This window comes from Histidinibacterium lentulum (assembly GCF_003789055.1).
Taxonomy (GTDB): domain Bacteria; phylum Pseudomonadota; class Alphaproteobacteria; order Rhodobacterales; family Rhodobacteraceae; genus Oceanicola; species Oceanicola lentulus.
Window position 1 is genome coordinate 1 of record NZ_ML119090.1, and the last position, 113,759, is coordinate 113,759.

Below are 113,759 nucleotides of genomic sequence, written 5' to 3' on the forward strand. Positions count from 1 at the left end.
TGGGAACCCGCCCGAATGCTCCCCCTCTCCCTCTCCTACGACCACAGAGCCATCAACGGAGCCCTCGCCGCAAACCTCGCAACACACATCAAATCCCTCATCGAAAACCCAAAAGACATGATGCTGTGACACCGGCGCCGGCAGGCCGCGGCGATCGCGCAATTTCCTTTCGCAATCGTTTGAGACGGCGTGAAGTTTGCGCTAACGTCACACGGCCAGCCGCCGCCAGGAGACGCCCATGCGCGCCGTGACCCTGAAGGACATCGCCCGCGAGACCGGCTTTCACGTTTCGACCGTGAGCCGGGCGCTCGATCCCCGGGCGCGCTCGGCGCTCACGGACGAGGTGGTGCAGAAGGTCGCGGCCGCCGCCGAGCGCATGGGCTACCGGCCGAACCGGCTGGCGGCGGGGCTGCGAACGAAGCGCACGCGCACGGTGGGGCTGGTGATCCCCGACATCACCAACGCGCTGTTTCCGCCCATCGTGCGGGGCGTGGAAAGCGTGCTCGAGCCGCTCGACTACGTCTCGATCATCGTCAACACCGACTCGAGCCGGGACCGGGAGCGCAGCCAGATCGGCGTGCTGCTGGAGCGGGGCGTCGACGGGATCATCCACGCGGCGGTGGAGCGGGACGATCCCTTCATCGGCGATCTGGAGCGGCAGAAGGTGCCCTTCGTGACCGTGAACCGCGCGCTCGACCATTCGGCGGCGCCGGCGGTGGTCAACGACGACGCGGGCGGCATCCGGGAGATGATGAAGCTGCTGGTGGAGCAGGGCCACCGGGAGATCGCCCATATCGCCGGTCCGCAGCGGCTGTCCACGGGGGTGGAGCGGCTCGCGGCCTTCCGGGCGGCGGCGGAGGCCTTCGGCATCTCGGTGCCGGAATACTACATCCAGCGCTCCGACCTCCTGGTGGAGACCGAGGGGCGGCGCTGCGCCGAGGCGCTGCTGTCCCTGAACCGACCGCCCACGGCGATCCTCGCCGCGAACGACCGGCTGGCGCTCGGCGCCTTCGAGGCGATCGCGGACCTGGGCCTCGACTGTCCGGGGGACGTGTCGGTGACCGGGTTCAACGACAACGAGTTCCTGCGGCTGATCCCGCCGGGCCTGACCACGGTGCGCGTGGACAAGCTGGGGGCGGGACGCCGCGCGGCGGAGGTGCTGATCGGGCTCATCGACCACCCGGAGACCGCCCCCGATCCGCGCACGGTCCTGCCGGTGGAGCTGGTGCGGCGCGGCAGCGTGGCGCCGCCGCGCACCGGCGCGCTAGAGGCCCAGAAGCGCCCGGGCGTTGCCTGAGGCGATCCTGACGCGGTCCTCGTCGGACAGGGGCGCAGAGCGCATCCAGTCCGCGCCGATCTTCGAGCTGGCATAGGGGTAATCGACCGCGAAAAGGATGCGCTCTGCGCCCATCGTCTCGATCGAGCAGGCCAGCGCCGTGTCGGAGAAGAAGCCCGAGGTGGTGATCCAGAAGTTCCGGCGGAACACCTCGGCGAAATCGGACGGCGGGTTGCCGGGCTTCCTGAAGCTGTCGTCGAGCCGCCAGAGCCAGAAGGGCAGCGCCTCGCCCAGATGGCCGAGCAGGATCTTCAGGTCCGGATGATCCTGGAACATCCCCGAGATGATCATGCGCACCGCCTGGGTGCCGGCCTCCACGCCGAAGCCCCAGGCGGCCTTGGTCATCATCGAGTGGGTCTGGTCATAGGGCGCGTAATAGCGCTCGGTCACCGTGCTGTCGGGCTCGGCGGGGTGGATGTAGACGGGCACGCCCAGCGCCTCGGCGCGGGCGAAGATCGGGCGGTAGCGCGGCAGGTCGAGGAACTCGCCGTGATTCAACCCGTGGATCATCACGCCCTTCAGGCCCTTTTCCTCCACCGCGCGGGTCATCTCGTCCGCGGCGGCCTCGGGGAGGTTCGTGGGGATCATGGCGAAGCCGTCGAAGCGGTCGGGCCTCTCGGCGATCACCCGCGCCAGCGCGTCGTTGACCGCCCGGCAGGCTTCCACCGCCACGTCGTCGGCAAGGCGCTGGCTGCCGGGGGACTGGTGCGACAGGATCTGACGGTCGATGCCCGCGGCATCCATCTCGGCCAGCCGGACCTCGAAGAAGTCGTAGAGCTTCTCGTGCATCGCCGCGGGCGGAGAGGCCGCCTTGCCGAGATACTGAGCCAGCGACGGCTCCATGAAATGCTCTTCGACCGCGATCAGCTCCAGCCTGTCCGCCATTTTTCCTGCCTCCTCCTCACTGTGTGAGCGGCTCGTCCGAACCGCTTGACAGCTATAGCCAGATGCGCGACCTTCGTCCATGCAAACGTTTTCCATGCCATCGTTTCCGTGCCGGATTTTCGGCGCCTCGAGGCCGGAAAGCGATTGCATGGTGCGGAGGCCGGATGCGGCCGCCGCCGCCCGTCGGCGCCATTGAGGAGATGCGCGCCGGGATCGGGCGAGGAGCAACGGGAGGAGGACTCGATGACTGAAATCACCCAGACCTGGCGCACGTTTCTCGGCGCGGCAACGCTGACGGCCCTGTTGCCGGCGGTGGCGCTGGCGCAGGAGACCATCGTTCACGGCGCCGATACCGAGCCCGATTCCCTCGACCCTGCCGAAGCCGAGCCCGGCGAGGGCGGCGAGCCGGTCATCTTCCATGTCTACGAGCGGCTGCTCACGGTCGGGCCGGATTCGTCCGACCTCGTCCCGCAGCTGGCGACCGAGGTGCCCTCGACCGACAACGGGCTGATCTCCGAGGACGGGCTGACCTACACGTTTCCGCTGCGCGAGGGGGTCACCTTCCACGACGGCAGCGCCTTCACCGCCGAGGACGTGAAATACTCCTGGGACCGGGTCATCGAGATGAACCTGCCGGGCTCCGGCGCCGACGTGCTGGCCGAGAAGGTCGCGGAGACCCGCGTGGTGGACGACTACACCTTCGAGGTCACGCTGGAAGAGGTCGACGCCAGCTTCCTCTACTCCACCGTGCTCGCCATGGCGGCCTCCATCGTCAGCGACGAGACCGTCGAGGCGAATGGCGGGATCGAGGCGGGCGAATCGAACGAGTTCATGTCCGGCAACATGGTCGGCACCGGACCCTACACGTTCGAGGCCTGGAACCGCACGGAGAACCTGATCCTGCGGGTGAACGAGAATTACTGGGGCACGCCCGCCAACGACCATGTTCGGCTCGAGTTCGGGCTCGATCCCGATGTGCGGGTGCTGGGGCTGATCGCCGGCCAGTACGACACGATCGAGACCGATCCGACCTACGTCCCTGATTTCGAGGGCGTCGACGGCGTCGAGCTCTACAACGAGGGCCTGCTGCTGGAGCCGGTGCATATCGGCTTCAACACCAACATGCCCGCCGACGCGCTGCCCGCGGGCGACACGATCTCGCCGGACTTCTTCGCCGACCGGCGCATCCGGCAGGCCTTCAACCACGTCTTCGACTACGGCGCCTTCATCCAGGGCGCGCTCGGCGGCTATGGCCAGGTCAATCCCCATTACGTCCCGATCGGCGTGTTCGGATACGATCCCGAGGCGCCCGTCTATGACACGCAGAACCTCGAGGAGGCCGAGCGCCTGTTCCGCGAGGCGGGTGTCTGGGACGAGGGCTTCACCGTGACGGTGATCGTCGAATCGGGGTCGCTCTTTGAGATCCAGTCGCTGATCCTCAAGGATTCGATCGAGCGGCTGAATCCGGCCATGCGGATCAACGTCATGGGCGTCGCCGAGGCCGTGTTCGACGAGGCCATCGTGTCCGACCCGGTGGCCTATCCGATGTGGGCCAAGAACGGCGACCCGGCGGCCGATCCCATCGACTACCTGACGACCTATGCCCATCCCGATGGCGAATGGGGCCAGCGGCACGGCTTCCGGAACATGTACGAGGACCCGGACCGGATCGCCGAGCTGATCGACGCCGTCGCCGTCGAGGTCGACGAGGACGCGCGCGCGGCGATGCTGTCGGAGCTCCAGACCCTGCTCTACGAGGATCCCATGTGGATCATCGGCGCGCAGGAAGGCGCCGTGACCGCCTACCGCGACCGGATCGACGGGATGGTGATGCAGCCGCTCTGGCCGCGCCCCTCGATCAACTACGCGATCCTCGACAAGCGCGCCGAGTGATCCGCGACGGCGGGGCGGCTCCCTCCCGGGCCGCCCTGCCTCCCCCATTCCGATCCCTTCCGCAGCCCGGGCCTTCGCCCTGACCGGAGACGCCATGCAGCTTCGCGACTACATCATCCGCCGCCTGATGATCCTGCCGTTCCTCATCTTCGGGGTGTCGGTCATCGTCTTCAGCCTGACCCGGATCGGCGGCTCGCCCATCGGCGTCTACCTCAGCCACGAGATGAGCCCGGCCGAAGTGGCCGCCCTCGAGGACCGCTTCCACCTCAACGAGCCGCTCTACGTCCAGTACTATTACTGGGCCAAGGGGGCGCTGAGCGGGGATTTCGGCTATTCCGGCGTAGCTGCCGCCCCCGTCTCCGACGTGTTCTGGCCCAAGTTCGCGGCGACCATGGAGCTGTCGATCTTCTCGGCGGCCGTGGCGGTGGTGCTCGGCCTCTGGCTCGGCGTCTTCGCGGGTCAGAGGCGCAACAGGTGGCAGGACCATGTGGTACGGGTCGTGGCCGTCTCGGGCGCCTCGCTGCCGCTCTTCTGGTTCGGCATCGTGCTCCTGATCGTGTTCTGGGCCAATCTCGGCTGGTTCCCCGTGGGCCGGTCCACCGCCGACATCTGGGCCTCGATCCCCCATCCCACGGGCTTCTACATCCTCGACGCGATCCTGGCGGGCAGTCCCCGCGCGCTTCTCGACGCGCTGTGGCACCTGACGCTGCCGGCGATCACGCTCGGCTTCGGGGCGGTGGCGATCATCACGCGGATGATGCGCTCGGCGCTGGTGGAGGAGCTGCAGCAGGACTACGTCGACGCCGCCCGCGCCAAGGGCCTGCCGGAACGGCTGGTGATGAACCGCCACGCGAAGCGCAACGCGCTGGTGCCCACGGTGACGGTGATCGGTCTGACGATCGCCTTCCTGATGCAGGGCGCCATCGCGGCGGAGATTATCTACCGCTGGCCCGGCCTCGGGCGCTGGATGGCCTCGGCCGTGGTCCGGGGCGACCAGGCGACCATCATGACCTACGTGCTGTTCACCAGCGTGCTGTTCCTCTTCGCCAACCTCATCGTCGACATCGTCTATGCAAAGCTGGACCCCCGCGTCCGGCTGGGAGACTGAGCCCGTGGCCGCAACCGATCTCGAACCGCCCCGCCCCGCCGTCCGCGACACCGCCTTCGGCGTGCGCATGCGCCGCTGGGGGGAACTGGCGAAGACGCTGATGTCGAACCCGACCACGGCGCTCGGCTTCGTGCTGATCTTCCTGCTGCTCGGCATGGCGATCTTCGCGCCCTGGATCATGCCGCCCAACGTGCCCGACCCCTACCAGATGCCCCGCGACTGGGGCGCGATGCGGATGCCGCCGGGCACGCCGGGCTATCCGCTGGGGACCACGAACCAGGGCGGAGACGTGCTCTACGGCGTCGTGTGGGGCAGCCGGACCTCGCTCCAGCTCTCGGTGATCGTGGTCTCGGTCACGGTGGTGATCGGCGTGGTGATCGGCTCCATCGCGGGTCTTGTCGGCGGCTGGTTCGACGAGGCGCTGATGCGGGTGGTGGACATCTTCCTGTCGATCCCCGAGCTGATCTTCGCTCTGGCCGTGGCCGCCATCCTGGGCCCGTCCTTCACCAACATCATCCTGTCGCTCTGCCTCGTCTTCTGGGTGAAATACGCGCGGATCATGCGCGCGCAGATCATCCTCGTGCGCCAGGCGGATTACGTTCAGGCCGCGCGCGTGATCGGCGACAGCAAGGTCAACATCTTCCGCCGCGACATCCTGCCCAATGCCTCGACGCCCATCGCGGTGCAGGCGACGCTCGACATGGGCAACATCGTGCTCGTGGGCGCGACGCTCAGCTTCATCGGCCTCGCCGAGAGCGGCATCGCCGAATGGGGCGTGCTGGTCAGCGAGGGTCAGTCCGGCATCGCCTCGGGCCGCTGGTGGGCCTCGACCTTTCCGGGCCTGATGATCTTCCTCTGGGCGCTGGCGTTCAACCTCGTGGGCGACGGGCTCAGGGATGCGCTCGACCCGAGGACGGAGGACAAGCGATGACCCTGCGCGCTCCCTCCTCCACGACGTCTGCGCCCGGACCTCTCCGCGGCGCGCCCCGCCCCCCGTTTTTCTGGCCGGAAATATCCCGGGGGTCCGGGGGCGGAGCCCCCGGCGGATCGCGCCGCAGGCGCGAAACCACCAAGGAGTGCCGCCCATGACCGCCATGGACCGTATCGACGCCCCCGTGATCGCCGAGGTCGAGGACCTCAAGGTGCATTTCCAGTCGAAACGCGGACGGGTTCATGCCGTGGACGGCGTGGGCTTCCAGATCCGCGACGGCGAGATGCTGGGTCTTGTGGGCGAGACCGGCTGCGGCAAGTCCGTGACGGGCCGCGCCTTTCTCGACCTGATCCCGCAACCTCCGGCGATCCTTGCGGGGGGGCGCGTGCTCTTCCGCCCGCGCGGCGGCGCGGCCTGCCCGGCCTGCCGCGGCGAAGGCTGCGCCGATTGCGGCGGCACCGGTCACGAGACCGTGGACCTGCTGAAACTGCCCGCGCAGAAGATGCGCGAGATCCGCGGCGCGCGGATCGCGATGATCTTCCAGGACCCGGGCAAGGCGCTGAACCCCACGCTGACTATCGGCGCGCAGCTCTCGGAGGTTTTCCTGCAGCACAAGAGCGAGGAACTGCTCGAGGTCGCGGGCGTGGCGCCGGGAGACAGGAGCTGGGCCGCCAAGGCCCTCCGCCGCATGGCCCACGAGGAAGACACCTGGCTCGACCGCCGCCTGCGCCGGCTGCCGCCCCTGCGCGAGGGGGCCGCGAGGCTCGAGAAGGCGCTGGCGGACCGCGTGGCCGCCGCCCTTGCCGAGACGCAGATCCCCAACCCCGCCCGCGTCATGCGCGCCTATCCGCACGAGCTGTCGGGCGGCATGAAACAGCGGGTGATGATCGCCCAGGCGCTCGCCTGCGATCCCGACCTCATCGTCGCGGACGAGCCCACCACGGCGCTCGACGTGACGATCCAGGCCCGCATTCTCGAACTGATCAAGACGCTGCAGGCCCGGCGGCGGACCTCGGTCCTTTACATCTCCCACGACCTCAGCCTCGTGCGGAAGGTCTGCGACCGGGTCGCGGTGATGTATGCGGGCCGGGTCGCGGAACTGGGCACCGTCGCGCAGGTCTTCTCGGACCCGCGCCATCCCTACACGCAGGGGCTACTCGCCGCCGTGCCCCGGGCCGGTGCGCGGCGCGGACATCTCGCCTCGATCCCCGGCAGCGTGCCGGAGCTGGTGGACCCCGCGCCCGGCTGCCGCTTCGCCGACCGCTGCGCCATGGTCATGCCGCAATGCACCGGCACCGATCCGCGGCTGCTGCCGGTCGGCCGCGGCCATGCCGCCGCCTGTTTTCTCGAACACCCGCGCGAAGGGCGCGCCCCCGCGATGGAGACCGCCGAGACATGATGCAACAGCCCTTCACCGAAACCACCCGCCAGAAGAAGGCCGGGGACACGCTTCTCTCCGTCCGCGACCTGAGCAAGCACTTCCCGATCCGGGACGGCGTCCTGCAGAAGGTCGTGGGCCATGTCCGCGCCGTGGATGGCGTGAGCTTCGACATCCGCCGGGGCGAGACCGTCGGCCTCGTGGGCGAGAGCGGCTGCGGCAAGACCACGCTGTCGCAATGCGTGGCGGGTCTGACCACGCCCACCTCGGGGCAGATCCTCTTCGACACCGGAAGCGGCAAGCCGCTGGGCCCCGAGGACAGCATCGCCCGCCTGCCGAAGGACCGCCAGCGCATCTTCCGGCGCAACGTGCAGATGGTGTTCCAGGACAATTTCGCCTCGCTGAACCCGCGCGAGCTGGTGGTGGACATCGTGGGCCGGCCCCTGCGGGTCTACCGCGAGGCCTCGGGCACCGCGCTGACCGAGCGCGTGGTGGAGCTGCTGGAGCAGGTGGGCCTCGGCCGGCAGCATCTCTACCGCTACCCGCACCAGTTCTCGGGCGGACAGAGGCAGCGCATCTCCATCGCCCGGGCGCTGGCGCTCGATCCCGATCTCATCGTGCTGGACGAGCCCACCTCGGCCCTCGACGTGTCGGTGCAGGCGCAGATCCTGAACCTGCTGGGCGACCTGCAGCACCACCGGCACCTCGCCTATCTGTTCGTGACCCACGACCTGTCCGTGGTGCGGCACATGGCCGACCGGACGGTGACGATGTATCTCGGACGGGTGGTCGAGGAGGGGCCGACGGAAACGATCTTCCGCGAGGCCGCCCATCCCTATACCCGGGCGCTGCTGGCCGCGAAGCCCGATCTCGACGACGATCCCGAGGCGCCGCTCGCCATGCTCGAGGGCACGATCCCGGACCCCGCGCGCCCGCCGAAGGGTTGCCGGTTCCATACCCGCTGCCCGGTGTCGACGCCGGTCTGCGGCTGGGAGGTGGACGACATCGTGCGGCTGCTCGAGGCGGACGAAGGGCTGTTCCAGTCGCTCTCGGGCGTCGAGCGGCGCAGCGACGTGGACGCCGACCTGACCTTCGCCGACGAGGCCTCGGCGCTGGCCCTCTGGGAGGCGCTGCGGTCGGACCGGGTGCCCGGCGCCATGCGCGAGGCGACCGAACAGCTGAAGGTCGAGGGCCGCAGCCTCCGGGTGCGGTTCTCGGAGGTCGACGAGGTGCACCTGACGCCGAGGGGCGAGGGTCACCGGGCGGCCTGCGTGCTGGGACAGCCGGAGTGAGGCCAGGGGGTGCGCGCCCGGCCGTCAACAGTCCAAGGGGCCGACGAACGAGCCGCGCCATCGACGGGCCGCGGTCCGGCGATCAGACGACCGGGCGGCAGCGCTTCATGGTGACGTGTCGTCGCTCCGCCCCAGCGGCGCGCCAAGGTCACCCGATCGCCAGGCGGTGGGGGCGGTCGCCATTGGAGCGCCATCGGTCCGAGCGAGACTGGCGTCGCGATGGCGCGTTCACCGGGCTTTCGCGGCGCCACCGGCGCCACGGTCCCGGTTCACCCTGCGGCCGTGAGTCCGCGCCGGTGCGGAGCGGATCCGCTCACGACAGAAGGACATAGCCGATGACCCTCTCCTTCACCGTCAACGGACGCGCCGTCAGCCTCGACCCCACGCCGGACCGCCCGCTTCTGACCGCCCTGCGCGAGAATCTTGGCCTGAAATCCGCCCGCTTCGGCTGCGGCGCCGAGAGCTGCGGCGCCTGCACGGTGCTCGTGGACGGCGTGCCGCGGTTCGCCTGCACCCTGCCGGTGTCCGACATTGACGGACGCGACATCGCCACCGCCGAGGGGCTGGAGACGCCGGAGGGCGACCATCCGCTCCTCGAGGCGATGCTGGCGCACCAGGCGGCGCAATGCGGCTATTGCCTGCCGGGCATCCTGATGCGCGCGCGGGCCTATCTCGATGCCGGAGGCCGCGCCGACCGCGCCGCCATCGCCGAAGCCCTCGACGCCAATCTCTGCCGCTGCGGGGCGCATCCGCGCATTCTCGACGCGGTGATGGACGCCGCCCGCCGCATGGGGACCGCCGCATGACCAGACCGCAGAACCCCGGGCTGATGTCCGCCCCGCTCGTCTCCGACTGGATCGTCCCCCGGGACGAGGGCTTCACCGTGCGCACCGGCCGGGCGGAACTGGGCCAGGGCGCGCAGACGGCGCTCCTGCAGATGGCGGCCTGGGAGCTGGGCATGCCCGCGGAGCGGCTGACGCTGACCGGGCCAGATACGGGCGAGAGCCCGGACGAGGGGTTCACCGCCGGATCGCTCTCGATCACGCAAGGGGGGGCGGCGTTGCGGGCGGCGGCCTCGGCGGTGCGGGTGCTGGCGCTTTCGGAGGCGGCGCGGCGGCTCAATGCGGACCGCGAGGCGCTTTCGGTCGCGGAGGGCGCGATCCTCGACGGCGGGTCCGACACCGGCCTGACGCTGCCGGGCCTCGCCGCGGGGATCGACCTGGCCGTGCCCGTGGAGGATCATGCGGCGCCCATGGCAAAGGGCGGGCCGCAGGTGCCGCGGCTCGATCTGCGGGCGCGGATGACGGGGGCGCCGTTCGTCCATGACCTCGCCCCCGAGGGGCTGCTGCACGGGCGCGTCTTTCCCGCGCCGACGCTGACGGCGCGGCTGGCCCCGGGCTTCGACACCGCCCCGCTCGCCGCGCGGCCCGGCGTGGTCGCGGTGGTGCGCGACGGGTCGTTCCTCGGGCTCGTTGCGGAGAGCGAGGCGGAGGCCGATGCCGCCGCGGCCTGGCAGGAGGCGCGCCTCGCCTGGGAAGACGACGCCGACGCGGAGACGGACATCGCCGCGATCCTCGAGGCGAGCCCCCTGCCGATGGAGCCGGTGCAGGAGGCCCCCCTGCCCCACACCGCCCCGACCGCCGAGATCACCGCAAGCCGGCCGTTCCTGAGCCATGGCGCCATGGGTCCGTCGGCAGCGCTGGCGCAGTGGACCGGGGAGACGCTCGAGGTCTGGTGCCACAGCCAGGGCGTCTATCCCTTGCGCAAGGCGCTTGCGACGGTGCTAGGTCTCGATCCCGATGCGATCCGCGTGCGCCATGTGAACGGACCGGGCTGCTATGGCCATAACGGTGCCGATGACGTGGCGCTGGATGCCGCGCTCCTTGCGCGGGCCGTGCCCGGGCGGCCGGTGCGCCTGCGCTGGTCCCGCGCTGCCGAGTTCGGCGTCGCGCCCATGGGGGCCGCCATGTCGACCCGCGCGCGCGTCTGGCTGGACGAGGGGCGCATCGCGGCCATGGCCGTGAGCGTCACAAGCCCGCCCCATGCCACGCGGCCCCTGACGGCGGGCGCGCCTTTCCTCCGCTCCGGCGCGCTGCTGGAGGCGCCCCATCCCTTTCCCGCCGCCGCGCCGGATCTGCCGATGGAACGAGGCGGCGGCGCCGCGCGCAACGCGGTGCCGATCTACGCCGCGCCCGCGCTGGTGGAGCGCAAACTGGTGACCGGCCTGCCCTGGCGGACCTCCTCGCTCAGGGGTCTGGGCGCGCAGGTCAACGTCCTGGCGATCGAGACGGGGGTGGAGGCGGCGCTGATGGCCGGCGAGATCGACCCCTTCGAAGGCCGGCTCGCGAGCCTCGACGATCCCCGCGCCCGCGCCGTGCTGGAAAGGCTGCGCGGGATGTCGGGTGCGATCATGGCCGATGCCGACGGCGAGACGCGGGGCTGGGGTATCGCTCTTGCCCGCTACAAGAACACCGCCGCCTGGGCCGCGGTGCTGACCGAGGTCGTTCTGGAGGACGAGCTGAGGGTGCCGCGGGTGACCGTGGCCGTGGACATGGGCGAGGTCGTCCATCCCGACGGCGCACGAAACCAGATCGAGGGCGGCATCGTGCAGGCGCTGAGCTGGACCCTGAAGGAGGGCGTGACCCTCGACGGGGCACGGGTGGCGACGGCGGGGTGGGAGGACTACCGGGTGCTGCGCTTCTCCGAGGTGCCCGGGATCGAGACCGCCTTCATCGACCGTCCGGGCGACCCGCCGCTCGGCTGCGCGGAGGCGGTGGCGGGACCCGTCTCGGCCGCCGTGGCCAACGGGGTGATGCGCCTTGTGGGCGTGCCGGTGACGCGCCTGCCGCTGACCCGCGACGCGATCATCGCCGCCATTTCGGCGGCCTGATCCGGGACGTCCGGCCAGCCGTGGCCCCGGGGCTGCAGACGCCGGCCGGAACGCTTCCGGACCGCTCCATGACTTGAATTCGCTCCGGTTTCGGGCAAGACAGACGTGCCTTGTCCAGCAACAAGTCCTGGGGGGATGAGTTGCGGAGCGTCAGTGCGGCGATGATCGAGCTATTCCTTACAGGCGACCAGCTGGGCACCTACTCCAGCGTCTCGAGCAGCGGCAACAGCAACGGGATCAGCGTCACGCTCGCGGGGGTGCAGCCGCTCGGCACCAGTTCGGATGTGTTCCGCGTGGTCGTCCGGCAGGTGAACGCGGGCCAGACCGAGTTCTCCAACGGCCAGTTCGTCGACATCTATGCCTGGCCGGACAGCACCCCGCCCGGACCGCCGCTCTATTCCAGTCTCAATCCGCAACATGACCAGTTCCAGGGCAGGGCGTCGTCGGCCGAGCATCAGATCTTCACCAGCCCTGCCCGGATCGTCTTCGACGTGAACGGTGTGACCTCCGGGACCATGCAATACGGTCCCGGGCTTCATCCCCCGCGCGAGGAGAAGCTGAGCTTCGAGGCCTTCCCCTCCGATCCTCCGGTCTTTCCCTGTTTCGCGGCGGGCACCCTGATCGAGACCGCGACGGGGCCGCGCCCGGCCGAGGAGATCCGGCGCGGCGACCTGGTGCGGACGCTCGACAACGGGCTTCAGCCGGTGCGCTGGACCGGGCAGCGAAAGGTGCGGGGCACCGGGCCGATGGCCCCGGTGCAGATCGAGGCGGGCGCGCTGGGGAACCGGCGGCGGCTGGTCGTGTCGCCCCAGCACCGCATGCTGCTGGAGGACTGGCGCGCCGAGATGCATTTCGGTCAGCAGCAGGTCTTTGCGGCGGCGATCCACCTGGTGAACGGCACGTCCATCCGGCAGGTGCCGGTGCCCTGGGTCACCTATGTCCATTTCGCCTTCGACCGGCACGAGGTGATCTGGTCGGAAGGCTGTCTCAGCGAAAGCCTGCACCTCGGGTCCGTCGCCCTGGGCGCGGTGGGCAGCGACGCGCTGGCCGAACTCAGGACCCTGTTTCCGGAACTGACCGGCGCTGTCCCGGCCGGCGTCACCGCGCGCCCCTGTCTCAGACGCTGGGAGGCGGCGCTCACCACCCTTCTCGCCGGGCCCTGCGCCACGTCCTGACCCGCCGGCCGGGCGTCCGTCGCGCGGAAGCGATCCCCGGTGCGTCCTCTCGGGACGGGTCACGAAATCGTTGCGGGGATCGGCGCAGCGGGAGGTCGTGAGGTTCGTGTCATCGCCGCGGCCCGCCTGCGGCCCCAGGCGGTGCGCGGATGGCGACGCAGGGTGCAGCACTGCACAAGAGGGGCAGCCTGTCTGCCCTGCGCATCTGTCAAGGTCTGCCAACCCTCACAAATCACGAGATTTCTTGTGATGGCCCCCGGACTTTCCGAAGCGGGAAGGCCGCGCCACCTGTCCTCCACCGGACGGCAGCACACCGCAGCATGCCGGCAACGACAGCAACCAACAGATCTCGAAAGGACCATCACATGACCCGTACCATCGCACTCGCCGTCGCAGCCCTTCTCGGCACCGCGACCCTCGCCTCCGCCACGAGCACCTTCGGCATCGTCGAGCGCCAGGGCTCCAGCGCCAACATCGAGCTCGGTCTCGTGCGCTCCGAAGCGCCCGCCACGGTCGAGATCTTCTCCGGCGATCGCCTCCTCGGCTCCACGACGGTCCGCGCGGGCGCGAACGACAACGTCCGCGTGAACGTGGGCCGCCCGCCGGTCTCCAACCTGACCGCCGTGCTCAGCGCCGATGGCGAGGTGCTGGCCACGACGGTCATCGACGTCGACCGGAACGACCGCTGAGCGGTCCGGCAATTCCGGGCGGCGCCCCGTGCGCGGCCCGGAGGCAGACGGCGTCCGCCCCCCGCGCGGGGCGGACGCCACGGCGCAGGTCGGTCCGCCGCGACGTCGCTGTGGACAGACTGGCGGCGGCGGCACGGTCTTCCCGGCGAATCGAGGCGCCCGGATCGCGACAGTCAGGGCTACCAACCGGTGATTGTTCCTCTCCGGTGAGGCGATTCCCGGCCCGCGCGCAGCAGGCGCGCCGCACCCGTTCGAGGACGCCAAATTGGGCAGCACTGTTGCCCTGTTCTGAACGACCCCCAACAAAACAACGAATTTCAATATGAAGAGGCAACGGATTCACCCTCCGGTTGCGTGGAGGAGCGCGTATCTTCCGTCAGGTCATCATGTCCGGAATGCGGCGAGAAGGCGGCAAAATTGCATGAAAAATTGCGCACGCTCAGTGTGTATGACAAAAAGTTAACGAACGATTAACGCAGGAACCTGCTGACGCTCGTAAGGTTAGACATGCATCCGACAGACCTAGACCACAGGCAACGCCGGACGACTGCAAGCAGGCAAGGAGAGACCCGCATCCAGTATGCCGGCCTTCCGAAACGGATGTTCGACATCCTCTTCGTGCTGCTCGTGGCCCCGTTCGTGCTCCCGGTGGTCGGACTGCTCGCACTTCTCGTGCGGCTCGACGGCGGACCGGCCTTCTACACGCAGGACCGGGTGGGGTTCGGCGGCCGGCGGTTCAAGATGTACAAGCTGCGCACCATGGTGCCCGATGCCGAAGCCCGGCTGGCCGAGCATCTGGCCCGGGACTGGCGCGCGGCAGCGGAATGGGACCTGACGCAGAAGCTGTCCGACGATCCCCGCATCACGCGGATCGGCGCAGTACTGCGATGCACCAGCCTCGACGAACTTCCTCAGTTTTTCAACGTCCTGGTGGGCGACATGAGCATCGTCGGCCCGCGTCCCTTCACGTTGGCGCAGGAGGCCACCTACCGGGCGACGGGCGGCACCGCCTATTTCGGATTGAGGCCTGGCCTGACAGGACCCTGGCAGGTCTCCGACAGGCACCGGTCCCGCTTCATCGATCGCAAGGCCCATGACGACGCCTATGCCGAGACGCAGTCCCTCTCGGTCGATCTGCGCCTGATCGCGCGCACGGTCACCACAATGATCTCCCGTTCGGGGCGATGACGGGGCCCGCTGCATCGAAGCTCTCGTCCGGATCGTCCTGAACGCGGCAGTCGTTCTGCCGCGCGGTCCGGAGCAGGGTCGAGGCCGCGACCGAAAGGACGAAGCCGACGGACCCGCAGAGAACGTAGAGCAGGATCGCCGCGAGAAGCCCGAATGCCAGCCAGCCGACAATTGCTCCGAGGATCGCACAAACCAGTCCGACAAGAATGGACGGGAATGCTTTCATCGGAACTCCACCCAAGAGGTGCCGCAATGTACGGTGCGGCGCGTCTCCCTATCCCATACCAAGATCGTGACATGGATTCGCGGCAGAAAAATGACATTGGGCGGGAAATTGCGACTCGGCCGTGCTCAGACGGCACCAGTCCCGATCCTCCCGGCCATCCGGGCGGCGACCTTGTCCCAGTCGTAGCGGTCCTCGGCGCGCGCCCGGCTGGCGGCGCCGTAGCGCGCGGCGCGCGCCGGATCGTCGAGGATGGCGCAGAGGGCGCGTGCGAGGCCCGGCACGTCGCCCGGCGCCACGAGTGCGCCGTTCACGCCCGGTTCGACCATGTCGGGCACTGCTCCCACCTCCGTGGCGACGATCGGCAGGCCGTGCCACATCGCCTCCACGAAGACGATCCCGAAGGGTTCGCGCAGCGTGGGCAGGCAGAAGATCCCGGCCCCGGCGAACCGGCGCGGCATCTCCCCGAGCGGCACCCGCCCCGCCACCTCGCAGTTCGGCAGGCCGCCCGTGTCCGGCGTGCAGCCGACGATGGACAGCCGCGCGTCCGGATGCCGCTCGAGCACGAGGCGGAAGGCCTGCAGAAGGGCCGGTCCGCCTTTCCTCTCCCAGTCGATGCCGGCAAAGAGGATGGTATTGCGTTGCCGGGGCGCCGCGACATCGGCGGGCGCCGGCGGGACGGGCGCGTTGCTTCCGGCATGGACGCAAAGGACCTTGTCGGCGGGGAGGCCGTAGTCCTCGACCAGAGACCGGGCGACGTTGCTGCTGCGCACGAAGACCGTCCGGGCCCGGGGGTAGATCAGCCGCTCGCATTCCCTCCAGCCCGCGGAGTAGAGCGCGGCCTCTCCGGCGGCGCCGTAACGGCGGTTCTCGAGGTGGGTGTGGTCGGTATAGATGAAATGCGGCAGCCCCGGCACGCTCGCATCGAAGAGGGACTGCATCTGGAACGTGGCATCGAAGCCCCGCTCCCGCGCGACCCGCGCCGCCATCCGCTTCACCCAGCGAAAGAGCCAGGGTGTGCGGACCGCCGCGTGTTTCAGGGACTTGCGCCCGGCGAGAAGGTCCGGCGCATAGCTCGCGGCGGCGACGGCGCCGGCCATGCCGTAGGCCAGCGGCGCGCGCCGCAGGCGGGGAACGACCTCGACCGCCTCGATCTCGCAATCCGGCAGCGCCCGACGCAGGGCCTCGAGCGTCCGGGCATTGGCCGGGGGCGCCGGAGGGGAGGCCGTCAGCGTGAAGAACCCGATCCTGCGCACCGGCCTTTGCTCCTGCCCGTTCCTTCCGGTGCGCGCCGCACCGTCCGGAGCACCCTGCCCGACCTGCGGCCCGTTTGCCAGCGGATGACGGCCAAGCCCCTCTTCCGGCACCGGAAATCGGCAGGCCCCGGAGCATGAGCCGGGCGCTTCTCACCGCGCCGCGCCGGCTGATCCTGCGATCGGGCGGATGGCTCATCGCCAAGCAGATCGCAAGCCTCGCCAACGGCCTGCTGATCGCGGTCTTCGTCGCGCGGCATCTCGGCCCCGAGGGCTATGGCGTGCTCAGCTACGCCCTGTCGCTCGTGGCCGTGGTGGCGCCGCTGACGACGCTGGGGATGCGCAACCTGTCCCTGCGCGAGTACAAGATGCACCCCGACGAGGCGCACACGATCCTCGGAACGGTCACCGCGATCCGCTTTGCCGGGGCCGCGGTCACGGTCCTGATCGTCTATGCCGTGGCGCGGGCCTATCCGATCCCGCACGAGAACATCGCGATCCTCTGCGCCATCCTCGCGGGTGCGGCGCTGGTGAAATCCATCGACACGATCCAGGAGTATTTCATCGCGCAGCAGGACCCGAAGCCCTTCGTGGTCTTTTCCGTCGCGGTCATGTCGGTCTTCGCCTGCGTGAAGATCGGGCTGATCCTCATGGGCTCCGGCGTCGACGCCTTCATCCTCGCCCAGGCCGCGCAGGGGGCTGTGTCCGGTCTCGGCGCGCTGATGGCCTATCGCCGCCGGACCCGGGGCCTGCCCGGTCCGCGGATCGAGACGGCGCGGGCGTGGCGCTACCTCAGGCAGGGCTTTCCGCTGATGCTGGGGGCTCTTTCCGCGGTGATCTACCTGAAATCCGACATCCTGATGCTGTCGTACATGGCCGGGCAGGAAACCACGGGCATCTACGCCGTGGCCGCGCGTCTGGCGGAGGCGTGGTACGTCCTGCCCACCGCCATGGCCACCGCCCTCTTTCCGCGCATGGTGGACCTGCGCGACAGCGCGCCCGAGCGCTATGCCCTGAGGGTGCAGGACGCGCTCGACAGCTTCGCCGCCTTCGGCACGCTGATCGCGGCAAGCTCCCTGTTCTGGGCCGGGCCGGCCGTGGCGTTCCTCTTCGGCGCGGACTACGCCGCCTCGACCACCGTGCTGCAGATCTATGCCTGGGTCGGCATCGTCTTCGCCACGCGGGCGCTGATCCACCGCTGGCTGCTGGTGGAGGGCATCTTCTGGGCCTCGGCGATGATCCACGCGACGGGCGCGGTGGCGAACGTGGCGCTGAACCTGGTGCTGATCCCGCGCTTCGGCGCGGAGGGGGCGGCGGTGGCGACGGTCATCTCCTACACCCTCGCGCCGATCCTGCTGGCGCCGGTCGTGCCGGCGCTGAGAGAGCCCGCGAGGATGCAGCTGAAGGCCATCGCCTGGCCCCGGCGCATCGCGGATCTGCGGCCGCGCGGACGTCCCGCGGCGCCGGGGGAGTGAGCCCGTGGGACCGCTGCTGAACCGCCGCCGCAAGCAGGCGCTGCGCCTTGTCCTCGAGCCGGTGCTGCCTCTGCTCGGGCCGTCCGGACGCCGCCGGGCCGAGGCGCAGGTCAACCCGAGGGGAAACCGCTACATTCCGCCCGCCCTGGGCGTCCGGGGATTCTTCGAGGCCCTGAAGGACGCGGGCACGCCCCATGTGGTGCTGCGCTGGTTCGAGGACCTGCCCCGCGTGGGCCGGGGCCACGACGTGGACATCCTCGTGTCGGACGAGGGGATGGCGACGATCGAGGCGCTGCTGTCGACATGGCCGCGCGGGCAGAAGATCGACGTCTTTTCCGTGACGGGCGCCAATGGCGGCGGGTTCCGGCCCGATCTGCTGTCCGGAGGCGTGCCCGGCTTTCCCCCGTCCAGGGCCGCCGAGATCCTGGCCACCAGGATCCGGGACCCCGGCCCGTGGTCGGTGCCCGCCCCGCGCCAGCATCTTCTCGGCCTCGCCTATCACGCGGTGTATCTCAAGGGCTACCAGTCCGGCCTCGCCCCGGATGGAGGGACACCGCCGCGGCAGGAGGGCTCGCGGGATTATGCCGCCGTGCTGCGCGGGCTCGCGCCCGGCGCGGGGGTCGCGTTGCCCGGGGAGATCAGCCTCGACAGTCTCGACCGCTGGCTGGGGGACCACGGCTGGCGCCCGGACCCCGCCCATCTCGAGGCGCTGAAGCCCTTCAACCGCTGGCTGGCGGAGCACCGATGAGGGGGCTTTGCGTGGTCGCCCTCGGGGATCCGGACGCGGCGCTGGCCGGGGAGGTCACGGCCGCCCTCGCGGCGCGGGGGTTCGAGGTTTTCGGGACGTGCTCCCTCGACCGGCTCCCCGATCCACCGTTCCCTACCGGCCAAGCCCTCGTCGCCTTCAACCCTCTCCTTGAAAGCGAGACCACGCCCGCCGCGGCCTTCGCCAGCCCGGAGCTCGCACGCGCAGCGCATCTCGTCTCGACGCTTCCCGCGACCCCGCGCCTGCGCATCACCCGGAGCGAGGCCGAGGCGGAGCGGATCGCCCGCAGCCTCCTTGGACCCGAGGGCATGGCGGAACTCGACGCGGCGCTTGCCGCCGCCCGCGCCGGAATGGCGACGGACCGGACCGTTCTCGCGGACCTCAGCCGGTTCAAGTACCGCGCCAAGGTCGAGCGCGTGGCCCATGGCGGGGGGACCGCGATCCTCAAGACCTTCCGGCCCGCCGCGCGCGACGCCCTCGCGCGGGAGGCGCACTTCGTCGAGCACATGGCACGGCTGAGCGCGGTGCCGCCCCGGCTCCTCGCCCGTGACGACCGCTCTCTCCTCTTCGAGGACATCCCCGACGCCTTGCGCCGGCCCCGCATCCTGGGCCTGCGCCTGCCCCTGCCGCTGCCTCTCGCGCATGTGCGCACGCTGGCCGAGTTCGTCCGGCTCTGCTGCGCCGAGGGCTTCGACGCCATCGACCTGACGCCCCGCGACAACGTCCTCATCGACGCGCGGACGGGTCGCCTACGGGCCATCGACTTCGAATTCGCCGCCCGCCGCGAGGGTCCCGTGCCCCCCGAGAGGAGCTATGTCCTGTCCGGCGTGCCGAGGGATGCCCCCGTCGCCCTCCCACTGCTCAATGCCATGGACGAGGACCCCTACCCGTCGAAATGGCGGCCCTACACGGGGCTCCCGAAAGCGAGCTTCCTCGGCGATCCGCCGTGGCTCCAGCGGCTGAAGCGCGCGACCCTGCACCCCTTCTGGCTGATCGGATTCGCGGCGGGCGCGGCGCTCCGCCGGCGCCGCCACGGGAGGGACCGGGCGGCGAGCCTCGCCCGCGTCGCGTGGCGCCCCGCCGCCGGGTCAGACGCCCCGCGGGAGGCGGGCGCGGAGCGCCGCGAGCAGTCGTAGCGTCCACGCGGCGCCCCGGTCCCGGACCGAGACGGCGGGCCGCAGCACTTCGCGCGCCAGCCGCATCCGCAGGGGCGAGCCCCCGATGAAGACCGTCGCAGGCATCCCCGTGAGCCGCGTCAGACCGGCCTGCGTCGCCGGGTCCGAGAGCGTGGCCGCCAGGTCCTGCGGCGCACCGAGGCACCGGGGCCGATCGAAGCCCGTCAGCCGCAGCGCGGTCCCCTCCCGGTCGACGAGAAGGGCCTGGCCCGGGTCCCAGCGTCCGAGCACGACCCCCGCCCGCGCGGCCTCGGACAGGAGCGCCCGCAACCGAAGGGTCAGGGCGAGGGGCAAGGGTGCCGCAAGGCTGCCCGCCGGCGCGAAGTCCGGGCCCGGATCGGCAAGGTCGATCCAGCCCTCGCCCGCGGCCAGAATCGGGCACAGGTCGGGATGCGCCCCGAGGAGGCGCTGCGCCTCGATCGCATCCTTCGCATGATGCGCCAGATGCGGCCGGAACACGCGCCGCAGCCCCCCGTCGCGACGCAGGCAGGCCGCCGTCAGGTTGCGCCCCGCGAGGGGCTCCGCCGCCAGTGCGCCAGTCGCCTGCCGCAGAGCCTTGCGCCGGTCGGCCACGCGCGCCTTCAGCGCCTCGAGCCCGGAGGATGTCAGCAGCGCCTCCGCGACGCGGAGCGCCTCCGGCGCATGGTCGGAGGAGTGGAGCGGGTTGAAGCTCTGCGCGAGGCCTTCCGCCGCCTCGACCCTGTCGCGCATGGCGAACTTGACCTCGAGCGTCCGCGCGTTGTCGAGAAGCGGATGGAGCCTCTTCGTGGCCGCTCCGGGCGGCACGGGAAAGGCGTCGAAGGCGAAGATCATGTGCCGGGGCGGCCCACCGTTGACCCGGAACGGTCCCGATCCCCAGTTCCCGCCCCGGGTCGATTTGCGCATGCGCTCGGAGGCCGCGTCGTCGAGCGCCACCTCGGCGAGCGTCTCGAACCCGAGATCCGCGAGCACCTCGAGAAGCTGCGGCAGGACCCCCCGCTCCAGCGCGCGCGCCCGCACGAAGAACGCGGTGAGGCCCGGTTCGGCCCAGGGTCCCGTCGCCTCCGATTCCAGCAGCGTGTCGCGCAGCCACGGATCGGCCAGTGCGAGCCGTTCCAGCATGTCGAGCGGCGGGCGCCATCCGGCCGCGGCGAGATCGCGGCAGACGTCGGCCCGGCGCGCGCCCTCGGCCTCGTCCTCCGTCGCCGTCCCTCCGGCCAGCCGCGAGGGGGAGCGGAAGAAGGCGGTGACATAGGCCGCGAGCAAGGCCCGATCCTCCGGCGGCAGGCCGCCACCGGCCCGGGCCCGCCCCAGCAGGGTCTCCGCCAGGTCCACCGGCATGATCGACAGCGTGATCGCCTCGAAGGGCGCCGCGTCCAGCCGGAACGACCCGCCTTTCGATCCGGTCGGCGTGTAGAGCGCGACCCCTGTCCTCTGAAGCCCCCGAACGGCCTTGCGAACCCGCCCGGCCTCGTGCGGCTCCACGAGCAGCGCCAGCCGGCGCTCCTCCGCGCCGTCCACGGCCGCGAGGACCAATGCGTCGACGCCGCCGAGGCGGACGAGATCGCCGGTCGCCGTGCCGTCCGCGGACGGCGGGACCGATCCGGCACGGCCGCGCGCAGCGTCAGACACCGAGCACCTCCGCATAGGCTGCGATCACCGCATCGGGCCGGAAGTCCTGCACGCGCCGCCTCGCCCGGCCGGACAGGTCGCGCCGCCTGTCCGCATCGCCCAGCCCGTCGATGGCTGCCGAGAGCGCGGCCACGTCGTCCACCGGCACGAGGAGCCCCGCCTCCGCCGCGCCCTCGGGCGCCAGGATCTCGCGCGGGCCCGACCGGCAGTCGGTGGCGATGACCGGGAGGCCCAGCGCCATCGCCTCCACCATCGCGTTCGGAAATCCTTCGCTCCGGGAGGCCGAGACCCAGGCCTCGGCCCGCGCGACCACCGCGTGGGGGTTCTGCAGATAGCCCGGCAGGTGCACCCGGTCGGAGATCCCCAGGTCCCTCGCGAGCGCCATGAGACGTCCGCGCTCCGGCCCGTCCCCCAGCATCAGGAGCGCCCCTGGAAACCCCGACGCGGCGAAGGCGCGCAGCAGGATCTCCCCGCCCTTGTTCGGCACCAGCCGCCCGACACTGACGAGGAACCGGTCGGGCAGTCGGATCGCCGGCGCCTCCGCGGCCCGCGCCTCCAGCACGCCGGTCTCCACCGGGTTCGGGATCACCCGCAGCCGCGCCTCCGTCACGCCATAGGCCCGGCGCAATTCCCGGGCGACGCCCCGGGACACCGCCACCACGGCATCGGCGCGGGGGTAGAGCCGCGCCACCACGGCCCGCAGGACCCTGCCGCGCGGCCCCGCGCCCAGATGCGTCGTGGTGTTGACCCGTTCGCTCACGACACAGGTCGCGCCCGCCCTGCGGCAGGCGAGGATCGCCGCGCAGTTGGCGCGGGTCAGAAAGGACAGCACCACGTCGGGCCGCCACTCGGCGACCAGCCGCCGCGTCTCGCGGATGCTGCGCCGGAACGAGCCCCGGCAGTCGAGCCGCACCAGGTCCACCCCTTCCGGGAGGGGCCAGGCCGCCGGCAGATCGTCGAGCATGGCCAGCCGGACCTGCCCTGGGGGCAGCATCCCGGTCAGGCCCGCGGCGATCTGCGCCATGACCTTCTCCGCGCCGCCGCCCTCCAGCGAATTGATCAGCAGCAGCACCCGCCGCCCCTTCCCGTCAGACATCCGGCGCGGACCTTTCGGTCCCGGCGAGCCGGACCCTGCCGCCGGGCAGGGCGTCGAGCAGTGTCAGTGTGCGTCGCGCGATCACGTCCCAGTCGTACAGGGCCGGATCGAAGCCCTGCCGCACCCGGTGCCGCGCCGGATCGCCCCGCAGTCCTTTGGCCCAGTCCTCGACCGACCCCGGCTTCAGGTAGTGGCGATCCTCGAGACCGAGGTTCCGGTTCGGCTCGATGTCGCTCAGGAGGACCGGCGCGCCGGCCTTCAGCGCCTCGAGGGCGGCGATCGAGAGGCCCTCGTGCAGCGAGGGCAGCACGAAGAGCGCGGCCCGCCGATTCAGCGCGAAGATCGTGTCCCGGTCGAGCCGCCCCGCCAGTTCCACGCCATGCCCGGCCATGGCCATGATCCGGCGCGAATAGCCGCTCTGGTGGTCCGCCTCTCCGACGAGAAGCAGTTTCATCGGCGACGTGCCTCGCGCCCCGCCGGACGCCCGGAAGGCGTCGATGAGCGTGTCCTGACCCTTTTCCGGTTCGATCCGGCCGACCTGGATGACGAATTGCCCGGGCCGCAGTCCGTGCCGCGCCATCACCGCCTCTGCATCCCCGGCCGTCGCGGGCTCGGAGACCCCGTTGGGCAGATGGACGATCCGGTCGGCGCGGCCGGGCGCCCGGGCCTTCAGCCGCGCCGCCGTGCCCGCCGACACGGTGATGATCCGGTGCGAGAGGCGCAGGGCCAGCGCCTCGCCGAGGCGCAGGATGAGCCGGGCGGGGAGCTTCCATTTCGCGCGGGCGTAATCCTCGCCGTGATGGGTGAAGAGAACCCCCATCCCGAGCCCCCGCGCCAGCGGCGCCGCCAGCCCCGGTCCGATCCCGTGGAGGTGGACCGCATCCGCCTTCAGCGCGAGGCGCGCGTAGAGGACGGCCCAGAGCGAATGGACCAGCGCCTCGGTCCCCCTGCCGGAGGGCGCGGCGAGCGGGATCTGCCGGACGCCCGGCGCGGGATCGGGGGCCGTGGCGTACCGGCGCCGGGACAGGACCGTGAGCGTGAGGTCATCCGACTGCCGCGCCATCCGGGGCAGCAGTTCGGCGCAGTGGGTCTCGATCCCGCCCATGACGTCGGGGATACCGCGCAGACCGACCACGGCGACATGTCGCATCAGGCATCCTTCCCGTCGTCGCTCCGGCGCTCGGGCGGCGGTCCCTCCGGAATCGGGCCCAGGTCGGATAAGCCCCAGAAGCAAATGGACTTTGTCCGCAACGACGCTAATCTTCCACAACCGTCTTCGCAGCCGGCCGAATGACGTCGCGTCCGCTCGAAGGCCGTCCCGCCCGGTTGCCGGCCCGGGCGCAACCAGGGAGCGCATCCATGACGAGGCCCGGCCTCAGCGTCGTCATCCCGACCCGCAACCGCCCGGAGTTCCTCGCGGAGGCGGTCGACAGCGCGTTCCGGCAGACCACGGAGCTGCTCGAGGTGATCGTGGTGGACGACGCGTCGGACGCGGACCCGGGGCCCGCGCTGGCCCGCTTCGGAGACCGCGTGAGGCTCGAGCGGTTGCCGCAGCGGTCCGGCGCCAATGTCGCGCGCAACCGCGGCATCGACCTCGCGCGCGGAGAGATGGTCGGATTTCTCGACGACGACGACCTGTGGCTGCCGCACAAGACCGAACGCCAGCTCGCCGCCATGGCGGAGGGCGGTCACGCGGCCTGTCTCTGCCGCACGGAAAGCAGCACCCGCCGGCGCAGCGCGCGGGAGGTGGATGCGGACTGGCTGCGCCGGTCCACGCCCTGCGGAACCTCGGGCCTCCTGATCCGCCGCGATCTCGTGGCAGACATGCGCTTCGATCCCGCCCTGCCCCGCGCTCAGGACTGGGACCTCTTCGTCCGGCTGGTGCAGCGCGGCACGCTGGGAATGGTGCCCGAACCGCTCTATACCCGGCGGACGGGGCACGAGCGGATCACCACCGCGACGCCGGATCTGACGCCCGACGACCTGCTCGCCCAGGCGGCGGCGTTGCGCAAGCACCGGGACTGGCTGGGGGAGACGGCCTATCGCCAGCGCGTCGCGCGGCTGCTTCTCGCCCATCTGCCACGACGGCGCGGCAAGGCGCGGTTCGTCGCGGCCGCCCTGCGCCACGCCGGACCGCGCGCCGCCCTCGCGGAGCTGGCGTCGAGGCTCAGGCGGCACGGGGGCGCGGCGCCCGAGACGCCGTGAGGTTCCACGCGGTCGCGGTCAGGATCGCCAGCACGATCATCCCCTCGGGCCTGTCGAAGATCGAGGTGCCCGCGGCGGCGAGGAGCAGCGAGGCGAAGCCCGCCGCGGTCATCACCCCGGCCCGCCGCGGCGCCGCGCGGGACGCGGCGACGGCCAGCGCGATCACGAAGCCGAACAGCGCCGCCGCCCCGAGAAGCCCGTGCTGAAAGGCCACGCGCAGGTATTCGTTGTGCGGATGCACGGACATCCGGGGCGCCAGCGTCTCGGCGCCGTGCCCGAGGAGAAGCGGCGCCAGCCGCGCCTCTCCGACGGCCGCGGCATAGCTGGACCAGATGTAGACCCGCGCCGAGAGCACGTTCTTGTCGGCGGCGGTGAAGGTCTCGGGCGGCTTCAGGAAACGGTCCCATTCCACCGCCAGCGTCCCGAGCTCGGCGAAGCGCGCGGTGACGCCGCCGAAGACCCCGGCGGGCAGCATCGCGGGCAGCAGGATCAGCCCGGCGGCGGAGACCGCGAGGACCCCCGGCAGCCGTCGCGCCGCCAGCCCCCGGTCTCCCGAGAGCGCGAAGGCCAGCAGGAGCGGCAGGGCGGCGATGAGCATGGTTCTGTAGTTGGCGAGGACGAGGGCGGCGACCCCCACCGCCACGGCGAGCCAGGCCAGCCGCCGGTCCCGCCAGGGCAGGATCGCCGCGACCCAGAGACCGCCCAGCGCCACGATGGCGAAGACCGACTCGTGCCCGTAGCCGCCGATATAGCTCGCCGATCCGTCCGGTCCGAACTTCGGCATGCCCGCCGCCAGCGACAGAAGCTGCATGGCGAGGGGCAGCGCGAAGACCGCGAGAAGCGCCCGGAGCACCGGTCCGGGACCGTGGAGCGCATAGGCGCGGTTCAGAAGCAGGGCCAGCGCGGCGAAGAGCACCCAGATCGTGACATATCCGGGCAACGACCCGACCGCCCCCGACAGCACCGTCCCCACGACCCCGAGCGCCGCGATGACGTAGATCGGGACCGCCCGGTCCGAGCGATAGACGCTGAGCGGCGTCGCCGCCGCCACGGCAAAGACCGCCAGCAGCGTGGCGAACGCGATCAGCGACTGGCCCGCCACCTCGGTCTGCACCGCCGTCGGACCGAGCGCAGCCAGCGCGAACCGGGTCCAGATCAGCCCGAAGGCGAGACAGGTCAGCCGGTCGTGCCGCATCGGGCCCAGTTGGCGCAGAAGCAGCCAGAGGCTGCCCACGAGAATCGCGGCGGTGCCCGCCTGCCACATCGGCCTAGTCCTGCGCCGCCGCGAGCGCCCGGCGCGGCTGCGGCGGGTGCGGCAGATGGGCCGCCGGCTTCAGCCACCGGCGCGGCACGTTGTTGACGGCGATGGCATCGACCCGCGCCCCGGCGCCGCGCAGCATGGAGACGCCCTGCTGCACGAGGGCCGAGGGCGTCTCGTTCCAGGTGCAGACCATGAGCACCCGGCTCGCCATCTCGCCCATTTCCAGCGCATCCGCCGATCGCAGCACGCTCGGCCCGTTGATCAGGATGACGTCGGTGCTCTTGAGGATGCGGAGCCGGTCGGCGAGATCGCCCGCGGCCTCGGTCGAGCCCATGTTGAGCGCGCGCATCGTGCGCTCGGTATAGTCGAGATAACGGAACGGCATGTCCCGCAGGGCCTTCACGCTGTCGATGGCCGCGAGGTCCTCCGCCTGGCCGTCGATGTTCACCAGCACGGTCGACGCCCCGCCCAGGGCGAAGGTCTCCGCCAGCGCCACGCAGAGACCGGACTTGCCGGGCTCGGCGCGGGCGGAGGTGACGAAGATCACATGGGCCTGCCTGCCCTTGCGCGCCCGAAGCCTGTAGCGCAGCCAGCGGAGGCTCTGCGCCTCGGGCGACTCGGGCCGGGCACGGACCCGCTCCAGCAGCGCGAGCGGCGAGCCGCCCGGCGGCGGCGGCAGCTGCTCGACCTGGTCCACCCCGGTCAGGTCGGCGAGGTCCTCCGCGTCGCGCACGCGCGGGCGGTTGTCGCGCAGCAGCGCGATCAGCAGCAGCGCCAGCGCGCTGGCGCCGAGGCCCGCGATGACCGCGAGCTTCGCCTTCTGCGGCGCGACGGGCGCCACGGGCACGTCGGCCTCGGTGATGATGCGGGCATCGGGGATCTGGAACTGGCTGCGCTCCCGCAGCTCCTTCAGCTGCACGAGAAAGCGGTTGTAGACCTGGCCCGAGGCCTCGGCCTCGCGCTCGAGCTCGGCGAGCCTGAGTTCGGCCTGCTGACGCTCCACCAGATCGCGGCGCAACGCGCGCAGTTCCTCGCCGGAGGCGGCCAGCCGCTGCGAGAGGATGTCCACCCGCACGTCGAGGCCCGACAGCGCCGAGTCCACTTCTGACTCGAGCCGGGCCTGCACATCGTCCCGGACCTCCCGCTGCGCCTCGACGACGGGCAAGTCGCCGAAGCGCGCCTCCCGGTCGGAAAGCTCGGCCTCCGCGGCCATGAGATCCGCATAGACCGCGTTGATCGAGGGAATGTCGAAGCGCGGGACCAGGGACAGGAAGTTGCGCTCCTCGTAGAGCCTGCGCAGCTCGTCCCGCCGGCCGAGCGTGTCCGACAGCTCGGCGTCGAGGCGGGCGATCTGCCGCGTGAGCTCCTCGATCCGCAGCTCGAGATCGGAGACCGCCTCCGCGCCCTCGGACAGCTGCTCGCTGCGGAACGCGGCCACGCGCTCGTCGGCCTCCAGCAGCGCGGCGCGGAGCTGTTCGGTCCGCTCTTCGAGCCAGGTCGTCGCCTCGGTGCCGGAGGCGAACTTCTTCGCGAGTTCCTGCTCGATGTAGGTCGCGGCGACCGCGTCGCTGATCGCAGCGGCAAGGGCCGGGCTGCGCGACTGGCTCCGGACCTCGATGATGGCGCTTTCGCCCAGCACCCGGATCTCGGTGGCGTTGCGCAGCTCCCGGATCACCCCGGCCAGCGGATCGCCCGGCGCGATGCGCAGCACCCCCTCCTCCGGCTCCGCCGGCGAGAGGAGACCGGAGACCGCGTCGCGCAGCGCCGACCGCGCCCGATCCGCGAGTCCGGGCTCACGCAGCGCGGGGTTGAACTCCGACCGCTCCGAGAGGCCGAGCTCCTCGGCCACGGCGCGCAGAACCTCGGTCGATTTCATGACGATCACGGTGCTCTCGGCCTGGGCCGGTGTCACCCGGGGCGCCGCCGCCGCGGCGGGGGCGTCGATCACGGTGGTCGTCGCCGGCTCCAGCAGCACCTGGGTCCGGGCGGAATAGGTCGGCGCGACCGTCGAGAGCGCGGCATAGGCCGCCACGGCGGCAAGACCGCCGCAGAATCCGACCAGCCACTTGTTGGCCCAGGCGAGCGCCAGAAGCGACGGACCGCCGCCGCCGTCCGCAGCGGAGGTCCGCTGCGCGCCGCCGTCCGCCGAGTTGTCCCATCCTTCCGTCACTGCACGTCATCCGATCCATGCCGGGGTCCCGTTCGAGACGCGACCGCGGTGACCCTATGGAATAGTCCTTTCCCGGTTCGATTGCACTATCCCGGCCCTGCCTCCCCCGCCGCCTGACGCTGCGTCCGGATGCCGCGACCGCAAGGGCTCGCGTCCGGCAGGTCGGAAATGACGCCGTGTTATCAACGGGGAGAACCGAGCGCCCCGGCGCCGGTCCCGTCGACGGGGACACGGGAGGGCGGCACCGGCCAGGTAGCGGAGACCGGCGGCGCCCCGGCGCCGGGGCGCGGCCCGCGCGCGGCGCGCCGCCGGACTGCCGGGCAGAGGGCGGGCTCAGCCGCCCGAGGGGCAACCGCGCAGCATGGGGTGGATCTCTCCCGTCCGGCGAGGGTCCTCGGAAAGATAAACGATTTCAGGGTCTTCACCGCGCTCACAGGAGACGCGGTCCGGGGACAGACGCGGCGCGCCGTTGAATTCCGTGTCATGCACCCGGAGCGTGACGGCGTCGCAATCCGCGAACCAGACCAGCGGACCGTCGTCCGGACGGCTGAGGCTCGAGGCCACGAGATCGTGGGGTCCGGAGCGCCAGTACCGGATCGGCCGGTTGCCCGGACCGCTCACCTCGAGCCCCACGAATTGCGAGCGGTCGGCCTTGATGTCGAGCGCGGCATCGGCGTTCCAGTCGCTGATCCGCACCGCATGTCCGTAGAGTTCGCCGGGTGCCGCAAAATCGACCGCGTCGTAGTTGGTTTCTCCGTAGGAGCGCCAGTCCGGCCATTCCGGCGCGATTACAATGTCGTGGAGAAACAGTCGCACCACCGAATCGCCCCAATCCGCGTCGTCGTCCGGCGCCTCGACGCGGATCCCCGCGCCATAGGCGTCGCGCGAGGCCAGGGGGCCGATCCGCAGGCCGCTGAGCGCCACATGTTCGCCATCTTCGCCGCGCCGCACCGTGACCGCGTATTTCGCCTGCGAGATCTCCGCCCCGCGCAGCCAGACCGGCGTCTCGAGACGCTGGCGACCCGTGAGCGTCCCGGCCTCGGGAGGGGGCGCGCCGAAAGTCTCCTCGAGCCAGTCCTCCGCCACCCGGTCCGCGCAGGCGGATGTCTCGGCCGGCGCGCCGGTCGCCTGAAGCGCGACCACGAGCGCCGCCGCCGTGGCCGTCGCACCCCGCCTCGGAGGTCTGCCGGTATCCGCCTGCATGTCTCTGCCTCCTTCGCGTCTCACGGGGGCATCCTGCGGGTTGTTCCCCGCCGCGCAACTCCTCAGGCCGTCATCGGCGACGCGGCGCGCAGAACCGCCGCGACCCCGCGCGCCGGGACCGTGACTGATGAAGGGAGGACCAGAGATGAGAAATGGTGCGGTCGAGAAGACTCGAACTTCCACGGGAGTTACCCCACAGCGACCTCAACGCTGCGCGTCTACCAATTCCGCCACGACCGCACTGTCCTGACTTGGTGGCGGGTCTCTAACCAAGCCATCCGGGAATGTGAAGGGCCAAATTGCGCCTCCTCACGCAGCCGCGCGGCGACGCGATCCGCGCCAGGCCAGCGCCCCCAGCACGGCGAGGCCGAGGCCGAGCGCGACCCAGGCCAGCTGCGGATGGCCGGGAAAGAACACCGCGCTCATCGTCCGCCCGGGAACCAGCGTGAACAGCCCCGCGATGCCCAGCGCGCCAAGGCTCATGCCGCGCATGTGCGCGCGATGATCGTCGATCCGCCCCGCCCGCGCCGCGCGGATCGCCAGCCAGAGACCCCAGAGGACATAGAGGCTCAAAAGGTGGATCGGCCCGAAGTGCCCGACGACGGCAAGCCCGAAGGACGGGATGAAGAGCCCTGTCACCGCGAGCGCCGCCATCGCCGCGACCCAGACCCGCCCCGCGCGCCGGTGCCAGCGGTCCCGCCGCCGCCGCAGGAACTGGACGGGCGTGAGCAGGAGCGCCGCCACCGCCGCGACGATATGCACCTGGATCACCGGAAGGGTTCCGAGAATGGGGTCGGCCGTCATGTCTGCCTCCGCTTGAGCGTGTCGCCGGTTTGCGGGCAGGGTGTCGCAAGGGCGGCCCCCGCCGCTCAACCCGTGATCCGTAAACGAAAGGCGCGTCATCGTGAACGACCCCGCCCCGCAGTCCACGCTTCGCCAATGGCGGTCGCACATGGGCGACCGTCGGGTGCTGGCCGGCCTCGCGGGGGTGGGGGCGATTCTGGGCATCGCCGGCCCCTTCGGCACCGGCGCGTCGATGATCCTGCTGCCGCGCATCCTCTACTGGACCACCGTCGCGGCGGTGACCTGGTCGATCGGCGTTCTCGTCTCGCTGTCCCTCGGGCCGATGCTGGAGCGCCGCGGCACGGGCCTGCCGCTGCGGATCCTGACCCTCGGCCTCGTGACGGGCCTCGCCATCTCGGGGGCGGTCATGGCGATCAACGCGGCCGCCTTCGGAACCCTGCCCTCCGGTCCGGCGGAGCTGGCGGAGTTCGTCCTGACCCTCGTGGCCATCGCCATCCTGGTCACGGCGCTCGGCACCATCCTCGACCGGCAGCCGGAGGGGAGGGAGGCAGGGGCCGAGGACGACAGCCCGCCGGTGCTCGCGCGTCTGCCCGTCGAGAAACGCGGGCGACTCCTCGCCCTTTCCGCCGAGGACCATTATGTCCGGGTCCGCACCGACCGCGGAGACCACATGATCCTGATGCGCCTCGCCGACGCCATCGCGGAGACCGCGCCCGAGCCCGGGCTGCAGGTGCACCGCTCGCACTGGATCGCCCGCGACGCGGTGCACGCCGCCCGCCGCCATGGCGACCGCGCGATCCTGACGCTGGCGACGGGGGAGGAGATCCCCGTGAGCCGGGCCAACGTCCCGCAGCTCCGGACGGAGGGACTCCTGTGACGCTCGAATGGATCACCTCGCCCGGTCTCGTCGATTACGAGGAGGCCGTCGCCCGGATGGAGGCGCGCGCCGCCGCGATCCGGGCCGGCACGGAGCCCGAGGCGATCTGGCTGCTCGAGCATCCGCCGCTCTATACCGCGGGCACCTCCGCCGACCCGCGGGACCTGACCCAGCCCGACCGGTTTCCGGTGCATGTCTCGAAACGGGGCGGGCAGTACACTTACCACGGGCCGGGCCAGCGCGTGGCCTACGTGATGCTGGACGTGGCCGCGCGCGGGCGCGATGTGCGCGCCTTCGTGCGGAGCCTCGAGGGCTGGATCATCGCCACGCTCGCGGAGTTCGGCGTCAGGGGCGAGCGGCGCGAGGGCCGCGTGGGCGTCTGGGTTTCCCGCCACGACAAGCCGCTCACCGCCGCGGGCCTGCCGCCCGAGGACAAGATCGCGGCACTGGGCATCAGGCTCCGCCGCTGGGTGTCCTTTCACGGCCTGTCGATCAACGTGGACCCGGACCTCGGGCATTTCTCCGGCATCGTGCCCTGCGGCATTTCCGAGCACGGGGTCACCAGCCTCGTGGATCTCGGCCTGCCGGTCACGATGGAGGACGTGGACGTGGCGCTGAAACGCACCTTCGCGGACCACGCGCCGCGACCGGCCGTTCCCGCGGACTGACCGCGCCGCGGCGCCGACCATTCGGACAGCGATCTTCGCGAGGATCGTGCCCGCCCGCTCCGGCGGCCTGCCCCTGCGACAGAGCGGCCACTCGACAGGCGAGGCCGCCTTTCCGATTGTTGCGCGGGGGATCGATTGTTTCGCCCCCGCGTGCGGCCGCGCAGGAGGAGGTGCGGACCCTGCGCTTGCCATGAGGATGCCGGGCCCGACGGGCTCTCCGCGCGATCCTGACGAGCCGGCCCCACCGGGCCGCGACCTCGCCAGGCTGACCCGCCGGGGTCCCTGCATCCACCCGAGGAGGAGATCCCATGAACGTTCACGCATCCGCGACCGGCCCGAGCGCCGCCCTCGACTCGAGTCATCTCGGCGTCCCGTTCCCCTACAAGTCCCGCTACGGCAACTTCATCAACGGCCAGTTCGTCGATCCGAAATCGGGCCAATGGTTCGATGACGTGACCCCGATCACCGGCGAGGTGATCACCACCGTCGCCCGGTCGAACGCCGCCGACATCGAGGCCGCGCTCGACGCCGCCCATGCCGCCGCTCCGGCCTTCGGCCGCACCTCGCTGGCCGAGCGGTCCACAATGCTCTTCCGCATCGCCGACCGGATCGAGCAGAACCTGATGACGCTGGCCGTGGCCGAGACGCTCGACAACGGCAAGCCGATCCGCGAGACGGTGAATGCCGACCTCGCGCTGGCGGTGGACCATTTCCGCTATTTCGGCGGCGTGATCCGCGCCGACGAGGGCTCCATCGCCGAGATCGACGCCAATACCTATGCCTACCACTTCCATGAGCCGCTGGGCGTCGTGGGCCAGATCATCCCCTGGAACTTCCCGATCCTGATGGCGGTGTGGAAACTGGCGCCGGCGCTGGCTGCAGGCAACGCGGTGGTGCTCAAGCCCGCAGAGCAGACGCCCGCCTCGATCATGGTGATGATGGAGCTGATCGCCGACCTGGTGCCCCCGGGCGTGATCAACGTCGTCAACGGTTTCGGCCTCGAGGCCGGCGCACCGCTGGCCAATTCGAAGCGCATCGCCAAGGTCGCCTTCACCGGCGAGACCGGCACCGGCAAGATCATCATGAAGGCCGCCGCCGAGAACCTGATCCCGGTGACGCTGGAGCTGGGCGGCAAGTCCCCCAACCTCTTCTTCGCGGACATCATGGATGCCGACGACGCCTTCTTCGACAAGTGCCTCGAGGGCTTCGCGATGTTCGCGCTGAACCAGGGCGAGGTCTGCACCTGCCCCAGCCGCGCCCTGATCCAGGAGAGCATCGCCGACGCCTTCCTCGAGCGCGCGGTGGAGCGGGTCCGCAAGATCAAGCAGGGCAACCCGTTGCAGATGGACACGATGATCGGCGGCCAGGCCTCCACCGAGCAGATGGAGAAGATCACCTCCTACCTCACCCTCGGCAAGGAAGAGGGCGCGCAGGTGCTCGTGGGCGGCGAACGGGCCAGCCTCGGCGAGGGGCTCGACAACGGCTACTACATCCAACCCACCGTGTTCCGCGGTCACAACGCCATGCGCATCTTCCAGGAAGAGATCTTCGGCCCCGTGCTGTCGGTCACGACCTTCAAGGACGAGGCCGAGGCCATCGCCATCGCCAACGACACGACCTACGGGCTGGGCGCAGGCGTCTGGACGCGGCAGGCCAATACCGCCTTCCGGGTGGGCCGGGCGATCCAGGCCGGCCGGGTCTGGACCAACTGCTACCACCACTACCCCGCCCACGCGGCCTTCGGCGGCTACAAGCAGTCCGGCATCGGGCGCGAGAACCACAAGATGATGCTGGACCACTACCGCAACACGAAGAACCTGCTCGTCAGCTACGACGAGAACCCGATGGGCTTCTTCTGATCCCGGGTTGCACCGGCGCCCCGCTCTCCGGAGCGGGGCATGGGGGCCGGCGGAAGCGCCGGCCCTCTCCGTTTCAGACCCGGTTGTCGGTCTGCGCGCGCACCATGCGGCGGCCGAGGTCGGAGATGCGGTAGGGTGCCGACGCGCGCGACGCGATCAGCCGCTTGCGCCGCAGGCGCTTCACCACCTCCACGGTGCAATCGGCCAGCACCGCCCCGTCGTGGGTGGTGCACAGCACCTCCACGAGCTTGCCGCCGGCGTTGCGGGAATGGCGGATCATGCCGCCCTGGGCCAGCACGTGCAGCACGCGCTGTTCCTCTCTCGAGATGTTCATCGGATGAGCCTGTGATCGAAACGCAGAAAGCCGCGGCAAGACGGCCGGATCCGCCTCGCCCCGTATTGATCGCCCCGGGCTGCCGGCGGCGATCAGCCTCTGGTCACAGTCTCCGACATGAACACTCCGTTCAGCGTGACGGCATCCTGCCTCCGGGGCGGCCGCGCGGTCAAGACTTGACCGAGGTCAAGGACCGCGCCCGCGACCCGTGCGACGGGGCGGACACGACGCCCCCGTCCCCACCGCCGCCCGCCCGCGGAGGCGGATCCTGCCGCTCTGCCTGCGCCAAATTGCCCGACGCGCCGGGGCGCTGTCGTGTTGCCCCCCTCCGGCCGGACCTTTAGAACGACCGGCGATGCCTCGCGGCCGCGCTCCGGATTCGGACCACGCCCGGCGAAGGACAAAGCACACTTGAGGAGAGCCACATGGCAGACGCAGCCATTCACGGCCACGAGCACGAGGACAAGCGCGGCTTCTTCGAGCGCTGGTTCATGTCGACGAACCACAAGGACATCGGGATCCTGTATCTCTTCGTCTCGGGTTTCGCCGGCTTCATCGCGGTGGCCTTCACCGTCTACATGCGCATGGAACTCGCGGTTCCGGGCGTGCAGTACATGTGCCTCGAGGGCGCGCGGCTGCTGCCGGCGGACCCGCTCGAATGCACGCCCAACGGTCATCTGTGGAACGTCCTGATCACCTATCACGGCGTGCTGATGATGTTCTTCGTGGTGATCCCCGCGCTCTTCGGCGGCTTCGGCAACTACTTCATGCCGCTGCAGATCGGCGCGCCGGACATGGCCTTCCCGCGGCTGAACAACCTGTCGTTCTGGCTCTTCGTCATGGGCGTCAGCCTCGGCGTGGCCTCGATGCTGGCGCCGGGCGGCAACAACCAGCTCGGCTCCGGCGTGGGCTGGGTCATGTACCCGCCGCTCTCGACGACCGAGGCCGGCATGTCGATGGATCTCGCCATCTTCGCGGTGCACGTCTCGGGCGCCTCGTCGATCCTCGGCGCCATCAACATCATCACCACCTTCCTCAACATGCGCGCGCCCGGGATGACGCTGCACAAGGTGCCGCTCTTCGCCTGGTCGATCTTCATCACCGCCTGGCTGATCCTTCTGGCGCTGCCCGTGCTTGCCGGTGCGATCACCATGCTGCTGACGGACCGCAACTTCGGCACCACCTTCTTCGATCCGGCGGGCGGCGGCGATCCGGTGCTCTACCAGCACATCCTGTGGTTCTTCGGCCATCCCGAGGTCTACATCATCATCCTGCCCGCCTTCGGCATCATCTCCCACGTCATCGCCACCTTCAGCCGCAAGCCGATCTTCGGCTACCTGCCGATGGTCTATGCGATGGTCGCCATCGGCGTGCTGGGCTTCGTCGTCTGGGCGCACCACATGTACACGGTCGGCATGTCCCTGACCCAGCAGAGCTACTTCATGCTGGCCACCATGGTGATCGCGGTGCCGACGGGGGTGAAGGTGTTCAGCTGGATCGCCACGATGTGGGGCGGCTCGGTCGAGTTCAAGACGCCGATGCTCTGGGCCTTCGGGTTCCTGTTCCTCTTCACCGTGGGCGGCGTGACCGGCATCGTGCTCAGCCAGGCCGGCGTCGACCGGGCCTATCATGACACCTACTATGTCGTCGCGCATTTCCACTACGTGATGAGCCTCGGCGCGGTCTTCGGCATCTTCGCGGGCATCTATTTCTACCTGCCGAAGATGGCGGGGCGGATGATGCCCGAATGGGCCGGCAAGACCCATTTCTGGATGATGTTCATCGGCTCGAACCTGACGTTCTTCCCCCAGCACTTCCTGGGCCGTCAGGGGATGCCGCGCCGCTACATCGACTATCCGGAGGCCTTCGCGACCTGGAACATGGTCTCCTCCATCGGCGCCTTCATCGCCTTCGCGTCCTTCGTGTTCTTCATCGTGATCCTGTTCCGGACGCTTCTGGCGCCGAAGAACGCGACCGAGCCGAACCCCTGGAACGAGTATGCCGATACGCTGGAGTGGACCCTGCCCTCCCCGCCGCCCGAGCATACGTTCGAGACGCTGCCGAAGCAGAGCGACTGGGACCGCACGCCCGCGCATTAGCGAGGGCATCCCCCCGGGACAGAGGAAGCCCCGCCGCGAGATGTCGCGGCGGGGCTTTTCGTTGCGGCGAAGGCGGGGTCGGCGGAGGCGCTCAGGCCGCCTGGCGGCGGGGCGGGCGCGGTTCGATCTCCTGGGCGAGGGCCTCGAGATCGGCCGCCAGCGCGACCGCGAGCCTCCGCCGCATCCCGGTGCGGAACAGCAGCGGCATCATGCCGCCAAGGCTCGCGCGGCTCGTGACCCGCGTGCCGTGTTCCGGGCCGGACCCCGCCGGTTCGATGTCGAGGACATGCGCCGAGCGGGTGCCCGGCGAGCGCCCGGTCCAGCCGAGCCTCCGGGGCGGGTCCACCAGCCTCAGGGTGGAGCGGATGAACCATCCCTCCGTGCGCCATTCGAAGTACTGTCCATGCGCGAGGGGTCCCGCCATCCACAGCCCCTCGATGGCCCGGTTCCACCGCGGCCAGTCGGTCAGGTCGGAGAGCGTGCGCCAGACCTGTTCGGGCGGCGCGAGAAGCACGCGCGTCGCGGTCGCCGTGACCGGGGCGCGCAGATCGATGTCGAAATCGTCCATTGTGGTGAATCCGTGGTCCGGCCGCGGCCGCCAGACAGTCCGGAGCCGCCGGACCGCGCTCATCTGGAGCGGCGCGGGCGCCGCGGCAAGGGGGTGCCCGGCGCCTCGGCCAAAGCGCGCCGATCGGGGTGCAGCACCTTGTCCCTTGCCCCTCCCCGGCGGGCGATTACCCTTGCAGCCCGAGCCGTGGAGACATGCCGCGCCGATGCCCTACGAATGGACCTCCGCCCGCGGAGCCGACCCCGAGGCCCCCCTCGAGGAGCTGCACCTCTGGCCGTTCCGGTCTCTGCCGCGCCGGGGGATGGCGCTGTTTCTCGGGGCCACCTGCGCGCTGATCTCCCTGCCGCTGCTGGCTGTCGTCGGCTCCGCCGTGCTCTGGGGCCTCCTGCCGTTTCTCGCGCTGGCGGTGGGCGGGATGTGGCTCGCCATCGAGCGCAGCTACCGGGACGGACGGGTGCTCGAGCAGCTCTGCCTCTGGCCCGACCGCGTCGCCCTGACCCGCCACAACCCCCGCGGACCGGTGCAGGACTGGGAGGCCAATCCGCACTGGGTGACCGTGCGGCTCCATGCCGATGCGGGGCCGGTGGAGGATTACCTGACTCTTCGCGGCGGCGGACGCGAGGTGGAGTTGGGCGCCTTCCTCGCCCCCGAGGAACGCCGCGCGCTCTATGCCGAGCTGCAGGACAGGATGGCGCGCCTGCCGCGCTAGGGTCGGTCCCGGTCCTGCGCCTGGGCGCCATCGTCCCCTCCGCGCCCTCCGTAGGCCGGGCTTCAGCCCGGCATGCCCCATCGCGCCCCTGCCGGGCTCCCGCTTGGTCTCCGGAAACCGTGGCAGCCCACCCGGCTCGGGCTCACGCGCGCGCAAGCACCTCGAGCAGAACCTCCCCCGCGTCGCGGTCGTCCGGCAAGCCCTCGCCGCGCAACAGGAAGCGGTAGTAGAGAAAGTGCAGGAAATGCCGCCGCAATCGCTCGTCGGGGCGCCAGTCCGGCAGGTCCGCCAGTGCCGCCCGCAAGGCCGCGCGGTCCTCGGCCGCGCGCACCAGCCCCTCGATCCGGTAGCAGGCGCGGCCGACCATCGCCACGGGCTTGCCGCGCGCCAGCGCCTCCACGCCCACGGTGGAGTTGATCGTCAGAACGCCCCCCGCCCCGTCGATCAGCTCCTGCGTGTTGCGCCCGTTCTGGAAGATCACCCGCGGATGCGGCGCGACCCGCCCGGCGAGCGTGCGGCGCGAATAGGGATGCTCCTTGATGACGAAGACCCGGTCCGGCAGCGCCTCGGCCATCTCCACGACCAGCGCGTGAAACGCCGCCATGGACCCGACCCAGGGCGAATGCAGGGTGATCTGGCTGTCGCTGTCCACCTGAAAGGGCACGAAGACATAGCCCTCGGGCAGGCCCACGGGCGGCTCCACCCGATGCTTCGGGTCGCGCGTGTCGAGCACCATGTCGAGGGGCCGGTCGTCGGGCTGGTAGCCAAGATAGAAGGCCGGATCGCGCGGCAGCGAATTGTCGTCGTTGATCCCCAGCGCATCGGCCTGAATCGTGCCCCGGAAATAGCCGTTCTCGATGAAGACGCGGCGCCCCGCCCCCGCCACCGCGGCGAGCGTCGCGTCGGGCACGTAGCTGCCGTTGTAGACGACGGCCACGGGCTCCGGCAGATCGGCCATCAGGCGCTCCAGCATGTCGGTCAGGAACTCCGCATGCTTGGCCTTGCGCCGCGCATAGGCGGCCACGAAACCCGGCACCCGAGCCAGCTCCGGCAGGCGGCGCACCTTGCGGGCCACGTTGCCTCGCGCCTGCGCGACGAAGGCGGGCGCGGGCGGCGCGAGCCGGCGGCGCCAGGCCTCGCGCAGACCATGGGTGCGCACCATGTGCCGCCACACCGCGCCCCAGCGCCCGTCGAAGGTCACCAGCCGGTCGCCCAGCCCCTCCCGCAGCGGGGCGAACCGCCCGGTCCGCTGCATCACGAACCGCACGGCCGCGGGATCTAGCCGCAAAGACGGTCCTTCACCATCGGCCCCACCTTGCCGAAGTCCATCCGCCCGGCGTAGCGCGACTTCAGCGCGGCCATCACCCGGCCCATGTCGCGGATGGTGGCGGCCTCGGTCTCGGTGATCGCCGCGTCCACCGCCGCCTCGGTCTCCTCCGCGTCGAGCTGACGGGGCAGGAACTCCTCGATCACCGCGATCTCCGCCTGCTCGCGCTCGGCGAGGTCGAGCCGGCCGCCCTCCTCGTAGGCACGCGCGCTCTCCTGGCGCTGCTTGACCATGCGGGCGAGGATCGCCAGCACCTCGTCGTCGCTCACCCCCTCGGGAGAGCCCTCCTCCGTGCCGCGCACGGCGATGTCGCGGTCCTTGATCGCGGCGTTGATGAGCCTCAGCGTCGAGAGACGATCCGCCTCCTTCGACTTCATGGCGTCCTTCAGGGCCGTGTTGACCCGGTTGCGCAATCCCATCTGACGAGCATCTCCCAGAAGCGTCCCGAAGGCGGAGTGTAGGCCGCCCCGCACGCGGCGACAACCGCGGCCCCGCCTTGACCCCGCGCCGTCGAAACCCTATCGCGCAGGCGCCGCCCTGCCCGCCCCCAGCCCATGCCCGGAGGCCCCATGCCCCAAGACAGCACCCGCCCGACCGCCTGCCTCGCCCTCGCGGACGGAACGCTCTTCTTCGGCCGCGGCTTCGGCGCCGCCGGTCAGACCACGGCGGAGCTCTGCTTCAACACCGCGATGACCGGCTACCAGGAGATCATGACCGATCCGTCCTATGCCGGGCAGATCGTGACCTTCACCTTTCCCCATGTGGGCAATGTCGGCGTGAATGCCGAGGACGACGAGGCGCAGGACCCGCTCGCCGAGGGAATGATCGTGAAGTGGGACCCGACCGAGCCCTCGAACTGGCGCGCGGCCGAGCCGCTGTCGGACTGGCTGGCGCGGCGCGGCCGGATCGGAATGGGTGGTGTGGACACGCGGCGCCTGACGCGCGCGATCCGCCAGCAGGGTGCGCCCCACGTGGCGCTGGCCCACGATCCCGAGGGAAAGTTCGACATCGACGCGCTGGTGCGCGCCGCGCGCAGCTTTCGCGGCATGGTCGGGCTCGATCTGGCGGGCCGGGTCACATGCGCGCAGAGCTATCGCTGGTCGGAAACCCGCTGGGCCTGGCCCGACGGCTTCGGGACCCAGACGGCCCCGACCCACAGGGTCGTGGCGCTGGACTACGGCGCCAAGCGCAACATCCTGCGCTGCCTCGCCTCCACCGGGGCCGACGTCACCGTGATGCCCGCGAGCGCCACCGCCGACGACGTACTGGCCCAGTCGCCGGACGGCATCTTCCTGTCGAACGGCCCCGGCGATCCGGCGGCCACGGGCGACTATGCCGTGCCGATGATCCGCGAGATCCTCGAGCGCACGGACCTGCCGGTCTTCGGCATCTGCCTCGGCCACCAGATGCTGGCCCGGGCGCTCGGGGCCACCACCATCAAGATGAACCACGGCCATCACGGCGCGAACCATCCGGTGAAGGACCTCGAGACCGGCAAGGTGGAGATCACCTCGATGAACCACGGCTTTACCGTGGACAGCCAGACCCTGCCCCAGGGCGTGATCGAGACCCATGTGAGCCTCTTCGACGGGTCGAACTGCGGCATCCGCATGTCCGACAGGCCCGTCTTCTCGGTGCAGTATCACCCCGAAGCGAGCCCCGGCCCCCAGGACAGCGCCTATCTCTTCGACCGGTTCGCCGCCGCGATGGCGGCCCGCGCCCGCTGAGGGACCGCCATCCGCTACCGGTCGGCAGTCCGGCGGGCTTAACGCGACGTTAAGCCCGCCCGCGCCAGCCTCGCCGCCAGAGGCAGCAGAGGGCGCGTCATGAGCATCCGATTCGCAGCACAACGGCCAAGGACGGCGCTCGAGCCGCTTCCGGGGTCCGGCGATCTCGGCGATACTCTGGTGGCCATGGGGGCGCTCTCGCCCGGGGATCTCGCGCGGACCCGGACGCAGATCCAGCGTCACCGCGTTCGGCTCGCCGATGCGCTCCACCTCCTCAACGGTCTCTCGCGCGACCTGATCGCCGAGGCGGAGGCCGCGCGGCTCGGGACGACGGCGGTCGATCCCGTGACCGAACGGCCCGATCCGCGCCTCATGCTCTCCTGGGGACCGGAAAGGTGCCTCGCCGACGGCCTCCTGCCCCTGCGCCGCCTCGGCGACGTGACCCTCGTCGCCACCGCCCGGCCCGAGGAGATCGACCGCCACCTGCCCGCGCTCGAACGCAGCTTCGGCCCGGTGCGCCTCGTCACGGCGGCCGAGGACCGGCTGCAGGCCGCGGTAGACCGCGGCGCGCGCCGCACCCTGTCCCATCGCGCCGAAACCCGGGTCCTTGCGGAGGACAGCAGCCGCGGCTGGCGGGCCCGCCGGAACGGCACCCTGGCGCTGTCCGCTCTCGCCCTGGGCGGCGCGGCGGCGCTCGTGGCCCCCGGCGCCCTGTTCCTCTCGCTCCTGCTCGCAGCCTCCGCCGCCATGGCGCTCGGCACCGGGCTCAAGCTCGCCGCGGCGCTGGCGACGCTGCGCCCGCCGCCAGCCGATCCCGCCCGGGTCGTCGCGGCCAGCCGCCCCGTGGTGACGCTCCTCGTGGCGCTCTACCGCGAACGGGAGATCGCCCGGCATCTGCTGGTCCGTCTCGCCCGCCTCGACTATCCGCGCGACCTCCTCGACATCTGCCTCGTGGTGGAGGCCGATGACGCCCTCACCCGGGAGACCCTGTCGACGATCGCCCTGCCGCCCTGGGTCCGCACCATCGTGGTGCCCGTGGGCACGCTGCGCACCAAGCCGCGCGCCCTCAACTACGCGCTCGACTTCGCGCGGGGCGAGATCGTCGGCGTCTACGATGCCGAGGACGCCCCCGCCCCCGACCAGATCGCCCGCGTCGCCGCGCGCTTCGCCGAACGGGGGCCCGAGGTCGCCTGCCTGCAGGGCGTGCTCGACTATTACAACAGCCACGCCAACTGGATGACGCGCTGTTTCACCCTCGAATACGCCGCGTGGTTCCGCGTGGTCCTGCCGGGGCTGGCGCGGCTGGGCCTCGTGGTGCCACTGGGGGGCACCACGCTCTTCTTCCGCCGCGACGCGCTCGAGAGGCTGGGAGGCTGGGACGCCCATAACGTCACCGAGGACGCCGATCTCGGCCTCCGCCTCGCGCGTTACGGCTACCGGACGGAACTGATCGACACCGTCACCGGGGAAGAGGCGAACGGGCGGCTCCTGCCCTGGGTGCGCCAGAGGTCGCGCTGGCTCAAGGGCTACGCGATGACCGGGTCGGTCCACATGCGGGACCCGCGCCGGCTCTGGCGGGACCTCGGTGCGCGGCGCTGGATCGGGGTGCAGATCCTCTTTCTCGGCACGGTGCTGCAATTCACCCTGGCACCGGTGCTCTGGGTCTGCTGGCTGCTCTTCGCCCAGCCCCTGCCGCAGCCCGGCCTGCCCGCGCTGACCGCCGCTCTCGGCCTCGGCCTCACCGGGCTGTTCCTGACCTCCGAGGCGGTCAACCTCGGCATCGCCGTCCTCGGCGCGCGCCGCGCCGGGAAAGCCCGCCTGGGGTGGTGGGCGCCGACGCTGCTGTTCTACTTCCCGCTGGCCACGGCGGGGATGTTCAAGGGCCTGTGGGAGCTGTTCGTCCGGCCCTTCTACTGGGACAAGACCGCGCACGGCCTCCTGCCCGAGACCGCCGCCGGGACAGGAACCGCCCCCGTCCTCACTCCGCCGCCTCGACGGCCTCCGCATCCAGTCGCAGCCGAATGACGAAGGCCTTCGAGATGTGATCGCGCAGCGCCCGGTCCGCGGCCTCGCCGTCCCCCGCCTCGATGGCCTCGACGATCATGGCATGTTCCTTGAGCGTGTCCTGCGAGCGCCCGTCCGCCGCGATCGAGGTGGAGGCCAGGAGCGCCATGGACCGGTGCACGAGATCGAGCTGCTGCACGAGGAACCGGTTGTGGCTGGCAAGATGGATCTGCTTGTGGAACCGCCGGTTCGCCCGCGACATCGCGTGCGGGTCGTTCACCAGCGCATGATCCGCGTCGAGCATGTCGCGCAGCACCCGAACCTCCTCGGGCGTCGCGTGCCGCGCCGCCAGCCGCGCGGCCAGCCCCTCGAGTTCCCCGCGCACGACGTAGAGCTCGGCAAGCTGCGAATGGTCGAGCGAGGCCACGATCAGCGACCGCCCGTCGCGCGTCAGCAGGCTCTGGGTCTCGAGCCGCTGCAACGCCTCGCGGATCGGCGTGCGGCTGACCCCGAACCGGTCGGCCAGCTCGCTCTCCACCAGCCGGTCGCCTGGCTTGTAGATGCCGGTGTCGATCGCCTCCAGAATGAGGTCGTAGGCATCCTTCGGAGAGGTCCTGAGTTCGGCCATCGATCCGCCCTGTCAGATTTGTCTGACAGCCTCTCTCGCAGAACTGTCAGCTTGGGTTGACTTTAGCGATAACCGTAACAGGTTTGCAAGGCCTCCGGCATTGCGGCTCTTCGCCGCCCGGTCTAGCTCCCCACCATGGTCGCCGACTCCTTCTCACATGTCCGCGTCTGGGTCTTCGACCTCGACAACACGCTCTACGATCCCTCCGCCCGCCTCTTCGCGCAGATCGAGCGGCGGATGAACGCGCTCATCAGGCGCGAGCTGGGCCTCGGCGAGGCCGAGGCCGCGCATCTGCGGGACGATTACTGGCGGCGTTACGGCACCACCCTCTCGGGCCTGATGGCCGAGCACGACATCGACCCCGTGCCCTTTCTGGCCGAGGTTCACGACATCGACTTCTCCGTGCTCTCCCCCGACCCCGCGCTGGCCGACGCGATCTCCGCCCTGCCCGGCCGGCGCATCGTCTACACCAACGGCGACCGCCCCTATGCCCGCCAGGTCCTGGCCGCGCGCGGTCTGACGGGCTGCTTTCACGCGGTCTACGGGATCGAGCACGCGGGATACCGCCCGAAACCCGAGCAGGCGGCCTTCGAGGCGGTCTTCGCCCTCGACGGCCTCTCGCCCGACATGGGCGCGATGTTCGAGGACGACACCCGCAACCTCGCGGCCCCCCATGCCATGGGGATGCGGACGGTCCATGTCGCCCCCGACGCCGCGCCCGCCGATCACATTCACCACCACACCTCCGACCTCGCGGGCTTTCTGTCGCAGCTTCGCGGTCTGTAAGGCGCGAAATCCGACCCTATCTGTCGGGCATTCCACCCCGGCCCGACAGACAGGATCCCGATGACCGACACCACCCCGACGACCCTGCCCCGCCGCCGTCCCTGGCATCACGTCCCGCTTCTCGGCTGGCTGCTCTGGGATCTGCAGCGCGACTTCGCCGGAAACTGGCCCTATGCAGCCGTGATCGCGCTCACGCTGATGATCTTCGCCGTGGATGCCATCGGCCTTGCCGCGATCGGGCTTCTGGCGGTGGCGGTGACGCCGCTGATGGTACTGACCCTCGTGGTCATCAGCCGCGGCTGACCTCTTGCCGCGCCCCCTTTCCCGCCTCCCGGCCCGGGGCTAGCTTGCGGTCCATGACACAGGATGCCGATATCTTCATCTCGGGCGGCGGGGTCGCGGGTCTGACCGCCGCCGCGGCTCTCGGCGCGGCCGGGTTCACCGTGATCGCCGCCGACCCAGCCCCCCCGGTGACCGAGGAGGCGGCCGAAGGAGCGGACCTGCGCACCACCGCCTTCCTGCAGCCCGCGCGGCGACTGCTCGAGGCTGCAGGCATCTGGGAGCATTACGCCCCCCATGCCACGCCGCTCAGGATCATGCGCATCGTCGACGCGGGGGGGGCGGAGCCCGTGGCCCGCAGCACCCGCGATTTCGACAGCGCCGACCTCGGCGAGGCGCCCTTCGGCTGGAACCTGCCCAACTGGCTCCTGCGGCGGGAGCTCATGGCCCGCATCGCGGAGCTGGGCACCGTCGACTTCCGTCCCGGCACGGGCTTCGCCTCCATGCTCGCCCGGGACTCGGGCGCGCTCGTGACGCTGACCGACGGCAGCCGCCTCAAGGTGCGCCTCGTGATCGGCGCCGATGGCCGCGACAGCCCGGTGCGGCAGGCGGCCGGCATCGGCGCGCGGACCTGGCGCTATGGCCAAAAGGCCGTGACCTTCTCCGTCACCCATCCCGTGCCCCATGACAACGTCTCCACGGAGATCCACCGCACCGGCGGCCCCTTCACCCTCGTGCCCCTGCCCGATCACGACGGCCGGCCCTGCTCCGCCGTCGTCTGGATGGTGCCCGGCGCCGAGGCGCAGCGGCTGATGGCCCTGGACCCCGAGAGCTTCGCCGCCGAGGCCACGACCCGCTCGGCGGGCCTCTTCGGCGCCCTGACCCTCGCGTCCCGGCGCATGAGCTGGCCGATCATCTCGCGCCTCGCCGACCGGATGACCGCGCGGCGCACGGCGCTCATGGCCGAGGCCGCCCATGTCGTCCCGCCCATCGGCGCGCAGGGTCTGAACATGTCGCTCGCCGATCTCGGCACACTTCTCGACCTCGCCCGGGGCGATCCCGACCGGCTCGGCGCGCCCGCCATGCTCGACGCCTACCACCGCCGCCGCCACCCGGAGGTTCGGCTGCGGGTCGAGGGCGTGAACCTGCTCAACCGCACTTCCATGGCCGAGGCCGGCATCGTCCGCGACCTGCGCGCGCTCGGCATCCGCGCGCTCCATGACATGGCCCCGGTGCGGCGCGGGCTGATGCGGCTGGGGCTCGGCGCCCGCCCGTGACGGCCGCACGCCCGGAGGCGCCTCGCCTCTCGACGCGGCGTCAGGGCGGGGCTAGGCTGCGTCCATGGCCCTGACGATCCACGTTCCGTTCGAGGCGATCCTCTGGGGGTTCGAGGGCGTGCTGAACCGCGCGAGACCCCCGGGGATAGAGCCCGACCCGCGCTGCCTCGAGATATCGGAGCGCGCGCATCTGCGCGGCCTGAGGCAGGCGATCCTGACCGATGCCGATGCCGCCCGCGCCGACGAGATCGAGGCGCGGCTGGACGCCTTTCCCCAGATCGAGGCGCTCTATGCCGCGGGCCGGACCGGGCACAGCAAGCCCGCTCCCGAGGCCTTCATGGCAGCGGCGGAGGGCATGAACCTCGCGCCTGCGTCGATCCTCTTCGTCGACGGCTCGGGGTCGTTCTGCAACGCGGCGGCGAAGCTCGGCTTCCGGACCTTCCGCTTCTCGCGCCTTGCCGCCGACAACCTCGAGGCCCGCCTGCCGGACCACCGCCGCCGACGCTGACCGGCAGGGCGGGAGGGCAAGCCGCCTGCCCCTCACAATGGCCCCGGCCGCCGTTCCTCGGTCAGGAGCACGTTCGCCTCCACGTCGCCGATCCCCGGCAGGGTCATGATCCGCCGCCTCAGCACCCGCTCGAAATCCGAGAGATCCCGCGCCACGACCCTGAGCCGGTAGTCGTAGAGCCCCAGCACATGCTCCACGAGCTGCACCTCGGGGATCGCGGTCACCGCCCGCTCGAAATCCTCCAGCTTGACCCGGCCGCGCAGGCCGATCTTCACGCCGAGGAACACCGTCACGCCGAAGCCCAGCGCCGCCGGGTCGAGCTTGAGGCGCCGGCCCCGGATCACGCCCGCCTCCTCGAGCCGCCGGATCCGACGCCAGGTGGCGGGCTGGCTCAGCCCCACGCGGCGGCCCAGCGCCCCCGCCGACTGCCCCGCCTCCTCGCGCAGAAGCCGCAGGAGCCGGCGGTCGATCTCGTCGAGAACGGCGCTCACAGCGGCAACGCGTCCGCGTCGCGGATCGTGGCGATGGTCAGCAGCGCCTCGATGTCGGCGATATGGGGCAGCGTCAGGATCCGGTCGCGGTAGAGGGCCTGGTAATGGGCCATGTCCCGCGCCACGAGCGCGAGCCGCAGGTCCACCCGGCCGAGGAAGGTCTGGATCTCGATCACCTCGGGCACCTTTCGCGCCGCGGCAATCAGTTCGTCGAGCGCGCGCGGCGCGCTCTTCTCCACGGTGATGCGCAGGCTCACATGGACGCGCCAGCCGAGCGCCGCCCAGTCGATCACCACCTCGCGGCCCCGGATCACGCCCGCGGCCTCCAGCTTCTCCACCCGGCGCGCCGCCCGCGCGGGCGTCACGCGCGCCCGCTCCGCCAGTTCCGGCATGGTCAGCGTGGGTTCCGCCTGCAGCTGCCGCAGGATGCGCCTGTCCTCGTCATCAAGCATGAAAACCGGCGTATCGGCCTCAATGACGAATGGCAATCATCATCTGGCCACAAATACTCCTCTTCCAGCCCTGCCGTCTTCGCGAGGCGCACGGTAGGTCTGCGCCGAGACAGACAGGGAAGGAGACCCATCATGCGCGTCTACTACGACCGCGACTGCGACGTGAACCTGATCAAGGACATGAAGGTGGCGATTCTGGGCTACGGCTCCCAGGGCCATGCCCATGCGCTGAACCTGCGCGACAGCGGCGCCAAGAACCTCGTCGTGGCCCTGCGCGAGGGCTCGCCGTCGAAGGCCAAGGCCGAGGGCGAGGGACTGACGGTCATGGGCATCGAGGAAGCCGCCGCCTGGTGCGACCTGATGATGTTCACCATGCCCGACGAGCTGCAGGCCGCGACCTACAAGGCCCATGTGCATGACCACCTGAAGGACGGCGCGGCGATCGCCTTCGCCCACGGCCTCAACGTCCATTTCGGCCTGATCGAGCCGAAGAAGACCGTCGACGTGCTGATGATGGCGCCCAAGGGCCCCGGTCACACGGTGCGCGGCGAATACGTCAAGGGCGGCGGCGTGCCCTGCCTCGTGGCCGTCGAGAACGATGCGAGCGGTCGCGCCATGGAGATCGGCCTGTCGTACTGCTCCGCCATCGGCGGCGGCCGGTCCGGCATCATCGAGACGAACTTCCGCCAGGAATGCGAGACCGACCTCTTCGGCGAGCAGGCCGTTCTCTGCGGCGGTCTCGTGGAGCTGATCCGCATGGGCTTCGAGACGCTGGTCGAGGCCGGCTACGAGCCCGAGATGGCCTATTTCGAGTGCCTGCACGAGGTGAAGCTGATCGTGGACCTGATCTACGAGGGCGGCATCGCGAACATGAACTACTCGATCTCGAACACCGCGGAATACGGCGAATACGTCTCCGGCCCCCGCATCCTGCCCTACGACGAGACGAAGGCGCGGATGAAGGCGGTACTGGAGGACATCCAGTCCGGCCGCTTCGTGTCGAACTTCATGGCCGAGAACGCCGTGGGTCAGCCCTTCTTCAAGGCCACCCGCCGCCGCAACGACGAGCATCAGATCGAGGCCGTGGGCGAGAAGCTGCGCGCCATGATGCCCTGGATCGGCGCCGGCAAGCTGGTGGACAAGGCCAAGAACTGAGGCCCGTCACGCCGGGGGCGGTCGGCGCCGCCCCCGGTCCGCGTCACTCCCGTTCCCGGATCGGGTTCGGTCCGGGGCCGTCCTTGGCCAGCGAGGACTTCTCCTCCCGGCGTTCGTGAGTCATCTTGTCGGCCTTGCGCTTGCTGTTCCACGCCCAGGCGATGACGATGAGGAACGTGGCCAGGGGCAAGAGCCAGATCAGCGGAAAGCTGTCCATGGGGTTCTCCTAACAGGTCTGTGCCTTCCCCAGCGAACGGGCGGCGGCGCGTCGGGTTCCCTGCCGCCGCGGCCCCTGCGACCCGATGCCCCCCGTTTACCCTGACTTCCGGAACCTCCGCCGCGCCCGGGGCCGGCCACAGTTTCGGCCCGCTCCTTCCGCAGACCTGCCCCCATCGGGACCGGTCCCGCGGAGCCGCGTCATGCTGCACATGTCCACGCCAGAGCCGCCGCACAGGGCGGTGAGCCGCTGCGAGGTAGGCCCGGCGCCCCTCGCGCTCAAGCCCCAGATCCTGGCCGCGGGGGCCGGAGACCCCCGGGCGCTCGAGGCCGCGTTTCGCGACGGCTGGGGCCGGGCCTCGGACAGCCCGCTCCTTTTCGCGGCCACCGCCGAAGGGCGGCTTCTGGGGTATATCCGCCTCTCCGCAGCGGCCCGCGCCAGCGGCGCCGTGCCCCGCCCCGTCCGGATCGAGGAGATCTGGGTGACCGCGGAGATGCGCGGGCGCGGCCTCGGGCGGCTGCTCCTCGCCTATGTCCTGGCCGTCTCGGAACGGGCGGGCTGGGGCGCGCTGGAGGCCGAGGTGCCGGGCGAGGCAACCGGAACCCTGCGCCTCTTCCGCGACGCGGGCTTCCGCGAGCGGCGCGTGGTCCTGCGGCTCGGCGCACCGCCCGACCGGCCTTCGGCGGCGGCATGGCTGGCGCATCTGTGGCAGACCGCGCCGCCCCTGCCGATCTACGCGGGCTGCGGCGGCCTCCTGCTGGCGCTCTTGCTCGTCCTGCTCTGACGGACTCAGGCCGCCGCGGTGACGGATTCCACTTCGGCGACGATGCCGTCCACGACCTCAGCCAGAAGCCCCTCGTCCTCGCATTCCGCCATCACGCGGATCAGCGGCTCGGTGCCGGACTTGCGGATCAGCACGCGCCCCCGCGCGCCCATCATGCCCTCGGCCGCCGTGATGGCGGCCTGTACGCTCGCCTCGGAAAGGGGGTCCTGCCCGAGGCCGAACCGCACGTTCCGCAGAAGCTGCGGCACCCGCTCGAAGCGCCGCGACAGGGCGCTGGCCGGCAGGCCGGTCTCGATCATCGCGGCGAGGAACTGAAGGCCCGCCAGCAGCCCGTCGCCCGTGGTGGCGAAATCCGTCATCACGATATGGCCGGACTGTTCCCCGCCGAGGTTCCAGCCGCCGCGCCGCATCGCCTCCACCACATAGCGGTCGCCCACCTTCGTGCGCTCGAGCCGCAGGCCAAGCCCGCCGAGATACCGCTCGAGCCCGAGGTTCGACATGACGGTTGCCACCAGCACCCCGTCCCGCAGGCGCTGCTGCTCGGCCCAGCGCCCGGCAAACAGGGCCATGATCTGGTCGCCGTCGGCCACTGCGCCCGTCTCGTCGATCAGGATCACCCGATCCGCGTCTCCGTCGAGGCAGATGCCCACATCCGCGCCATGGGCCACCACGGCCTCCTGCGCCGTCTCGCAATGGGTGGAGCCGACCTTGTCGTTGATGTTGAGCCCGTTCGGCCGCACGCCCACGGCGATCACCTCGGCGCCCAGTTCCCACAAAACCTCGGGCGCCACGCGGTAGGCCGCGCCGTTGGCGCAGTCGACCACCACCTTCAGCCCGTCGAGCCGCATGCCCTGCGGAAAGGTCGCCTTGACCCGCTCGGCATAGCGGAAGCGGCCGTCGTCCACCCGCGTGGCCCGGCCGATCTCTCCCGCGGCCACGGGGGCAAGCTCGCCGCTCACCAGCGTCTCGATCTCCGCCTCGGCGGCATCCGAGAGCTTGAAGCCGTCGGGGCCGAAGAACTTGATCCCGTTGTCGGCATGGGGGTTGTGGCTGGCCGAGATCATGATGCCGAGATCGGCGCGCATGGAGGTCGTCAGGAGCCCCACCGCCGGCGTCGGCACCGGGCCAAGGAGCAGCACGTTCATGCCCGTGGAAGTCAGGCCGGCGGTCAGCGCGTTCTCGAACATGTAGCCCGACAGGCGCGTGTCCTTGCCGATCACCACCCGGTGCCCGTTGGCCCCGTCGCCGCGAAAGAACCGGCCCGCCGCGGCCCCGATCCGGAGGGCCATGTCCGCCGTCATCGGCCAGGTGTTCGCCGTGCCCCGCACACCGTCGGTGCCGAATAGATGCCGCTCGCTCATCGCGCCTTCGCCCCTCGTCTTCGGTCGGGTCCGGGCATGACGCCCCGGCCCGATCTTGTGGCACCCACGCGGGACACCCCTGTCCCGCGACCCGGGGGCACCATACCCGGCCGGGCGGCAGGCCCCACTCACAATCTGTTTCAGACCTTTGCGGCCGAGGGGGGCCGCCCTCCGCTCAGTTCGAGGCGGTCCGCAGCGGCCAGCGATAGAAGTGATGCACGCCGATGGTCGTCGTCCTTGGAAACCGGCTGGCCCAGGACGGGTTCACCGCGCGGGTATGGTAATGGGTGGCACCGCCCGTCAGGTCCGACTCGGCGCCGTCCATCATCAGCCGCGCGACCTTGCCGACCCGGTGCCAGGACGCCTGGTCGCGCACCGTCTCGGGAATGCCGTCGCAGGTGTAACTGAACTGGCAGGCATGGATGCGGCCCGTTCCCTCGTTCACCACGCCGCAGATCGTGTCGGGATAGCGCGGATCGTCGACCCGGTTCAGGATCACCTCGGCCACCCCGAAGAGCCCCCGCAGCGATTCGCCCCGGGCCTCGAAATAGAGCGCCTCGGTCAGGCAGCGCCACTGGGCGCTCCCCGAGGCCACCGGGAGGGCGGCAAGGGCGCTTTCCTCGTAGAGCGCCGCTGGGCCGGCCGCGGCCGGGCTCCGGGTCGACAGCCGCTCCGCCGTCAGGGCCTCGAGACGGGCCGGCGCGACCTCCTGAAGACTTGCGTGCTCGGCCCCGAGAAGATCCGTCAGCCGGGTCTTCATCGTGCCATCCGCCGATGCCGCCTGTCCCCAGATCCCCCCGACAAGCGCAAGAGAAAGAGCGAGCGCCCGGAAGGCGCCGCGCGTCCGCGGTTGATGCGTCATGTAATCCTCGTAGCAGCTCACGTCGCGTCAATTCACGCGATCGTGCCTTTGCTACAGGCCAGGGGCGAAAATTTCCACCCTGCGAGGCCCCGCGCCAGTCGTCCCGCGGCAAGCCAGCGGAATGGAATCAATATCTTGCGGCCTGGCTTCAGCCTACCTCTAGACCGTCCCCGATCTGGCGGTCCGCGATGGCCAACTGGGCGGCGGAAAGTCGCGCAGCGGGCACGCGGAACGGCGAACAGGACACGTAATCGAGCCCGATCGCCCGGCTGAAGGCGATGGCCGACCGGCTGCCGCCGTGTTCCCCGCAGATCGACAGGGTGATCCCCGGCACACTGTCCCGCGCCCGCTCGGCTCCCATCGTCAGAAGCTCGCCCACCCCGTCGATGTCGAGCGTGTGGAACGGGTCCTCCGGGAACACCCGCGCCTTGACGTAGGCCGACATGAACCTTCCTGCGTCGTCGCGGCTCAGGCCATAGGTCATCTGCGTCAGGTCGTTCGTGCCGAAAGACAGGAACTGGCAGTGTGGCGCGATGTCCCCCGCGCGGAGCGCCGCCCGCGGCGTCTCCACCATCACGCCGAGCTTGTAGGCGAAATCCGCCCCGGTCTCGTTGTAGACGTTGACCGCAACCGCATCGATCCGCGTCTTGACGAGTTCCACCTCGCGCATGGCGCTGACGAGGGGGATCATGATCTCGGGCACCACCTTCGCCCCCCGCTTCGAGGCGGCGATTGTCGCCTCGAAGATGGCGCGCGCCTGCATCTCGTAGATCTCGGGCACCGTCACGCCGAGCCGGACGCCGCGCATCCCCAGCATGGGGTTGTATTCCTCCAGCGCCTCGACCCGCGCCTCCACGTCCGAGAGCGGCAGGTCGAGCACGTCCGCCAGGCTGCGCATCCCCTGCCGGTCCGAGGGCAGGAATTCATGGAGCGGCGGATCGAAGAGCCGGATACACACGGGCGAGCCCGCCATGATCTCGAACAGCTCCGCGAAATCGCCGCGCTGCATGGGCAGAAGCCGCTCCAGCACCGCCGCGCGATCCTCGCCGGTGTCGGCAAAGATCATCTCCCGCATCACCGAAAGCCGCTCCGCCTCGAAGAACATGTGCTCCGTCCGGCAGAGGCCGATCCCCTCGGCGCGGAAGTTGCGCGCCGTCTGGGCGTCGGCGGGCGTGTCGGCATTCGCGCGCACGCCGATGTCCCGCGCGGCATCCGCCCAGTCGAGAAGCTGCTGGAACGCCCCGTCGAGCGCCGCCTCCACCATCACTGGCGCGCCCGCGAGCACCTCTCCCGTTGTGCCGTCCACGGTGATCGTCTCGCCTTCGGCAAAGCGCCGCCCGTCCGGCGCCACCAGCCGCTTCGCCTTGCGGTCGAGCCGCAGGTCCGAGGCCCCCACCACGCAAGGCAGGCCAAGGCCCCGGCCGATCACCGCCGCATGGCTCGTGACGCCGCCGCGCACCGTCAGCACGCCCACCGCCGCATGCATCCCCCGGATGTCCTCGGGCGTGGTCTCGCGCCGCACGAGGATGCAATCCTCCCCGCGCGAGGCGCTCGCCTGCGCATCGGTGGCGCTGAACACGATCCGCCCCCGCGCGGCACCGGGGCTGGCCGCGATGCCCCGGGTGATCACGTCGCGCGCGGCGCCCGGCGCCACCTGCCGGTGCAGAAGCTCCGACAGCGCCTGCGGATCGACCCGCATCACCGCCTCCTCGGGCGAGATGATGCCGTCCTCCGCCAGCTCCACCGCGATCCGCACCTTGGCGCGGCTGCCCCGGTTCACCCGGATCGCATCGAGAATGGCCAGCCGCCCGCCGTGGAGCGTGAACTCGATCTGCATTTCCTCGCGCAGCCGTGCGCGGGCCCTCTCGCCGCAGGCGACCAGCTCGGCAAAAGGCTCGGGGCACAGCTCCTCGAGGCTCGGCCCCCGGGGATCGCGCGTGAGATAGAGCGCCTCGCTCCCGGCGGCCAGCGCATCGCGCCCCTGGCTCTGGCTGAGATAGCGCCCGGTGACCTGCCGCTCCCCGGTCAGCGGATCGACGAACTGGATCACGCCCGAGCCGCTGTCGCCCGGCCCGACGCCCAGCACCATCTGCTGCACCACAAGGCCGAGGCCCGCATCCTCCGGCGCCCCCTTGGCCTTTCTCAGGATGCGCGCGGTCGTCCCCTCCCAGGCCCGCGCCATGGACCGCAGCACATCGGCAAGCTGCCGCCCCACGTCCTGCGGAAAGGGCTCGTCCGCCTCCTCCTCGTAGGTCCGGAGCGCCAGCGCCAGCGCCTCGTGGTCCGGCGTATCGGGGAGGGTGAACATCTCGTCGTCGAGTCGCGCCACATGGGTCGCGAAGGACTGGATGAAGCGCAGGTAAAGCGAGGTCGCCGCCCGCTCCCCGATCTCGTCGCAGAGCTGCGCGTGCCGCACGTCGCACATCCCGATGTTCAGGATCGCCCCCGGCCCGCCCCAGTCGGGGTCCTGGCTCGAGGGGCGCACGCTCAAGAGCGGCTGCGGCCCGAAATGGGCGAGGATCGCGCCGGTGTCGGGCACGCCCCCAGCCGCGATCCGGTGCACGGTGCGGAACGGCAGGGCCACGGTCTTCGGCACCGGCATGTTGAGCCGGATCAGCCGTTGCAGGCATTTCGCCCGGCCACCATGGATATCCGCCGACATCGGAACATCGGGGGTGATCAGCGTGACTTCGGAGCGGTCCAATTCTTTCTGCACTGCGGCATCCTCTTCGCCGCCACCATAGGCGCCATGGGTCGTCGTGCAACGAAAACGTGAACGCCCCTAGCCCTCGACCTGCGACAGATCGGCCACCCCGAGGCAGAGCGCCCGGATCCGGCTGAGCAGGTTCAGGCGGTTGCGGCGCAGGACCTGGTTCTCCGCATTGACCTGCACCGCCTCGAAGAAGGCGTCGATCGGCGCGCGGAGGCTCGCAAGCTGCCCCATGGCGGCGGCGAAGTCCTCGCCCGCCATGGCCTCCCGGATATGGGGCTCGGCCCTGTCGAGCGCGGCGAAGAGCGCCGTTTCCTCGGGCCCTTCCGCGAATTTCGCATCGGCGCCGAAGGAGTATTCCACCCCGTCCGCCGCTTCGGCCTGGCTGACGATGTTGCTCGCCCGCTTGAAGCCCTGCACGAGGTTCGTTCCGTCCTCCGTCTTCAGGAAGGCCGCGAGGGCCTCGGCCCGCCGCACCAGCAGCGTCAGGTCATCCGCGCCGGGCATGCCAAGGCAGGCGTCGATGACGTCATGGGGGATGCCCTCGGAGCGCAGGTGGACCTTCAGCCGTGCGTGGAAGAAGGCGAGGAGGTCGGCCGCATCGGTTCTCTCGTCGGCCTTGCTCAGCATTCCGGCCAGCGGCATCCGCAGGCCCCTCTCCAGCAATATCCGGATAACCCCAAGCGCAGCCCGCCGCAGTGCGAAGGGGTCGCCCGAGCCCGTGGGCTTCTCGCCGATGGCCCAGAACCCCGCGAGCGTGTCGAGCTTGTCGGCGAGCGCCACGGCCAGCGAGACCGGCGCCGTAGGCACCGCGTCGGAGGGGCCGAGCGGCGCGTAATGGGCCTCGCAGGCCTCGGCCACCTCCGCGGGCAGCCCGGCCTCGGCGGCATAGTAGCGGCCCATGGTGCCCTGAAGCTCGGGGAATTCGTAGACCATCTCGGACGCGAGGTCCGCCTTCGCCACCCGCGCCGCCTGTTCGGCCAGGTCCGGGTCCGCGCCCACGGCGGGCGCGATCTCGCGCGCCAGCGCCGCGATCCGCGCGATCCGGTCGGCCTGGCTGCCGAGCCGCCGCTCGAAGGTCACGGCCTCCAGCGCCTCGAGCCAGGCGCCCATCCCCGCCCGCGCGACGCGCAGGTCGTTCTCCCAGAAGAAGGCCGCGTCCGCCAGGCGAGCCGACAGCACCTTGCGGTTGCCCGCGAGGATCGTCGCGCCGTCGTCCGGTGTTTCGATATTGGCAACGGTGATGAAATGGGTGACCGCAGGAGCGTCCACCATTCCGGGCACATCGCTGTGCACGCCCGGTGCACGCCCGGTGCACGCTTTTGGCCCCGCCGAAAAGAACTTCTGGTGCTCCTTCATCGAGGTCTGCAGCACCTCCGCCGGCAGGCCGAGGAACCGTTCCTCGATGGGTCCCATCAGCACCACGGGCCATTCCACGAGCCCCGCCACCTCGGCCAGAAGGCCCGCGTCCTCGATCACCTCGAGCCCCGCCGCGAAGGCGAGGTTGCCCGCCTCCGCGCGGATCGTCTCGGCCCGTTCCTCGGGCCGCAGCATCACCTTCGCGCGCTTCAGCTTGGCCTCGTAGTCATCGAAATTCGCTACGGAAAATGGCCCCGATCCCATGAAGCGGTGGCCCTCGGTGATATTGCCCGCGCGGATCCCGTCGACCTCCATCGGCACCACTTCGGCGCCCGCCTCGTCGGTCAGGATGCACAGAATCCGCTGCAGCGGCCGCACCCAGCGCAGGCTCCCCGCGCCCCAGCGCATGGACTTGGGCCAGGGGAAATTGCGGATCGCATGCTCGAGCACCTCCGCCACGATCGCCGCCGCCGGACGCCCCTTCTGCTCGACAATCGCGAAATAAAACAAGCCCTTGTCGGTCTCCCGCTCCTCCAGCGCCGCGCGGTCCACGCCGGCGCCGCGGCAGAATCCCTCCACCGCCTTGTCCGGCGCGCCCACCTTCGGCCCGCGCCGTTCCTCGCGCGTGTCCGGGCTCTCGGCGGTCAGCCCCTCGACGGTCAGCGTCAGCCGTCGGGGCGTGGCGAAGGCCGCCGCGGAGGCATAGGTCAGCCCCGCGCCGACAAGACCGTCCATCACCATTTTCTTCAGATCTTCCGAGGCCTTGGCCTGCATTCTTGCAGGGATTTCCTCGGAAAACAGCTCGATCAGCAGGTCGGGCATCAGCGATAGGCCTCCGGGGGCGGCGGACAGCCGTCAGGCACGGGGTCGCCGTCGAAGACGACCTCTCCGCAGCGGTTGAGCTGGGTCCACGCAAACGCGCGGCCATCGGGATAGACGGCGACGATCCGGTCGACGCCATAGGGATCGTTGGACGCGCCCAGATAGGCCACCGCCCGCCCCTCCTCAAGCGCCCGTCCGATCTCGCCCGCGTCGAAACAGTCGAACCAGCGCGGCGCCACGAGCGGTTCGGGAGCCGGGGCGACCTCGTATGCGTCCCCGAGCACGCCGGGATCGGTCAGGTCAAAGCAGGCGCGGTATCGGATGGGGGAGCTGTCGGCGTCGATGCCCTTGAAGTTTTCGAACATGAACGGGACTGGCTCGCCGGTTCCTGCCGCCAGAAGTTGCACATTTGCGTCCTCGGCGGAGAGTTCGTCGTAGTAGTGCCAGACCTGAAGGTAATAGAGCCCGGCCCCCGCGACGAGGGCGGAGAAGAGCAGGACCAGGATGGCGATCCGTCCGGTCATCCTAGCGCCAGTCCATGTTGATGACGGGGCCGGCCACCCGCCTCGCGCGCGCCCGGAGCGCCGCCGTGCGCGCCGCAAGGTCCGGGATGCGATCCTCGTGGGTCTCGACGAAGAGATGCCCGATCCGGGACAGGACCGGATGGTCGAGCAGCACTTCCAGCAGCTCCACCTCGGCGCCCTCGATATCCACCTTGAGGACTGCGATGTCGCGGTCGAGATCCGAAATGAACCCAGGAAAATCAATGACATCGACATCCACGCCGCTGGCGGGGTCGACGTTGGACTTGGCGGAGAGAAGCGACGAGGATTCCGACCGCGTCTCGCGATCCTCCTCGAACTGCCGAGAGCGGTAGAGCGCGGCGCGGCCCCCGCGGATGCCTGCCGCGGCCTCGATCACGGTGACGTTCGGCAGGTCGGCCACGTTCTCGCGCAGACGCTGCGCCGTCCAGGGATCGGGCTCGAAGGCGATGACCCGGTCCGAGGCGGCGGCCATGCGGCGGGTCCAGACCCCGAGGTTGGCTCCGAGATCGATGCAGAGCCCGCCCGAAATCCGGTCCAGCACGGCCATCAGCGCCGCCTCGGCCTCGCTCTTGCGCCGTTTCTTCAGGTCGCGCCGATAGTTGCGCCCCGCCTTGCCCGGCAGGCGGGTGCCGATCCAGTCCCTGACGACAGAGGAGGCGGGGGCCTCAGCCATCATGCCGCCGCCCCGCCTGCCTCGGTCCGGACGAAGGCATCGGCGCAGAGCTTCGCCAGAGCGCGGACGCGGCCGATATAGGCCTGCCGTTCGGTGACGGAAATCACCCCGCGGGCGTCGAGCAGGTTGAAGATATGGCTGGCCTTGATGCACTGGTCGTAGGCGGGGTGGGCCATGACGATCCGCCGCCCGGTCTTCGGATCGTTGTCGGGCTGGTCCAGGATCGCGCGGCACTCGGCCTCCGCCTCCTCGAAGTGACGCAAGAGCAGCGCGGTATCGGCCACGTCGAAGTTCCAGCGCGAGTATTCCGCCTCGGTCTGCCGAAAGACGTCGCCATAGGTCAGCGGCTGCAGGCTGTCCGGCGCGTTGAAGGGCATGTCCATGACATGGTCGATGCCGAGGACGTACATCGCCAGTCGTTCGAGGCCATAGGTCAGCTCGCCCGAGACAGGGTGGCAGTCGTGCCCGCCAACCTGTTGGAAGTAGGTGAACTGCGAGACCTCCATCCCGTCGCACCAGACCTCCCAGCCAAGGCCCCAGGCGCCGAGGGTGGGGCTTTCCCAGTCGTCCTCGACGAAGCGGATGTCATGCACGCGGAAGTCGATGCCGATAGCCTCGAGCGAGCCGAGGTAGAGGTCCTGGAAATCGGGCGGCGACGGCTTCACCAGCACCTGGAACTGGTAATAGTGCTGCAGGCGGTTCGGGTTCTCGCCATAGCGGCCGTCGGTGGGCCTGCGGGAGGGCTGGACATAGGCCGCGGCCCAAGGGCGCGGCCCCAGCGAGCGCAGGGTGGTCGCCGGGTGAAAGGTGCCCGCGCCGACCTCCATGTCGTAGGGCTGGAGCACGGCACAGCCGCGACCGGCCCAGTAGGTCTGCAGGGCCAGGATGATGTCCTGAAAACTGGTCGGTCTGCCCGTCATCGCGCCGCCTCTTCGTTGCGCGCCCCGGATAGAGCGGAGGCCGGAAAGGGTCAATCGCGCCACGCCCAATCAAATCCTTGAAAGCGCGGTGCGTTTTCGGCTGACGCCCCTCCCCGCTTTGGTAACGTCCGCGACGGAATGCGTGAAGCCCGGGGCAGCGGGCCACCCGAGGAATAGTGATGACACGACGATTTACAGCTTTTGTCCTTTGCACCGCAATGGCTTGGCCCATGGGCGCGGCAGCCCAGTCCGAGACGGTCTGGCTCCAGATCGAGGCGCGGCGGTCGGTCGCTTCGGCCTCCGAGGCCGCGCGGAGCTACGCGCAGGACCTCGAGAACGTCACGGGCTTCTCCCTGGGCAACGGGTTTTACGGTGTGGCGCTCGGTCCATACACGGCCGCGGACGCCCAGGCGCTGAGCGCACAGTTGAAGGCGCAGGGCCGGATCCCGCAAGACGCCTATATCGTCTCCAGCGATGCCTACGGGCAGCAGTTCTATCCAGTCGGCACCGGCGTGTCCCTCGACGCGCAGCCGCTTCCCGAGGGCTTCGCCGCGCCACCGGCCGAGGAGACCCTGACGCCGGAAGACATCGCCGTCGCGACGGCGGAGGCCATCACGCAATCCGACCTGCCCGATGCCGAGCCCCCCGGGCAAGAAGCGGCGGTTCCTCCGCCACAGCCTGCTCCGGAGCCTGACCCCGAGCCGGAAGCCGAGCCCGAAGAGACCCGCGCCCAGGCGCTTGCCAGCGAGGATCTTCTCAACCGGGACGAGAAGCGCGAATTGCAGACCATGCTGCAATGGGCGGGGTTCTACAATTCCGCAATCGACGGGCTCTTCGGGGGCGGCACACGCGGCGCGATGTCAGCCTGGCAGGAGGCCAAGGGCTATGAGCCGACGGGCGTTCTGACGACCCGGCAGCGGGAGGAACTCTTTCGCGATTTCAACGCGATCCTTGACGGGCTCGACCTCGCCACCGTGCGCGACGATGCCTCGGGCATCCAGATGGTGGTGCCCGTGGGCGTGGTCGCCTTCACCGAATACGCGCCGCCTTTCGTCAAGTTCGAGCCGATCTCCGACGCTCTGCCGGCGGAGGTGTATTTCATTTCCCAGGCGGGCAACGAGGACAGGTTCTTCGGGCTCTACGAGATCCTGCAGACCCTCGACATCGTGCCGGAGGAGGGTCCGCGGGAGCGGTCCGGCACCTCTTTCGAGATCGAGGGGCGCGATGCGGACCGCCACACCTACATCCGTGCCCAGCGCGAAGGCGATGCGATCAAGGGGTTCATGCTGGTCTGGCCGGCAGGCGACGAGGAGCGCCGGTCCCGCGTGCTCCAGCAGATGCGGGCCAGCTTCACCACGCTCGAGGGCGTGCTCGACCCGGGCATCGCTCCTCCGGACGAGGACCAGGCGCCCGATCTTCTGGCCGGGCTCCAGATCCGTCAGCCGCAGTACAGCCGCTCGGGGTTCTTCATCGACGCCGGCGGCTCGGTCCTGACCACGTCGGAGGTGGTCGAGGGATGCGGAGAGATCACCATCGAGGGCGCCTACGATGCGCGGATCGTTCACAGCGACCCAGAGACGGGGATCGCCGTCCTGCGCGCCACCCAGCCCCTAGCCCCCCGGCGGGTGGCAGAATTCCAGACCTCCGTTCCGCGCCTGCGCGATCCGGTGGCCGTCGCGGGTTACCCCTTCGGCGGGGTCCTGTCGGCGCCGGCCATGAGCTTCGGGACGCTGGCGGACCTGCGGGGACTGAACGGCGAGGAAGAGCTTCAGCGGCTCGAACTGGCGGCGTCCGAGGGTGATGCGGGCGGTCCGGTCTTCGACGGCGGCGGCGCCGTGCTGGGCATGCTTGCGTCGCTGAACGAGACGGAGGGACGGGTCCTGCCGCAGGGGGTGAGTTTCGCCGTGGACAGCGGCGCGATCATCGCCTCGGTCCGCTCGGCCGGGCTCTCCGTGCAGACGACGGATGCATTCCGGCAGATCACGCCGGAGCTGCAGACCCTGCAGGCGGCGGATGTGACGGTTCTGGTGAGCTGCTGGTAGATCAGGCGCGCCAGAACTTCGCCGTCAGGATCGTCAGGACTACCAGCACCTCGAGCCGCCCGATGAGCATCGCGGCGGACAGGAGCCACTTGGCCGGATCGCTGAGGGCATGGTAGTTGCCAGCGGGTCCGATCGTCTCGCCAAGGCCGGGCCCGATGTTGCCGAGCGCCGCGGCGGCGCCGGACACCGAGGTGATGAAACTCTCCCCGGTCAGGCTGAGGCCTACGGTGAAGAGCCCCATCACGACGATGAACGCCACGAAGAAGGCCATGACGGAGTTGAGCACGTCCTCGCTCACCGGTTTGCCGTCATATCGGGGCGCGAACATGCCGTGCGGCGAGTGGATGCGCCGGATCTGCACGCGGATCGAGGTGAAGAGGAGCTGGTAGCGGAAGACCTTGATGGAACAGGCCGTCGATCCGGCGCAGCCGCCGATCAGGCCGATGAAGAAGAAGGCCGTCACCGCGAAGGAGCCCCAGAGCATGTAGTCCGCGCTGGCGTAGCCGGTCCCGGTCATGATCGAGACGACATTGAAGAGCGCGTGGCGAAATCCCTCCTCGCGCAGGTCGTAGGTCGTGACCCAGACCCAGAGGGTCATGCCGAGAATGACGAGCGTGACGATGGCGAAGAATGCCCGGATCTGGGCGTCGCGCCAGAGCGCCTGCGGCGTGCCGGCGACCATCTGGACGTAGCGCACGAAGGGCAGCGCCGCGAGCACCATGAAGACCGAGGCGACGTAGTGGGTCGCGGGCGGCAGGTTGGCGAAGGAGGCGTCGTAGTTCGCGTAGCCGCCCGTGGCGATGGTGGTCATCGCATGGATCATCGCGTCGAAGCCGGACATGCCCGCGATGTTGTAGGCGAGGGCACAGGCGAGGGTGAGACCGACGTAGATGACTGAGATGCGGCTGGCGATCTCGGTTGCGCGGGGCAGGATCTTGCCCATCGTGTCGAAGGCCTCTGCCTGGAAGATCTGCATCCCGCCCACGCGCAGCTCCGGCAGGAACACCATCGCCACGACGATGATCCCGATGCCGCCCAGCCATTGCATGATGCCGCGCCAGAGCTTCAGCCCCTCTGGTAGCGCCTCGATCCCGCCGAGCACGGTGGCCCCGGTGGTGGTCAGGCCCGACATCGCCTCGAAGAAGCCGTTGGTGAAGCTGAGGTTGGAGGCGCCGATCATGAAGGGGATCGCCCCGAAGAAGGGGAGAGCGCCCCAGACGAGCACCGTCAGCAGGAACGTCTGCCGGATCGACAGGCCCTCGGTCACCCCGTTGGCGCAGGCCAGAGAGGTGAGGCCCCCCGCAAGGATGGTGACCGCGGCCGCCTCGAGGAACACCGGCCAGTGCCCGTTGCCCGCGACAAGGTCGGAGAGAAGCGGCGCCAGCATCGTGACGCCCAGTGCCGCGACGAGCAGACCGATCACATATCCGACGGGGCGCAGGTCGAGCATGGCGAAGCGTTGGCGTCGGCGCCGCGGGGTGTCAAGCGGCACGGCGCGGCGCCCCCGAGCGGATGGCGCCGCTGCCCCGGCCCGGGTCAGCCGGTGTGATAGAGGCTCTCGAAGAAGCGCGGATCGAGGCTTTCGGACGCGAAGGTCGGCCCGTCCGTCAGGACGGAGACCGCGTCATGGCTGTGCAGGCTTTCCTGGTGGCTGGCCACCACGCGGAAGTCTCCGATCCGGGCGTCGGCCCGGAGTTGCTCGCAGAAGAGCCGGGCCGCGTCCTCGACGAAGATCGCGTTGGCGGCGTTGAGTTCCGCGAAGGCCTGCTCATCCTCGCGCTTGACCATCACCTGGGTTTCGGTGGGCACGGCAGCGCGGGCCATGTCGATGAGGTCCTCGAACCAGAGGCAGTCGCCGGTTCCGGCTGCGATCTCCACGCTCAGGCGCGCCACGGACCGCTGGGAATGGGGTGTGGCGAGCTGTCCGCGGGTCATGCGGGCATGTTCGCTGAGTTCGAGCGAGCAGGGGCAGGTCGAGGAATAGACGTAGTCGAGATGGATCATCTTGCGGCGCACGCCGGCCCGTTCGACGAGCTCCAGCGCGATGTCGTAATACTGGAACCCCTCGAGCCCGGACCGCAGGCTGCGCAGTTTCGCGGGGAAGCGGAAGCGCATCTGGATCCGGGCGTCGAGGCTGTCGAGATCGGTCTTGTAGTCGTCGAGCGCGGCCTCGATCACCTCGAAGGAGAAGGTGCGCTCGGCATGGCGGTAGAAGGTGCGCATGATCCGCGACATGTTGATGCCCTTCTTGTCGGCATCGAGGCTGACGGTGCCGGTGACGCCGGTCTCGAGCGTCAGCATCGCGCCGTCGCGGGTGCGATAACGGATCGGCAGGCGGAAGTTCGAGATGCCGACATGCTGGATCTGCGCCGCCTCGCCGCGGATCAGGGAGGCCGGGCCGTTCTGCAGGTCCGGCAGGGTCGCGCGATAGGCGTGATCCGCCTGGAAGCCTTCCGGATAGTCGCGGGACAGTTCCGGGTAAGATGCCGCGGCCGGTCCGCTCCGAAGGGATGCAAGGCGCGGGTCGAGGTCGGCGAGCTCTTCGGCGGAGGCCGTTTCGGCCCAGTTTCGCAGGAGTTCGAGCGCGGTCTCGACCTCCGCGCGTGACGGATCGCGTTCAATCAGCGGCGTGAGAATGTTCATGTGTCTGTCCCCGGTCCCAGTCAGAGGAGGCCGACATATGGGCCGCCGGGGAACAAATTCCACAAACGCGCGTCTCTTTCCGCCTCAGCCGGGCGGGAGGGCCTGCCGCAGATCGGCCAGAAGGTCCTCCGGAGCCTCGAGGCCCACGGAAAGACGGATCATTCCCGGCGTGATGCCCAGCGCCGCCTTCGTCTCGTCCGGCAGGCGCTGATGCGTGGTCGTCGCAGGATGGGTCACGATCGACTTCGCGTCGCCGAGGTTGTTGGAAATCGTCCAGAGTTGCAGGGCGTTGAGCGTCTCGAACGCCGCCTCCTTCGACCCCGTGTCGATGGCCAGCACGGTGCCCCCCTGGCCGTTCTGCGCCAGCGTGAGAAGGTGCTGAGGATGACCGGGCAGACCGGGATAGATCACCCTCGACAGGGCGGAATGGCCGCTCAGCGCCTCGGCAAGTGCCAGGGCCGAGGCCGCCTGTGCGCGCACGCGCAGATCCATCGTCTCGAGGCCCTTGAGCAGCATCCAGGCCGTGAAAGGCGAGAGCGATCCGCCGGTGTGCTTCATGTAAGGCTCGACCGTCTTTCGCACGAACTCGCGCGTGCCGAGGATCACCCCGCCGAGTGCCCTGCCCTGTCCGTCCATGTGCTTGGTCGCCGAATAGATCACCACGTCGGCGCCCTGGGAGATGGCGCGGCTGAAGATCGGGGTGGCGAAGACATTGTCGACCAACACAAGCGCGCCGGCGGCATGGGCGAGTTCGGAGACGGCGGCGATGTCGATGACCTCGAGCGTGGGATTCGAGACGCTCTCGAAGAAGACGGCGCGGGTGCCCGGGCGGATCGCCGCGCGCCAGGCGTCGAGATCGGTGCCGTCGACGAAGGTCACCTCCACGCCGAAGCGCGTCAGCACCTCCTCGAGGACATAGAGACAGGAGCCGAACAGCGCGCGGGAGGACACGACATGGTCGCCCGCCTTCAGCATCGACATCAGCGCGCCGCTGACCGCCGCCATGCCGGAGGCGGTGGCGAAGGCGTCCTCGGCGCCCTCGAGCGCCGCGATGCGCTCTTCGAACATGCGCACGGTGGGATTGCCGTAGCGGGCATAGATGAACTCGTCCGGGCCGGCCTGCTGGAACCGTGCCTCCGCCGCCTCGGCGGTGTCGTAGACGAATCCCTGGGTGAGGAAGATCGCCTCGCTCACCTCGCCGTACTGGCTGCGTCGGACCCCGGCATGAACCGCCGTCGTGCGTTTCGACAGCGGACGGGCCGGGGCGGTTCCGGGCGCCTCCCCGGGCTTTTTCGACAGATCGGTCATGGGCCTTTCACTCCGTCCCGACGCCGGGCCAGGTCTCGGGTCCGACGCCCGTGCGGGGGCGGCCCGTTTCCTTTTAGCGGTCTGTTTTCAGGCGGGCGTCCTGCCCCCGTCGTGGCCCGCAATCCGGTCCAAATCGCCACGCGAGGTCCAGCTAGGCCATGGGGGCCGTCGCGGTCAAGCGCCGCCTTCCGTCACGGCGCTGTAACGGCGACGACACCCGTATGTCGCAAGGCTGTGCGAAGTCCCTGCACAACATCTTGTGGGGCAGGGATGGGACTTCTACCGGTCAACAGCGGCGCGCTGCCGGATGCCGGCAGGTTGCGGTCGGCACTCGAGGGACTGCCTCGCGGTGCGCCGGTTGTCGTGATGATCCATGGATTCAAGTTCGACCCCGACTCCGAGGCGCATGACCCCCATGCGCACATCCTGTCGCTCCGGCCGAGGCGGGACTGCTGGAAAGCCGTGTCCTGGCCACGGCATCTCGGCCTCTCGGGGAAGGCCGGGCTTGCGATCGGGTTCGGCTGGCCTGCGCGCGGGTCGATCTGGCGTGCATGGGCCGAAGCGGGCCGCGCCGGTCGCAGGTTGTCGCAGCTCGTGGAACGGCTGCGCGAGGTGGCGCCGGACAGGCCGGTGCATCTCATCGGCCATTCCCTCGGCGCCCGGGTCGCGCTGGCCGCGCTGCCGGGCCTTCCGGCGGGCGCGGTAGGGCGACTGATCCTGATCAGTGCCGCGGTATTCCGCGCCGAGACGATGCGGGTCCTGAAGACACCGGCGGGGCGGGCGGCGGAGATCGTCAACGTCACGGGACGCGAGAACCTCGTCTTCGACCTCTTGCTGAGGGCCGCCCTGCCCCATCGAGGCCCGACCCTTGGCCGCGGCGGCCCGGGCGGCACGCGCTGGCTCGATCTGAAGCTCGACCGGGTGGAGACCCTGGCAGGGCTCCGCGATCTGGGCTTCCGCATTCGTCCGGCGGGCGTGCGCATCTGCCACTGGTCCGGATACCTGCGGCCGGGCGTCTTTTCGCTCTATCGCGCGCTCGTGCTGAAGCCGGAGCGAACGCCGCTTGCCGTTCTGCACCTGCGCACGGTAGGCCGCCAGGAAGACGAGGGACGCCGGTCCGGGGCCGCCCGGTCGAGGCTGGTCCTGTCGCGCGCTTCTTAAGGGGACCTTCACCCTCCGACGTTAGACCCGAGCGGGTCATCGGCAGGAAAGGCAGGGCATGAAGTACCGCGAACACCGGACCCTCTGCGACTGCGCCGTGACCGTCGTCCACCGCGGCCGACGCATCATGGCCGACCTGCGGAACGTCTCCGAGCGGGGCGCGAGGCTGCGCGGCCTGAGCGGGGTGTCGCCCGGGACACGCCTGACGCTCGACCTTCATGTGTCGCAGCCGCGCGCCTCGGTGGCCTGGACGAGAGGAGACCTGACCGGCATCCGATTCGACCGCCCGCTGACCCGATCCGAGCTGATGCGCCTGCGCGGCACGACGGAAGCGGCGCTTGTCCGCCACGCGACCGCCGGTCCCGCCCGGTTCCGCGAGTTGTAGCGGGGCCACCGGCTGCCGCGCTTGCATCCGCACCCGGCAGGCCCTTATCTGCCCGCCATGTCAGCCGCCGGCCCTCGCAGCGAAACGAAGAGCGGGCCGCTCTTCGCGTGGCTCTGGCGGGGCTATCTGCGCCGTCATGCCTGGTGGCTGCTGCTTGCCCTGGCGATCATGGCGCTCGAGGGCAGCACGCTCGGGTTCTTCAGCCTGATGGTCCAGCCGATGTTCGACGAAGTGCTCGTCGGCGGTGATACCGGGGCGCTCTGGCGCGTGGGCTTCATCATCTGCGGCATCTTCGTTCTTCGGGGCCTCGCGGCGATGGCACACAAGGTGCTGCTCACGCGGATCGCTCAGAACACAGCCGCAGAACTGCGCGCCGACCTGCTCGGCCACCTCATGCGGCTCGACAGCCGGTTTCACCAGGGCCGCAGCCCGGGCGAGCTGATCGAGCGGTGTCAGGGTGACGTCGCCGCGATCAACGCGGTCTGGGCGACGATCATCACCGGCGTGGGCCGCGACCTCGTAGCGCTGATCTGGCTCTTCGGCGTGGCGATCTCCATCGACTGGCGCTGGACGGCGGTGACGCTGATCGCGGCGCCGCTGCTCGTGTTCCCCTCCTACCTCGTGCAGACAAGGGTGCGCCGCGTCTCGCGCCGGGCGCGGGAGCTGGCGAGCCGGATGTCGACGCGACTTGACGAGGTGTTTCACGGGATCACGCCGATCAAGCTGAACCGGCTCGAGGGCTACCAGGCGCGCCGCGATGCCGCCCTCGTGCGCAAGCGCGTGGATGCGGAGGTGCATACCGCGGCCTGGCAGGCGGCCATCCCCGGGCTGCTCGACCTGATGTCGGGCCTCGGGTTCCTCGCCGTGATGCTCTACGGCGGGTCGGAGATCATCGCGGGCGAGAAGACGGTGGGCCAGTTCATGGCCTTCTTCACCGCCATCGGCCTTGCCTTCGATCCCCTGCGCCGGCTGGGCCAGCTGTCGGGGAAATGGCAGACTGCCGCGGCCTCGATCGAGCGCATTCACGCGCTCTTCGCCGAGAAGCCGACCGTGCTGTCGCCTTCGCGCCCCGAGACGCCGCCCCAAGGCGCGCCCGAGCTGCGGCTGGAAGGGGTGGGTTTTGGCTATGGCGGCGATCTGCCGGTGCTGCGGGACGTCTCGTTTGTCGCCGAGGCGGGCAAGACGACGGCTCTCGTGGGCGCCTCGGGGGCGGGCAAATCGACGATCTTTCATGTATTGACGCGGCTTGCCGATCCGCAGTCGGGGCAGGTGCTCATCGGCGGGGTGGAGGCGCGGTCGCTGTCGCTGAGCGATCTTCGCGGGCTCTTTTCCGTGGTAAGCCAGGATGCCGCTCTCTTCGATGAGACCTTGCGGGAGAACATCCTTCTGGGCCGGGACGTGCCCGAGCACCGGCTGGCGGAGGTGCTGGAGGCGGCCCATGTGGCGGATTTCCTGCCACAGCTCGATGACGGTCTCGACAGCCCGGCGGGCCCGCGCGGCTCGAACCTGTCGGGCGGGCAGCGGCAGCGTGTCGCCATCGCCCGCGCCCTGTTGCGGGACACGCCGATCCTGCTTCTCGACGAGGCCACCTCGGCGCTCGACACGAAATCCGAGCAGATCGTTCAGGAGGCGCTGGAGCGGCTGTCGAAGGGCCGCACGACGCTGGTGATCGCGCACCGGCTCTCGACCGTGCGCGCCGCCGACAAGATCGTCGTGTTGGACCGGGGCCGGGTCGACGATGAAGGTCGCCACGACGAGCTTCTTGCGCGCGGCGGTCTCTATGCCGATCTCTATCGCATGCAGTTCCGCACCGAAGACGACATTTCCCAGGCCGGGGAGGCCCGATGACAGACCGCCTCGTGATCGCCGTGAGCGGCGCCGACCGTCTGAAATTTCTGGACGGTCTGGTGACAAATGCCCTGCCCTCTCCGGGCGACGGGCTGCGCTATGCTGCCTTGCTGACACCTCAGGGCAAGTACATCGCCGATTTCTTCATGATGGCAGAGGACGAGCGGATCCTGCTCGACGCGCCGGCCGCGATCGCGCCCGCGCTTGCGCAGCGATTGGGCATGTACAAGCTGCGGGCCGACGTGACGATCGAGGACAGCGGCCTGAAGGTCTCGCGCGGCACGGGGGAGGCACCGGAGGGCGCGCTTCCCGATCCGAGGCACCCGGCGATGGGATGGCGGCTTTACGGCACGACGGAGGGCGACGACGGCAGCGACTGGGACGCGATCCGCGTCGAGGCGATGGTGCCCGAAGCGGGGGCGGAGCTGACGGGGGACAGCTATCCCCTCGAGATGGGGCTCGACAGGCTCCACGGGGTGGATTTCCGCAAGGGCTGCTATGTCGGCCAGGAGGTGACCGCGCGGATGCGGCACAAGACCGAGCTGAAGAAGGGCCTGGCCCGGCTGCGCCTGTCCGGACCGGCCACGGCGGGAGCCGAGATCCTTGCGGGGGAGAAGCCCGCTGGAACACTGCATACGGTTTCGGGGAACCGCGGCCTGGCGTGGCTGCGATACGATCGCGCCACGGGGCCGATGCTGGCCGGCGGCGTTGCGGCCGAACTCGACGCCACGCTTCTGGACGCTTGACCGAGTGTCGGGGAACCGTGTTCCCGCGTGCAGCGTTTGGTTGCGTGGCGGCAGAACAAGCCTACATGCACACAACGGAGGGACGTCAGAGCCCACAACATCAGGATCAAGCACGGCCTCGGCGCCGGGAGAGCCATGCGCTAAACGCATGGCAGGCATTCCGTAAACGAAAGCCCGAATCGAGTGCAAAAATGCATATTCCCCGGACGCCGATATCACAAGATCAAGAACAACGAAGGACGCGAGATGACCAATTTCGTTGATGGCACCGCTTTCAACAACGAGCAGGGAAACCGGGCGCGCAAGCTGTTCGCCGCGGTTGTCCTTGCCGCGCTCGACGATGCCATCGCCGACGACAAGAAGTATGGCAATGGCCCCGAGCAGATCGCCCGGTGGGCTCGGTCCCGCGACGGTCGCGAAGTGCTGACCTGCGCCGGGATCGATCCCAACGAGCGCGTCGTGAAGGGCCTGATGGATTTCGTGGCCAAGGGTGTGCGGACCTCCGTCGCCCTGTCGCGCGAGGAAAGCGAACGCCGCAACGCGGCTGAGGCGCTGGCCCGCGCGGCCGCCTGACGCTGCACGGATCCCCGACTGACGCGGCTCCCGAGAGGGGGCCGCGTTTTTCGTCTGCCACGGCGTGCGGAGGCCGGTCTTGACGCGGGCGCTGATGATCCAGGGCGCGGGCTCCAACGTGGGCAAGTCCGTTGTCGTGGCCGGTCTCTGCCGTGCGGCGCGCAGGCGTGGCTTCGACGTGGCGCCCTTCAAGCCGCAGAACATGTCGAACAACGCAGCCGTCACCGAGGACGGCGGCGAGATCGGCCGCGCGCAGGCCCTGCAGGCCCGCGCCGCCGGTCTGGCACCGCGCATCGACATGAACCCCGTGCTGCTGAAGCCCGAGACCGACACCGGCGCGCAGGTGGTGGTGCAGGGACGGCGCGAGGCGACGGTCAGGGCGCGCGACTACGGGCGGATGAAGGCCGGGCTCATGCCGCGGGTGCTGGAGAGCTTTTGCAGGCTGGCGATGGGGCGCGATCTGGTCGTCGTGGAGGGCGCGGGCAGCCCGGCGGAGGTGAACCTGCGCGCGGGCGACATCGCCAACATGGGCTTTGCCGAGGCGGCGGGAGTCCCGGTCATCCTGATCGGCGACATCGACCGGGGCGGCGTGATCGCGCAACTCGTGGGCACCCATGTGGTTCTGCCGGAAAGCGACCGCGCCCGGATCAAGGGCTTTGCCATCAACAAGTTCCGGGGCGATCCGACACTCTTTGCCGAGGGCATGACGGAGATCGCGCGGCACACCGGCTGGCGGGGCCTCGGCATCCTGCCCTGGTTCGCGGACGCCTGGAGGCTTCCGGCCGAAGATGTGATGGACCTGCGGGCGACGCCCTCGGAGGGGACGCTGAAGATCGCGGTCCCGCGGCTGAACCGGATCGCCAATTTCGACGACCTCGATCCCCTGGCCGTCGAACCCGGCGTGAAGCTCGAGATCGTCGAGGCGGGGAGGCCGCTGCCCGGGGATGCGGCGCTGGTCCTGATCCCCGGCTCTAAATCGACGATGGCCGATCTTGCCCACTTCCGCGCGCAGGGCTGGGATATCGACCTTGCCGCCCATGTGCGGCGCGGCGGGCATGTGCTGGGGCTCTGCGGCGGCTACCAGATGCTGGGGCGGCGCATTTCCGATCCCGAGGGGCTGGAGGGGTCGGAGCGCGAGTGCCGGGGCCTGGGCCTTCTGGATATCGAGACGCGGATGCAGCCCGCAAAGCGCGTCACGCTGACCGAGGCGCGGCACCGGGCGACGGGCCTGCCGGTGTCAGGCTACGAGATTCACCTGGGCGCCACGTCCGGGCCCGATTGCGCCCGCGCGTGGCTGGAGGTGGAGGGCCGGCCCGAGGGGGCGGCCTCGGCGGACGGGCGGGTGATGGGCTGCTACCTGCACGGGCTCTTTGCCGCCGACGGGTTCCGCAGGGCCTTTCTGGACATGCTGGGGCTGAGGGCCGACTCCCGCGACTACGAGGCCGGGGTGGAGGCGACGCTCGATGCGCTTGCCGATCACCTCGAGCGGCATCTCGATCTCGATGCGCTTTTCGCGCTGGCGGAGCCTTTGGCGTAAGGCCGCGCTACTCTTCGTAACCGGCCGCGCGGTCCCGGGCGATGGCCTCGGCGGGGCGTTCCTCTGGTGGGCCGTATCCGCCCCCACCCGGCAGGAGCAGGCGCAGGCGCGCGCCGCGCGGCACCTGCTGGCGTCCCTTGGGGGAGAGCGGCGTGCCGTCGGCCAGCATGACCGCGCCCGGCGCGCCGTCCGCGCCGCCCTCCCGCCCGCGGGCGGGGTGGTCGACCCTGTCGAACATCGCATTGATCCAGAGGTCATGGCCGTCCCGCGCGGCGATCTCGATCACCTGGCCGAGGCCGCCGCGGGTCCTGCCCGCGCCGCCCGAGCCGGGGCGCAGCTCCTTCTTCCAGACGGTGATCGGGCCGACATGTTCCGTCGCCTCCACGCTCATGGTCGACACGCCCGAGGGGAAGGCCGTGGCGGAGAGACCGTCGCTGCCGGGACGCGCGCCCGTCCCCCCCGAGTTGAACATCAGGATCTCGGCGGCGGGCGCGCCATCGGGCGTGCGGACCGAGAGCTGGATGTTCCAGAGCGCCGAGGCGCCCTCGGCGGGCACCCGTCCGGGCAGGGCCCCATGGAGCGCGCCGAGGACCACGTCGGGGACGAGATGGCCCATGACATGGCGCACCGAGACCGGGGCGGGAGGCTCTGCGGCGAGGATGGAACCCGAGGGGGCCCTCACACGGAAGGGCGCGAGGGAGCCTGCGTTGTTCGGCACCTCCGGCGCGATGGCGCATTTCAGGGCATAGGCGGCATAGGCGCGGGTATACACCTCGGGGCAATTCACGCCCCGCGCGCTGGCGGGCGAGGTTCCGGCGAAATCGGCGAGGATTTCGTCTTCGGCCACGGTCAGTGTGACGGCCATGCGCACCGGCGCCTCCGCCCCGTCGACCCACATCTCATTGGCAAAGGCGCCGGGAGGGACATCGGCGATGGCCGCGCGGGTGGCGGCGGCGCTGCGCTCGAGGATGAAGTCGGAGAGGGCCGCGAGGTCATCGGTGGCGAATTCGTCGAGCATTGCCATCAGCCGCCGCTCCCCCGCCGCGTTGCTGGCGGCGAGGGAGAACATGTCGCCCACTGTCTGATCTGGGGTGCGGACGTTTGTGCGGACGATGTCGAGCAAAAGGCGGGACACCTCGCCCGCATCGGCGAAACGGCAGACGGGAAGGCGCAGGCCTTCCTCGAAGACATCCCGCCCGTCGGGGCCGAAGCCGCGCCCGCCGATGTCGACGACATGGGCGGTAGAGGCGAAATAGCCGATCAGCCGTCCACGTCGGAACACCGGGGTGACCATGGTCACGTCATGCAGGTGGCCGGTGCCCATCCAGGGATCGTTGGTGATGTAGACATCGCCGGGCCGCATCGTCGCCGTCCCGATGATCCGGGCGAAGTGACCGACACTCTCGGCCATGGCGTTGACGTGGCCCGGCGTGCCGGTGACAGCCTGGGCGATCATGCGCGCCTCCGCGTCGAAGAGCCCGGCGGAAAGGTCGCCCGCCTCGCGGACGGAGGTGGAGAAGGCGGTACGGATGAGGGTCTGGGCCTGTTCCTCGACCACGGCGATCAGACGGTCCCACATGATCTGCAGGTCGATGGAGCGGGTCATGGCCGGGCCTCCTTGCGGATCAGCAGCAGGCTACCGCAGGGCTGGCCCACGGCGCGGAAGCCCGCGCTGACGATGGTGGTGGTCTCGTCCTCGACGATGGCGGCGGGGCCGTCGATCGCCCTGCCGGGGCAGAGGGCGCTGCGCGGCAGGACGGCGGCCTGCTCCATCTCCCGGACGGCGGCCTCCCAGATCGGGCGGTGGCCGGCGGGGGGCGGTTCGTTGTGACCCGTCCTGTCGGTGGCCACGGGCGGGGGCGGCGGCGCCGGGGTGGCGACGGTGAGCGCCCAGTTGGTGACCTCGACCGCGAGCCCGTCGATGCTGCGTCCGAAGAGCCCGCGATAGGCGGTCTCGAACGCCGCGCGCAGGGCCGGGCCGTCATCCGGGCCGAGGCGGACATCCGGGAGTGGCACGGGGATTTCCCAGCCCTGCCCGTGGTAGCGCATGAAGGCCACGAGGCGGGCCTCTGCCGGGGTCCCCCCGGCCACCTCGGCGACGAAGGTCCGCGCCTCGGTCTCGAGTTCCGCGAGAGCCGCGTTCACGAGGGCGGCGTCGAGCGCCTCGAGCCGCTGGAAGAGCGCGCGAGCGGCCTCGAAACTGACGGGCGCGCGCAGAAAGCCGATGGCCGAGCCGACACCGGCACCGGGCGGCACCAGGGCCGCGTGGATGCCCAGCTTTTCGCAAAGGCGGCAGGCATGGAGCGGTGCGCCGCCGCCAAAGGCGATCATCACGGTTTCCTCGATGTCGCGGCCGTTCTCGACCGCGTGAACCCGGGCCGCGTTGGCCATAGTCTCGTCCACCGTCTCGGTCACGCCGTGCGCCGCATGGGTCACGGGCAGGTCGAGCGCGGCAGCAAGGGGGGCGAGCGCCGCCTCGGCCCTCTCGGGCAGAAGCGGTATGGCGCCCCCGGCGAAGGCCGCGGGGTCGATCCGGCCCAAGAGAAGGTTGGCGTCGGTCACGGCTGGTTCGGTTCCGCCGCGCCCGTAGCAGGCGGGACCGGGTTCCGACCCGGCGGAGCGCGGGCCGACGCGGATGCGGCGCATGGCATCGACCGAGGCAAGGGAGCCGCCGCCCGCACCGATCTCGACCATCTCCACGACGGGCGTCTGGATCAGCATTCCCGAGCCTTTTTTGAAGCGGTAGCTGCGGGCGACCTCGAAGGTGGCGGCGGTCTTGGGACGGCCCTCGTCGATCAGGCAGATCTTCGCGGTGGTCCCGCCCATGTCGAAGGAGAGCGCCCGCGCGATGCCATGGGCGGCCGCATGGCCGGCGGCGAAGACGGCGCCTCCGGCGGGGCCCGATTCCAGGAGGCGAACGGGCACGGCGCGGGCGGTCTCCACCGACATGAGCCCGCCACCCGAATGCATGAGGACAAGAGGCGCGATGATGCCCGCCGCGCGCAGGCGCTCGGCGAGGCGACCGAGATAGGCCTCCACCCGGGGGCGGACATAGGCATTGGCGCAGACGGTGTTGAACCGCGGCAGTTCCCGCATCTGGGGCGAGACCACGGAGGAGAGCGAGACGGGAAGGTCCGGTGCAAGAGCGGCGAAGACCTCGGCGACGAGGCGTTCGTGAGCGTCGCTCGCATAGGCGTGGAGGAACCCTACCGCGACGCTCTCGTAACCTGCCTCGATGATCCGCCGGGCGACTGCCTCCGCCTCGGCGCGGTCGAGGGGCAGGAGGACCGTGCCGTCCGGCGCAAGCCGTTCAGGCAGGGTGTAGCGGTCTTCGCGCGGCACCAGCGGCGACGGAAGTTCGAGGTTGAGGTCATATTGCTCGAAGCGGTTCTCCGAGCGCATCTCGATCACGTCACGAAAGCCCTCGGTGGTGACGAAGGCGGTTCGCGCGCCGCGGCGCTCGATCAGCGCGTTGGTCACAAGTGTGGTGCCGTGGATGACCTGGGCGATGTCGGAAAGGCCGAGGCCCGCCGCCTCCGCCGCCCGCGCGAGCCCGTCGAGCACTGCGGCCTCTGGGGCGGCGTAGTCGGTCAGAACCTTTGCGGTGACAAGGCCGCCCGGCGTTTCCAGCGCCACGTCGGTGAAGGTGCCGCCGATATCCACCCCCGCCCTGACCGCCGCCATGCCGCTTCTCCCCAACGCGTTCCGATGCGACCCTTGCACCGGGCGCGGGGGCCGTCAAACTGCCGCGGCGAGAGGAGTTCCCATGAGACGACTGACAAAGAGCGCCGCGCAGCTTGTGGCCGAGGCTCGCGCGCGGATCGACGAGGTGGAGACGGCCGACCTGATCGCGCTTCTCGGCGATCCCGAGGTGGTGGTCGTGGACATCCGCGACATCCGGGAGCGCCAGCGCAGCGGCTGGATCCCGGGCAGCGTCCATGCCCCGCGCGGGATGGTCGAATTCTGGGTGGATCCCGAGAGCCCCTATTTCAAGGAGGTCTTCGGCCGCGAGGAGGCCCGTTACGTCTTTCACTGCGCCTCGGGCTGGCGATCGGCGCTGACCGTCGTGCAGTTGCAGGACATGGGGTTCCCGGCGGCACATCTGCGCGAGGGCTTCTCAACCTGGGAGGCGCAGGGCGGCCCGGTCGAATGGCCGGACGACCAAGGCAGCTGACACCTTTTCCGACAATTTCACTAGGAATGGCTTGACCGAATCTTCGGATCAGGTAGTTGAGCGTTTGTGTCGGAATAAACCGGCCGATGGAACAACATTCCGGAGAGGTGTCCATGACCCGTCCCTACTCGAGGCTGCTGACCGCGGGCGTTGCCGCGCTCGCCACGGCCCTGCCCGCCGCGCCCGTGCTCGCCCAGGAGCTCAACCTTTATTCGTCGCGGCACTACGACACCGACGAGCGGCTCTATTCGGACTTCGAGGAGCAGTACGGGATCACCGTGAACCGCATCGAGGGCAATGCCGACGAGCTGATCGCGCGGATGGAAGCCGAGGGCGAGAACTCGCCGGCGGATGTCTTCCTGACCGTCGATACCGTGCGCCTTGCCCGCGCGGCCGACCTGGGCCTGCTCCAGTCCATCGAGAGCGAGGTGCTCGAGGCGCGCATTCCTGCCTATCTGCAGGACGACGACAACCAGTGGTTCGCCTTCTCGCAGCGCGCGCGCATCCTGTTCTACGACAAGGCCCGCATCGAGAACCCGCCGCAGACCTATCAGGATCTCGCGAATCCCGAGTATGCCGGTGAGGTCTGCATCCGCTCCTCCACCAACGTCTACACCCAGAACATCACTGCGGCCCTGATCGCGCATCTCGGCCGTGACGCGGTGGCGGACTGGGCCGAGGGCGTCGTGGCCAACTTCGCCCGCTCGCCCCAGGGCGGCGACACCGACCAGCTCCGCGGCATTGCGTCGGGCGAATGCGGCGTGGCCATGTCGAACACCTATTACTATGCCCGCGCACTGCGGACGGGTGACGAGCAGATGTCTCCCGAGCAGCTCGAAAACATCGGCTGGGTGTTCCCGAACCAGAACGACATCGGCGCCCACATGAACATCTCGGGCGGCGGCGTGGCGGCCCATGCCCCGAACCGCGAGAACGCGATCCTGTTCCTCGAGTATCTCACGTCTGAGTCGGCGCAGGAGTACTTCTCCGCGGGCAATGACGAATACCCGGGCGTTCCCGGCGTGGGCCTTGCCCCCTCCGTCGCGTCGCTGGGCATCTTCCGACCCGACACCATCGCGCTCTCGGACATCGCCGACAACATCGACGCGGCGATCGAGGTCCTGAACGAGGCAGGCTGGGAATAAGGCAAAGTCCTGACCACCGGCAGGAAGGGCGCGGCCTCGGAGGCCGCGCCCTTTTTTGTTGCGCAACGCGCTGCCGCGGTGCCTCCGTCAGGACGCGCGCGGGTCCGTCGGCGGTTCGTCGAGCATCTCGGCTGCCGGGGCCGGCGTCGCCCGGGGAATGTCGGGGGAATGACGCCCGAGGGCGCGGCAGACGAGGATCACCGGCAGAAGCCCCACGGCCACGATCACCAGGGAAGGGACCGCCGCACCCGCGAGCCTCTCGTCGGCCGCCAGCCGATGCGCCTGAACGGCCAGCGTGTCGAAATTGAACGGGCGCATGATGAGGGTCGCCGGCAACTCCTTCATCACGTCGACGAACACGATGAGCAGCGCGGTCAGCAGCGTCGGCCGAAGGATGGGAAGATGCACACGCCGCACCAGCCCGGCGGTTGAAACGCCGAGCGTCCTTGCCACCGCATCGGTGTTGCGGTGCACGGTCGCAAGGCCGCCGTCATAGGTGTTCAGCGCCGCGGCGAGGAAGCGGACCATGTAGGCCATCACCAGAAGCCAGATCGACCCGGTGAACAGCAGGCCCGTATCTATTCCGAACCGCGCCTCCATCACCCGGTCGATGGCGTTGTCGAAGGCCGCGAAGGGTACGAGCAGGCCAACGGCGATGACCCCTCCAGGCACGGCATAGCCGATCCGCCCGACATGTGCCGCACCTGCCGAGAGCGCTCCGGGCGCGATGCGATGATAAAGACCGAGGGCCACAGCCGCGGTCACCGTCACCACTGCGGCGGTCCCGGCAAGCGTCACCGAGTTGCGCAGGAATCCGAGGTAGCGGTCGGAGGTCAGGTCCTGCCCCGAGCCGATCCCCATCTCGAACAGAAGCCCAACCGGAAGCAGGAAGCCGAGCACCACGGGCACGGTGCAGAGCACCACGGCGCCCCAGCGATGCCAGCCGCGCAGGTCCGTCGGGGGCGCGACCTCGAAGCGCTTGCCCGCGCCATGATGGCGCGCCGACCCGCGCTGGATCCGCTCGAGCAAGGCCAGCATGAGGGCAAAGGCCAGGAGGCAAAGCGCCAGTTGTGCCGACGCGGCGCGATCCGCCATGCCGAACCAGCTCGTGTAGATGCCCGTGGCGAAGGTCTGCACCCCGAAGTAGGAGACCGTCCCGAAATCGGCGATCGTCTCCATGATGGCCAGCAGGACACCACCGGCGATCGCGGGCCGCGCCATGGGCAGAGAGACCCTGAGGAACGCGCCCCAGGCAGACTGACCGAGCGCCCGGGCTGCGAGAAAGGCCGTCGCCGACTGCTGCAGGAATGCCGCCCGCGCCAGGAGATAGACGTAGGGATAGAGCACGAGGATCAGCATGACGGCGGCGCCTGCCGTGGATCTGACCTCTGGAAACCAGTAATCCCGCGGCCCCCAGCCCGTCGCCGCCCTCAGCGCAGACTGTACCGCGCCGGGGTGGTCGAGCAGATCCGTGTAGGCATAGCCGAGGACATAGGCGGGGAAGGCAAGAGGCAGGGCGAGCGCCACCTCGAAGAGCCGCACGCCCGGAAACCGGGTCATGGTCACGAGCCAAGCCGCCCCGGTTCCGAGCAACGCCGTGCCGAGAGCCACGAGGACCACCAGCTGAAGCGTGGTTGAGGTATAGCGCCAGAGCACGGTCTCGGCGAGGTGCCTCAGGGTGTCGGTCGTGCCGAGAGACGCGGCGATGGCCACGGCGACCATCGGCAGAAGGCAGAGGGCCGCCGCCGCGACGGCGATCGTCCGCAAGAGCACGTCCGAGCGCGCGGCGCGATGGCTGCGGACCGCTCCGGACCGCTGCTCTCCGCGCGGCGTGCCGGACCCCGGAGCAAGGCGATGGGCGGATGGCGTACTCATGGCCTCACTGCTGGTAGTACTTGTTTCCGTATCTTGCGTATGCGCCGTATTTTCCGCCGTATCCGTATCGTTTCATGCCGCGGGGGTCGATCTTGGTGAGGGCGGTTCCGGCGACGTGGAGGTTGACGGACCTCAGTTCGCGCAGGCCGTCGAGGACCTGCGGGCGAGGGGTGCGGTCCCACTGGACGCAGTAGACGATGGCGTCGCAGGTCTGGCCGATCACCCGCGCGTCGGGGACCACCAGCACCGGCGGCGTGTCGATCACGATGTAGTCGTAACGCCCGCGCAGGGTCTCCAGAAGGTCCCGGAACCGCTGCGAGGCGAAGGCGTCCGCCGCGTTCACCGCCGATTTCTCGCCCATGATCACGTCCGCCCGGATCCCCGCCTCCGCCGCCGGCACCACCGCCGCCTCGAGCGCGGCCTCCCCCGACATCAGCGACAGAAGCCCGGGACGGCCGGTCTCGGGGAAATACTGCGAGAAGGTCCGCCGCCGCACGTCGCCCTCGAGCAGAAGCACCCGCTTGCCCTCGAGACCCCCGAGATTGTGCGCCACCGCGATCGCATCCGTCGTCTTGCCCTCCCCCGGAACCGAGGAGGTGAAGGCGATCACCTGCGGCGGCGTGTCGATGTTCGACATCAGGATCGAGGTCCGGAGGTTCCGGATCGCCTCGGTCGCCGCCGCGTTCGGCTTGTCGTTCAGATAGGGCACCAGCTGCCGCCGCCGCCGGATCGGGATCACCGGGATCTGCCCGATCACCTCGAGCCCCGTCGCCGCCGAAAGCTCGTCCGAGGTCCGGAACCCGTTCCGCAGCGCCTCGCGCAGGAGCACGATCCCGCCCCCCAGCATCAGCCCCAGGATCAGGCTCAGCGCCAGCACCCGCGAGGCCCGCGGCTCCACGAGGCTGCCGCCCGTCGCCTCCGACAGCACCCGCGCATCCGCCTGCTGGATGCCCTGCTGGACGGTCGTCTCCCGCAGCCGCGTCAGGAAGGTCTCGTAGAGCGTCGAGACCGCGTCGCGCTCGCGCATCATCTGCTGCAGCCGGCCGATCTGTTCGGACTGCTCCGCGATGTCCCCGTCGAGACGCGCCGCGGTATCCTCGAGCGCCGCGAGGCTCGCCTGCGACCGCGCGAGATCCGAGCCCGCCCGCTCCGCGATCTGGTCGTAGCGCGCGAGGAACGCGCCGTCCGCCGCCAGCACCTCCGCCGCCGGCCCGCGCTCCGCCAGCCGCTCCAGCGTCGGGTCCGACGCCGCCGCCAGCAGCGCCTCGAGATCGCCCGCCGTGCGCGCCGCCTCGAGCTCCGCCACCCGCGCGGCCGCCGCCGCCGCGTCCGCCCGCGCCAGGTCGAGCCGCCCCCGCGCCTCCCGCGCTTGGGTGTTGAGCGCCGCCAGACCCTCGGGGCTCACGAAATCCGCCTCCGCCCGCAGCGCCTCGATCGCGTCCTCCCGCTCCTGCAGCTCCGCCTCGAGCTCCACCAGGCGCTCCGACAGCCAGGTCACGGCACCTTCCGTCGCCTCCAGCTTCGAGCGGACCTGGTCCTCGAGATAGACCGCCGCAAGCGTGTTCGCGATCCGCGCCGACTTCCCCGCGTTCTCGGTCACCACCCGGATCGTGAACACGTAGGTCCCCCGCAGGATCGACGGCGAGATCGCCCCGCCCAGCGCCCCGATCGCGCGGTTGCGCGCCGCCTCGGGCGTGTCCGGCCCGGGCACCGGGATCGGCCGGCCCAGCACCTGCCGCGCAAGGTTCTTCAGATCCTCCGTGGAAAACGCCGGCTCCGGCCGCAGCCGCGCGTTGAACTCGGCATCGGACGTCAGATCCAGCCGGTCCACCACCTGCCCGAGCAGCACCCGCGACTTCAGCAGTTCGAGCTCGGTCTGCATCGCCTGGCTGTCCGACGAGACCCCGGAGACCACCTCCTGCAGGTCCACCACCTGCGCCCGGTCCACCTCCAGCGCCAGCGACGTGCTGGCGGCATATCTCGGCACCGCGAGCTCGTAGACGTAATAGCCCCCGATCAGCAGCGTCAGCGCCGCGCAGAGCCCGATCAGCCATTTGCCGCGCCAGAGCGTGCGCACGAGGCCCAGAAGGTCGATCTCGTCGTCCTCGGGCACCGGCGGCGCCGCCATCTGCGGCTGCACCGGTCCCCTGGCCTGCGCCCCGTAGCGCCTGTCCGATACCTCGTTCAAGACCTGTCCCCGGTGCAGCACCCCGGATCGCCCCCGGGGTCAGTCCGGTCTTGCACGAACGCCGCCACGCTTCAAGAACGCCGCGCCCGGCGCCCGCTCACGTTCCCGCCCGCGTGAGCACCACCTTCAGCGTGCGCCACACGATCCATGCGTCCATCCGCAGGCTCGCATGCTGGATGTAGTAGAGATCCGCCGAGACCTTGCGCCGCGTCTCCCGGATGCTCGAGACATAGCCCACCTCGGTCTGCGCCAGACCCGAGATCCCCGGACGGATCATGTGACGCTGCCGGTAGCGCGGGATCGACGCCAGATAGGTCACGGCGTGGTCGTAGAAATCCGGCCGCGGCCCGATCAGGCTCATCTCGCCCGCGAGCACGTTCAGCACCTGCGGCAGCTCGTCGAGCCGCATCTTCCGCAGCACCCGCCCCAAGGGCGTGATCCGGTCCTCCTCCAGCGGATCGTCCGCCGCCCGCGTCACCGCCTCCGCGGGCCGCATCGTGCGGAACTTCAGCGCCATGAACGGCAGACATCCCCGCCCCATCCGCGGCTGGCGGAAGAACAGCGGTCCCGGGTTCCAGAACGGGTTCAGCGCCAGAAGCGCCAGCGCCACCACCCCGACCACCGGCGCAAGAACCGCCGACCCGACGATATCCGCCCCCCGACGAATGTAGGGATACGCCCGACCCGTCACGCTGCACCCGTGACGAAACCCCCGAAACGAAGACGACGAAACAACAGAAAAATCGTCCCGAAAAGACGCATCAATATAAGACATGAAAAACCCCCGGGGGCACAAAACCCCTTGTCGTGGTGCCCTGACGACGGTCAGGCGACGAGTGCTCTCTTAATCAGACGACTCTAACGTTTTGTTAACAATATCTTCAGAAAGTTACCAAGGGAAAAGCGGCAGCCGGGGAACCGGGTGCGCCGATTGGCACTCCGACCGCCTGATGCCGGAAAAGGAGGCACCTCTTCGATGACCTTCGCCGAAAAGGGCGTGCCATCGGCCGCCGGACCCGGCGGTGATTCCCTGCGCGGCGCGATCTGCGAGTGCACGACGATCCGGCCGAGGACGGAGCCGATCAAGGCCGTGGTTCTCTTCGGAACGGGCGTCGCCGTCATCGCGAACGTGCCGATTCCCGCCGGCGCCGGACTTCGACTGCTCGATCTGGTCTGCCTCATGGCCGCGGCCGGAGTGGTGGCGCGACTGCTGACCTGTCGCGTCGCTCCCCTCGTGCTCTGGGCCTTGGTCCTTGCCGGCGCACTCCTCCCGGCCGTTCTGACCGGGCTCATGTCCGGCGACCTTGCCCATGCGGTCTCCGCGCTGCGGCTGGTTCTGTCGATTCTCTGCGGATTGATGCTGGCGGACATGACACGGAACGGAGGCGCACCGGCCTTCTGCGCCGGGGCGGCAGTCGGAGGCCTTGCCGTTGCCGCCCTTGCCCTTGCACAGCTTTACTCGGCCGCTCCCTTGCTCGATGCCCTCAGTCCGCCAGACACCGTCCTGTGGTGGTATGGAGACCGCTTGCGGGCCACGGGCATCTGGAGCCATCCGAACGAGCTTGGACAGGTGCAGGCGCTCGGCGTGACCTATGCGCTCTGTCTGGCTCTGGCTCTCCGACATTCGGGAGGACAGCTCTGCGCCGTCGCCATGGCCTTCGGCATCGTGGGGCTGACCTTTGCGGCGACTCAGACGCGGGCGTTTCTGGCGGTCTCGGCCGTCCTGACACTGCTGGCCCTGGCGCGACTTGCGGCCTCCAGCGGGACCGGCGGACGGCTGGCCATCGCGGGACTGGCCGTCTCCGCCTCCTGCGCGGTGGCCGTGGCCTTCGGCGAAAGGTTCTCCGAGGTGACGGCAGGGGGGCAGACGCTGGGCGACAACCTCGCCGGGAGGTTCATGAGCTGGGTTGAGGCGGCCGACCTCATGGTCGCGGCGCCGTGGGGATACGGCTTCGAAGGCCGGCTCGACGCCATAGCGGAGGCCTCCGGCGCGCTCTCGGCTGCACATAACGCGTTTCTGAGCCTCGGGCTGACCTATGGCGCGCCGGTCGCCCTCGCGGCCTTCTGCGCCACGTTGTGGGTCGCGACGGCACCGGTTCTGACAGGACGGCGCTCGCCGTACGCGCTGACGGGAATCGCGCTGCTCACGCTCTTTCTGGCGGAGGACAGCCTGTTCTCCGGTTCGATGCAGGTCGCCTTGTCGCTGGCGGTCTTCAGCCTGCTTGGCGCAGTGCCGGGACGGGTCGCGACACGACGGTCTCCGGCATCGGATAGGCCTCCACGAGCCCCCTGACCTCCGGCAGGTGGCGCCAGGCCTCTCCGGCCTGTTCCGCGACATGGGCGGTATCCGTGAAGTAGAGCCGCTTGAGGCCCCGGCGCCAGGAAAGCGGCAGGCACAGCGGCACGAGACGCTCGAGGTGCCGCTTCGCTCCCGTAAGGTAGAGCGCGCGATCGAGGGCGGGCCGCCGCGCCGTCTGGCCGGACGCGTTTTCCATGGGCAGGCTGAGCGCACCCGAAGGGTGTTCGATGCCGAGGAAGCGGAGAAGGTCCGACAGGTTTCGATCCGGGTCCGAGACCAGGTCCTCGAACCGGTAGACGCCAAGCTGCGCCGCAGGAAACAGCGCGCGGTACCGGGCCAGCATCGGTGCGTAGTCGGTCTGCGCGAGGTACATGCGGCAGTTGGAGAACCGCGCAGCGGATCCCAGGGCGATCTCCTCGCACAGGCAGGCCTCGAGCGAGCGACGTTCGACCCCCGTGCGCCAGTCCATGAGGTAATGCGACAGTATCCGCGCGGCGGGCTCGCGCAGCAGGACGAGGATGCGGGCGTCGGGCGCATAGGCGTGGATCGCCCGGGCCGCTACCCGGGACGGCAGATAGCGCGTGCTGCATTCTCCGCGAAGCTGCGCCTTTTCGGTGCCGTCGAACAGCCGTTCGTAGTCCGCGCGGCGGGGGACAGGATGGAGATGGAGCGGCGGACGAATGTCGGCGGCAAGGTAGCGGTCCAGCCGCAGGCGGGTCTGACGGTGTTGCTCTGCCGCCGTCTCCGCGTTGATGTCGGGGCAGAAATGGCAGGGTTCCTTGATCGGGGAGAGGGCGACCCCTGGCAGCCCTGCGAGGAACCGGGCCAGAGAGGTCGTGCCCGCCTTGGCGGCGCCGATCAGGAAGAGGTTCGGCCTAGGCATGGGGGACGCCGGCAAGCATGGACGCGAGGATGGCCTCGACCCTGTCGATCGGGTCGGCGGCGGGTCCGCGGGGGTCCGCCCGCATCGGTCCATCGGCAAGTGCCGCGGTCATGGCACGGGCGAGAGCACCCGGGACATCCGGATCGTAGAGGAGGTGCGGGGGCCGTCCACGGAGGATCTCGGTATTGCCGCCCCGGTCGGAGGCGATGATCCGGAGGCCCCGGCGAAGACCTTCGGTCAGGACGAGGGCCTGCGGTTCGTGCCAGCGGGATGGCAGGACCAGGCAGTCCATGCGCCCGTAGGCGCGGTTCGGCGGGACCCGGCCGAGCCAGGTCACGTCGTCCGACAGGGCGAGCCGCGCCTCAAGCGCGGGCTCCCCCCGACCTGCAACGACCAGGTTCGCGCGGGCCTTCGGAAGCCTCTCGAACGCAGCGAGAAGGTCAGGCAGTCCTTTGACCTCGGTCAGCGCGCCCACGAAGCCGAAGGCAAAGGGTCCGGAGGTCTTGGGCGTGAAATCCGCGAGCGGGCCCCTGTCCTGGTTGTGGACGACCGACCAGGAGGCGTGCGGAAAGAGGCCCTGCTCCCGGTAGCGCCGCGCGACGAAGTCGCTGACGGCGATGACGTGACCGACAGCTCCGGCCGCGCGACGCCATGGCGCTGTCAGGAGGCGGCATCCGGCGCAGGGAGAGGCGCAATTGAGGCCCTTACGGTACATCGTCGTCCGCGGGCAGATCAGACCGTAATCGTGCAGGTGGAGGGCGAGCGGAAGGGACCGGGTGGCGCAGACGCGGAACAGCTGCGGCAGGAAGGCGCTCGCGTTGTGGGCGCAGACGACATCCGGGCGGAGACCCGCGACCAGCCGGTCGAGCGCCTCGGCCGACACCCCCCCGTGCGCGTTCCGGACATGCCAGAGCAGCTTGCGGCGTCGTGTGAGAGGAAGCGGCCCGGGACCCGGCCTCGGGCTTTGCGCGAAGGCGAGGCGATGGACCGTGAGGTTGCCGTCGCGCTGTGCGGTTCCTGTGTCGCCAAGGGAGAGCACGTCCACGGCATGACCGCGCAGGGCGAGCCCGTGGGCGATGTCGGCGCAGACCCGTTCCGCCCCGGAGCCGGGATCGGGTGCGAAGCTCTGGGAGACGAAGAGAACCCGCATCGCTCAGGCGCCCTCGGCGGGGTGCGGCTCGGCCTGCATCGTCGGCAGAACGAGGGCGGGCAGGCCTGAAACGAGATCCAGGCGGCGTCTCAGGCAGAGCCAGAGCGCCGCGTTCATCGCCCAGCATCCGGCTGCGGCGGCTGCGGCGGCCTGGACAGGGGTCGCACAGAACAGGAGGACAAGCAGAAAGCCTGCCGCGGAAAGGACGGCAATGCGACTGCGCGCGGTCTCCTGTCCGTAGAGGTTAAGCAACAGGGCCGCGGGTCCGAAGACGGCCCAACTGGCCTGGCCGAAGAGCAGGATCATCAGCACGGGCCATGCCGCAGCAAATTCCGGACCATGGAGGTCGAGGACGGCGGCCCCAAGGAGCGCCACCGCACCGATGCCGGCGCCCCCGGCAATGGCGAAGAGCAGGCTGGCCCGCCGGGTGACCCGCTGACGCTCGGCCGCGTGGGCGCAGGCGAGATCCGGCGCGAGCGCGGTGCGCGCCGCGTCGGTCAGGAAGAGACCCGGTTGGGCGACGCGCTCGGCCACGAGATAGAGGGCCGCGGCCTCGAGACCGGCGGAGACTCCGAGCGCCAGCCCTGCCCCGCGCTGCAGGACGAGAAGCGCCGCATCCCCCGGCCAGACCGCCAGCGCGACACGCGCATGGCCGAACGTGGCCGGACGAAGAGTCGAAAGCCGCAGGCCGCGCAAGGCGAGCGACTGCTGAAGAAGGGCGGCGCAGAGTGCCGCGAGATAGCAGGTCAGCGCCGTCACCGCCGTCAGAAGGCCCGCTGCGGCGAGCAATCCGCAGGCGAGGCATGGCAGGAGCGTCCGGTAGAGCGACTGACCGACGAGGGCCGGACCGAGCCGGCCCGCGGCGCGCAGCAGATCGCGATGAACCGCCATGAGGCCCGTCGCCGCGACGGAAAGCACCGTCAGCACGGCGATGTCGAACCGGGATGTCACCGGAGTCGCCACGCCAGAGGCCCAGGCGCCAAGGAGGCCGGCCCCGACCAGCCCGGAAACCGTCAGGCAGACGAGTGTCGCTTCGCCCCGGAGCCTTCGGATGTCGTCGGTAGCGCCCTGGCGCAGGCCGACCGACGCGAAACGCAGAACCACGAGATCGTATCCGGCCGCCACCAGTGGACCGGCGAGCAGCGAGAGCCCTATGGCAAGGAGCACGAGCCCCGCATCCGCCATACTGAGCGTCCGCGTCAACAACATCCCGAAAGCCAGCCAGGCAAGCATGCCCGCGATCCTGAGGGCGAGGGCCATGGAGACGGACCGGATCATCGCAGGCAGCGAGCGTTGCGGAACTGTCGGGGTCCGCGCCCGGTGCGGCGACGGGCCGTTAGCCACGGCCTCCTATCCAGCGCCGAACCTCGTCCAGCTTCGGAGCCCATGCCATGGCCACCCGCATACCCGCCCTGCCGATGACCGGAACCGAGCTCAAGATCGCTCTCGACGGTCTGCGCTCTGACCCCGTGCTGAGCTATCCCTCGCTCGAGGCGATGATCGCCGATGGCGACCTCTCCCCAGGGGATCAGTGCCTGACGCCCCGGGGCCGGTTCGGGATCGAGGGGCCGGCCGGCCCGGCAGCGAACGGCAGGACGGTGCTCGAGCTTGCGGGCATTGCCGGGCGCGCGGTCCTGGGTGTCTCGGAGCCGCTCGAGAATCCGGCGGAGTTGCTCGCCGACACCCGGCCGGCCGCATACTTCGTGACCGGCGACCAGATCCGGACACGGGACGGGTTTTCCTACAGGGTGCTCGATGCCGCAGCCCCCAATGCACATCTCGCGACCGCAGGCGGCCTGAAGCTGATGGTCGAGCCGATGCCAGGTCAGATGGGCTTTGCCGCAGCGGCCTTCGGCGTCGACGACACCGGAACCGACAGCGCTGTGGCCGAAGCCAATGCCATCGCTCTCCAGGCGGCCATCGACGCCGCTCACGCCACAGGGTTCGGACAGGTGTTCCTCGGCCGGTCCACCTACATCACGAGCCTCGCGCTGCACCCGGGTGTCGTGCTGGTGGGCGGCGCGCATACGGCGGATATCGCGGACTATTCCGCATTCGGCGGAAGTTTCGCGGCGACCGGATCCTACCTGATCCAGAAGGCCGGAACCAATGCACCGGCCATTCACCACGACTACGCCGACCATGACGGCGACGGCCTGCTCGACGGCTCGCTCGACAAGGCGCGCGCGCTGGGGCTGCGGCGGGTGACCATCACCGCCGAGGTTCCGGAAAGCTGGTCGGAGACCACCCATCCCGTGGGGCTTCGCCTCCGGAATTGCGCCTTCGTGGTGTGCGAGCAGGTCTTCGTCCAGAATTTCCGCCGCAACATCGACCTGCAGGACTGCTACGACAGCACCTTCGTCGATCTGCGCTCCGGCCCCTGCGAACGCGGACTGCGGATCGGGAATCGGGGAGACGTGGACAATTCCAACAACCTCAAGTTCCTCCATGCACGGATCGAAAGCTGGACCCGCTGCGGGATAGAGATCCTGTCCGGCGGCAACGGCGGGTTCCAGAACAACAAGATCGATTTCATCTCGCTGAAGAACGAGGGCCATCCCGGCGTCGCGGCGGACTGCGGTCTCCGGATCGACGGGAATGTCGAGGTGCGGTTTCTCGGCGGCTATACCTCGATCATCCGGAACAGCGCGCCGCCGGCGAGCTTTCGTCTGGTGGATGTGACCACCGAGGCGGCGGAGGTGGTGAACCTCCAATTCCTGAACTTCGGTCTCGACACGAACGGCTACGAGGGGACCATCGACAGCCTCGTGTCCGTGGCGCCCGGTGCGCGGGCGATCCAGGCACTGGATCTCGATTGCGCACTGAGCGTGTCGGCGGGCACCACGTTCGGGCGCGGGCTGATCGCCCTTGCGCCCGGCAACTACAAGGGCGTGGGCGTGAAGGTGCGCAGCCTCTTCAACCCCGACGGGCATCCGGTGTTCTGGGGACTGGCGAACCTGCCGACGGGGCAAAGCAGGATCAGCCTGCCCGACCAAAGCCTGTCGCGGGCACTGACCGTGAGGTCCGACAGCGATCCGGTATCCTTCTACCTTGCGCGCGCATCGACCGGCTCGACGTGGGAGTTCCGGGTCAAGGGCGACGGGTCTTTGGGCGTCTTTCTCAACAACGCCGAGGTCGCGACCTATCTGGTGAACGGCAATCTCGCCCTCGGGCAGCAGTCTCTCGCGGTGGCCACGGCGGTGGGCCTCAGGACCCAGGGGGCGGCGCCCGCGACCATCGGTGGCGGGATGACCCTTGCCGTGGCGAATGGCACGACCTGGGATCCCGCGGCGCAGGGGGCGGGACCTTACCTCGCGGTCTGGACGGGCAGCGTATGGAAGGCGGTGGCCTACACCTGATGCGGCATCGAGGTCAGGCGCCATTTGCCTCTGCCTCCGCGATGGCGGCGAGCAGCCTGTCGGCGGCGCGGGTCCAGGTGAAGCCCGCCGCGCGTGCCCTGCCCCGCGCCCGGAGATCGCGCCGGAGATCGGCATCCGTTTCGATCCGGTCCATCGCCTGCCGCCAGTCCGAAGGCCGCGACGGATCGGCATGGAGCGCGGCGCCTCCGCAGACCTCGGGCACGGCGCCCGCGGTCGTGGCGATCACGGGTGTGCCGCAGGACATCGCCTCCAGGGGGGGAAGGCCGAACCCCTCGGCAAGCGAGGGGAAAAGGAGCGCGAGGGCGTTGGCATAGAGCGCCTTGAGTTCGGGGTCGGTGACCCGGCCGAGGTGGCGGTGGCCCCCCGAATGCGGCGATGCGCCGAAGACCCGGGGCATGGCGCCGCCGGTCGTGACCAAGGGCAATGCCGCTGCTCCACGGGCGTCAGCGACGGAGGCGATCATCGCGATGTTCTTGTAGGCGGCAGCGCTGCCGACGGCGAGAAAGTAGCCGCGCGGGCGCAGACCGTGTCGGTCGAGGACGGAGTGGTCGGCGACGATGCGGTCCATGTGATCGGCGCCGTTGGGCACGACCCTAGCCTTCCCCCGAGGCACGAGGCCCGTTGCCTCTAGGCTGTGGCGACTGTGGTCCGACACGGTGAGGACGATCGCGGCCCGGCGTGACAGACGGGGCTGGAGAGACAGATAAAGCGCGCGGAAGGCGCGGCTGTAGCTGCCCGGCACCGTCGCCACATGGGCATCGTGCAGCATGACGACCTGCCGGACGCCGAAAAGCGGCCCGGTGTTGCACAGGTTGAGGCACCAGCGTCCGCCTGCAAGGCCCGGAAGGCTTATCTGCTCCCATGCATGGCCCCGAAGAGGTCCGCGCGAGATCGCAGGACCCAGGAGTTGCCCGGACCGCTCGCCGAGGGCTTCGCGCGGGAGGGCCATGGTCAGGCGAATATCCGGCCGCGCCGCGAGGGCCCGTGCAAGTTCGGCCGCGACGCGGTCCACACCCGTGCCGGGACGTGTCAGGAACCTGCCGTTCAGCACCAGCTCGCGCGGAGGCACGTCGTGGGCCGGGGCCCTGCCCCTGACCCTGTCAACCGGTGCGCACAGCGCCGCAGTATTCCCGTCAGCCGCCATGGCGTCAGGGTTAACGCGCCTTTGCCTAACAAACCGTTACCAGGGCCGGCCCGCCGGCCGGCGACAGGTCACGCGGTCTCGAGGTGCTGATCCGGCTCCTTGGCCCCGGTCATGTAGGCCACGGCATCGGACATGTTGTGGGACTTGGGGTCGATCACGCAGAGTCGGCTGCCGAGGCGGTGGACATGGATTCGGTCCGCCACCTCGAAGACGTGGGGCATGTTGTGACTGATCAGGATGATCGGGATCCCCCGCGATCGCACGTCCTGGATGAGGTCGAGCACCTTGCGACTTTCCTTGACGCCCAATGCGGCGGTCGGCTCGTCGAGGATGATGACCTTCGAGCCGAAGGCCGCGGCGCGCGCCACAGCGACTCCCTGTCGCTGCCCACCCGAGAGCGTCTCGACCGCCTGATTGATGTTCTGGATCGTCATGAGGCCGAGATCGTTCAGCTTGTCCCGGGCAAGGCGCTCCATCTCCTTGCGGTCGAGCTGTTTCAGCAGCTTGCCGCGCCAGCCGGGTTTGCGGATTTCGCGGCCCATGAACATGTTGTCCGCGATCGAGAGCGCCGGCGACATGGCAAGGGTCTGGTAGACCGTCTCGATCCCGTGCCGCCGGGCCTCGATGGGCGACGGCAGCTGGATCGGCTTGCCTTCGAGCCAGATCTCGCCCGCGTCCGGCTGGATCGCGCCGGAGAGCGCCTTGATCAGCGTCGACTTCCCCGCGCCGTTGTCTCCGATCACGGCGAGAACCTCGCCGGGGTAGAGATCGAAATCGCAGCGGTTGAGGGCGACGACCTTGCCGTAGCGCTTGACGAGGTTGCGCGCCTTGAGGATGGGCTCCGTGCTCATGCCGTCACCTTTCTGATCCACTGGTCCACCGCCACGGCGCCGATGATGAGCGCGCCAATGAGGAGGTAGGTCCATTGCGCGTTGGCCCCGGCCATCCGCAGGCCCAGCTCGAACACGCCCACGATCAGCGCGCCGAAGAAGGCGCCCCAGATCGAGCCGCGCCCGCCAAAGAGGGAGATGCCGCCGATCACCACGGCGGTGATCGACTGGATGTTGCCCACCACGCCGGTGGATGCCGAGGGCGAGACCGAGCCGAAGCGGCCGATCATGATCCAGCCCGCGATGCCGCAGATGAAGCCCGCGAGCATGTAGACAGACATGATCGTCCGATGACGGTTCACCCCCGCCAGTTCCGCCGCCTCGGGATCGTCGCCGACGGCATAGACATGGCGCCCCCAGGCGGTGGAGCGGAGCATGTACGCCAGCACGATGACCATCACGACCATGGTCACGACGCCCATGGTGATGATCGCGCCGCCAAGCTCGAACCGGATGCCCATGAACTGCAGCAGCGCCGCCTCGTCGCGGATGTCCTGACTTCGGATCGTTTCGTTCTGCGAGTAGAGATAGTTGGCCGCGAGCACGATCTGCCACATGCCCAGCGTCACGATGAAAGGCGGAAGCTTCACCTTGCTGACGAGCCAGCCGCTTATCGCACCGATGCCGGTGCCGATGGCCAGGCCCGCCGCCACCGCGACCGCAGGCGGCAAGCCGTAGCGGAAGGTGAACTGGCCCATGATGACCGAGCTGAACACCGCCATGGCGCCGACGGAGAGGTCGATGCCCGCGGTCAGGATGATGAGCGATTGCGCAAGCGCGAGGATGCCCACGATCTGCACCTGCTGCAGGATCAGCGTCAGCGTTCCGGGTGAGAAGAAGCGTTCGCCCAGCACGATGGCGAAGATGCCGATGGCGACCATCAGCACGATCAGCGGCACCAGCGCCGGCGTCGCGTGCAGGGCATGGTGGAAGCGGCCGAAGAGCCCCTTTTCCTCGTCGTCGAATGTCGCGACGTCGCTCGATGCGCCTTTCGAGGCGCTTTCGTAGTCGGATGCGCTCATGGTCTCTCCTCCCGCGGGGCGGCTGGCCCCGGGCGTGAACGGTCGGGGGCGGACAAGCGCCCGCCCCCGCCGGTTTCGGTCAGTCTAGCGGGGGCATCAGCCCCAGCAAAGCGCCAGGCCTTCCTCAACGGAGATCGACTCCACGCCATCGGCGGGCTGGTCGGTCACCAGTGCCACGCCCGTGTCGAAGAACTCCTTGCCCTCGGTGGGCTCGGGCAGCGTGCCGTCGGCGGCGAACTGGGCGATCGCCTCGATGCCGAGTGCCGCCATGAGCAGCGGGTACTGCTGGCTGGTGGCGCCGATGACGCCCTCGGACACGTTCTGCACGCCGGGGCAGCCGCCGTCGACGGAGACGATCATGACGTCGTCCTGTCGCCCGATGGCGGAGAGCGCCTCATAGGCGCCGGCCGCTGCGGGTTCGTTGATCGTGTAGACGACGTTGATGTCGGGATCGATGGCGAGGCAGTTCTCCATCGCCCTGCGGCCGCCTTCCTCGTTGCCGGCGGTAACCTCGTTGCAGATGATCCGCTCGTCCGTCTCGTCGCCCCACATGGACGGATCGACCACGTCGATGCCGAAGCCGGTCAGGAAGCCCTGGTCGCGCAGCACGCCCACGGAGGGCTGGCTGATGGCGAGGTCGAGCATGGCGATCTTTGCGTTGGCCGCCTCGTCGCCCAGCGTGGCCGCGGCCCACTGGCCGATCAGTTCGCCGGCGAGGAAGTTGTCGGTGGCGAAGGTCATGTCCGCCGCGTCGGCGGGCTGAAGCGGCGTGTCGAGCGCTATGACCAGAATGCCCGCGTCCCGTGCCTGTTGCACCGGATCGACGATCGCTGCCGTGTCGGAGGCGGTGATCAGGATGCCGTTGGCACCGTTGGCGATGCAGGCCTCGATGGCCTGGACCTGGCTTTCATGGTCGCCGTCGACTTGACCGGCATAGGTGTTGAGCTCGATGCCCAGCTCCTCGGCCTTCGCCTGGGCGCCTTCGCGCATCTTGACGAAGAAGGGGTTGGTCTCGGTCTTGGTGATCAGGCAGGCGGAGACATCGCCATCCTGCGCGAAGGCTGCGGTGCCCGCCGTCGACGCAAGCGCGATCGCGCTGCCCATGAGCAGTTTCTTCATTGTGTATCCTCCCTTGGCGTGACCCCGCTCCTCTGCCGGGCCCGCTTGTCCCGCCTCTCATGGCGGATACCCGGATGAAGCCTCGATAGGCGGAGGATGTCAATATATAAATCAACTTGATTTATGTAATCGGAGGCGTCTAGCCTGACATGGGGAGGACAGAATCGTGCCGAATGGACCGACGGCGACGGACGGGGCGGCCTGGCTCGCCGATGCCGCGACGCCCCAGGGAGTGCGCGACCACAACGAGCGCCTCGTGCTCTCCACCGTGCGGGATTTCGGCCCGCTCGCAAGCTCGGATGTGGCACGCCGCACGGCCCTGTCGGCCCAGACCGCCTCTGTGATCACCCGTGCGCTGGAGGCGGAGGGTCTCCTGCACAGGGGCGAACCCGTGCGGGGACGTGTCGGCAAGCCGTCGACACCTCTCGCGATCTCGCCCGATGGCGCTTTCGCCCTGGGGCTGAGGGTGGGCCGGCGGATGGCGGATCTCGTGCTGATCAATCTCGGTGGAGACGTTCTGGGGACGCGGTCCGAGGAATATGCCTATCCCACCCCGGCCAGAATCACGGATTTCCTCGGCCGCGCCATCGCCCCGATCTGCGCCGGCCTGACGCCCGCGCAGAGCGCGCGGATCGTGGGCCTCGGGATCGGCTCGCCGTTCGAGTTGTGGAACTGGCTGGACCTCGTCGGCGCCCCGAAGGAGGAGATGCTCGCCTGGAAGGGCTTTTCCTACGCGGCGGCGCTCGCCCCGATCACCCCCCTGCCCGTCCATGTCGGCAATGATGCGACGCTCGCCTGTTTCGGGGAACTGGTCTTCGGCGCCCATTCGGACCTCGCGAACTTCGGCTACTTCTATATCGGCGCCTTTGCGGGCGGCGGCCTCGTGCTGAACCGTCGCATCGTCTCCGGGCCCTCCGGGAATGCGGGCGCCATGGGTCCGATCATGGTCCGAGGCCCCCGGGACCCTGCGAACCAGCTTCTGCACCACGCCTCGATCTCGGTGCTCGAGGCGATGCTGGCCGAGGCCGGCCAGCCCGCGGCCCCTGTGCGCATGGCCGATTCGGACTGGGGCGACATAGGGCCGGTGCTCGATGCCTGGATCGACCGCACGGCGGAGGCGCTCGCCACCGCGAGCCTGTCGCTGGTCGCGATCATCGACATGCCGGCGGTGGTGATCGACGGGAGGTTTCCCGAACACATCCGGGCGCGCATCGTCGAGCGGACGACAGAGCGCCTCGATGCCGCGGACCCGAGCGGCATCGCCATCCCCGAGGTGCGGGCGGGCGGTCTCGGCACCCGGGCCGGCGCGATGGGCGCGGGCTATCGACCGATCCAGGAGCGCTATTTCGAGGTCTAGGCCGGCTGGCGCAGGCCCTGCCGCTGGACATCGGCCAGATGGGCCAGCGTCGTCACCCCCGCGGCCTCGAGCACGGGAACCATGCGCAGGAACACCTCCGCCGTGGCCAGCGCGTCGCCAAGGGCCGTGTGCCGCAGCTTTTCGTCGATGGCGACGCCGAACCGGGCCGCCAGCGCGTCGAGCGTATGGTCCGAGGCATGGGGATAGAGCGCCGCGGAGAGGAGCCCGGTGCAGAGTGCGGGGGTCTCGGGTCTCCAGCCGATCAGGTCCGCCTTCGCCTCCAGCAGCGCCATGTCGAACGAGGCATGATGCGCGACGAGAACCGAGCCTTCCGCGAAGCGGGCGAAGGCCCGTCCCGCCTCGGCCACTCCCGGCGCACCCCGGACGCGGGCGTCGTCGATCCCGTGGATCTTCGTCGAGGACGGCGGGATCGGCCGGCCCGGATCGACGAGCGTGTCGAAGGTCTCCCCGCGCAGCAGGCGGCCGCCGAGCAGCCGGACGCCGGCGATCTGCACGATCTCGTCCCGAGCGGGATCAAGGCCCGTGGTCTCCGTGTCGAAGACGACGAAAGCCGCCTCCGACAGCGCCCTCTCGCCCAGCGGCCCCGAAAAGGCGGGGAGGTCGAAGGCATAGAAGTCGCGATGGATCGCGGGCGCGGCGGGGGGCTCGGGCCTGTGGGCGGCGGCGAGCGGCAGGACGATGCGTGCTCCCTCTGCGCCCGTCTCCGTCCAGATCTCGGTGCGATGCGCGGACAGCGCGTCCCGCCCCGAGTAGCCGCCATAGGCCGGAGACAGCGGCGCCTTGACCCACTGCTCGAGCGCGCCCTGAGAGATCGGCGCGCCGGCCCAGCTCAGCACGAGGCTGATCTCCCGCCCTGCCGGTTCGGCTGAAAGGCGCAAGCTGCGCACGCCCTCGCGGCCACCTGTCTCCTGCACCACCCGGCTCAGGAGTTCCGTGATGGCGTAGCCGTCGCAGGAGAGGACCGCGTCGCTGGGGGTCACCTCGAACGGCACCATGAGCCGGGCCTCGAGCGCATCGAAGATGTCGGAGACAGCCACCTCGGCGATCGGCCAGGGGCGCGCTGTGGCGACATCGGCAGCGGCGGGCCCGTTCAGGACAGCGAACAGCCGTTTCAGTTCGTCGCGCATGGCCGCGTTCATCCGGTCGCGATCCGCCGCAGGCAGGTCGTCGCCCTCTGCGAGCACGTCGAGCATCGCGCCGATGGCGGCGGTGGGTCGGCGCGCCGACTCCACCGTTTCCGCCAAGAGATGCTCGAGCGCGCCGTGGGTGCGCAGCTCCTCCGTGGCGTCGTGGAAGGTCAGGACGTGGCCCACGCGCGCCTCGGCCATGACCACGGGACAGACGGAGCCCACCAGCAGACGCTCTCCGTCGTGGGTGGCGGCCAGGAAGGTCTCGGTACGCGGCTGGCCCCTCGCGGAATGCGCGGCGCATCGGGCGATGGATTCGCTGACCGGATCGAGGCGCAGGAAGGCGGAGAGCGGCCGGTCGAGGCCGAGCGGGCCGAGAAGATCGGTCGCCACGCGGTTGTAGAGGCGAATGCGCAGGTCCGGAGACACGACCACGACCCCCTCGGACAGATCCCGGAGCAGCGCCTCGAACAGCGCCGTGTCCCGCGCCATGCGGGCGGTCTTTTCCGCGACCGCGCGTTCCTGGCTGGTCCGGGCCTCCTCGAGCGCCTCGTGGATCGCCTGCGCGGCGGGGGCAAGGGCGCCGAGATAGCGCGCGTCATGGGCCTCGATGCCGACCGGCACGTCGGTCTGGGCTCGGGTGTGGAGATCGGCGGCCAAGCCGAGGATGGGCCGGGCGACATTGGCGTCGAAGAGAAGGCCGATCCACGCGGCGAGTCCCATCAGGCCGAAGCCGCCGACCAGCCCTGCGATGACATAGCCGTCCACCGGCCCGCTCGCCCGCGCCTGCCCCAGCAAGAGCCCGCCCGCAAAGATGGCGACACCGCCGATCGCGAGCGCGGCGAAGAAGAGCGCGAACCGGATGCGAAGGCCCAGCCGTTCCCCCATCGCCTCAGCTCTCGAGCAGGTGGGCGATTTCGTCGGTCAGTTCGCGCGTGTCGAAGGGCTTGGTGAAAAAGGCGTCCGCGCCGAGGGCAAGCCCCTTGCGCCGCTCCACTTCGCCGCCGCGCGCGGTCATCATCAGCACCTTGACGCCGCGCAGACGTTCCGATTGGCGGATGTGCTGGCAGATCTCGTAGCCCGATTTCTCGGGCAGCATGACGTCGAGCACCACGAGATCCGGCGGCGCGGCCTCCAGCGCCTCGAGCGCCGCGTCCCCGGAGGCCACGCGCGTCAGCCCGAACCCCTTGCGCCCGATCAGGAATTCCAGCGCCAGGGCGATGTTGTCCTCGTCCTCGACCAGCAGAACCTGTTTGCGGTCCATCGGCATCTCCCTCAACTCGGCTCGTCACAGATCGAACGGATCAGCGGATCGTCGGGGTCCATCGCACTCCAGGCGGCGGTGGCGGGGTCCGCAAGACCCGCTTCCGTGACCACGGCGCGGGCGGGGGCCTCGCAGCGGACGAGTTGCGCCACCCGCTGCGGCGGCTGCCAGCGCGCGAAGAGGTAGAGGTCGACGAGCCAGGTGCCCGGTGCCGCCTCGTTGCTGCGCGCGGTCGCGGCGTCCACCGCCATAAGCCGGGTCGTGCGCGGCCAGATGTAGCTCCAGGGCTGCCACCAGGACCGGGCCTCGACGGTCTCCACCACCGCGACGCCCTCGGGCAGGCTGGCGGCGGTGCGGGCGCCCCAGCTGTATTCCATGCCGATGGTGAAGGCGAGCATCGCCGCCCCGGCGGCCGCCGGTATGGCCCAGCGCGGCAGACGGCCTTTCGTCACGAGGTTGATCAGCAGCACCACACCGGCCGCGCCCAGACCCGCCACGAAGGTCGCGATGAGTTCGAGAAACATGCCCTATCCCATCAGGCTCGCGCCGTGACCCACGGCGGCTTGCATCGTCTTGACCACCATGAAGGCGTCCCTGAGGTGGCTGCGCTCGAGGTCGGACATCCGGCCTGGAGCCATGAAGTTGTCGGGCCGTTCGCCGGCCGCGATCTGAGCCGCCTGGTGGCGCAGGCGCGTCTCCGCGATCAGGTCGTAGGCATCGACGAGATCCCGCGCCCCGGTGGCGGAGACGATGCCCGCCTCCCCCGCCGCGATAATCCGCTCGCGGGTGTTGACCGCCTCGATCCCGCCGCGCAGGGCGTAGACGCGGGCGAGATCCACCACCGGCACCACGCCCGCCATCTTCAGATCCACCGTGTTCTTGTGCTCGCCCGAGCGGATCGTGGCCAGGCCGCGAAAGAGGCCCAGGGGCGGCGTGTGCTTGAGGCTGTTGGCGATCATGTGGCCGACGAAGATCGAGTTCTTGCGTGCCATGTCCAGCGTTTCACGCTGCAGACCGTGGAACAGCTCCATCTCGCCCGAGATTGGGCGCAGGTCGAACATGACCGAGGCCAGCATCTGCGCCTCGGTGTCGGGCTCGGCGATCCAGTTCTGGAAATACCGGCGCCAAACCCGGCGGGGCTGCCGCCAGCGGTCGGTCGTCGCCATCATCTCGCCGGGGCAGTAGACGAAGCCGATCTCGTCGAGACCGTCAGAGACGAATGCGGCCAGATCCCGGAAGTAGGCGTCGTGCGCGGGCTCGAAGGCATCGTCGAGGATCAGGCAGTTGTCCTGGTCCGACACGCCGGTCTGTTCGCGCCGGCCCTGGCTGCCACAGGCGGCCCAGAGATAGGGCACCGGCGGCGGGCCCAGCCGGTCCTCGGCCAGCACCAGCAGGCGGCGGGTGGCGGCATCCGTGAGGTCGGTGATCCGGCGGGTGATCGCGGCGGGCTTGGCACCTGCCGAGACGAGGTGCGACAGAAGCTCCGGCAGTCGGGTCATGACCCGGGCCATGTCGGAGGCCGCATCCGCGGCGACGATCTCGGCGACCATGTGGCTTGCCGTTGCGGCCTGACGGCGGAAGAGGTCCGTCTTGCCGATCATTCCTACGATGCGCCCGCGCCGGTCGGACACGGGCAGATGGTTGATCCGGTGGCTGGCCATCTCAACCAGCGCGTCGAGCCCCGTGGCATCGGGCGAGACGGTGCGGACCTTGCGGGTCATGACGTCGGCCACCGGAATGGAGCCGGTGAGGCCCTCTGCGAGGACCTTGTTCGTGAGGTCGTGGACCGTGACGATCCCGGCCAGCCCCTCGTCCTCCATCACCAGTACGGAGCTGATGACCCGGTCGCGCATGATGCGGGCGACCTCGGTCACGGTGGTGCCGGCCGAGCAGGTCACCGGCGACTTCGCCATCATGTCGGAGACGGAAAGCGCCGTGAGGCCGGTGGCATAGGGGCCGTCGTCGCTGCCCGGCTCTGTCGGCACGGCGCGGCCGAACCAGCGGGCGAACTCTCCCTCCTCGGACATCAGGCGCAGAAAATCCGCGGCCGGGATGTGGTGCAGCACCAGCGGCCCCGCCGCCCGCGCGGTCAGCATCGCCTTGCCATCCCGGAGGAGACCGCGCTCGCCCATGACATCGCCCGCGGCGCGGTAGGTGACGACCTCGTCCGAGACGGTGGAGATCGCCACGGTGCCCGCCTCGATGATGTAGAGCCCGCTCAGGGGCGTCCCCTCCTCGAAGACGAGGGCGCCGTCGCCGAACTCTTCCCGGGACATCGACGCCGCGAGACGGGCGCGCTCGGCCGGGGACAGCAGATCGAAGGGCGCGGTCCGGCCGAGAAGGTCGAGGGGGGGCACGAGGTCGTCGGGCATGACGGGGTGAATTCCGGTTGCGGAAAAAGGACCTAAGAGAGCCGCCCTGTTCGGGAAATGTCCGGGGCGGGAAACCGGGGGGCGCCGTTGGGCGCCCCCCGGGCGTTCAGGATCAGTGGCCGGCCTGGGCAGCCCCGGCGCCACGCGGCACCCGGACGCTTTCCACCAGGTCCTTGATCTCCTGCGGCGGCTCCTCGGTGGCCATGCTCACCGCGTAGGCGACGGCAAAGTTCACCAGCGCGCCGATCGGGCCGAAGTGCGTCGGCGGGATGCCGAAGAGGTACTGGTCCGCCGTCAGGAACGCCGTGCCGGGGATGAAGAAGACCCCGAGGTAGGCGAACAGGTAGCCGCAGGTCACCAAGAGACCGGCCATCATCCCCCAGGTCGCCCCGGCCGCGTTGATGCGCTTGGAGAAGATCCCCATCATCAGCGCCGGGAACAGCGTCGCCGCGGCGAGGCCGAAGGCCAGCGCCACCACCTGGGCTGCAAAGCCCGGCGGATTCAGCCCGAGATAGGTCGCCAGCACGATCGCGCCCGCCATCGAGATCCGCGCGGCCAGAAGCTCGCTCTTCTCGCTGATGGCAGGGTTGATGACCGACTTGATCAGGTCGTGGCTGATCGCCGAGGAGATCGCCAGCAAGAGACCCGCCGCCGTGGACAGCGCCGCCGCGATGCCGCCTGCGGCGATCAGCGCGATGACCCAGCCCGGAAGGTTGGCGATCTCGGGGTTGGCGAGCACGAGGATGTCGCGGTTGAAGTTGGTCAGCTCGTTGCCTTCCCAACCGTTTTCCGCCGCGACAGCCGCCATGTCAGGGTTGGCGTCGTTGTAGTACTGGATCAGGCCGTCGCCGTTCTTGTCTTCCCAGCCCAGAAGGCCGGTCGCCTGCCACGTCAGCATCCAGTTGTAGTCGGGATCGGTCTCGATGGTCTCGACCGACACCGCCGCGCCGTCCGTCCCGTTGGGCCAGAACTGCTCGGTGATGTTGAGCCGCGCCATTGCGCCCACGGCCGGGGCCGTGACGTAGAGGAGCGCGATGAAGACCAGCGCCCAGCCCGCGGACCACCGCGCGTCCGCCACCTTCGGCACCGTGAAGAAGCGGATGATGACATGCGGCAGACCCGCGGTGCCGATCATCAGCGACAGGGTGAAGAGCGCCATCAGCCAGGGCGTCGAGCCGGTGGTATAGGCCGAGAAGCCCAGATCGACCAGCAATTGGTCCAGCGTGACCAGCAGGTAATCGCCCTGCCCGCCCGTGCCTTCCGCCATGGTCGAGAAGAGGCCGAGGCTCGGGATCGCGTTGCCGGTCAGTTGCAGCGAAATGAACACCGCCGGGATCGTGTAGGCGATGATCAGCACGACGTACTGCGCGACCTGGGTGTAGGTGATCCCCTTCATCCCGCCGAGAACGGCATAGACGAAAACGACCGCCGACGCGATGATCAGACCCCAGAACTGGTCAAGCTCCAGAAACCGCGAGAACGCGACGCCGGCGCCGGTCATCTGGCCGATGACGTAGGTGACCGAGATCACGATCAGGCAGATGACGCCCACCACGCGCGCCTTGGTCGAATAGAACCGGTCGCCGATGAACTCGGGCACTGTGAACTTGCCGAACTTGCGAAGGTAGGGGGCGAGGAGCATCGCCATCAGCACGTAGCCGCCGGTCCAGCCCATCAGGAAGCTCGAGTTGTTGTACCCGACGAAGGCGATGAGGCCCGCCATCGAGATGAACGAGGCGGCCGACATCCAGTCGGCGGCAGTCGCCATGCCGTTGACGACGGGGTTCACGCCCCGGCCCGCGGCATAGAATTCGGAGGTCGATCCGGCGCGCGCCCAGATCGCGATCGCAAAGTAGAGCGCGAACGAGAGCCCTACCACGATGATGTTGAGAACTGTCTGATCCATGGGTGTCGCTACCTTATTCCTCGACGCCGAACTTGCGGTCGAGACGGTTCATCTGCCAGGCGTAGTTGAAGATCAGCACCAGGAAGACGAGGATGCTGCCCTGCTGCGCGAACCAGAACCCGAGGTCCGTGCCGCCGAACTGGATCCCGCTCACGAGCGGCCGCAGCAGGATCCCGAAGCCGAAGGAGCTAAGCGCCCAGATGGCGAGGCTCCAGTAGATGAGCCGCAGGTTCGCGCTCCAGTATTCCTTGTCCCGGGCCCCTGTCGAGGTCCCGTGGGTTTGGTCCGTCATGGGTCGAAACTCCTCCCGTAGTAGATTGGTGATCACGCCGCCCGTGCCCGGCCGCGTGCCGATGGATTGCCGGTGCCCGGCCCTCGCGGGCCGCCACCCCGGCAGGGGGTCGTCACGCCGTCGCGGGATCCACGATGGCGGTCAGGCTTTCGGACACGGCGTCGATGGGGGCCATGGCATCGACCCCCGTCAGGACGCCCTTCGCGTCGTAATGGGCGATGAGCGGCGCGGTCTGGGCGTGGTAGGCCCGGAGCCGCTGCGCCACCGTCTCGGCGTTGTCGTCGGGACGGCGCCGGAAGTCGCTGCTGCCGCAGTTGTCGCAGATATCCTCGGCGGCAGGCCGCTTGAACCGGTCGTGATAGCCCTCGCCGCAACTCGCGCAGGTGAACCGGCCCGAGACCCGTTCGACCATTGCCGCGTCGTCGACCTCGAGGCTGATCGCCGCGGTGATGGCGCCGCCCGCCTCGGCCAGCAGCGCGTCGAGCGCTTCGGCCTGGGCCGCGGTGCGGGGAAATCCGTCGAAGATGACGCCGGCGCGGCAGTCGTCGCGGGCCATCCGGTCGCGCAGGATCGCGATGACGATCTCGTCCGAGACGAGATCGCCGCGCTCCATCACGGCTTTCGCGGCGAGGCCCGCCTCCGTGCCCTGGGCCACCGCCGCCCGCAGGAGGTCGCCGGTGGAGAGCTGCACGAGACCGAACCGTTCCTCGAGCCGGCGGGCCTGGGTGCCCTTCCCGGCGCCGGGAGGGCCGAGAAGGACGAGGTTCGTGGCCGCGGCAGGGGGACGTGCGCCGTCCATGGCTCAGGCCCCCGCGCGGTTGGCGATGAGATCGTCCACCACGGACGGATCCGCCAGGGTGGAGGTATCGCCGAGGCTGCCCGTGTCGTTCTCAGCGATCTTGCGCAGGATGCGGCGCATGATCTTGCCCGAGCGCGTCTTCGGCAGGCCCGGCGCCCATTGGATCACGTCGGGCTTGGCAATCGGGCCGATCTCCTCGCGCACCCAGTTCTGGAGCTTGACCTTGAGCTCGTCCGTCGGCTCGATCCCGTCCATCAGGGTGACGTAGCAGTAGATGCCCTGCCCCTTGATCTCGTGCGGGTAGCCCACGACAGCGGCCTCGCTGACGGTCTCATGTGCCACGAGCGCGCTTTCGACCTCGGCGGTGCCCATCCGGTGGCCCGAGACGTTGATCACGTCGTCCACGCGGCCGGTGATCCAGTAGTAGCCGTCCTCGTCCCGGCGGCAGCCGTCGCCGGAGAAGTAGAGGCCCTTGAACATTTCGAAATAGGTCTGGACGAAGCGTTCGTGGTCGCCCCAGAGCGTGCGCATCTGGCCGGGCCAGCTGTCCTTGATCGCCAGAACGCCCTCGCAGGCGCCTTCGAGCTCGTTGCCCTTTTCGTCGAGGACCACGGGCTGCACGCCGAAGAAGGGCTTGGTCGCGGAGCCGGGCTTCGTCGCCGTGGCGCCGGGCAGCGGCGCGATGAGGATGCCGCCCGTTTCGGTCTGCCACCAGGTGTCGACGATGGGGCAGCGGCCCTTGCCGACATTCTCGTTGTACCAGTTCCAGGCCTCGGGGTTGATCGGCTCCCCGACCGAACCGAGGATGCGCAGGGACGAGAGGTCATGGGCCTCCACCGGGCCGGTGCCCTTGCCCATCAGCGCGCGGATCGCGGTGGGGGCGGTGTAGAACTGCGTGACCTTGTGCTTGGCGCAGACCTGCCAGAAGCGGCCGGCGTCGGGCCAGGTCGGCACGCCCTCGAACATCACCGTGGTCGCGCCGTTCGCCAGCGGCCCGTAGACGATGTAGCTGTGGCCCGTCACCCAGCCCACGTCCGCGGTGCACCAGTAGATGTCGCCGTCCTGGTAGTCGAAGACATACTGGTGCGTCATCGACGCATAGACGAGATAGCCGCCCGTCGTGTGCACCACGCCCTTGGGCTTTCCGGTGGAGCCGGAGGTGTAGAGGATGAAGAGAGGGTCTTCGGCGCCCATCTCGGCGGGGGTGCAGTAGGAGCCGACCTTCTCGCGCATCTCGCCGTAAAGGAAATCGCGGCCCTCGATATGGTCGATCTGCTCGCCCGTGCGTTCGACGATCAGCAGACTGCACTTGTGCATCACGCGGCGCAGGGCCTTGTCGCAGTTCGACTTCAGCGGCGTGGAGCGGCCACCGCGCGGGGCGTGGTCGGCGGTGATGACGAGCTTCGCGTCGCAGCCGTTGATCCGGTCGGCGAGCGCATCGGGCGAGAAGCCCGCGAAGACGATGGAATGGATGGCGCCGATCCGGGCGCAGGCGAGCATCGCGTAGGCCGCCTCGGGGATCATCGGCAGATAGAGGACGACGCGGTCGCCCTTGCCGACGCCCATGTCCTTCAGGACGTTGGCCATGATCGACACCTCGCGGTGCAGCATCCGGTAGGTGATGTGCTGCGCCTCCTCGTCCGGGCTGTCGGGCTCCCAGATGATCGCGGTCTGATCGCCGCGGGTCTCGAGGTGGCGGTCGATGCAGTTCGCAGAGACGTTCAGCGTGCCGTCCTCGAACCAGCGGATCGAGACGTCGTCATAGGCAAACGAGGTGTGCTTCACCTTCGTGTAGGGGCGGATCCAGTCGAGGCGGCGGCCCTGCTCCTTCCAGAAGGCGACCGGGTCGGCGACCGAGGCGGCGTAGAGCTCCTCGTAGCGGGCCGAATCGGCATGGGCCTTGGCGGCGAGGTCAGGGGCGGGCGGATAGATCGGGGTTTCCCCCGGAGTTCCGGGCTTCTGGACGGTCATGGCTCCTCCTCCGAGCATGGCGCCAGGCGGGGCGGCGAAGGCCGGGCCGCGAGCACCAAATTGTAAAGAGGTCATAACGTGGGCGTGTAAACCGGTAACTTTCTTTATGAGAAGACAGGGAAAATCTGTTAATTTCTTGACGGAGACACCGAGAGGCTTCGTCAAGAACTTTTCGTTAGCGCCGAAATGCCTTGCCGTTTCTGCTGCTCCGGCCGGTTGCCGGGTTCCCCTCCTCCGGAGGACCCGGCAAGGCTGCCTGCGGTTCGCGGCAGGTTCGCGGCAGGTCGCCGGGCGCATTCACGCGCCAAGGGGTCCGATTCGTCGCGACTCAGGGCGCGGAGGGATCGAATCGGGTCAGGAAGGTCTCGAGCGCGGCCACGGCCGCACCGAGGTCATCGGGCTCGGCATGTTCCTCGGGCCGATGACTGACCCCGTCGCGGCATCGAACGAAGAGCATCGCCACGGGACAGAAATCGGCCATGGCCGAGGCGTCATGGGTGGCTCCGGACGGAAGACGCAGCCCCTGCCCGCCCGTGGCGGCAACGGCCTCGCCCAGCGCGGCGGACAGGTGAGGGTCGCAGGGTTGGGCGGGCTGGGCATAGGTGCGCGCGGCCTCCACGCGCAGACCATGGCTGCGGGCGATCTCCCCGGCGACCCGGTGCAGTTCCTCCCCGGCGGCTTCGCGGAGGGCATCCTCGGGCGCGCGGAATTCGGCGGTGAGGCGGACGCGATCGGGAACGGCGTTGACCACCCCGGGATGGACCTCAAGTGCGCCCACGGTGCCGCGCAGCCCCGCTCGCTGTGCAGCGATGCGGCGCACGGCGAGAACGAGTTCGGCGGCGCCGACCAGCGCGTCACGGCGTCCCTCCATGGGCAGGGTGCCGGCATGGCCGGTCTCGCCCGAGAGCGTGATCGCGTGACGCTCGATCCCGCTGATGGCGGTGACGATGCCCAGCGCCTCTCCGGCGCGTTCGAGAACCGGACCCTGCTCGATATGGGTCTCGATGAAGCCCAGCGCCGAGGCGCGCTGCTGGGCGATCAGGGGGATGCGGTCGGGGTTCAGGCCGAAGCCGCGGAGCGCCGCCTCAACGGTGACACCGTCGCGGTCGGCAAGATCCAGGGCCGCGGCGTTGGCGGTCCCGGCCAGGGCCCGGGACCCGAGAAGCGCCGTGGGAAAGCGCACACCCTCCTCGTCGGCGAAGGCGAGGAGTTCGACGGCGAAAAGCAGTCTGATCCCGCGGGCGGAGAGGCGTTCGAGGGCGAGGAGCGGCAGCACGATGCCGGCGATCCCGTCGAAGGCGCCGCCTTCGCGGACGGAATCCTGGTGCGAGCCCATGTAGAGCGTGGAAGCGCCGGCAGGCCCCTCGAGGCGGCCCACGAGGGTGCCCGCATCGTCGAGCGTCACGGCGAGGCCCGCCTCCTCCATCCAGCCGGACAGGAGGTCGAGCGCGGCGCGATGCTCCGGCGTGAAGGGCAGTCGGGTCACACCGGGGCCGGGTTCGGAGGCCTGCGAGAGAAGATCGAGGCGGCGGGCGGCCTCGGCGCCCGCGTCAGTCAAGGCCCCGCTCCGGATCGGCGGGATGGGGCACCTGCGCGGCCCAGGCGGCATAGTCGCCCCTGGTCGCGCGGCGGTGGAGGGCCTCGAGCGCGCCGATGGGATCGCTCTCGTGATGGTCGATCCGCAGGGTCAGGGGGGCGGCGTCGGGCCGGAGCACGAGGAGCGCGGCCGACAGCAGCCCGCGCGAATCGCTGCCGGCAGCCTCGGCGGCGCGGAGGGCGGCGAGGAGACGCTCGGCCATGGTCCCGCCGGCGGACAGGTAGCCGTCGGCGAGGTGCCGGACGACGGCCTCGGACGCGAGCATGTTGCCCGAGGCGATGCCCCCCGGAAAGGCGTGGTGGCCCATGGCGGGAGTGTTCCGGGCTCCGGTGAAGGCAGCGGTGCGGCCGGCGCTGTCGAGGGCCGCCATCTGCCGCCACTCGCGCCCCCGATCCGCGCTGGTCAGGCCGGCCACGACCTCGGGCGCGGACTGGCCAGCCCGCATGAGCGTGAGCGCCTCCTCGCCCCAGGAGACGGAGGGCGCGGCCCCCTGGCTGGCCGAGAGGCCGGCGCCCCAGCGGCCGCGCAGGACCCAGCCGCCGACGCAGAGCGAGCCCGTGGCTGCAGCGGCCCCAAGGGCGCCGGTTTCGTCATCCTGCACGAGAATCGAGTAGGTCATGGTCGAGGTCTTCCTTTTGCGCCCCAGATTTATCATAAAAAATTGACGGCGCAATTTATCACGATAATCTGGCTGCACTGTCCAACCTGGGAGACCTGAAACATGACCCTTGTGACCTGGACGCGACGCGGCCTCGCCGCCGCCGCGACCGGCGCGCTGATGACGCTGGGCCTGCCCGGCGGCGTCGCCGCCCAGACCCCGCCCGGCGTGCTGATCGTTGGGCAGATCGCGGAACCGAAGGCGCTCGACCCGGCCGCGGTGACGGCCGTCAACGACTTCCGCATCCTCGTGAACCTCTACGAGGGCCTTGTGCGCTACGCGCCCGGTACCCTGGAGGTGGAGCCCCATCTCGCCACGGACTGGGAGATCAGCGAGGACGGCACCGAATACACCTTCACCCTGCGCGAGGGCGTGGCCTTCCACGACGGCACGCCCTTCAACGCCGAGGCGGTGGTGTTCAACTTCGAGCGGATGCTGGACGAGGATCACCCCTATGCCGACACCGGCCCGTTCCCGCTGGCCTTCTTCTTCGGCGCGGTCGAGAGCGTCGAGGCGGTGGACCCGCAGACGGTGACTTTCACGCTCAACGAGCCCTTCGCGCCGTTCCTGTCGAACCTCGCCTATCCCACGGGCCTGCTCGTCTCACCCTCGGCGGTGATGGAGAGCGGCGCGGACTTCGGCCGCAACCCGGTGGGCACCGGCCCCTTCCGTTTCGTCGAGTGGCGCTCGAACGAGGCCGTGGTGGTGGAGCGCAACCCAGACTACTGGGGGGATCCCGCGGGGCTCGAGGCGGTCGTCTTCCGCCCGATCACCGACGCCAACACCCGCACCGCCGAAATGCTCGCGGGCGGGATCGACATGATGGTCGAGGTGCCGCCCACGGCGCTGTCGGAATTCCGGACCGAGGCCTACACGATCCACGAGCAGGCGGGGCCCCATGTCTGGTTCCTGATCCTGAACCTGCGCGAAGGTCCCTTCGCCGAGCAGCTTGTCCGCCAGGCAGCGAACTACGCCATCGACAAGGAGGCGATCGTCAACGACGTGCTCGAGGGCACCGCCGAGGTCGCCGCGGGCCCGACACCGCCCGCCTTCGCCTGGGCCTACAACGCCGATCTCGACCCCTATCCGCACGACCCGGAGCGGGCGCGCGAACTGCTGGCCGAAGCGGGCGTCGAGAACCCGGAGGTGACCTTCTACGTCACCGAAGGCGGCTCGGGCATGCTCGATCCCGTCGCCATGGGCACGGCGATCCAGGCCGATCTGGCCGAAGTCGGCTTTGACGTCACCATCGAGACCTATGAGTGGAACACCTTCCTCGGCGAGGTGAACCCGGGCCTCGAGGGCAAGGCGGACATGGCGCAGATGGCGTGGATGACCAACGATCCCGACACACTGCCCTATCTCGCGCTCCGGACGGAGGCCATGCCGGACCAGGGCGGCTTCAACTCGGGCTACTATTCCAACCCCGAGGTGGACGCGCTTCTCGAGGAGGCGCGGACGGCGACCGACCAGGACCGCCGGGCCGAGCTCTATCGCGAGATGCAGGCCATCGTGCAGGAAGACGCGCCCTGGGTCTTCGTCGCGAACTGGAAGCAGAACGCGGTGACGTCGGACCGGGTCGAGAATTTCTCGCTGGAGCCGTCGTTCCTCCTGATGCTCGAGGACGTGACCAAGGAGTGAGGGGTTTCGCCCCGGCTGCGCCGGGGCGACCCGCCGGGGAGGGCGCTGCCCTCCCCGGACCCCACCCGGGATACTTCCGGCCAGAAAAATGGGGGGCGGGGCGCGTTCGGGGCGATCCTGCGCCGAGGGACCGACGGGGCCGGGTACGTCCCGATCCATGAGGCTGCGGCTCCCGGGAGGACCAGATGGGACGATACATCCTGAAGCGGCTGGTGTCGGCGATCCCGGTTCTGCTGGGCATCTCGATCATCGTCTTCCTGATCATGGCGGCGATCCCCGGGGACCCGGCGACGGCGATCCTGGGAAGTTATGCCACGCCGGAGAACGTGGAGCGGCTGAACCGCGACCTCGGATTGGACAAGCCGCTGATCCAGAGGTATTTCATCTGGCTCGGCAACGTGGTGACCGGGGATTTCGGACGGTCCTTCACGCTGAACCGTCCGGTGCTGGACGAGATCCTCGACCGCTTCGGGGCGACGCTGATCCTCGCGGGCGTGTCCTTCGTCCTGTGCTCGGTGCTGGGCATCCTCGCCGGCGTCGTGTCGGCGGCGCGCCAGTACGGGGTGGCGGACAAGGCGATCACCTTCGTGGTGCTGATCGGCATCTCGGTGCCGTCCTTCTTTCTCGGCATGATGATGATCCTGCTCTTTGCCGTGAACCTGCGGTGGTTCCCGGTGTCCGGCATGTGGCCGATCTATGGCACGCGGGACATCTGGGCGCTGCTCGACCATCTCGTCATGCCGGCGCTGGCGCTGTCGGTGGTGGCCACCGGCGTGATCGCGCGGCTGGCGCGGTCGGCGATGCTGGAGGTGCTGCGTCAGGACTACATCCGCACCGCCCGCGCCAAGGGCGTGCACGAGCGGCGGGTGATCCGGCGCCATGCGCTCAAGGCCGCGATGGTGTCGATCATCCCGGTGCTGGGCATCCAGGCGGGCTTCGTCCTGTCGGGCTCGGTCTATATCGAGATCGTGTTCCAGTGGCCCGGCGTGGGGCGGATGCTGGTGGACGCGATCCTGACCCGCGACGTGCTGCTGGTGCAGGGGGGCGTGCTCTTCGTCGCCGCCTGCTACGTCGGGTTCAACATCGCGGTGGACGTGCTGCAGTCCCTGCTCGATCCGCGGATCAAGACATGAGCCGGTTCCTGAAGCTGCTGTTCCGCAACCGTCTTGCCGGGCTGGGCGCGGTGGTGCTGGGCGCGATCGTGCTATTGGTGCTGATCACGCCGCTGCTGCCGCTGCAGCCGCCCAACGTCACCGATACCGCGAATCGGTTCCTGCCGCCCTTTTCCGAGGGGCACCTGCTGGGCACCGACCATCTCGGGCGGGACCTGCTGTCGCGGCTTCTCTACGGCACGCGGCTGTCGCTGGCCGTGGGTGTGGCGGCGGCCGTGATCGCGGCGACGCTGGGCTCGGCCATCGGGATCGTCGCGGGCTTCTACGGCGGGCGGGTGGACAACGTCATCATGCGCGGCGTCGACATGCTGATGGCCTTTCCCTACATCCTGCTCGCGCTCGCCATCGTGGCGGCGCTGGGGCCGGGGCTGCTGAATGCACTGATCGCGGTGGCGGCCGTGAACGTGCCCTTCTTCGCGCGCAACATCCGCGGCGTGACCGTGGGCCTCGCGCATCGGGAGTTCGTGGATGCCGCACGGCTCGCGGGGATGTCGAACGCGCGGATCATCCTCGTCGAGGTGCTGCCCAACGTCCTGCCGGTCATCGTGATCGCCATGTCCACCACGGTGGGCTGGATGATCCTCGAGACGGCGGGTCTGTCCTTCCTCGGCCTCGGTTCGCAGCCGCCGGTGGCGGATCTCGGCTCCATGCTGGGGGAGGCGCGGTCGGCGCTGATCACCAATCCGCATACCTCCATCGTGCCGGGGGTGATGATCTTTCTCATCGTGATGAGCGTGAACCTCCTGGGCGACGGGGTACGGGACGCGCTCGACCCGCGGCTGAGGTCGGGCGCGCTGGCGCGGCCGAAGGCGGTGACGGACGTGCGGCGCGAGGGAGCGGTGCCGCAGACGCCGCAGAAGGGGCTTCTGGACCTGCAGGAGCTTCAGACGCAGTTCCATGCGGGCGGGCGGGTGTTCCGCGCGGTGGGGGGGGTGAGTCTCCATGTGAAGCCGGGCGAATGCCTCGGGATCATCGGCGAGTCGGGGTCGGGCAAGTCGGTCACGGCGCTGTCGGTGATGGGGCTCGTGGCCTCGCCGCCCGGTGTCATCACCGGGGGCGCGGTGCGCTATGACGGGACGGACCTGCTGTCGGAGCCCTACGAGGGGCTGCGGCGCCGCCGGGGGCGGAACGTGGCCTATATCTTTCAGGACCCGCAGGCGACGCTGCATCCGCTCTACCGCGTGGGGGACCAGCTTTCGGAGGCGATCCTGTCGCACCACGCGGTGTCCCGGGCCGAGGCGGAGAAACGCTGCCTCGAGCTGATGCGCGCCGTGCGCATTCCGAACCCCGGGAGCCGGATGCGGGCCTATCCGCACGAGCTTTCGGGGGGCATGCGCCAGCGCATCGGGATCGCCATGGCCATGGCGAACGATCCGGACGTGATCATCGCGGACGAGCCGACCACCGCGCTCGACGTGACGGTGCAGGCGCAGATCCTCGCGCTGCTCGACGACCTGAGGCGCGAGCGGGGACTGGCCATCGTCTTCATCACGCACGATTTCGGCGTGGTGGCGCAGCTTTGTGACCGGGTGGCGGTGATGTATGCGGGCCGGATCGTGGAGGAGGGACGGACGGACGACGTGCTCGCCCTGCCTCGCCATCCCTATACCAGCCGGCTCATCGACTGCGTGCCGGAGCTGGGCGGCGGCAAGCGGCGGCTGGAGGCGATCCCGGGCCTTCCGCCCATGGTGGACGACCTGCCGCCGGGCTGCGCCTTTGCCCCGCGCTGTCACAAGGCGCGGGCGGAGTGCACGGCGGGCGAGGTCGATCTGGGCGTGACGGGCGACCGGGCGGTGCGCTGTCTCTATCCCGAGGATGCGCCGAAGCGGGAGGTGGCGGAATGATCGCCCTGAGAGCCACGGACCTGTCGAAAACCTTCACCCCGCCGAAGCCGCTCTTCGGCGCGGCGCCGCCCGGCGTGCGGGCGGTGAGGCCCATGACGCTCGAGGTGGCGCAGGGGGAGACGCTGGGGATCGTGGGCGAGTCGGGCTGCGGCAAGTCCACCCTTGCGCGGATGCTGGTGGGACTGCTGCCGCCCAGCACCGGGGAGATCGAGATCGCGGGCGAGAAGCTGGGCGTGGCGGGCCCCGCCGTCTTCGGCAAGCGCATCCAGTATGTCTTCCAGGACCCGATCAGCAGCCTGAACCCGAGAAAGACCATTCGCGACATACTCGAAACGCCCCTGAAGCGGCTATACGGGATGGGCCGGGAAGAGCGGCGCAAGCGGATCGCGGAAATCCTGGCATCCGTGAACCTGCGCGAGAGCTTTCTGGACCGCTACCCGCACGAATTCTCCGGCGGGCAGGCGCAGCGCATCGGCATCGCGCGGGCGCTGGCCGCAAGTCCCCGGATCATCGTGCTCGACGAGCCCGTCTCGGCGCTCGATGTCAGCGTGCAGGCGCAGGTGCTGAACCTTCTGGCCGATCTCAAGACCGAGTTCGGGCTGACCTATCTCTTCATTTCCCACGATCTGGCGGTGGTCGAGGCGGTGAGCGACCGGGTCGTGGTGCTGTATTTCGGCGCCGTCGTGGAAATCGGTCCGGCGGAGCGGATTTTCAGCGCGCCGAAACACCCCTACACTCGGCTTCTAGCCGACAGCGCGCCGGTCGTGGGCCGGACGCTGACGGCGCCCGAACAGAAGGGGACAGAGCTTCCCGACCCGCTGAACCCGCCGCCGGGCTGCGCCTTTGCCGGACGCTGCCCGCGCGCCACCGACCTCTGCCGGAGCGAGGACCCGGCCCTGACCGACCACGGAGACCACCAGCTTGCCGCCTGTCACCACCCGCTCGAAGACTGAAGTCCGGCCTTCCCGGCCGATGCAGGTGGCGGAGGCGCTCAAGGACATGGTCGTCACCGAGGGATGGCAGCCGGGCGACCGTCTGCCCGGCGAGGCCGAGCTGATGGAGCGGTTCGGCATGGCCAAGGGCACCATCCGCGAGGCGATGCGCCTCCTTGAGGCGCAGGGGCTGGTGAAGTCCCGCACCGGCCCGGGGGGCGGCAGTTTCGTCCACGAGGTCAGCCGCGAACGGGCCAAGGCCCTTCTCGGGAACTACTTCTATTTCAAGAGCCTGACGATCGACGACATCTACCGCCTGCGCCGCGCGCTGGAGCCGGAACTGGCCGCCGATCTGGCCGGACGGCTGACCGCGGAGACGCTGGCCCGGCTCGAGGCCAATATCGCGGAATACGACCACCCGGCCGACAGCCCGGAGGAGGAGCGGGAGCAGCATGTGGCCTCGCTCCGGTTCCATGCCATCCTGGCGGAACAGTCGGACAATCCGCTCCTGGGGTTCATCATGGATTTCATGGTGAACCTGCTCAGCGACCTCACGGTCTACCGTGCGCTCTATGCGCCGCCGAACCGGGAACTTTGGGAGAAGGGGCGGGATTATCAGCTGCGCCTGATCGAGGCCCTGAAGGAAGGCGACGCGAGGGCGGCGCGCGCGATCATGCGCGCCCATATGGACACCGCCTGGCGGCTGATGCGGGGGCAGGAGGCCCAGATGCAGAAGAGGTTCATCCGGGGATGAAACTTCGGGCCGTGGCGCGTTGGGGCGCGCTGGTGCTGGCCGGGCTGGCGCTGGTCGCGGCGGTGCACCTCTGGCGCAATTCGCAGTCCATGACCCTGCCGGAGAAGCCTCGTGGCGCCCTGCGCGTGGCCTCGCTGAACGTCCATTACATCGTGCTGGGCGCCACAGAAGGACGGTGGTCCCGCACCGACTGGGAAAGGCGGCGCGCGCCGCTGGTCGAGACGGTGGCAGCACTCGAGGCCGATATCGTCGCGCTTCAGGAGGCGGAAAGTTTCGGCGGCGGCTCGATGAGCTCCGTGAGCCTCCATGTAGAGGCCCTGCGCGAGGGCCTGCCGGGCTACGCCGTCGCGGCCTTCGGCGATCCTGCGGTGTTCCCCTCGACCCAGCCCATCCTCTACGACCCCGACCGGCTGGAGCTGCTGGACGAGGGCTGGTTCTTCTTTTCGGAAACCCCCGGGATGATCTATTCGCGCACCTTCAATGGCAGCTTTCCCGCCTTCGCCTCCACCGCCACCTTCCGCAATCTCGAGAACGGCGCGGCCTTCCAACTCGTGAACGTCCATTTCGACTGGTCGTCCTGGGAGAACCGCCGCCCCTCGGCCGAGTTGACGGCGGCGCGCATCTCCGAGACCCTCGCCACGGGCCTCCCCGTGATCCTCGCGGGCGACCTCAACGCGCGCCACGGCGCGCTGACCATGGCGATCCTTGAGGACGCGGGCCTGGACTTCCCAGACGTGCCGGGGGGCACCGTTCATTTCGATCGCGGGCTCGCCCTCTTCGGGGCGATCGACCATATCGGCCTATCCGGGGGCATCCTGCCGGCCGGCGATCCCGTGGTCTGGCGCGAGAAACCGGGCTCGGCCTGGCCCGCGGACCACTGGCCCGTGGTGCTCGACGTCATGCTGCCGGACTGACCGCGACAGCCTGCCCGCAGGTTGCGGTTGATCGGGCAGCGCGCGGAACAATATAAGAACATCATGGCCCGACTCGACCTGACCCGAAAACTCGCGATCCTCTCCGACGCCGCGCGGTACGACGCGTCCTGCGCCTCCTCCGGCACGTCCCGGCGCGACAGCCGCGACGGCAAGGGACTCGGCTCCACCGAGGGCTCGGGCATCTGCCATGCCTATGCGCCGGACGGGCGCTGCATCAGCCTCCTGAAGATCCTGATGACGAACTTCTGCATCTACGACTGCGCCTATTGCGTGAACCGCGTGTCCTCGAACGTGCCCCGAGCGCGCTTCACCGTGGACGAGGTCGTGACGCTGACGCTCGAATTCTACCGGCGGAACTACATCGAGGGGCTGTTCCTGTCCTCGGGCATCATCCGCTCCCCGGACGCCACCATGGCCGACATGGTGGAGATCGCCCGCCGCCTGCGGGTGGAGGAGAATTTCCGCGGCTACATCCATCTCAAGACCATCCCCGACGCCGCGCCCGAGCTGATCGAGGAGGCAGGGCTTCACGCGGATCGTCTCTCCATCAACGTGGAGCTTCCCACCGACGCGAGCGTGCGCGCCTATGCACCGGAAAAGGACCCGGGCACGATCCGCAAGGCGATGGGCGAGGTACGGGGGCATCGCGAGGCGCGCAAGGAGCCAAGCTTCTCCGGCAAGCGCCCGCCGAAGTTCGCGCCCGCGGGCCAGTCCACGCAGATGATCGTGGGCGCCGACGGCGCGACCGATGCCACGATCCTCGGCAACGCGACGCGGCTCTACGGGGACTACCGGCTGAAGCGGGTCTATTACTCCGCCTTCTCGCCGATCCCCGACGCCTCGGCGAAGCTGCCGCTGGTGCAGCCGCCGCTGGTGCGGGAACACAGGCTCTATCAGGCGGACTGGCTGCTGAGGTTCTACGGGTTCCGGGTGGAGGAGATCACCGCCGCGCGCACGGACGGCAACCTCGACCTCGACCTCGATCCGAAACTCGCCTGGGCGCTGGAGAACCGGCACCTCTTCCCCGTCGATCCCCAGCGGGCGGAGCGGGAAATGCTGCTGCGCGTGCCGGGCTTCGGTACGAAGACCGTCAACCGCATCCTGACGACCCGCCGCCATCGGACCCTGCGCTACGACGACCTTGCCCGCATGGGCGCCGCCATGAAGAAGGCGGCGCCTTTCGTCACCCTGCGCGACTGGACCCCAGGCGCGCTGACCGACAGCGCCGCCCTGCGCGCGCGCTTCGCGCCGAAACCGCAGCAACTGCAGCTCCTCTGATGCATCAGGTCACCCTGCCCGTCCTCGGCACCGCCGCCGCCTGGCGCGAGGCCGCCCGCGCCGCTCTCGGTCACCGCATCCCGCCCGAGCGCATCGACTGGCGGTTCGGCAATGCCGACGCCGGGCTCTTCGAGGGCGCGCCCCTGCCCCCCGGCGACAAGCCGGTGAAGGTCTCGAAGGCCTTCGTCGAGCTCGCCGATACCGTCGTCTGGCACCGCGATCCGGAACGGTTCGCGCGGCTCTACCGGATGCTCTGGCGGCTGCGGACCATGCCCGGCCTGCTCTCCGATCCGGCCGATCCGGAGGTGGCCAAACTCCG

At 69.8% G+C, this 113,759-nt stretch carries 99 protein-coding genes and 1 tRNA gene (1 of these 100 running past the window's edge); 49 read left to right on the forward strand and 51 right to left on the reverse strand.

The window, feature by feature from the left end:
* The first annotated feature begins 15 nt into the window (after window positions 1-15).
* On the forward strand, window positions 16-129 hold the full coding sequence (locus tag EAT49_RS21840; RefSeq protein ID WP_425459536.1) for a 2-oxo acid dehydrogenase subunit E2: 114 nt from the start codon (window positions 16-18) through the stop codon (window positions 127-129).
* 109 nt (window positions 130-238) lie between these two features.
* The gene (locus EAT49_RS17050) at window positions 239-1,297 is read left to right on the forward strand and encodes a LacI family DNA-binding transcriptional regulator (protein ID WP_123643516.1); all 1,059 of its coding nucleotides are present in this window, start codon (window positions 239-241) and stop codon (window positions 1,295-1,297) included.
* Here the strand turns inward: EAT49_RS17050 and EAT49_RS17055 are convergent.
* On the reverse strand, window positions 1,265-2,221 hold the full coding sequence (locus EAT49_RS17055) for an amidohydrolase family protein (protein WP_185020801.1): 957 nt from the start codon (window positions 2,219-2,221) through the stop codon (window positions 1,265-1,267). The two genes, EAT49_RS17050 and EAT49_RS17055, sit on opposite strands and share 33 nt — an antisense overlap.
* Before the next feature lie 243 nt (window positions 2,222-2,464).
* Between EAT49_RS17055 and EAT49_RS17060 the strand changes: the two genes are divergently transcribed.
* From EAT49_RS17060 to EAT49_RS17105, 10 genes are all read left to right on the forward strand, one after another.
* Window positions 2,465-4,114 (forward strand): ABC transporter substrate-binding protein, encoded by a 1,650-nt coding sequence (locus EAT49_RS17060; RefSeq protein WP_123643518.1) that lies wholly within the window; start codon window positions 2,465-2,467, stop codon window positions 4,112-4,114.
* A gap of 94 nt (window positions 4,115-4,208) precedes the next feature.
* A complete protein-coding gene (locus EAT49_RS17065; RefSeq protein ID WP_123643519.1) occupies window positions 4,209-5,222 on the forward strand; it encodes an ABC transporter permease in 1,014 nt (337 codons plus the stop codon).
* Between the two features lie 4 nt (window positions 5,223-5,226).
* Window positions 5,227-6,153, forward strand: coding sequence for an ABC transporter permease (locus tag EAT49_RS17070; RefSeq protein WP_221181474.1), 927 nt, complete (start codon window positions 5,227-5,229; stop codon window positions 6,151-6,153).
* A 154-nt stretch (window positions 6,154-6,307) separates the two neighbouring features.
* Window positions 6,308-7,552 (forward strand): ABC transporter ATP-binding protein, encoded by a 1,245-nt coding sequence (locus EAT49_RS17075; protein ID WP_281274743.1) that lies wholly within the window; start codon window positions 6,308-6,310, stop codon window positions 7,550-7,552.
* Window positions 7,549-8,823: an ABC transporter ATP-binding protein gene (locus EAT49_RS17080; RefSeq protein ID WP_185020802.1), complete on the forward strand. Its 1,275-nt coding sequence runs from the start codon at window positions 7,549-7,551 to the stop codon at window positions 8,821-8,823. Before EAT49_RS17075 ends, EAT49_RS17080 begins: the two co-directional genes overlap by 4 nt.
* 335 nt (window positions 8,824-9,158) lie before the next feature.
* Complete coding sequence (locus EAT49_RS17085; RefSeq protein WP_123643522.1) at window positions 9,159-9,629, forward strand: (2Fe-2S)-binding protein; 471 nt, start codon at window positions 9,159-9,161, stop codon at window positions 9,627-9,629.
* Entirely contained in the window at window positions 9,626-11,713 is a 2,088-nt protein-coding gene (locus EAT49_RS17090; protein WP_123643523.1) for a molybdopterin cofactor-binding domain-containing protein, read from the forward strand. Before EAT49_RS17085 ends, EAT49_RS17090 begins: the two co-directional genes overlap by 4 nt.
* A gap of 161 nt (window positions 11,714-11,874) precedes the next feature.
* Window positions 11,875-12,888, forward strand: a complete 1,014-nt coding sequence (locus EAT49_RS17095) for a Hint domain-containing protein (RefSeq protein ID WP_123643524.1) — start codon at window positions 11,875-11,877, stop codon at window positions 12,886-12,888.
* Window positions 12,889-13,253: 365 nt separating this feature from the next.
* Window positions 13,254-13,577 (forward strand): hypothetical protein, encoded by a 324-nt coding sequence (locus EAT49_RS17100; RefSeq protein WP_123643525.1) that lies wholly within the window; start codon window positions 13,254-13,256, stop codon window positions 13,575-13,577.
* A gap of 507 nt (window positions 13,578-14,084) precedes the next feature.
* The gene (locus EAT49_RS17105) at window positions 14,085-14,765 is read left to right on the forward strand and encodes a sugar transferase (protein WP_246003893.1); all 681 of its coding nucleotides are present in this window, start codon (window positions 14,085-14,087) and stop codon (window positions 14,763-14,765) included.
* Here the strand turns inward: EAT49_RS17105 and EAT49_RS17110 are convergent.
* Both EAT49_RS17110 and EAT49_RS17115 read right to left on the reverse strand, forming a co-directional pair.
* Window positions 14,734-14,991, reverse strand: coding sequence for a hypothetical protein (locus EAT49_RS17110; protein WP_123643526.1), 258 nt, complete (start codon window positions 14,989-14,991; stop codon window positions 14,734-14,736). The genes EAT49_RS17105 and EAT49_RS17110 overlap by 32 nt on opposite strands.
* A gap of 125 nt (window positions 14,992-15,116) precedes the next feature.
* Window positions 15,117-16,244 (reverse strand): glycosyltransferase family 4 protein, encoded by a 1,128-nt coding sequence (locus EAT49_RS17115; RefSeq protein WP_123643527.1) that lies wholly within the window; start codon window positions 16,242-16,244, stop codon window positions 15,117-15,119.
* 134 nt (window positions 16,245-16,378) lie between these two features.
* Here EAT49_RS17115 and EAT49_RS17120 point away from each other — a divergent pair, with 134 nt between their 5' ends.
* The 3 genes from EAT49_RS17120 to EAT49_RS17130 are packed head-to-tail and all read left to right on the forward strand — an operon-like array spanning window position 16,379 to window position 19,618.
* Window positions 16,379-17,716, forward strand: coding sequence for a flippase (locus EAT49_RS17120; protein WP_123643528.1), 1,338 nt, complete (start codon window positions 16,379-16,381; stop codon window positions 17,714-17,716).
* 4 nt (window positions 17,717-17,720) lie between these two features.
* Window positions 17,721-18,464: a hypothetical protein gene (locus EAT49_RS17125; RefSeq protein ID WP_123643529.1), complete on the forward strand. Its 744-nt coding sequence runs from the start codon at window positions 17,721-17,723 to the stop codon at window positions 18,462-18,464.
* Window positions 18,461-19,618: a hypothetical protein gene (locus EAT49_RS17130; protein ID WP_123643530.1), complete on the forward strand. Its 1,158-nt coding sequence runs from the start codon at window positions 18,461-18,463 to the stop codon at window positions 19,616-19,618. Before EAT49_RS17125 ends, EAT49_RS17130 begins: the two co-directional genes overlap by 4 nt.
* On the opposite strand, the gene EAT49_RS17135 is transcribed toward EAT49_RS17130, so the two are convergent.
* From EAT49_RS17135 to EAT49_RS17145, 3 genes are read right to left on the reverse strand one after another with little or no spacing between them, the layout of a single operon-like run.
* Window positions 19,571-21,268 carry a hypothetical protein gene (locus tag EAT49_RS17135; RefSeq protein ID WP_123643531.1) on the reverse strand — a complete coding sequence of 566 codons (1,698 nt, stop codon included), beginning with the start codon at window positions 21,266-21,268 and terminating at the stop codon, window positions 19,571-19,573. The two genes, EAT49_RS17130 and EAT49_RS17135, sit on opposite strands and share 48 nt — an antisense overlap.
* Window positions 21,261-22,364 carry a glycosyltransferase gene (locus EAT49_RS17140; RefSeq protein ID WP_123643532.1) on the reverse strand — a complete coding sequence of 368 codons (1,104 nt, stop codon included), beginning with the start codon at window positions 22,362-22,364 and terminating at the stop codon, window positions 21,261-21,263. Before EAT49_RS17140 ends, EAT49_RS17135 begins: the two co-directional genes overlap by 8 nt.
* A complete protein-coding gene (locus EAT49_RS17145) occupies window positions 22,357-23,514 on the reverse strand; it encodes a glycosyltransferase family 4 protein (RefSeq protein WP_123643533.1) in 1,158 nt (385 codons plus the stop codon). The genes EAT49_RS17140 and EAT49_RS17145 overlap by 8 nt, the downstream gene beginning before the upstream one ends.
* 209 nt (window positions 23,515-23,723) lie before the next feature.
* Between EAT49_RS17145 and EAT49_RS17150 the strand changes: the two genes are divergently transcribed.
* Window positions 23,724-24,569, forward strand: a complete 846-nt coding sequence (locus tag EAT49_RS17150; protein ID WP_123643534.1) for a glycosyltransferase family 2 protein — start codon at window positions 23,724-23,726, stop codon at window positions 24,567-24,569.
* Here EAT49_RS17150 and EAT49_RS17155 read toward each other — a convergent pair.
* The 5 genes from EAT49_RS17155 to EAT49_RS17175 form a co-directional block, all read right to left on the reverse strand.
* Window positions 24,532-25,833: an O-antigen ligase family protein gene (locus EAT49_RS17155; RefSeq protein ID WP_123643535.1), complete on the reverse strand. Its 1,302-nt coding sequence runs from the start codon at window positions 25,831-25,833 to the stop codon at window positions 24,532-24,534. The genes EAT49_RS17150 and EAT49_RS17155 overlap by 38 nt on opposite strands.
* Before the next feature lie 4 nt (window positions 25,834-25,837).
* Window positions 25,838-28,000, reverse strand: a complete 2,163-nt coding sequence (locus EAT49_RS17160; protein ID WP_123643536.1) for a GumC family protein — start codon at window positions 27,998-28,000, stop codon at window positions 25,838-25,840.
* 333 nt (window positions 28,001-28,333) lie between these two features.
* Window positions 28,334-29,203, reverse strand: a complete 870-nt coding sequence (locus EAT49_RS17165) for a hypothetical protein (protein ID WP_123643537.1) — start codon at window positions 29,201-29,203, stop codon at window positions 28,334-28,336.
* A 153-nt stretch (window positions 29,204-29,356) separates the two neighbouring features.
* Window positions 29,357-29,443: transfer RNA gene (locus EAT49_RS17170), tRNA-Leu, on the reverse strand.
* Window positions 29,444-29,512: 69 nt separating this feature from the next.
* Window positions 29,513-30,007, reverse strand: coding sequence for a DUF2306 domain-containing protein (locus EAT49_RS17175; RefSeq protein ID WP_123643538.1), 495 nt, complete (start codon window positions 30,005-30,007; stop codon window positions 29,513-29,515).
* Between the two features lie 100 nt (window positions 30,008-30,107).
* On the opposite strand from EAT49_RS17175, the gene EAT49_RS17180 reads away from it, so the two are divergent.
* The 3 genes from EAT49_RS17180 (at window position 30,108) to exaC (ending at window position 33,411) form a co-directional block, all read left to right on the forward strand.
* The gene (locus EAT49_RS17180) at window positions 30,108-30,884 is read left to right on the forward strand and encodes a LytTR family DNA-binding domain-containing protein (protein ID WP_123643539.1); all 777 of its coding nucleotides are present in this window, start codon (window positions 30,108-30,110) and stop codon (window positions 30,882-30,884) included.
* The gene (gene lipB, locus EAT49_RS17185; RefSeq protein ID WP_123643540.1) at window positions 30,881-31,552 is read left to right on the forward strand and encodes a lipoyl(octanoyl) transferase LipB; all 672 of its coding nucleotides are present in this window, start codon (window positions 30,881-30,883) and stop codon (window positions 31,550-31,552) included. Before EAT49_RS17180 ends, lipB begins: the two co-directional genes overlap by 4 nt.
* 308 nt (window positions 31,553-31,860) lie before the next feature.
* Entirely contained in the window at window positions 31,861-33,411 is a 1,551-nt protein-coding gene (exaC, locus tag EAT49_RS17190) for an acetaldehyde dehydrogenase ExaC (protein ID WP_123643541.1), read from the forward strand.
* Between the two features lie 73 nt (window positions 33,412-33,484).
* Here exaC and EAT49_RS17195 read toward each other — a convergent pair whose 3' ends face one another.
* Window positions 33,485-33,745, reverse strand: coding sequence for a YjhX family toxin (locus EAT49_RS17195; protein ID WP_123643542.1), 261 nt, complete (start codon window positions 33,743-33,745; stop codon window positions 33,485-33,487).
* A gap of 425 nt (window positions 33,746-34,170) precedes the next feature.
* Here EAT49_RS17195 and ctaD point away from each other — a divergent pair, with 425 nt between their 5' ends.
* Window positions 34,171-35,844, forward strand: coding sequence for a cytochrome c oxidase subunit I (ctaD, locus tag EAT49_RS17200; RefSeq protein WP_123643543.1), 1,674 nt, complete (start codon window positions 34,171-34,173; stop codon window positions 35,842-35,844).
* A gap of 91 nt (window positions 35,845-35,935) precedes the next feature.
* On the opposite strand, the gene EAT49_RS17205 is transcribed toward ctaD, so the two are convergent.
* Window positions 35,936-36,412 (reverse strand): SRPBCC family protein, encoded by a 477-nt coding sequence (locus tag EAT49_RS17205; RefSeq protein ID WP_185020803.1) that lies wholly within the window; start codon window positions 36,410-36,412, stop codon window positions 35,936-35,938.
* Between the two features lie 205 nt (window positions 36,413-36,617).
* On the opposite strand from EAT49_RS17205, the gene EAT49_RS17210 reads away from it, so the two are divergent.
* Complete coding sequence (locus EAT49_RS17210; RefSeq protein WP_123643545.1) at window positions 36,618-37,121, forward strand: DUF2244 domain-containing protein; 504 nt, start codon at window positions 36,618-36,620, stop codon at window positions 37,119-37,121.
* A 142-nt stretch (window positions 37,122-37,263) separates the two neighbouring features.
* On the opposite strand, the gene EAT49_RS17215 is transcribed toward EAT49_RS17210, so the two are convergent.
* Window positions 37,264-38,388: a capsular polysaccharide export protein, LipB/KpsS family gene (locus tag EAT49_RS17215; RefSeq protein WP_123643546.1), complete on the reverse strand. Its 1,125-nt coding sequence runs from the start codon at window positions 38,386-38,388 to the stop codon at window positions 37,264-37,266.
* 11 nt (window positions 38,389-38,399) lie between these two features.
* Complete coding sequence (locus EAT49_RS17220; RefSeq protein WP_123643547.1) at window positions 38,400-38,867, reverse strand: GatB/YqeY domain-containing protein; 468 nt, start codon at window positions 38,865-38,867, stop codon at window positions 38,400-38,402.
* A 150-nt stretch (window positions 38,868-39,017) separates the two neighbouring features.
* Between EAT49_RS17220 and carA the strand changes: the two genes are divergently transcribed.
* Both carA and EAT49_RS17230 read left to right on the forward strand, forming a co-directional pair.
* Window positions 39,018-40,175 (forward strand): glutamine-hydrolyzing carbamoyl-phosphate synthase small subunit, encoded by a 1,158-nt coding sequence (gene carA / locus EAT49_RS17225; protein ID WP_123643548.1) that lies wholly within the window; start codon window positions 39,018-39,020, stop codon window positions 40,173-40,175.
* Between the two features lie 99 nt (window positions 40,176-40,274).
* On the forward strand, window positions 40,275-42,200 hold the full coding sequence (locus EAT49_RS17230) for a glycosyltransferase family 2 protein (RefSeq protein ID WP_246003894.1): 1,926 nt from the start codon (window positions 40,275-40,277) through the stop codon (window positions 42,198-42,200).
* Here the strand turns inward: EAT49_RS17230 and EAT49_RS17235 are convergent.
* A complete protein-coding gene (locus tag EAT49_RS17235; RefSeq protein WP_123643549.1) occupies window positions 42,154-42,807 on the reverse strand; it encodes a GntR family transcriptional regulator in 654 nt (217 codons plus the stop codon). The genes EAT49_RS17230 and EAT49_RS17235 overlap by 47 nt on opposite strands.
* A gap of 135 nt (window positions 42,808-42,942) precedes the next feature.
* Here EAT49_RS17235 and EAT49_RS17240 point away from each other — a divergent pair, with 135 nt between their 5' ends.
* The 4 genes from EAT49_RS17240 (at window position 42,943) to EAT49_RS17255 (ending at window position 45,657) form a co-directional block, all read left to right on the forward strand.
* Entirely contained in the window at window positions 42,943-43,593 is a 651-nt protein-coding gene (locus tag EAT49_RS17240) for a pyrimidine 5'-nucleotidase (protein WP_123643550.1), read from the forward strand.
* A gap of 60 nt (window positions 43,594-43,653) precedes the next feature.
* Entirely contained in the window at window positions 43,654-43,896 is a 243-nt protein-coding gene (locus EAT49_RS17245) for a hypothetical protein (RefSeq protein WP_123643551.1), read from the forward strand.
* Window positions 43,897-43,949: 53 nt separating this feature from the next.
* Complete coding sequence (locus tag EAT49_RS17250; RefSeq protein WP_123643552.1) at window positions 43,950-45,149, forward strand: UbiH/UbiF family hydroxylase; 1,200 nt, start codon at window positions 43,950-43,952, stop codon at window positions 45,147-45,149.
* A gap of 64 nt (window positions 45,150-45,213) precedes the next feature.
* The gene (locus EAT49_RS17255) at window positions 45,214-45,657 is read left to right on the forward strand and encodes an HAD family hydrolase (RefSeq protein ID WP_123643553.1); all 444 of its coding nucleotides are present in this window, start codon (window positions 45,214-45,216) and stop codon (window positions 45,655-45,657) included.
* A 32-nt stretch (window positions 45,658-45,689) separates the two neighbouring features.
* On the opposite strand, the gene EAT49_RS17260 is transcribed toward EAT49_RS17255, so the two are convergent.
* Window positions 45,690-46,148, reverse strand: a complete 459-nt coding sequence (locus EAT49_RS17260; RefSeq protein ID WP_123643554.1) for an Lrp/AsnC family transcriptional regulator — start codon at window positions 46,146-46,148, stop codon at window positions 45,690-45,692.
* On the reverse strand, window positions 46,145-46,600 hold the full coding sequence (locus tag EAT49_RS17265) for an Lrp/AsnC family transcriptional regulator (RefSeq protein ID WP_123643555.1): 456 nt from the start codon (window positions 46,598-46,600) through the stop codon (window positions 46,145-46,147). The genes EAT49_RS17260 and EAT49_RS17265 overlap by 4 nt, the downstream gene beginning before the upstream one ends.
* 132 nt (window positions 46,601-46,732) lie before the next feature.
* Here EAT49_RS17265 and ilvC point away from each other — a divergent pair, with 132 nt between their 5' ends.
* Window positions 46,733-47,755: a ketol-acid reductoisomerase gene (ilvC, locus tag EAT49_RS17270; protein WP_123643556.1), complete on the forward strand. Its 1,023-nt coding sequence runs from the start codon at window positions 46,733-46,735 to the stop codon at window positions 47,753-47,755.
* Between the two features lie 43 nt (window positions 47,756-47,798).
* Here ilvC and EAT49_RS21295 read toward each other — a convergent pair whose 3' ends face one another.
* Window positions 47,799-47,972, reverse strand: a complete 174-nt coding sequence (locus EAT49_RS21295) for a hypothetical protein (protein WP_185020804.1) — start codon at window positions 47,970-47,972, stop codon at window positions 47,799-47,801.
* Between the two features lie 202 nt (window positions 47,973-48,174).
* Here EAT49_RS21295 and EAT49_RS17275 point away from each other — a divergent pair, with 202 nt between their 5' ends.
* Window positions 48,175-48,756 carry a GNAT family N-acetyltransferase gene (locus tag EAT49_RS17275; protein ID WP_185020805.1) on the forward strand — a complete coding sequence of 194 codons (582 nt, stop codon included), beginning with the start codon at window positions 48,175-48,177 and terminating at the stop codon, window positions 48,754-48,756.
* 5 nt (window positions 48,757-48,761) lie between these two features.
* Here EAT49_RS17275 and glmM read toward each other — a convergent pair whose 3' ends face one another.
* The 7 genes from glmM to EAT49_RS17310 all read right to left on the reverse strand — a co-directional run bounded on the left by glmM (window position 48,762) and on the right by EAT49_RS17310 (window position 58,008).
* The gene (gene glmM, locus EAT49_RS17280; protein WP_123643558.1) at window positions 48,762-50,117 is read right to left on the reverse strand and encodes a phosphoglucosamine mutase; all 1,356 of its coding nucleotides are present in this window, start codon (window positions 50,115-50,117) and stop codon (window positions 48,762-48,764) included.
* Window positions 50,118-50,292: 175 nt separating this feature from the next.
* A complete protein-coding gene (locus EAT49_RS17285; protein ID WP_123643559.1) occupies window positions 50,293-50,877 on the reverse strand; it encodes a cell wall hydrolase in 585 nt (194 codons plus the stop codon).
* 250 nt (window positions 50,878-51,127) lie between these two features.
* Window positions 51,128-53,695: a putative PEP-binding protein gene (locus tag EAT49_RS17290; RefSeq protein WP_425459537.1), complete on the reverse strand. Its 2,568-nt coding sequence runs from the start codon at window positions 53,693-53,695 to the stop codon at window positions 51,128-51,130.
* Window positions 53,696-53,761: 66 nt separating this feature from the next.
* A complete protein-coding gene (gene glyS / locus EAT49_RS17295) occupies window positions 53,762-55,870 on the reverse strand; it encodes a glycine--tRNA ligase subunit beta (protein WP_123643560.1) in 2,109 nt (702 codons plus the stop codon).
* Window positions 55,870-56,394, reverse strand: coding sequence for a DUF6446 family protein (locus EAT49_RS17300; protein WP_123643561.1), 525 nt, complete (start codon window positions 56,392-56,394; stop codon window positions 55,870-55,872). Before EAT49_RS17300 ends, glyS begins: the two co-directional genes overlap by 1 nt.
* Before the next feature lies 1 nt (window position 56,395).
* Window positions 56,396-57,088 (reverse strand): FkbM family methyltransferase, encoded by a 693-nt coding sequence (locus tag EAT49_RS17305; protein ID WP_185020806.1) that lies wholly within the window; start codon window positions 57,086-57,088, stop codon window positions 56,396-56,398.
* Entirely contained in the window at window positions 57,088-58,008 is a 921-nt protein-coding gene (locus tag EAT49_RS17310; protein WP_123643563.1) for a glycine--tRNA ligase subunit alpha, read from the reverse strand. Before EAT49_RS17310 ends, EAT49_RS17305 begins: the two co-directional genes overlap by 1 nt.
* 230 nt (window positions 58,009-58,238) lie before the next feature.
* Here EAT49_RS17310 and EAT49_RS17315 point away from each other — a divergent pair, with 230 nt between their 5' ends.
* Window positions 58,239-60,050 carry a serine protease gene (locus EAT49_RS17315; RefSeq protein ID WP_246003895.1) on the forward strand — a complete coding sequence of 604 codons (1,812 nt, stop codon included), beginning with the start codon at window positions 58,239-58,241 and terminating at the stop codon, window positions 60,048-60,050.
* 1 nt (window position 60,051) lies between these two features.
* On the opposite strand, the gene EAT49_RS17320 is transcribed toward EAT49_RS17315, so the two are convergent.
* From EAT49_RS17320 to metZ, 3 genes are all read right to left on the reverse strand, one after another.
* Window positions 60,052-61,500: a TrkH family potassium uptake protein gene (locus EAT49_RS17320; RefSeq protein ID WP_123643565.1), complete on the reverse strand. Its 1,449-nt coding sequence runs from the start codon at window positions 61,498-61,500 to the stop codon at window positions 60,052-60,054.
* A gap of 86 nt (window positions 61,501-61,586) precedes the next feature.
* On the reverse strand, window positions 61,587-62,693 hold the full coding sequence (gene folE2 / locus EAT49_RS17325) for a GTP cyclohydrolase FolE2 (RefSeq protein WP_123643566.1): 1,107 nt from the start codon (window positions 62,691-62,693) through the stop codon (window positions 61,587-61,589).
* An 84-nt stretch (window positions 62,694-62,777) separates the two neighbouring features.
* Entirely contained in the window at window positions 62,778-64,001 is a 1,224-nt protein-coding gene (gene metZ / locus EAT49_RS17330; protein WP_123643567.1) for an O-succinylhomoserine sulfhydrylase, read from the reverse strand.
* 366 nt (window positions 64,002-64,367) lie between these two features.
* On the opposite strand from metZ, the gene EAT49_RS21300 reads away from it, so the two are divergent.
* The 6 genes from EAT49_RS21300 to EAT49_RS17360 all read left to right on the forward strand — a co-directional run bounded on the left by EAT49_RS21300 (window position 64,368) and on the right by EAT49_RS17360 (window position 70,251).
* The gene (locus EAT49_RS21300; RefSeq protein ID WP_185020807.1) at window positions 64,368-65,162 is read left to right on the forward strand and encodes an alpha/beta fold hydrolase; all 795 of its coding nucleotides are present in this window, start codon (window positions 64,368-64,370) and stop codon (window positions 65,160-65,162) included.
* Between the two features lie 58 nt (window positions 65,163-65,220).
* Window positions 65,221-65,547, forward strand: a complete 327-nt coding sequence (locus EAT49_RS17340; protein ID WP_123643569.1) for a PilZ domain-containing protein — start codon at window positions 65,221-65,223, stop codon at window positions 65,545-65,547.
* Window positions 65,548-65,604: 57 nt separating this feature from the next.
* Window positions 65,605-67,395 carry an ABC transporter ATP-binding protein gene (locus EAT49_RS17345; protein ID WP_123643570.1) on the forward strand — a complete coding sequence of 597 codons (1,791 nt, stop codon included), beginning with the start codon at window positions 65,605-65,607 and terminating at the stop codon, window positions 67,393-67,395.
* The gene (gene ygfZ, locus EAT49_RS17350; protein ID WP_123643571.1) at window positions 67,392-68,141 is read left to right on the forward strand and encodes a CAF17-like 4Fe-4S cluster assembly/insertion protein YgfZ; all 750 of its coding nucleotides are present in this window, start codon (window positions 67,392-67,394) and stop codon (window positions 68,139-68,141) included. Before EAT49_RS17345 ends, ygfZ begins: the two co-directional genes overlap by 4 nt.
* A 246-nt stretch (window positions 68,142-68,387) precedes the next feature.
* Window positions 68,388-68,714: a DUF6280 family protein gene (locus EAT49_RS17355; protein WP_123643572.1), complete on the forward strand. Its 327-nt coding sequence runs from the start codon at window positions 68,388-68,390 to the stop codon at window positions 68,712-68,714.
* Window positions 68,715-68,793: 79 nt separating this feature from the next.
* Window positions 68,794-70,251, forward strand: a complete 1,458-nt coding sequence (locus EAT49_RS17360; RefSeq protein ID WP_123643573.1) for a cobyric acid synthase — start codon at window positions 68,794-68,796, stop codon at window positions 70,249-70,251.
* A 7-nt stretch (window positions 70,252-70,258) separates the two neighbouring features.
* Here the strand turns inward: EAT49_RS17360 and EAT49_RS17365 are convergent, their stop codons facing one another.
* Entirely contained in the window at window positions 70,259-71,857 is a 1,599-nt protein-coding gene (locus EAT49_RS17365; protein WP_123643574.1) for a hydantoinase B/oxoprolinase family protein, read from the reverse strand.
* Complete coding sequence (locus tag EAT49_RS17370; RefSeq protein WP_123643575.1) at window positions 71,854-73,935, reverse strand: hydantoinase/oxoprolinase family protein; 2,082 nt, start codon at window positions 73,933-73,935, stop codon at window positions 71,854-71,856. Before EAT49_RS17370 ends, EAT49_RS17365 begins: the two co-directional genes overlap by 4 nt.
* An 82-nt stretch (window positions 73,936-74,017) precedes the next feature.
* Here EAT49_RS17370 and EAT49_RS17375 point away from each other — a divergent pair, with 82 nt between their 5' ends.
* Window positions 74,018-74,425, forward strand: a complete 408-nt coding sequence (locus EAT49_RS17375; RefSeq protein WP_123643576.1) for a rhodanese-like domain-containing protein — start codon at window positions 74,018-74,020, stop codon at window positions 74,423-74,425.
* 113 nt (window positions 74,426-74,538) lie between these two features.
* Complete coding sequence (locus EAT49_RS17380; protein WP_123643577.1) at window positions 74,539-75,570, forward strand: extracellular solute-binding protein; 1,032 nt, start codon at window positions 74,539-74,541, stop codon at window positions 75,568-75,570.
* A gap of 87 nt (window positions 75,571-75,657) precedes the next feature.
* On the opposite strand, the gene EAT49_RS17385 is transcribed toward EAT49_RS17380, so the two are convergent.
* The 3 genes from EAT49_RS17385 to EAT49_RS17395 all read right to left on the reverse strand — a co-directional run bounded on the left by EAT49_RS17385 (window position 75,658) and on the right by EAT49_RS17395 (window position 80,324).
* Entirely contained in the window at window positions 75,658-77,445 is a 1,788-nt protein-coding gene (locus EAT49_RS17385; protein WP_123643578.1) for an ABC transporter permease, read from the reverse strand.
* A 4-nt stretch (window positions 77,446-77,449) separates the two neighbouring features.
* Window positions 77,450-79,633: a Wzz/FepE/Etk N-terminal domain-containing protein gene (locus EAT49_RS17390; protein ID WP_246003896.1), complete on the reverse strand. Its 2,184-nt coding sequence runs from the start codon at window positions 79,631-79,633 to the stop codon at window positions 77,450-77,452.
* A 97-nt stretch (window positions 79,634-79,730) separates the two neighbouring features.
* On the reverse strand, window positions 79,731-80,324 hold the full coding sequence (locus tag EAT49_RS17395; RefSeq protein ID WP_246003897.1) for a sugar transferase: 594 nt from the start codon (window positions 80,322-80,324) through the stop codon (window positions 79,731-79,733).
* A 285-nt stretch (window positions 80,325-80,609) separates the two neighbouring features.
* On the opposite strand from EAT49_RS17395, the gene EAT49_RS17400 reads away from it, so the two are divergent.
* Complete coding sequence (locus EAT49_RS17400; protein ID WP_123643580.1) at window positions 80,610-81,926, forward strand: O-antigen ligase family protein; 1,317 nt, start codon at window positions 80,610-80,612, stop codon at window positions 81,924-81,926.
* Here the strand turns inward: EAT49_RS17400 and EAT49_RS17405 are convergent.
* From EAT49_RS17405 to EAT49_RS17415, 3 genes are read right to left on the reverse strand one after another with little or no spacing between them, the layout of a single operon-like run.
* Window positions 81,847-82,815: a sulfotransferase family protein gene (locus EAT49_RS17405; protein WP_185020808.1), complete on the reverse strand. Its 969-nt coding sequence runs from the start codon at window positions 82,813-82,815 to the stop codon at window positions 81,847-81,849. The genes EAT49_RS17400 and EAT49_RS17405 overlap by 80 nt on opposite strands.
* Window positions 82,808-83,965, reverse strand: coding sequence for a glycosyltransferase (locus tag EAT49_RS17410; RefSeq protein ID WP_123643582.1), 1,158 nt, complete (start codon window positions 83,963-83,965; stop codon window positions 82,808-82,810). Before EAT49_RS17410 ends, EAT49_RS17405 begins: the two co-directional genes overlap by 8 nt.
* Before the next feature lie 3 nt (window positions 83,966-83,968).
* Complete coding sequence (locus EAT49_RS17415) at window positions 83,969-85,243, reverse strand: lipopolysaccharide biosynthesis protein (RefSeq protein ID WP_148078749.1); 1,275 nt, start codon at window positions 85,241-85,243, stop codon at window positions 83,969-83,971.
* A 113-nt stretch (window positions 85,244-85,356) separates the two neighbouring features.
* On the opposite strand from EAT49_RS17415, the gene EAT49_RS17420 reads away from it, so the two are divergent.
* Window positions 85,357-87,324 carry a glycoside hydrolase family protein gene (locus EAT49_RS17420; RefSeq protein WP_123643584.1) on the forward strand — a complete coding sequence of 656 codons (1,968 nt, stop codon included), beginning with the start codon at window positions 85,357-85,359 and terminating at the stop codon, window positions 87,322-87,324.
* Window positions 87,325-87,337: 13 nt separating this feature from the next.
* Here EAT49_RS17420 and EAT49_RS17425 read toward each other — a convergent pair whose 3' ends face one another.
* The 4 genes from EAT49_RS17425 to EAT49_RS17440 all read right to left on the reverse strand — a co-directional run bounded on the left by EAT49_RS17425 (window position 87,338) and on the right by EAT49_RS17440 (window position 91,520).
* The gene (locus tag EAT49_RS17425) at window positions 87,338-88,414 is read right to left on the reverse strand and encodes a glycosyltransferase family 4 protein (RefSeq protein WP_185020809.1); all 1,077 of its coding nucleotides are present in this window, start codon (window positions 88,412-88,414) and stop codon (window positions 87,338-87,340) included.
* A gap of 143 nt (window positions 88,415-88,557) precedes the next feature.
* Window positions 88,558-89,340 (reverse strand): ATP-binding cassette domain-containing protein, encoded by a 783-nt coding sequence (locus tag EAT49_RS17430; protein WP_123643586.1) that lies wholly within the window; start codon window positions 89,338-89,340, stop codon window positions 88,558-88,560.
* Window positions 89,337-90,401 carry an ABC transporter permease gene (locus EAT49_RS17435; RefSeq protein ID WP_123643587.1) on the reverse strand — a complete coding sequence of 355 codons (1,065 nt, stop codon included), beginning with the start codon at window positions 90,399-90,401 and terminating at the stop codon, window positions 89,337-89,339. Before EAT49_RS17435 ends, EAT49_RS17430 begins: the two co-directional genes overlap by 4 nt.
* Window positions 90,402-90,497: 96 nt before the next feature.
* Window positions 90,498-91,520: a sugar ABC transporter substrate-binding protein gene (locus tag EAT49_RS17440; RefSeq protein WP_123643588.1), complete on the reverse strand. Its 1,023-nt coding sequence runs from the start codon at window positions 91,518-91,520 to the stop codon at window positions 90,498-90,500.
* A 166-nt stretch (window positions 91,521-91,686) separates the two neighbouring features.
* Here EAT49_RS17440 and EAT49_RS17445 point away from each other — a divergent pair, with 166 nt between their 5' ends.
* Window positions 91,687-92,877 carry an ROK family transcriptional regulator gene (locus EAT49_RS17445; RefSeq protein ID WP_123643589.1) on the forward strand — a complete coding sequence of 397 codons (1,191 nt, stop codon included), beginning with the start codon at window positions 91,687-91,689 and terminating at the stop codon, window positions 92,875-92,877.
* On the opposite strand, the gene EAT49_RS17450 is transcribed toward EAT49_RS17445, so the two are convergent.
* The 10 genes from EAT49_RS17450 to EAT49_RS17495 all read right to left on the reverse strand — a co-directional run bounded on the left by EAT49_RS17450 (window position 92,874) and on the right by EAT49_RS17495 (window position 104,845).
* Window positions 92,874-94,913, reverse strand: coding sequence for a 3'-5' exonuclease (locus EAT49_RS17450; RefSeq protein ID WP_123643590.1), 2,040 nt, complete (start codon window positions 94,911-94,913; stop codon window positions 92,874-92,876). The genes EAT49_RS17445 and EAT49_RS17450 overlap by 4 nt on opposite strands.
* A gap of 4 nt (window positions 94,914-94,917) precedes the next feature.
* The gene (locus EAT49_RS17455) at window positions 94,918-95,289 is read right to left on the reverse strand and encodes a response regulator transcription factor (protein ID WP_123643591.1); all 372 of its coding nucleotides are present in this window, start codon (window positions 95,287-95,289) and stop codon (window positions 94,918-94,920) included.
* An 11-nt stretch (window positions 95,290-95,300) separates the two neighbouring features.
* Complete coding sequence (locus tag EAT49_RS17460) at window positions 95,301-95,813, reverse strand: hypothetical protein (protein ID WP_123643592.1); 513 nt, start codon at window positions 95,811-95,813, stop codon at window positions 95,301-95,303.
* 3 nt (window positions 95,814-95,816) lie between these two features.
* Entirely contained in the window at window positions 95,817-97,661 is a 1,845-nt protein-coding gene (locus EAT49_RS17465) for a putative nucleotidyltransferase substrate binding domain-containing protein (RefSeq protein WP_123643593.1), read from the reverse strand.
* A 112-nt stretch (window positions 97,662-97,773) separates the two neighbouring features.
* Window positions 97,774-99,567, reverse strand: a complete 1,794-nt coding sequence (locus tag EAT49_RS17470) for a sodium:solute symporter family protein (protein ID WP_123643594.1) — start codon at window positions 99,565-99,567, stop codon at window positions 97,774-97,776.
* A gap of 13 nt (window positions 99,568-99,580) precedes the next feature.
* Window positions 99,581-99,859: a DUF4212 domain-containing protein gene (locus EAT49_RS17475; protein WP_123643595.1), complete on the reverse strand. Its 279-nt coding sequence runs from the start codon at window positions 99,857-99,859 to the stop codon at window positions 99,581-99,583.
* Between the two features lie 112 nt (window positions 99,860-99,971).
* A complete protein-coding gene (locus EAT49_RS17480) occupies window positions 99,972-100,658 on the reverse strand; it encodes an adenylate kinase (protein ID WP_123643596.1) in 687 nt (228 codons plus the stop codon).
* 3 nt (window positions 100,659-100,661) lie between these two features.
* Complete coding sequence (acs, locus tag EAT49_RS17485) at window positions 100,662-102,629, reverse strand: acetate--CoA ligase (protein ID WP_123643597.1); 1,968 nt, start codon at window positions 102,627-102,629, stop codon at window positions 100,662-100,664.
* Window positions 102,630-102,957: 328 nt separating this feature from the next.
* The gene (locus EAT49_RS17490; RefSeq protein WP_123643598.1) at window positions 102,958-104,187 is read right to left on the reverse strand and encodes a M20 family metallo-hydrolase; all 1,230 of its coding nucleotides are present in this window, start codon (window positions 104,185-104,187) and stop codon (window positions 102,958-102,960) included.
* Window positions 104,180-104,845 carry a DUF1028 domain-containing protein gene (locus tag EAT49_RS17495; protein WP_123643599.1) on the reverse strand — a complete coding sequence of 222 codons (666 nt, stop codon included), beginning with the start codon at window positions 104,843-104,845 and terminating at the stop codon, window positions 104,180-104,182. The genes EAT49_RS17490 and EAT49_RS17495 overlap by 8 nt, the downstream gene beginning before the upstream one ends.
* A gap of 102 nt (window positions 104,846-104,947) precedes the next feature.
* Here EAT49_RS17495 and EAT49_RS17500 point away from each other — a divergent pair, with 102 nt between their 5' ends.
* The 8 genes from EAT49_RS17500 to EAT49_RS17535 form a co-directional block, all read left to right on the forward strand.
* Window positions 104,948-106,525 carry an ABC transporter substrate-binding protein gene (locus EAT49_RS17500; RefSeq protein WP_123643600.1) on the forward strand — a complete coding sequence of 526 codons (1,578 nt, stop codon included), beginning with the start codon at window positions 104,948-104,950 and terminating at the stop codon, window positions 106,523-106,525.
* A gap of 185 nt (window positions 106,526-106,710) precedes the next feature.
* A complete protein-coding gene (locus EAT49_RS17505) occupies window positions 106,711-107,658 on the forward strand; it encodes an ABC transporter permease (protein ID WP_123643601.1) in 948 nt (315 codons plus the stop codon).
* The gene (locus EAT49_RS17510; RefSeq protein WP_123643602.1) at window positions 107,655-109,541 is read left to right on the forward strand and encodes a dipeptide/oligopeptide/nickel ABC transporter permease/ATP-binding protein; all 1,887 of its coding nucleotides are present in this window, start codon (window positions 107,655-107,657) and stop codon (window positions 109,539-109,541) included. Before EAT49_RS17505 ends, EAT49_RS17510 begins: the two co-directional genes overlap by 4 nt.
* Window positions 109,538-110,494, forward strand: coding sequence for an ABC transporter ATP-binding protein (locus tag EAT49_RS17515; RefSeq protein ID WP_123643603.1), 957 nt, complete (start codon window positions 109,538-109,540; stop codon window positions 110,492-110,494). Before EAT49_RS17510 ends, EAT49_RS17515 begins: the two co-directional genes overlap by 4 nt.
* A 19-nt stretch (window positions 110,495-110,513) precedes the next feature.
* On the forward strand, window positions 110,514-111,227 hold the full coding sequence (locus EAT49_RS17520; protein ID WP_123643604.1) for a FadR/GntR family transcriptional regulator: 714 nt from the start codon (window positions 110,514-110,516) through the stop codon (window positions 111,225-111,227).
* Window positions 111,224-112,141, forward strand: a complete 918-nt coding sequence (locus EAT49_RS17525; protein WP_123643605.1) for an endonuclease/exonuclease/phosphatase family protein — start codon at window positions 111,224-111,226, stop codon at window positions 112,139-112,141. The genes EAT49_RS17520 and EAT49_RS17525 overlap by 4 nt, the downstream gene beginning before the upstream one ends.
* A 63-nt stretch (window positions 112,142-112,204) precedes the next feature.
* Window positions 112,205-113,440, forward strand: a complete 1,236-nt coding sequence (locus EAT49_RS17530; protein WP_123643606.1) for a putative DNA modification/repair radical SAM protein — start codon at window positions 112,205-112,207, stop codon at window positions 113,438-113,440.
* On the forward strand, window positions 113,440-113,759 hold the 5' end (the start) of the coding sequence (locus EAT49_RS17535) for a UdgX family uracil-DNA binding protein (protein ID WP_123643607.1). The gene runs 1,099 nt beyond the window's last position; 320 of the gene's 1,419 nt are visible here — the first part of the coding sequence; it begins with the start codon at window positions 113,440-113,442; its stop codon lies off the right edge, out of view. The genes EAT49_RS17530 and EAT49_RS17535 overlap by 1 nt, the downstream gene beginning before the upstream one ends.

Coding starts and splice junctions, on each gene's coding strand:
- EAT49_RS21840 (WP_425459536.1), top strand. CDS start 16: ATGCTCCCCCTCTCCCTCTCCTACGACCACAGAGCCATCAACGGAGCC.
- EAT49_RS17050 (WP_123643516.1), top strand. CDS start 239: ATGCGCGCCGTGACCCTGAAGGACATCGCCCGCGAGACCGGCTTTCAC.
- EAT49_RS17055 (WP_185020801.1), bottom strand. CDS start 2,221: ATGGCGGACAGGCTGGAGCTGATCGCGGTCGAAGAGCATTTCATGGAG.
- EAT49_RS17060 (WP_123643518.1), top strand. CDS start 2,465: ATGACTGAAATCACCCAGACCTGGCGCACGTTTCTCGGCGCGGCAACG.
- EAT49_RS17065 (WP_123643519.1), top strand. CDS start 4,209: ATGCAGCTTCGCGACTACATCATCCGCCGCCTGATGATCCTGCCGTTC.
- EAT49_RS17075 (WP_281274743.1), top strand. CDS start 6,308: ATGACCGCCATGGACCGTATCGACGCCCCCGTGATCGCCGAGGTCGAG.
- EAT49_RS17080 (WP_185020802.1), top strand. CDS start 7,549: ATGATGCAACAGCCCTTCACCGAAACCACCCGCCAGAAGAAGGCCGGG.
- EAT49_RS17085 (WP_123643522.1), top strand. CDS start 9,159: ATGACCCTCTCCTTCACCGTCAACGGACGCGCCGTCAGCCTCGACCCC.
- EAT49_RS17090 (WP_123643523.1), top strand. CDS start 9,626: ATGACCAGACCGCAGAACCCCGGGCTGATGTCCGCCCCGCTCGTCTCC.
- EAT49_RS17095 (WP_123643524.1), top strand. CDS start 11,875: ATGATCGAGCTATTCCTTACAGGCGACCAGCTGGGCACCTACTCCAGC.
- EAT49_RS17100 (WP_123643525.1), top strand. CDS start 13,254: ATGACCCGTACCATCGCACTCGCCGTCGCAGCCCTTCTCGGCACCGCG.
- EAT49_RS17105 (WP_246003893.1), top strand. CDS start 14,085: ATGCATCCGACAGACCTAGACCACAGGCAACGCCGGACGACTGCAAGC.
- EAT49_RS17110 (WP_123643526.1), bottom strand. CDS start 14,991: ATGAAAGCATTCCCGTCCATTCTTGTCGGACTGGTTTGTGCGATCCTC.
- EAT49_RS17120 (WP_123643528.1), top strand. CDS start 16,379: ATGAGCCGGGCGCTTCTCACCGCGCCGCGCCGGCTGATCCTGCGATCG.
- EAT49_RS17130 (WP_123643530.1), top strand. CDS start 18,461: ATGAGGGGGCTTTGCGTGGTCGCCCTCGGGGATCCGGACGCGGCGCTG.
- EAT49_RS17140 (WP_123643532.1), bottom strand. CDS start 22,364: ATGTCTGACGGGAAGGGGCGGCGGGTGCTGCTGCTGATCAATTCGCTG.
- EAT49_RS17145 (WP_123643533.1), bottom strand. CDS start 23,514: ATGCGACATGTCGCCGTGGTCGGTCTGCGCGGTATCCCCGACGTCATG.
- EAT49_RS17150 (WP_123643534.1), top strand. CDS start 23,724: ATGACGAGGCCCGGCCTCAGCGTCGTCATCCCGACCCGCAACCGCCCG.
- EAT49_RS17155 (WP_123643535.1), bottom strand. CDS start 25,833: ATGTGGCAGGCGGGCACCGCCGCGATTCTCGTGGGCAGCCTCTGGCTG.
- EAT49_RS17165 (WP_123643537.1), bottom strand. CDS start 29,203: ATGCAGGCGGATACCGGCAGACCTCCGAGGCGGGGTGCGACGGCCACG.
- EAT49_RS17175 (WP_123643538.1), bottom strand. CDS start 30,007: ATGACGGCCGACCCCATTCTCGGAACCCTTCCGGTGATCCAGGTGCAT.
- exaC (WP_123643541.1), top strand. CDS start 31,861: ATGAACGTTCACGCATCCGCGACCGGCCCGAGCGCCGCCCTCGACTCG.
- EAT49_RS17195 (WP_123643542.1), bottom strand. CDS start 33,745: ATGAACATCTCGAGAGAGGAACAGCGCGTGCTGCACGTGCTGGCCCAG.
- ctaD (WP_123643543.1), top strand. CDS start 34,171: ATGGCAGACGCAGCCATTCACGGCCACGAGCACGAGGACAAGCGCGGC.
- EAT49_RS17205 (WP_185020803.1), bottom strand. CDS start 36,412: ATGGACGATTTCGACATCGATCTGCGCGCCCCGGTCACGGCGACCGCG.
- EAT49_RS17210 (WP_123643545.1), top strand. CDS start 36,618: ATGCCCTACGAATGGACCTCCGCCCGCGGAGCCGACCCCGAGGCCCCC.
- EAT49_RS17220 (WP_123643547.1), bottom strand. CDS start 38,867: ATGGGATTGCGCAACCGGGTCAACACGGCCCTGAAGGACGCCATGAAG.
- carA (WP_123643548.1), top strand. CDS start 39,018: ATGCCCCAAGACAGCACCCGCCCGACCGCCTGCCTCGCCCTCGCGGAC.
- EAT49_RS17230 (WP_246003894.1), top strand. CDS start 40,275: ATGAGCATCCGATTCGCAGCACAACGGCCAAGGACGGCGCTCGAGCCG.
- EAT49_RS17235 (WP_123643549.1), bottom strand. CDS start 42,807: ATGGCCGAACTCAGGACCTCTCCGAAGGATGCCTACGACCTCATTCTG.
- EAT49_RS17240 (WP_123643550.1), top strand. CDS start 42,943: ATGGTCGCCGACTCCTTCTCACATGTCCGCGTCTGGGTCTTCGACCTC.
- EAT49_RS17245 (WP_123643551.1), top strand. CDS start 43,654: ATGACCGACACCACCCCGACGACCCTGCCCCGCCGCCGTCCCTGGCAT.
- EAT49_RS17250 (WP_123643552.1), top strand. CDS start 43,950: ATGACACAGGATGCCGATATCTTCATCTCGGGCGGCGGGGTCGCGGGT.
- EAT49_RS17255 (WP_123643553.1), top strand. CDS start 45,214: ATGGCCCTGACGATCCACGTTCCGTTCGAGGCGATCCTCTGGGGGTTC.
- EAT49_RS17265 (WP_123643555.1), bottom strand. CDS start 46,600: ATGCTTGATGACGAGGACAGGCGCATCCTGCGGCAGCTGCAGGCGGAA.
- ilvC (WP_123643556.1), top strand. CDS start 46,733: ATGCGCGTCTACTACGACCGCGACTGCGACGTGAACCTGATCAAGGAC.
- EAT49_RS21295 (WP_185020804.1), bottom strand. CDS start 47,972: ATGGACAGCTTTCCGCTGATCTGGCTCTTGCCCCTGGCCACGTTCCTC.
- EAT49_RS17275 (WP_185020805.1), top strand. CDS start 48,175: ATGCTGCACATGTCCACGCCAGAGCCGCCGCACAGGGCGGTGAGCCGC.
- glmM (WP_123643558.1), bottom strand. CDS start 50,117: ATGAGCGAGCGGCATCTATTCGGCACCGACGGTGTGCGGGGCACGGCG.
- EAT49_RS17285 (WP_123643559.1), bottom strand. CDS start 50,877: ATGAAGACCCGGCTGACGGATCTTCTCGGGGCCGAGCACGCAAGTCTT.
- glyS (WP_123643560.1), bottom strand. CDS start 55,870: ATGCCCGACCTGCTGATCGAGCTGTTTTCCGAGGAAATCCCTGCAAGA.
- EAT49_RS17300 (WP_123643561.1), bottom strand. CDS start 56,394: ATGACCGGACGGATCGCCATCCTGGTCCTGCTCTTCTCCGCCCTCGTC.
- EAT49_RS17305 (WP_185020806.1), bottom strand. CDS start 57,088: ATGGCTGAGGCCCCCGCCTCCTCTGTCGTCAGGGACTGGATCGGCACC.
- EAT49_RS17310 (WP_123643563.1), bottom strand. CDS start 58,008: ATGACGGGCAGACCGACCAGTTTTCAGGACATCATCCTGGCCCTGCAG.
- EAT49_RS17315 (WP_246003895.1), top strand. CDS start 58,239: ATGGGCGCGGCAGCCCAGTCCGAGACGGTCTGGCTCCAGATCGAGGCG.
- EAT49_RS17320 (WP_123643565.1), bottom strand. CDS start 61,500: ATGCTCGACCTGCGCCCCGTCGGATATGTGATCGGTCTGCTCGTCGCG.
- folE2 (WP_123643566.1), bottom strand. CDS start 62,693: ATGAACATTCTCACGCCGCTGATTGAACGCGATCCGTCACGCGCGGAG.
- metZ (WP_123643567.1), bottom strand. CDS start 64,001: ATGACCGATCTGTCGAAAAAGCCCGGGGAGGCGCCCGGAACCGCCCCG.
- EAT49_RS21300 (WP_185020807.1), top strand. CDS start 64,368: ATGATCCATGGATTCAAGTTCGACCCCGACTCCGAGGCGCATGACCCC.
- EAT49_RS17340 (WP_123643569.1), top strand. CDS start 65,221: ATGAAGTACCGCGAACACCGGACCCTCTGCGACTGCGCCGTGACCGTC.
- EAT49_RS17345 (WP_123643570.1), top strand. CDS start 65,605: ATGTCAGCCGCCGGCCCTCGCAGCGAAACGAAGAGCGGGCCGCTCTTC.
- ygfZ (WP_123643571.1), top strand. CDS start 67,392: ATGACAGACCGCCTCGTGATCGCCGTGAGCGGCGCCGACCGTCTGAAA.
- EAT49_RS17355 (WP_123643572.1), top strand. CDS start 68,388: ATGACCAATTTCGTTGATGGCACCGCTTTCAACAACGAGCAGGGAAAC.
- EAT49_RS17365 (WP_123643574.1), bottom strand. CDS start 71,857: ATGACCCGCTCCATCGACCTGCAGATCATGTGGGACCGTCTGATCGCC.
- EAT49_RS17370 (WP_123643575.1), bottom strand. CDS start 73,935: ATGGCGGCGGTCAGGGCGGGGGTGGATATCGGCGGCACCTTCACCGAC.
- EAT49_RS17375 (WP_123643576.1), top strand. CDS start 74,018: ATGAGACGACTGACAAAGAGCGCCGCGCAGCTTGTGGCCGAGGCTCGC.
- EAT49_RS17380 (WP_123643577.1), top strand. CDS start 74,539: ATGACCCGTCCCTACTCGAGGCTGCTGACCGCGGGCGTTGCCGCGCTC.
- EAT49_RS17385 (WP_123643578.1), bottom strand. CDS start 77,445: ATGAGTACGCCATCCGCCCATCGCCTTGCTCCGGGGTCCGGCACGCCG.
- EAT49_RS17400 (WP_123643580.1), top strand. CDS start 80,610: ATGACCTTCGCCGAAAAGGGCGTGCCATCGGCCGCCGGACCCGGCGGT.
- EAT49_RS17405 (WP_185020808.1), bottom strand. CDS start 82,815: ATGCCTAGGCCGAACCTCTTCCTGATCGGCGCCGCCAAGGCGGGCACG.
- EAT49_RS17410 (WP_123643582.1), bottom strand. CDS start 83,965: ATGCGGGTTCTCTTCGTCTCCCAGAGCTTCGCACCCGATCCCGGCTCC.
- EAT49_RS17415 (WP_148078749.1), bottom strand. CDS start 85,243: ATGATCCGGTCCGTCTCCATGGCCCTCGCCCTCAGGATCGCGGGCATG.
- EAT49_RS17420 (WP_123643584.1), top strand. CDS start 85,357: ATGGCCACCCGCATACCCGCCCTGCCGATGACCGGAACCGAGCTCAAG.
- EAT49_RS17430 (WP_123643586.1), bottom strand. CDS start 89,340: ATGAGCACGGAGCCCATCCTCAAGGCGCGCAACCTCGTCAAGCGCTAC.
- EAT49_RS17435 (WP_123643587.1), bottom strand. CDS start 90,401: ATGAGCGCATCCGACTACGAAAGCGCCTCGAAAGGCGCATCGAGCGAC.
- EAT49_RS17440 (WP_123643588.1), bottom strand. CDS start 91,520: ATGAAGAAACTGCTCATGGGCAGCGCGATCGCGCTTGCGTCGACGGCG.
- EAT49_RS17450 (WP_123643590.1), bottom strand. CDS start 94,913: ATGGGGGAACGGCTGGGCCTTCGCATCCGGTTCGCGCTCTTCTTCGCC.
- EAT49_RS17455 (WP_123643591.1), bottom strand. CDS start 95,289: ATGGACCGCAAACAGGTTCTGCTGGTCGAGGACGAGGACAACATCGCC.
- EAT49_RS17460 (WP_123643592.1), bottom strand. CDS start 95,813: ATGTTTCTCGAACTCATCGCGACCTTCGTGGCGGGTCTGGGCGCGGCC.
- EAT49_RS17465 (WP_123643593.1), bottom strand. CDS start 97,661: ATGCCCGACGACCTCGTGCCCCCCCTCGACCTTCTCGGCCGGACCGCG.
- EAT49_RS17470 (WP_123643594.1), bottom strand. CDS start 99,567: ATGGATCAGACAGTTCTCAACATCATCGTGGTAGGGCTCTCGTTCGCG.
- EAT49_RS17475 (WP_123643595.1), bottom strand. CDS start 99,859: ATGACGGACCAAACCCACGGGACCTCGACAGGGGCCCGGGACAAGGAA.
- EAT49_RS17480 (WP_123643596.1), bottom strand. CDS start 100,658: ATGGACGGCGCACGTCCCCCTGCCGCGGCCACGAACCTCGTCCTTCTC.
- acs (WP_123643597.1), bottom strand. CDS start 102,629: ATGACCGTCCAGAAGCCCGGAACTCCGGGGGAAACCCCGATCTATCCG.
- EAT49_RS17495 (WP_123643599.1), bottom strand. CDS start 104,845: ATGACCTACTCGATTCTCGTGCAGGATGACGAAACCGGCGCCCTTGGG.
- EAT49_RS17500 (WP_123643600.1), top strand. CDS start 104,948: ATGACCCTTGTGACCTGGACGCGACGCGGCCTCGCCGCCGCCGCGACC.
- EAT49_RS17505 (WP_123643601.1), top strand. CDS start 106,711: ATGGGACGATACATCCTGAAGCGGCTGGTGTCGGCGATCCCGGTTCTG.
- EAT49_RS17510 (WP_123643602.1), top strand. CDS start 107,655: ATGAGCCGGTTCCTGAAGCTGCTGTTCCGCAACCGTCTTGCCGGGCTG.
- EAT49_RS17515 (WP_123643603.1), top strand. CDS start 109,538: ATGATCGCCCTGAGAGCCACGGACCTGTCGAAAACCTTCACCCCGCCG.
- EAT49_RS17520 (WP_123643604.1), top strand. CDS start 110,514: ATGCAGGTGGCGGAGGCGCTCAAGGACATGGTCGTCACCGAGGGATGG.
- EAT49_RS17525 (WP_123643605.1), top strand. CDS start 111,224: ATGAAACTTCGGGCCGTGGCGCGTTGGGGCGCGCTGGTGCTGGCCGGG.
- EAT49_RS17530 (WP_123643606.1), top strand. CDS start 112,205: ATGGCCCGACTCGACCTGACCCGAAAACTCGCGATCCTCTCCGACGCC.